This is a genomic window from Terriglobia bacterium (assembly GCA_035712365.1).
Taxonomy (GTDB): Bacteria; Acidobacteriota; Terriglobia; order UBA7540; family UBA7540; genus SCRD01.
The window spans coordinates 1-115,343 of record DASTAW010000029.1; the positions used below are offsets into that span (position 1 = coordinate 1).

Below are 115,343 nucleotides of genomic sequence, written 5' to 3' on the forward strand. Positions count from 1 at the left end.
GAGCCACGAGGCATGCCTGTACTGAAAATAAAAGACTTAATCCGAACGTCTACTCCCTCGTTTGGAATTGCTCGCGTCTGGTCAAGCATTTCAATAGGTTCCATGGGGTTTTGAAATGACTTCTAGTGTTGTTCGGTGCAGATGGCAAGCGGGGCGTCGGGCTTGTTGTGGAGCCTCAAGGACCGCATTTGTCGCTAACGGATTCGAATGGAGTACGCAGAGCAGAACTGGCGATTGCGTCGCAGGGACCAGACTTAATTTTATCTGACTCGAAGGGCAAGCCGACAGCATCTCTATGCGCTAGGCCTGACAACGCGTACCTATTCCTGAATGACCCGAACGGCCCTTCGGTGGCCCAGCTCGGATTCGACCAGCACGAGCCGGAATTGGACTTCTTCGCCGGGAGGGACGGAATTGTCAAAGGGCAAGTTGGGGCGAGTTTTATGGGCCTGAGTCTTGCTACCTACATAGGTGGCAACATCGACAAGGGATCAGGACTGTTTTTTACCCCGGGACCGCACCCGATAATTGAGTTTACCGGGCCCAAGAACGGCGTTCTCCTCAGGATGGATCGACCAGAGCCAAGCTTTCATGTTGTGGGACCGCACGGAGAGAGCCTTGGGCCAATCCACTGAGGACAAAGGAAGTTTTAGAGTCGCTACGTGAAGAATGAATCCCAATACCGAAAGGTCGATTTTGAGCCGGCGAAGATCAAGGCTGCAATGAAGAGGCGGAAAGAGTCTCGCAAGCAGCCCACTTCGGTGGCTCTCGACCCTGAATTGATCCTGGAGCTCAAGGCCGAAGCGAAAGCTCGCGGCGTTCCCTACCAGGTCCTCATGCGCATGTTTATCATCGATGGATTTAAGCGCCTCAAGCTCGCAAGCTGATTTCGCGCTGGCACGTCAACCAAGGATGTGGCAGGAACTCGCTTTGATGAGGAGATAAATCTCTACGTCGAGTGCGAGCTCAAGCGCGCGCTCGGCCTGTGGCGTGACACGCACTTTGAGATCGACTCCACAAGCTGCTACCAGTTCGATGCTCTCTCCGTCGCGCAGCAGATGCCGCACCTTCCCCGCCAGCAGGTTCCGCGCGCTGGTGCGGCCGATGCGTTCCCGGGAAATAATGATGTCCTCCGCGCGGATGCCAAGGGTGACGCGGCTGCCATCGGCAAGCTGGCTGCGGGGAATAACCATCCGGCACCCGCCGAGATCAACAATGCTGATGCCCTCCTCCGGCTGATGCCCGGCAATCCTTCCCACCAGAATATTTTCCGTTCCCAACACGCGGGCCGCCGGAACGTTGAGCGGCGCATTGAACACCTCCAGCGGCCTGCCCTGCTGGACGATGCTGCCCTCCGACATCACCAACAGCGAATCGCCGATGCGCACCGCGTCCGCCGGGCTGTGGGTGACGTAAAGAAACGGAATGCCGGTTTTCCGTTGCACTTCGACGATTTCATCGAGCAGCCGCGATCGGGTTGCCACGTCCACGGCGGAGAGCGGTTCATCGAGCAGCAGAATGGCGGGGTCTGAGGCCAGCGCGCGGGCCAGCGCCACGCGCTGCTGCTCACCGCCGGAAAGCTCTGCGGGCCGGCGGCCAGCGGCATAGTCCACACCTACCAGTTTGAGCAATTCGCCGGCCTGTTGCTGTCGAGCGTGCTCGTGCCGCGCCTTGGCCCCGTAGGCGACGTTTTCAGCCGCGCTCAGGTGCGGAAACAGCAGGTAATCCTGAAAAACAAATCCCACGCGGCGCTTTTGCATGGCGAGGTCCACCCGCGCGGCGGAGTCGAAATAGACCGCATTGCCCAGCGATATCCTTCCGGCGTCCGGCGTCACCATGCCGGCAATCGAGCGCAACGTGGTTGTCTTGCCCGATCCCGACGCTCCGAACAGTACCGTGATGCCCTGGCTGGCCGTGAAATCGGCACTGAGCGCAAAGCCGGCGCGGCCATTTGAGGCGAACTGCTTTTTGATGGCGACGTTCAGCATGGGTTATGCGGCCTTCGGCGGACGGGTCAGCACGTTGGTCAGGTAGATCACCGCGATCGATGTCACTGTAAGAATCACCGCCATGACCTGGGCCTTCTGGTCTTCGCCGGAGATGAACGCTTCATAAATCGCCAGCGGCATGGTCTGCGTTTTGCCGCGAATGTTTCCGGCCAGCATCAGCGTAGCGCCGAATTCTCCGAGCGCCCGCGCAAAGCTGAGCACCACTCCGGCCAGGATTCCGCGCGAAGCCAGCGGCAGCGTGACTCGGAAGAACGTTTCGAACTCGCTCTTGCCCAGGCTGAAGCTGACCAGTTCGTAGCGCCGGTCAATTGATTCCAGCGCCGCCCGCGCCGACTTCACCATCAGCGGCAGCGCCATCACACCGGCGGCAATCGCCGCTGCTTCCCAGGTGAAAGCGATTGTCCATCCCGTCATTAAAAATAGATAGCGGCCCAGAAGGCCGCGCCTGCCAAGCAGGAGAATCAGATAGTAGCCGGTCACCGTGGGCGGCAGCACCATGGGCAGCATTACCAGTGAATCCAGCGCTTCCTTGCCGTGGAATTCGCGCCGCGCCAGAAGAAATGCCAGCGCCGTGCCCGCCAGCGTGACTGCCAACGTCGCCACGCTCACCACCAGCAGCGATAATTTGAAAGCCGACCAGATCATTGACTACTTTACCGGAAGGAACCCGAATTCTTGAAGCACGCGCCGCCCATCGGGCGCCAGCACGAAGCGCACGAACTCCTTCGCCGCGCCGGGATGCGGGCTTCCCTTGATTGTGGCGATGGGATAGAGAATCGGACCGTAGGTCCCTTCGGGAGCGCGCGCCGCCACCTGCACCTCGCCATGCGCAATGCTCACGTCGGTGGAGTAAACAATTCCCGCGTTTACCTCTCCTCGCTCCACGTACTCCAGCACCTGCCGGACGTTTTCCGCAAAAATCAGGCGGGGCTGGAGTTTTTGCCACAATTGCATGTGGGCCAGCATCTGCTGCGCGTACATCCCCGCCGGCACCGTTTTGGGATTCCCGATGGAAATCCTTTTGACCGCAGGCCGCGCCAGGTCGCTGACGGCGTTCAAGCCGAGCGTGGACCCGGCGGGCGCCACCATCACGAGCGAGTTGCGTGCGAAGTCAGCACGGGTAGCGACTTCCACCATTCCTTTTGATTGCAGATCGTCCATCTCGCGCTGGCCCGCGCTGGCAAAGGCGTCAATGGGTGCGCCGGCTTCGATCTGTCGCAACAGCTCGCCGGAAGCGCCAAAGCTGAAATTTACCTTGTCGCCGGTGCGTTCCTGATAGGTTTGCGCCATGGAAAGAAAGGCGTCCTTCAGGCTGATGGCCGCGGCAACGGTGATTTGTCCCCCGTCGGTTCCAACCAATCGAGAACCGTGGCGGCTGCAGGAGAAAACAGCACACGCGAGAAGTGGCGCGAGCAGCATGACGAATTTATTTGCGCGACGGAGCATGGATTTCATCTTGGAGATCTACAGTTCCTGGCCGGGGCGAGTGAGTGCTCAGGAAGCTTTCCAGTTGGGCCGGATGATCATCACTTCCGTGGCCTTGATGAGTGCCGCGGCCGTGTCGCCCACTTTCAGTTTCAGGTCGAGGCAGGCATCGCGCGTGATGACGGAGGTGACAATCTGCCCGCCGACATCGAGAGAAACTTTTGTGAGCAGGCCGATGGTCTTGAGCCCGACAATCCGGCCCACCAACTGGTTTCTTCCGCTGATGAATTCCTGAAGGCCAGTTCCCGTTGCCGGACGCGCTTTGGGAAGCTGAGGCTTGGAATGCTGCGCCGTCTGCGCCTGGCGGCCCTGCTGGAACAGCAGGCGGTCAATTTCCGATTGCGCGATGCGATGATGCCCGCCCACGGTCTTCACCGTGCGGAGTTTGCCGCGGTAGATCCACTGCTTCACGGTGGGATAACTGACGCCCAGCCGCTGCGCCGCTTCGCGAACACCCAAAAAGTCCATAGTTCGGATATCCACCTCTATATAATTTTAGATAGTTAATATAGACGAATCTATATCATTGGTCAAGAGGTAGCACAGGCACTCTTGCCTGTGGAGGTGCGTATACGTGAACAAGACCCGTCATGCTGAGCCCGTTCGCCTCCCACGCGCGAACGCGGCCCTGATCCCGCACGGCGAGAGAGGGGGTCCAGCGTAAACTACGCGAAGCATCTGCTGTTCCCACCCTCGAACGCCTTAAGCAGATCCATCGCTGCGCTCAGGATGACAGGCATGGAGCGAAGTGCGTGCTACTGTGCCGGGCCCGGGGGATAAGCTGGCAGTTCTGGCGGCAGCGCATCGATCCAGCTTCAGTGCGGTGCAGCCGCTCCCTCTTTCGTCACAAAAAGGTCGGCGATCCGCTGAATTTCTTCATGGCTTCGGATGTACCCCGCCCAGCCTCTGAAATCATCTGGTGCCGTTGGATAGTAAGCATAATCTTCCGGGCCGCTCGGCAGGTGTTTAAGGATGACGTCTGTTGTTGTGTCAGCATAGTCGGCAAGCCTCTTCCCATAGACCTGATATCTCAAACCTTTCTGGTTGCTACTCTTGCCGGGTATGAGCGACAAAATCATCTTGCGCGATGAGCCATCCTCAATAGCACCGGAAAACCACAGCGCGGTCTTATTCGTCCCATGATTTTCGAAGCAAGGAGCAAGAGTACGAACACACTGGCGGTAGATTTCGCCGACGCCAGCATCCTCTGCTCGACGCTCCATCTCCGCAGGACTGGGAACGGTCCGTTTTCCTTTCGCACTGGTTTTCTCGGCTTCTTCCGGGGCAACCGTGAATGTCCGAGAGAGGAATTCCCGACCATCTCTCGATTGAAAGAACCAAAAGCTCACCGCATTTATGCTAATTCCCGCTTCTGAGAGGTAACGGATGATTCGCTCTGTGCTGTCATCTATTTCCGAAGCCACGACCAGCATCGAATGATGTTCGTTGAGCACGTCCGGGAGCTCGGCATTGAATTTCTTTTTGAACGCTGATTCGAGTGACTGCCCCTTGAGATACGCTGACGCGATGGCCTCGATTTCGTCTGCATTCAGCATCTTCACCCACGATGCGTAGTCCAACGCTTGCGCGGTTACTTCACGCGGCGTTTTGTCACGCTTTAGTTCTACTATGACGAGTCCCCCGGACGAATCCATGCACAACAGATCAATAAACTTGCCGTATGCGGTTTCCAACTGTTCACCGATGGCGAGCAAGTCCGAAGCTAGAACGGAGATGTCGCGCAGGACCCATTTCTCGATACGGTCCTCCTTGTCCAGCTTGGCACGGCTGATTTCTATTAAGCTGTCATCATCCACTTCCCAAAGGCGAACTTCCTCGGCCATTCCTATACCTCCTGAAGTTGTTAACATTGAATCCTCTGCGCGTTGGGCGTGAAATCGAGCCGAACCTGATGATCCACGAACGGCATAATATCAAAGATGCCTTGCCTTTTAGGCGATCAGCGAGAATGGCCGGAGTTTGTTAGCCGCATCTGACCCTTTCGCGAAGCGGGAAGGAGACAGCGGTTTCTGCCGCCCGCGGGTTTTCAGTATTACCCGCCGTGATGTGCAGCAACAATCTGTTCTTTCACCAAAGCGCCGAAAGCAGATCCTTCGCTGCGCTCAGGATGACAAGCGCGGAGCGAACTTCGCGGCTACTCTCCCGGTCCCGGTGGATACGCTGGCAAATCCGGCGGACGCGGCGGCAGCTTCTTGGGGTGCTCCTGGATTTCCTTCATCAGGTACTGGATGGCGCGTTCCAGTTGGGGGTCCTGGCCCTTCATCACCAGGTCGGGACGATTGTCCACCTCGATGTCGGGCGCCACGCCGTGGTTCTCGATGATCCATTGGCTGTCGAGCCCATAAAGCGAAAATTCCGGCCGCGTGAAGTATCCACCATCGATTTCCGGGATGTAACCGCGGATGCCGCGCACGCCGCCCCAGGTGCGTTCTCCGATCACCGGGCCCAGCTTGTATTTCTTGAAGAAGTAGGTAAAGAAGTCGCCGTCCGAGGCGCTGTAGCGGTTGCTCAGGTCAGCCATATATCCGTGGAAGACGTTGTCGGGGATGGTATTGCTCTCAAAGTTGCGGGCGGATTCCATGGCGGCCAGAATGCGGCGCAGGTGTTCCAGGATGATCTGGTCAACAAAGCCACCGCCATTGTAACGCACGTCGAAGATGAGGCCCTCTTTTCGGATCTGCGGGAAGTACTGCCTCACAAATTCATTCAGGCCGGTGTCTTCCATGTCGGGCAGGTAAACGTAACCCACCCTGCCGCCGGTTGCCTTATCGACCTTCTCGCGGTTGGTTTCAATCCAGTCGAGTTCGCGCAGCTTGAATTCGCTGCGGATGGGCCTCACCAGCACGTCCCAGGAGCCTTCCGTGGCGGGTTTACTGTTGACGGTGAGGGTGACGTCCTGGTCCGCTGTGTTCACGAACGGCTTGTAGGGATTTTCAGGAAGGTGCAAGGGTTTCCCGTTTACGGCCAGCAGGTAATCGCCTTCCTTCGCCTTCACGCCGGGTTCGGTGAGCGGCGAACGCACGGCAGGGTCCCAGTTCTGCCCAGGATAGATTTTCTTGAAGCGATAGAATCCGCTGGCAGTGTCCGCTTCAAAATCCACGCCCAGCAGGCCGACGTCCACGGGATGAAGATCGGGAAAGTCGCCGCCGCCCACATAAGTGTGCGAATTTGAAAGCTCGCCCAACATTTCGCCAAGGATGTAATTCAGGTCAAAGCGGTTGCCTACGTAAGGCAGCAGGGCCGCATATTTCTCCCGCACCCTGGCCCAGTCCACGCCGTTCATCGATTTTTCAAAAAAGTAGTCGCGTTCCTGCCGCCACATATCGTCGAAAATTTCTTTCCATTCTGCCGCAGGATCCACATCCATCTGCATGGCGGCCAGGTTCAGGGCACCGGCGCCAACGTGCTGCGGTTCTCTTTCCGGCGGCTTGGCATCAATAATGCCGAAGGTCTGCGAACTGCCGCCTTCTTCAAACAGGGCGGCTGCTGCGCCGCCTGCGGCTGCGCTGGGCGCCGAATAGAGCAATTTATTGCCATCAAAAGAGAGCGTGTAGTTGTTCGCGCCGTCCATCAGCACACTGTCCTTGCGCTTCTCCATGTCAAACACGTGGATGGCAGTAGACTCTCCGGGCAGCGGGCCGCTCAGGCCCATTGTCGGCGCAGACACGTAAAAGACGTTGCCTTTGTTGGCCTGGAGGTCGTTGTAATTGCCCGGCGGAATGGGCAGGCCAACCACGCGGCCTTCAATTCCTTCGAGGTCGATTTTGAAGTTCTTCAGAGCGTCTTCCTGAGCCTTCTCTTTCTTCTTGGCCTCTGCTTCGGATTCCGAGGCCGATTTGGGCTTGCTGGCGGCAACCTCGTCGCTGCGGGGAGCGAAGGGAGAAGGCAGGTCGGCGCGCAGCGTGACGGCAAAAATGCCCGTCGACTTGGGATTTGAGAACTCCATGTCGTAGGGTCCCAGCACTTCGTTGTAAGTGCGATTGGAGAGGAAGTAGAGATACTTCCCGCCGGGATCGAAGGCCGGATTCGAGCTCTCGGTAAAGCTGGTGGTGACGGCGGTGATCTTTTTGTCGGCCAGTGAATAGAGGTAAATGGCATCGTTGTTATTGCTCGCGGCCTTGGCATAGGCCACCCACTTGCTGTCCGGCGACCAGACGTATTGGGTGAGGTCGGAATACTTGCCCTGGTCAATCAGGATGGGCTTCTTGTCGTGGACGTTCACATAATAAAGATGCAGGGTGGAGTCGGCATAGAGCAGCTTGGTACTATCCGGCGACCAGGCGGGCGGCAGCAGAAAGACTTTATTGTCGGTGGTGATCTGGGTCTCCTCGCCGGACTGCTTTTGCGGCCGGATGTAGAGCTGGTTCTCGCCGGTGCGATCCGAGACATAAGCCACCCACTGGCCGTCGGGCGACCAGGCCGCGTCTCTTTCCTGGATGTCCGGGGTCTGGGTGAGATTGCGGATGCTGCCGTGTTCGGCGGGCACGGTGAAAACGTCTCCGCGCGCCGTGAAGAGCGCCCGCTTGCCCTCGGGCGAAAGATCGAAGGCGGAGATCAGCTTGCCGACGTTTTCCCAGCGGCGCCGCATCTGGTCACGATCGCCGGGCAGGGTCACCGTCATCTTCCGGGCCTTGTGGCTCTTCAGGTCGAAGATGTAAAGGTAGCCGCCATTCTCAAAAATGATGGAATCCGGCCCCAAGCTGGGCCACATCACATCGAAATCGGTGTAGTGCGTCAACTGGGTGACTTTTTTGTTGCCGAGATCATAGCTGTAAAGGTTCAGGCGCTTGTCGAGGCCGCGGTCAGAAGTGAAGTAGATGGTGTCGCCGTGCCACATGGGGAAGGTATCCGTTCCCGCATAGTGGGTGAGCTGCTCGATGGTGTTGGCCTTCAGGTCGTAGAGCCACAGGTCCTGTGCCATGCCGCCTGTGTAGCGCTTCCAGGTGCGGAAATTGCGGAAGATGCGGTTATAGACAATTTTGGTCGCGTCGGGCGAAAAGGTGGTGAGGCCACCCTTGGGCAGCGGAAACTTTTCGGGAAGGCCGCCGTCAATGCTGACCGTGTAAAGCTGGCCAAACCAGGTGTTGAAGGTGGAGCGGCGCGAGAGGAAGAGGATGCGCTTGCTGTCGGGATACCAGGTGATCACCTCGTTGTTCGGACCCATGCGCTCGGGAATGCTGGCGACGTCGGGCAGATAAGTCAACTGGCGCGGCTGGCCGCCCTCGCTCGGCATTACGTAGACGTTAAAGTTGCCGTCGTATTGCGCCGTGAAGGCAATCCATTTGCCGTCGGGTGAAAACTTGGGGAAGAGTTCCAGGCCCGGACTGGTGGTGATCCTGCGGGCCTCACCACCGGAAGCGGACGCGAACCACAAATCGCCCGCGTAGCTGAAGACCACTTTATCCTTATAAATATCAGGGAAACGCATCAGGCGGCCTTCAGATAACTGCTGCCCGAAACAGATCGAAGTGAATCCCATGAGCGCGATAACAACGCAAGAGCGGAAGAAGCGCATCAACATTCCCTCCAAACAAATGATTCCCTGCCTGAAAGAACGAACAGCCATTGTAATCCCTGGCGGCGGTAAAAGAGCAATTTTGAGTTTCGCGTGCGATCCGGGAGGCAGCCTGACGCCTCTCCTGCGGTATCCCGGTTTCTCCTGCTCCGCCGGGGGGCCAGACGCGTCTCTGACGAGCCTTTTTTGATTGTCGTGCACAGCCGGTATAATGCTATCGAGGGCCCTGTACCGTTCAGCGAAAATCAGTCGATCGCCGAGACACAGCGATAGCCATCGAAGCCAGGAGCCCGATTGTCGGCATCTGCCAGCTCGCGCATTGAGCCGCCTCCCCGCGAGACAGATAAAAGGCGGCGGGGCTTGGGAGCGCGTGCCAGCGGCGGGCGACCAAAACGACTCACTCAATGCCTCGGCCTGATTGCTGTCACCGTCACTCTCGCCTGCGCGTCGCCCGGCCAAGCGCAGGCAGGGCCCGAAACCCAAAATACAATTGGAAATGAAAAGCCGCGCAGTGGTCCGACTTCAACCGCCGAGGGGACGACGATTCATGTCGCTTCGCCTCCGGTGGTAGTGCCCCGCGAACCACAAACCGACGGCGAGAGCCTACATAACTCAGCCGAGTCTCTGATTTTGCGCCAATCGGATTTTCGCGACTGAACAACCAGCCGGAGACGAACGGAAAAGCGATCAATTATTGCTAAATAGGGTCTGGCTCGGGCTCCCGCGGTCGGTTGCGCGTGGGTCTCGCAGGACCGGCCGGGAGGTAATCCGCGAGGAATTGCCGGCAGCGACGATTCAGTTGGACCAAGCTGGCTGTTGCAAATAGTGACTTTTGCGGTAATATGGCACCGTCATCTGGCTTTGAATTCTTACCCAGTGGAAGGAGCATCAATGGGAAAGACGTGGACCCGCCGGACGTTTATGGGGGCTGCGCTTGCGGCCCTGCCGAGTGTGGCATACTTGAAGGCTGCGGCGGCTTCGAGGGCTATGGGCTGGAAACTCGGAATTATTACTGACGAAATTACCGAGAATTTTGAAGAGGCGCTGGACTTTATCTCGCATTACGACCTCGGGTACGCCGAGCTGCGCGACATATGGCGGAAGAACATCATGAACGCGCCGCAGGCGGACCTGGACAAGGCCAAAGGTCTGATTGACAAGCATCACCTGAAAGTGACCGACATCGGCTCACCGATTTTCAAGTACAACCTTCCGCAAATGCCTGCGAAGAAGGGGGAGAAGCGGGACACGTTCCGGGCCGACTTCACTGAGCAGGATTCGGATCACCTGCTTCAGCAATCGTTCAAGCTGGCCCGGTTTTTCGGCACGCGCAAGGTGCGCATCTTCAGCTACTGGCGCGTAGCGGAGCCGGAAAAGGCTTATCCCTACGTACGCGACCGGCTGGCGAAGGCGGCCAAACTGGCGGGCGAGAATGATATCGTCCTGATTCTTGAAAACGAGCATGAGTGCAACATCGGGACGGGCGAAGAGCTAGGCAAAATTCTCCGCGACGTCAATTCGCCCTACCTGCGCGGAAACTGGGACCCGGGAAACGCGGCCATGCTCAAGGAGATCCCCTATCCCAACGGGTACAGTCACGTGAAGGGTCTGTTCCCGCACATGCACATCAAGGACGTCAGGAAAGGACCCAACGGCAAACTGCAATGGGCACCCGTCGGCGGCGGGTTTATCGACTGGAAGGGACAATTTGAAGCGCTCCGCCGCGACAAATATCAGGGTGACATGTCCCTTGAAACCCATTACCGGCGCCCGGATGGAAACAAGGTAGAGAGCACTCGAGAGTCACTGATGGGCCTGTTTAAAGTGATAAAGGAAACAGCCTGATCAGCCATGCCCGCCGGGCAAAGGCTCGCGACGTCCGGACAGGCAGGGAAAAACGGAGCGGCCCCGTCGATCGCGGTTCCCGGGAGGGGACTGTCACTTGCTGACGATAGATGACGGGGGAGTCAGGGGTTGCTTCAGTCTCCGTGAGACCGCGACCGAAGGACCATGTTCTCATCGCGCACGGACTGGCTTCTGGCGCCGAACCGTCTGACCCGGCAACTCGAGGAGCGCCGCCGACACGGTTTGCCCGTCCTCGACCTTACGGAATCGAATCCCACCCGCTGTGGTTTTGCACCTGAACCGGAAATACTCAAGCTGCTCGAGGACCCGCGGTCGCTGACCTATGAACCAGACCCGCGCGGCCCCCTCTCCGCGCGTCAGGCCGTTTGCGAATACTACGCGGCCCGGGGCGCGAGCGTCGCGCCGGATCAGGTATTCCTCACCACCAGCACCAGCGAGGCCTACACCTACGCGTTTCGTCTGCTGGCGGACCCGGGGGACAAGGTCCTTGTCCCTCAGCCCAGCTACCCTCTTTTTGAATTCCTGGCCGGTATCAATGACCTTGAGGTCGTTTCCTACGCGCTGCGTTACACGCACGAATGGCGCATTGACCTCGACGACGCGTCTGACCGCTGGGTGGCTGGACCCAAGGCCATGATCGTGGTACATCCCAACAATCCCACGGGATCGTTCGTCAAGCGGGGCGAGCTCGAAACTCTTGCCGAATCTTGCCGGGGCGACCGGGGCGCATTGATCGCAGATGAAGTTTTTGCGGACTACGCTCTCGAGGGCGGCGACGATCGTGTTCCGTCGCATGCAGCCGCATCGGAGGTGCTCACATTCACGGTGAGTGGGCTGTCAAAAATTTCGGCATTGCCCCAGATGAAGCTTGGATGGCTGGTGGTGACCGGGCCGAAAGGGGAGTTAGAGACGGCGCTCGAACGCCTCGAGGTGATTGCTGACACTTACCTTTCCGTGAGCGCTCCGCTCGCCCACGCGCTGCCGGCCCTTCTGGAGCTTCGAAAGACGATCCAACCCAGGATTATGCAACGGCTGCGCTCCAATCTGTGCTGGCTGGACCAGCAAGCGGCCTCCTGTCGAGTGGTCACACGCCTGAAGGTAGAAGGTGGCTGGTACGCGGTTTTGAGAGTCCTCGGAACCGCCAGCGACGAGGATTGGGCGGTGGACCTGCTGATGGCCGAAGGCGTGCTGGTTCACCCCGGGCATTTTTACGATTTTCGGGACGAAGGTCACCTTGTGATTAGTCTACTGACGGATGAGCAGATCTTCCGGGAAGGAGTGGGCAGGCTTGTAGCGCGCCTGTCTGAAAACAGATAGACTGATATGGAGTCGGGGCCTGACACGTAAAGAAATCAAAGAAACTATGCCGCACGAAACCGGCGCGAAACCGAACTTTGGAGGCCTGGAGGTCGCAGCCTTTGAGAGCCGCAGAGCCGATGAGATCGCGACACTTATCGCCCGCTTCGGAGGAGTTCCGCGCGTCGGACCGAGTATGAGGGAAGTCCCGCTGGAGGACAATCCTGCGGTTTTCGAATTTGCCGAGCAGCTTTTGGCAGGCAATATCCAGGGCGTTGTGTTTATGACGGGCGTCGGCACACGGACGCTGTTTGAGGCCCTGCAATCCCGTTACGCGGTAGAAGAAATTGTTCACGGCCTCTCATCCACAACGATTGTGGCGCGAGGGCCCAAGCCGGCGCAGGCACTTCGTGAATTCGGCGTGCCGATCACCATCATTGCGCCTGAGCCGAACACCTGGCAGGAAATCCTTCAGGAACTTGATGAGAATCCCCGCAGCTTCACCCTCCAAGGCAGCACAGTAGCAGTTCAGGAGTACGGTGAACCCAACGAGGATTTTCTTGATGAGCTGAGGTCGCGCGGCGCCAGGCCGTTACGCGTGCCGGTTTACCGCTGGGCGCTTCCCGAAAACCCTGGTCCGCTGAAGGAAACCATCAGCGCCATTATCGCTGGGCGTGCAAGAGTCGTACTTTTTACCAGCCGTCACCAGGTTGCGAACGTCCTCGCTGTGGCGGCTGAAGAATCAGCGCAGGACGGCCTGATGAAGGCCCTGCGACGATCGACTGTCTGCTCGATCGGCCCCACCTGCAGCGCGGCGCTGGTGGCAGCGGGCATCCCGGTTGACGTTGAGGCGTCGCCACCCAAGATGGGCGTCCTGGTGCTTGAGGCCGCGCGCCATGCTCCTGATCTGTTGCCGCGTAAACCGCCCGGCGGTACGGTTTCCGGCGAGAGTCCTGATGGCGAGCGGTTCGAAGCCGCCTCCAGAGCGGCCGTAACGGAGCCGGCGCGTGCCGGGTTTGTTGCCAGTGAGGCGTTGAAAAACTCGCGCTTTATGAAGGCTTGCCGCCGCGAACCCGTTGATGCAACTCCGGTCTGGCTGATGAGGCAGGCGGGCCGATTTATGAAGGAATATCGCGAGCTGCGGGCGCGCGTTCCCTTTCTCGAACTCTGCAAGAGCCCTGATCTGGTGGCCGAAGTAACGGTCGGTGCGGCCCGAAAACTCGGCGTGGACGCCGCGATTATTTTTGCCGACTTGCTCCTCATTATCGAACCTCTCGGGCTCGAGCTTGAATATGGCAAGGGCGATGGCCCGATTATCCGTCCAGCACTTCGTGAACCGGGTGATTTGGACCGATTGCGTACCGTGAACCCGGAGGAGTCTCTCGGTTACCTTTATGAGGCCATCCGGCGGACGCGCGCCGTCCTGCCGCCTGACCTGCCGCTGATCGGCTTTGCCGGCGCGCCCTTTACGGTGGCTTCTTACATGATCGAGGGCGGGGCTTCCAGGACTTTCCGCCACACGAAAAGCCTGATGTACCGCGACAAAGACGTCTGGCGCGCGCTGATGGAGCGGTTGAGCTGTGAAATGGCCAGGTATGTCAACGCGCAGATTGAGGCGGGCATCCAAGCAGTCCAGATTTTCGACTCCTGGGTTGGTTGCCTTGGACCCGAAGATTACCGGAGGTTCGTGTTGCCCTACACGCGCCTTCTGCTGAGTCGGATCACTCCCGGCACGCCCGTGATTCATTTTGGGACAGGCACAGGAATGTTTCTGGAAGAAATGCGAGAAGCCGGCGGCGACGTCATCGGGCTCGATTTCCATGTGGAGCTTGGAAAGGCCTGGAACCGCTTGGGAGAAGGGGTGGGTGTGCAGGGTAACCTGGATCCAGCGGCGCTGTTTGCGAACATGGCGTTCATCAAAACGCGAGTTCGGGATATTCTGGACCAGGCGGCGGGGCGTCCTGGACATATCTTCAACCTGGGCCATGGAATCCTGCCGGATACGCCCGAAGAAAACGTTATCGCGCTGGTGAAGATGGTGCATGAGTTGAGCGCACGCCGGAATTGAGCAATGGCGCAGAGAGGCGTCTGAAAACCTGAGGCTGTATTGCTGACTCGGAATTCAAGTGCGGCAGATCAATCGGGCTGGGCGGTTTTGCTGCTGGCCCACGGCGCCCCTGACCGCCTGGGCGACATTCCACAATTCGTGCTGAACGTGCGCTCCGGGCGCGGGCTCTCGGAGAACGCCGTGCAGGAAATCATCCATCGTTATGCCAGGATTGGCGGCGGTTCCCCGTTGTTGCGCGTCACAACTCAGCAGGCCGGCGGGCTGGCAAGGGCCCTGGGGGTGCCAGTGTACGTCGGGATGCGAAACTGGACGCCGTATATCGAAGATGCTGTGCGGAAGCTGGCGGAGGATGGGGCCAGCCAGGTTGTGGCCGTCTGCCTCGCACCGCAGAATTCGCGCACCAGCATTGGACTTTACCGTAGCCATCTCTTAAAGGCCGTGGACAAGTCTGCGCCGGGGCTCCACGTAGAATTCGTGGAAAGCTGGCACAATGATGCCGCCCTGATTGCTGCTTTCCGCGAGAAGGTTTCGGCGGCGCTTACGGGCGCTGAAGCGGAATCCGGCCGTCCTGTTCCCGTTGTTTTCACGGCCCACAGTGTTCCTGAAAGGACCATCGCCGAGGGCGATCCCTACGAAAATCAGGTGAGGGAAACCGCCCAACTTTTGGCGAACGCAATGGGCCTCACGGAATACAAGGTGGCATTTCAGAGCCAGGGCATGACCTCTGAGCCGTGGTTGGGTCCCACCGTGGAATCCGTAATTGACGACTTCGCAGAAAAAGGTAGCCAACGATTGTTGCTGGCGCCTATCGGTTTTGTTTCTGACCATGTTGAAATTCTCTACGATGTCGATGTCGCTTTCCGGGAATACGCGCAAAAGAAGGGTGTCTGCGTCGTAAGGCCGGAATCGCTGAACGCCAGCCCGCTTTTCATACAGTGTCTGGCTTCGATCGTATCAAAGCGAATCGAGATCGCTGCTGGCAGGCCATCATGAACACAGACGTTGGATCATATCGCCGCGTTGCTGTTGTGGGTGGCGGCATTTCAGGCCTTACGGCTGCCTACACGCTCGCCCAGGCACGGGAACGGGGCGTACCCGTGTCGGAATTCCTGATCGAGGCGGAGGACCGGCTGGGCGGCGTGGTGCGCACGGACCATCTTGAGGGGTTTGTCCTCGAGGGCGGGCCAGACAGCTTTATTTCTGAAAAGCCGGAGGCAGCGGAGCTCTGCCGAGAATTGGGGCTTGGGAATTCGCTGATCGGCTCGAACGATGACGAACGACACACCTATATTCTCCACAAGGGGAGACTGGTTCCTCTTCCCGAGGGCCTGATGCTGCTGACTCCCACTCACATCCGGCCGTTCCTGAAGTCGCCGTTGGTTCCGCTTTCCACCAAATTGATGATTGCCACGGAATGGTTCGTTACTCCCACGAAGTCGCGGGACTATGATGAATCGATCGCGACTTTCGTCCGCCGCCATTTTGGAAAGGCAATGCTGGAAAACATCGTTGACCCCTTACTGGCCGGTGTTTATGGAGGCGAAGCCAAATCTCTCAGTTTGCAGTCTGTTCTACCCAGGTTTCGGGAGATGGAGAACCAGTATGGAAGTCTCATCCGAGGCGCCAGGGCAACGACCAGGAAGAAGGGCGTAAAAAGCAACACGTATGGTGAAAGTAGTGCCAATTCTGTGTTTGTGACCTTGAAAAATGGGTTGGGAGACTTGACCAAAGCTTTGGAATCTCGTCTGGATGCGTCACGGACACACCTGGGGCAGCGAGTCGTGTCCATTGAGAAGGTGGATCACCACTGGAAGAGCCCGTACAAGATTCGCTGTGAGGGAAATCAGGATTGTGAGACGGACGCGGTCATACTCGCGCTACCTGTTCATGCGTGCGCCCAATTCTTTCCTACCCTGCCCGAGGAACTGGCGGAAGCCTTCCGCGCCGTCCCATATAGTTCTGCAATTACCGTCAACCTCGGCTTTGATGAGCATGTCGCAGCCGCGTTGCCGCCGGGATTTGGCTTCCTGGTTCCAGCCAAGGAGCGCAGTCGCCTGCTCGCCTGTACGTTTGTACACAGAAAATTTCCGTATCGAGCGCCGCAAGGGAAGGCCCTGCTTCGCTGCTTCCTTGGAGGGACGCGCGACCCGGAAATCATGAATCTTTCAAACAATGAGATCATTCCGCTGGTCCGGCAGGAGCTGCGAAACATCCTGGGGCTGGAAACCGCGCCATTGTTTTCTTTCATCTCGCGCTGGCCTTCTGCGATGGCTCAATACACCGTAGGGCACGAGGACCACATCAAGCGGATCGCGAGCGTGCTGCAGAAATACCCTCGGATGTATCTGGCCGGAAACGCCTATTCCGGAATTGGCATCTCCGACTGTATCCGTACCGCAAGAGCTGCGGCGCAGCAGGCCATCGATATCTGAAACCCTTTCATCCTGAGATAGCGCCGAGTTGGGCCGTAAGTCAGTTACGGCCAGTCCTGGCGGCGCTCCGCAGAAGCTGCGCCCTCCGGTTTTAATTCAGACAAAGAGAAATGATTATGCTATAATCGCCGGTTCAACTATACCGGTTCAATACTTATCAGGGCCATCATAGAAGTCCCTCAAGATGCCCGGTATAGGAATGGGAACAAGTGGACGCGGCCGGGCGGGCGAAGTGGCACAACGCGGAGAGATCGCAAGCCCTGGAAACCGTGGTCGCCTTGTGCTTCCGGGATTTGCCGGCTGCACCGGTGGTGAAAAGCCGAAACAATTTCAACTGACTTGCCATCCTCGCGCGAGGGGGCACCTGAAAAGTTTGGGAGAGATCTGACGCGCAATGGTACTCTGGCCCCTTGTTCTATTCTTCTTTGTCGTCCTGCTGATTCCTGCGGGAATGATTGTCCTCTCCTATCTGCTGGGCCAGCGTCATAGCGAGCACGCGACGGGTTCCCCCTATGAAAGCGGCATCGTGTCCGAGGGCTCTGCGGAGGCCCGCTTTTCGGTACGGTTTTACTTGATTGCAATGTTTTTTGTGGTGTTTGATTTGGAAGCAGTCTTCATCATTTCCTGGACCATCGCGGCGCGTGAGGTTGGATGGGCCGGATACCTGGAAATACTGTTCTTTACGATTATCCTGGTTGCCACCCTTGCATATCTGTGGCGGCTGGGCGCTCTCGATTGGGGACCCAAGACGCGGCGCAAGGCGCTTTAGGAGCGGTACGACTCAGGCTTATGAAGTGGTCGATAACCAAGCCGCAACTGACCGTGCCGATGACCAACACGGCTCCGGAACCCTTTGAAGAGCGCGTCCGCGAGAGCCTGATTATGGCCCGTCTTCAGGACCTTGTGGCATGGGGCCGCAAGAATTCCATCTGGCCGTTCGCCTTTGGCCTTTCGTGCTGCTTCGTTGAAATGGCCACCAGCATCACCAGCCGCTACGACATCTCGCGCTTCGGAGCGGAAGTGATCCGCGGAACTCCGCGGGAAGCAGACTTGATGGTGATTGCGGGCACCCCCTTCATCAAAATGGCGCCCGTCATTCAGCGCTTGTATGAGCAGATGATGGAGCCGCGCTGGGTGATTTCCATGGGCTCGTGCGCGAATTCGGGCGGCATGTACGACATTTACAGCGTCGTTCAGGGCGTGGACAAGTTTCTCCCGGTGGATATTTACGTTCCCGGATGTCCGCCTCGTCCGGACGCATTTCTGGAAGGCATAACTTTATTGACCAAACTCGTGGGCACGGAACGGCGCCCGTTGAGCTGGGTGGTGGGACCGCAGGGTGTCGAACGCGCTCCCGCGCCTTCCCAGCGGGATCTGAAGCGGAGCGAAAGGCAGAAAGCCACCCGGTTGCGTCCACCCAATGAGATCTGAATTGCGCACCCTATGATCGCAAACCCAATCATCCTTCAGGAGCTTCAGGCGAAGTTTGGCGAGGCTTTGATCACTCCGCACGCCACCTGCGATCAGGTGCCGACCTTGTGGACGTCGAAAGAAAAGGTTCACGAGGTTGTCGAATACCTCAAGAATCAGGTTGCCAGCCCCTACCGCATGCTCTACGACATCACGGCCACCGACGACCGTGTGCGCCAGCATCGCGACGGACTGCCGGCGAGCGATTTTACGGTTATCTACCATCTGCTCTCCTTCGAGCGAAACGAATACATCCGCATCAAAGTTCCGCTTGAGGGAGACTCTCTGAGCCTGCCCACCATCACCGACGTCTGGCCCGCGGCCAACTGGTACGAGCGGGAAGTCTGGGACATGTTTGGGATTAAATTTGACGGGCACCCTTTCCTTGCCCGCATCCTCATGCCGAAGACCTGGGTGGGGCATCCGCTGCGCAAAGATCATCCAGCTCGCGGAACGGAGATGGGTCCCTTCAGCCAGAGCCATGAAAAAGAAGAGGCTGAGCAGGAAGCGATGCGGTTTCGGCCGGAAGATTGGGGCATGAAGCGCGGCGAGGACGGGACCGACTTTATTTTCCTGAACGTGGGCCCCCAGCATCCTGGAACTCATGGTGTCATCCGAATCGTGGTTCAGCTTGATGGCGAACAGATTGTCGACTGCGTTCCGGAGATCGGGTTCCACCACCGGGGCGCGGAAAAGATGGGCGAGCGCCAGACCTGGCACAAATACGTTCCTTATGCCGACCGCATCGACTACCTCGCGGGAGTCATCAATGAGCTTGCCTACCTGGTGGCGTTTGAAAAGCTGGCGGGAATCAAAGTTCCTCCGCGCGCACAGGTGATCCGCGTGATGATGTCTGAGTTGTTCCGGATCATCAGCCACCTCGTGTGGTACGGAACCTTCGCCCAGGACCTGGGCCAGATGTCGCCCGTGTTCTATTGTTTCAATGACCGCGAACGCGCCTTCGACATCATCGAAGCGGTTTGCGGCGCTCGGATGCATCCAGTCTGGTTCCGGATCGGCGGAACATCGCAGGACCTGCCGGACGGTTGGGAAGGCATGTTTCGCGATTTTCTGAAGTACCTGCCGCCCCGCCTTGTGGAATATGACCGCGTGGTGATGAAAAACAGGATCTTCAAGGCGCGAACACAGGGTGTAGGGGTCATGACGGTAGAGCAGGCCATCGAATGGGGCGTGACCGGTCCCATGCTGCGGGCCGCAGGCATGGATTGGGACTTCCGTAAGAAGCAGCCCTACTCCGGTTATGAAAATTTCGACTTCGACATTCCGACGGGCACGCACGGCGATTGCTATGACCGCGCCGTGGTCCACGTCGAGGAAATGCGCCAGAGTCTGCGCATCATCGAGCAGTGTGTGAACAACATGCCGGAAGGTCCATTCATTGCAGATCATCCGCGGGTGGCTCCGCCCAGGAAAGAACGTACGATGCACGATATTGAAACGCTGATAACGCACTTCCTGGGCGTAAGCTGGGGCCCCGTAGTCCCGCCGGGTGAGGCGCTCGGAGCAATTGAAGCGGCCAAGGGGAACAACGGCTACTACCTGGTGAGTGACGGCAGCACATATTCTTACCGGACCCGAATTCGCGCCCCTTCATTTGCCCACATGCAGACGCTTCCTTTGCAGTGCCGGGGATTGCTGGTTTCGGATCTGCTCGCCATCCTGGGAAGTATTGACTTTGTCCTGGCGGACATCGACCGATAAGGAGCTTGAAAGGTGTTAAGTCCTGAGGAGCGGCAGGAGATCGAAGGGGAGTTCGGACACTACCCGGACAAGCGCGCCCTGAGCATTGACGCCATGAGGATCGTCCAGAGACACCGGGGCTGGGTTTCTGATGATGCGCTGAAGGACATTTCTGAGATCCTGGAAGTCCCGGTCAGCGAACTGGACAGCGTGGCCACCTTTTACAACCTGATCTTCCGCAAACCGGTTGGTCGACACGTGATTATGGTCTGCGACAGCATCAGTTGCTGGGTGATGGGTTACGACCGGCTGCGGGACCATTTGACGGGCCACCTCGGCATCAAAATGGGTGAGACCACGGCGGACGGGCGATTTACGCTGCTTCCCATCGTTTGCCTGGGCACTTGCGACCACGCTCCGGCCATGATGGTGGACAACGATCTGCACCGGGACCTGGACGCGGAAAAAATCGACGGCATACTCGAGCAGTACAAGTAGAACCGATATGGAGAAAGTTCTCACAAAGGATGTTCCAGCCGACGGCTCGGCTTTTGATCTCAGGACGTACGAGCGGGCTGGTGGATATCAAGGGGTGCGCAAGGCGCTGAAAATGGCGCCCAAGGAAGTCGTCGAGGTCATCAAGCAGTCGGGCTTGCGCGGCCGCGGCGGCGCGGGTTTTCCAACCGGGCTGAAGTGGAGCTTTGTGCCCACTGGGACGGATGCTCCTCACCCCAAGTACCTGTGCTGCAATGCCGATGAAATGGAGCCTGGCACCTTCAAAGACCGCCTGCTGATGGAATCGACGCCACACCAACTGATCGAGGGCATGATCTGCGCGGCGCGTGCCATTGAGGCCGATGTCGCTTACATCTTCCTGCGCGGGGAGTATGTGCTTTCAGCGGAGCGCCTCACAAAAGCGCTGACGGAAGCTTACGAGCACAACTACCTGGGCAAAAATATTCTGGGTTCCGGCTTTAGCCTTGAAATGCATCTGCACCTGAGCGGCGGACGTTATATGTGCGGTGAAGAGACCGGGCTGTTGAACGCGCTTGAAGGCAAGCGCGCAAACCCGCGCACCAAGCCACCGTTCCCTCAGATTTCCGGACTCTTTGGCAAGCCAACCATCGTGCAGAACGTCGAAACCCTCTGCAACATTCATCACATCATCAACAACGGGCCGGAATGGTTCAAAGGCCTGAGCAAATCAGCAGACGGCGGAACAAAACTTTACGGAGCGAGCGGGAAAGTGAAGCGCCCTGGATTGTGGGAACTCCCCATGGGGACCACGGTCCGCGAGATTCTGGAAGAACACGCCGGCGGAATGCGGGAAGGCTTGCGTTTCCGCGGGTTGCTGCCCGGAGGCGCTTCGACGGATTTTCTGGTTGAAGAACACCTTGACGTGAAGATGGACTTTACGGAAGTTCAGAAGGTTGGCAGCCGCATGGGCACAGGAACCATGATCGTAATGGATGACCGGACGTGCCCGGTTGGATTTTGCAAGAACCTTGAGCACTTTTTCGCGCAGGAATCCTGCGGCTGGTGCACGCCGTGCTGGAGCGGGCTTTCGTGGGCGGAGAAAATGCTAGGCAGCATCGAGGATGGCGAGGGGCAGGAAGCAGACCTCGAGAGGCTGGCGTATATTTGCAAGTTCTGCGCGCCTGGCAACACCTTCTGCGCTCTTGCGCCCGGCGCCGTCGAGCCTTTGCAAAGCGCCTTGAAATACTTCCGCGAGGACTTTGAGCGGCACATCCATGAGAAGCGGTGTCCCTGGAGATAGCGGTGGCGAAGATCTGGGTCGATGACAACTGGTACGAGGTAAGGCCGGACCAGAGCCTCCTTCACGCGTGCCTGGAGCTTGGGTTTGACCTGCCATACTTCTGCTGGCACCCTGCCCTCGGCTCGGTCGGAGCCTGCCGTCAGTGTGCCGTTAAGCAATTCAAGGATGAGAATGACTCCCAGGGGCGGCTGGTGATGTCCTGCATGACTCCCGCCGCCGAAGGTACCAGGATCTCGGTCAAGAACTCCGATGCGGCGGCTTTCCGCGCAGGCGTGATTGAAGGCCTGATGATGAACCACCCGCATGACTGTCCGGTGTGCGACGAAGGGGGCCATTGCCACCTGCAGGACATGACGGTAATGACAGGCCATAATTACCGGCGTTACCGTTACAAGAAGCGCACCTTTCGCAACCAGGACCTCGGTCCCCTGCTCAATCACGAAATGAACCGTTGCATCCAGTGTTATCGCTGCGTGCGGTACTACCAGGATTACGCAGGCGGGGATGACTTGCAGGCCTTTGTCCTGCGGGACACCGTGTTCTTCGGCAGGCATGAAGACGGTGTATTGCAAAATGAGTTTGCCGGCAACCTCGACGAAGTGTGCCCGACCGGGGTATTCACCGACAAGACCGTCAAGGGACACTACACGCGCAAGTGGGATTTGCAGATGTCTCCCTCGGTATGTGTCCATTGCGGCGTCGGATGCAGCACATCGGCGGGCGAGCGTTATGGGATGCTCCGGCGCATCGTGAACCGCTACAACGGCGAAGTAAACGGTTATTTCTTATGCGACCGCGGCCGCTTCGGATACGAATTTGTCAACAGTGAACGGAGGGTGCGGCAGACGCTTTCCCGCCAGGACGGCAGGCTGAAGGCCCTTCCGAAGGCCAAAGCCGTCGAGCACTTGCGTGATGTGCTGAAGGGCAATGACAAGGTGATCGGAATCGGCTCGCCGAGGGCGTCGCTGGAATCCAACTTCGCGCTCCGGACCCTGGTGGGGCCGGACCGTTTCTTCAACGGCATGTCGGACGAATCTTCTCACTTGGTCGCGATGATGGCGGAGATTCTGCGGCAGGGGCCCGCGCGGTCCCCGTCGCTTCGTGAGATCGAGAATTCCGACGCCGTGCTCGTGCTTGGCGAAGACGTCAGCAATACGGCTCCAAGAGTGGCTTTGGCGCTCCGGCAGTCGGTCCGGCAGCAGCCGATGGAAACGACCGACAAGATGAAGATTCCCCGCTGGCTTGACCACGCGGTCCGCGAGGCGATCCAGCATGGCGCCGGCCCGTTGTTTATCGCTACGCCCAACGCGACGCGGCTGGATAGCGTGGCAACCGTTACTCATCGCGCCGCTCCGGATGACATTGCGCGCCTTGGCTTTGCCGTGGCCCATGCGCTGGACTACGAAGTCCCGTCCACACCCGAGCTTTCGGCAGACCTTCGCGAGGTGGCGGAGCGCATCGCCCAGGCCCTGAAGTCGGCGAAGCGCCCGCTGGTCATTGCCGGATCCAGCCTGAACAGCGAGACGATCATCCAGGCGGCTGCGAACGTGGCAAGGGCGCTCATTAAGCAAGGCAAAACGGCCGCGCTGAGCCTCACCATGCCAGAGGCAAACAGCCTTGGTGTTGCCCTTTTGGGGGGCGGAAATCTAAGCGCCGCCTTCAAAGCAGTCGAGGATGGGGCCGCGGATACTGTTGTTATCCTGGAGAATGATCTCTACCGCCGGGCGCCGGTCCGGGAGGTGGACAGTCTGATGCAGGCGGCCCGGCACATCATCGTTCTGGACCATCTCATGACTCCGACCGCCTCCAAAGCAGAGTTTGTGCTGCCCGCCGGCACTTTTGCCGAATCCGACGGGACCTTTGTGAATAGCGAAGGGCGCGCCCAACGGTTTTTCCAAACTTATGTTCCGAAAGACAGCGTCCAGGAAAGCTGGCGCTGGCTGATCGAGATGCTGCAGGTGGCCGGGAATGCAGAGTCATCCTCCTGGAGCGTGCTGGACGATGTGGTATCTGCCACGGCGGGTGCTGTGCCGGCGCTCGAAAGAATCACCGAAGCGGCGCCGACCGCAAAATTTCGCATCGCGGGCGAAAAGGTCCCGCGCGCGCCGCACCGTTATAGCGGCCGGACGGCCATGCTGGCCAACATTAACGTCAGCGAGCCGAAGCCGCCGACTGACCCCGATTCCGCGCTGGCCTTTTCCATGGAAGGCACCCCGACGCAGCCGCCAGGCGCCCTGACGCCTTTCTTCTGGGCCCCCGGCTGGAATTCCATCCAGTCGGTGAACAAGTTCCAGAGTGAGATCAACGGCGCGCTTCGCGGAGGCGATCCGGGGGTGCGGCTGATCGAACCGCCGCAGGTCGGCAGCGCCTTGTATTTCTCGGGGCCGCAGAAGCCTTTCCAGCCGCGGGGTGACGAATGGCTGCTGGTGCCGCTCTATCATGTTTTTGGCTCCGAGGAATTGAGCAGCCAGTCGCCTGCCATTGCACAATTGGCTCCCAAACCGTATGTTGCGCTGAATGCTGCGGATGCGGAGCGGCTGCAGCTTCAGGATGGCGTTGAGGTTGAACTGAACGTGGCCGGGAATGCCCACAAGCTGCCTTTGGTGGTTCAGCCTGACCTTCCAGACGGGATTGCCGGAATTCCGGCAGGTTTGGGACTGCTGGCGGGAACGGGCCTGCCGGCCTGGACCAGAATTTCACGACCATGAACGAGACGCTCTACTACATTATTGTTATTTTCGTTGTCCTGATGATTCCTCTGAATCTGGCGGCGCTCTTGATCTGGCTGGAGCGGCGCTTGCTGGCCCTCTGGCAGGACCGCTACGGTCCGAACCGCGTGGGGCCGTTCGGGCTGCTTCAGTCTCTCGCCGACATGGTTAAGATCTTTTTCAAGGAGGACTGGGTTCCTCCCTTCGCGGACAAGCCGGTGTTCGTGCTGGCGCCCGCCATCATCGTGGTGACGGTCCTGCTGACGTTTGCGGTGGTTCCTTTTGCGCCGTCGTTTGTGGTGGCCAACCTCAACATCGGTGTGCTGTTTTTCCTGGGCCTGTCGTCGCTGGGAGTGTACAGCGTGGTGCTCGCGGGCTGGTCTTCCGGCAGCAAGTATTCGCTGCTGGGAGGATTGCGCGCCGCGGCCCAGATGCTGAGTTACGAAGTGTTCATGGGACTGGCCATGATGGGCGCTGTGCTGATGGCAGGCTCGTTCAACCTCTCTGATATTGTGGAAGCCCAGCGGCATCTCTGGTATGTCATTCCGCAGTTCCTGGGGTTCGTCCTTTTCTTCATCGCCGGCATCGCTGAAACCCGCCGCCTGCCGTTTGACCTGCCGGAAGCGGAAAGCGAGCTGGTGGCCGGTTTCCATTCCGAATATTCCGGCATGAAGTTCGGCATGTTTTTCGTCGGCGAATATATGGGGATCATTCTGATTTCCTGCATGATCACGCTGCTCTACCTGGGCGGCTGGCTGGGGCCATGGCTCCCATCGGGCGTCTGGTTTGCGGCGAAGGTGTTCCTGCTGATTTGCTTCTTCATTCTGCTGCGGGCGGCGCTGCCCAGGCCCAGATTTGATCAACTGATGTCCTGGGGATGGAAAATTATGCTGCCGCTTGCCCTGGCGAATCTGCTGGTGACGGGGGCGGTGGTGCTGGCATTCAAGTAGCAGGGCAAGGCTGCCGTTTTACGGAGTCGTTTAGATGCTGAGCGTATTAAGATCGCTTTGGTATGTGCTTCTGCACATGTTTCAGCGGCGGGTGACCGTACAGTACCCTGAGCAGAAACCGTACCTTCCTCCCCGGCACAAGGGCCGTATCATCCTTAGCCGTGATCCCGATGGAGGTGAGCGCTGCGTCGCCTGCTACCTGTGCGCCGTGGCTTGTCCGGTGGATTGCATCTCCTTGCAGGCAACTGAGGACAAAACCGGGCGCCGGTATCCGGAATTCTTCCGGATCAATTTCTCACGCTGCATCTTCTGCGGTTACTGTGAAGAGGCATGCCCGACCTATGCCATCCAGTTGACGCCTGATTTCGAGATGGGTGAGTACAAGCGGCAGAACATGGTTTACGAGAAAGAGGATTTGCTGATCAGCGGAGAAGGCAAGTACCACGGCTACAATTTCTGGCGGGTTGCGGGCGTCAAGATCGGCGGAAAAGACAAGGGGGAATCCGAAAACGAAGCGCCTCCCACGGACCTCCGCAGCCTGATGCCCTGAGATCAAGGTTATGGAAATTGTTTTCTACATTGCGGCCATTGTGGCGATTGCCTCGACCCTTATGGCCATTTCGCGCCTGAACCCCGTGCACGCGTTGCTGTACTTGATCCTTTCGCTGCTTTCGATTGCCATCATCTTTTATGTCCTGGGCGCACCCTTTGTTGCCGCGCTGGAAGTCATCATCTATGCCGGCGCCATCATGGTGCTGTTCGTCTTCGTGGTCATGATGCTGAACCTTGGACAAAGGACCGCCGATATGGAGCGGCAATGGCAGCGGGGAAGCATGTGGATTGGTCCGTCGATCCTGGCCCTGGTTCTGATTGCGGAAGTGGCCTACCTGGTTGCCAGCCCGGGAACGGCGGCCTACGGCGCCGCAGCGATTGAGCCGAAGCAGGTTGGGATTGTTCTGTTCGGGCCCTACCTGATTGGAGTGGAACTGGCATCGATGTTGCTGTTGGCAGCTCTGGTGGGAGCCTTCCACCTGGGCCGGCGCACACCGGAGAAAACGGAGAAGTAGATGGCATCCATACCCATGCATCAGGGACTGCTTCTGGCGGGCATCCTGTTCGCGCTGGGACTCGTGGGCTTGCTGGTGCGGCGCAACGTGGTTTTCACGCTGATGTCGCTCGAGATCATGCTGAACGCCGCCGGGCTGGCGTTCGTGGTGGCCGGCGCCCGCTGGGGTCAGCCGGATGGACAGATTGTGTTTATGTTTATTCTGACCATGGCGGCCGCTGAAGTCTCTGTGGGGCTTGCCCTGGTCCTCAGGATCTATCACAGGTTTAAAACGCTGGATGCTGATGCTGTGAGTGAGATGAAAGGATAACGTGCTCCACCTGTTGTGGTTGGTTCCCGCGCTCCCGCTTGCCAGCTTTGCGGTCCTGGCAACCCTCGGGAAACGTATGCCTCGGAGGATGGTCCCGGTTTTGGGCGCCGGCTCGGTCGGGTTGTCAGCCGTCGTGGCGATCATCATCACGATCAATTTCCTCAGTTCTCCTCCGCCGGGCAACCACTTTACACAGGTACTCTGGACGTGGATCGACGTGGGAGGGTTCCGGCCGGAGATTGCGTTCTATCTGGACTCGCTTTCACTGCTGATGACCCTGGTGGTCACCTTTGTTAGCTTCCTGATCCATTTCTACTCAGCGGAGTTCATGGAGGAAGATGAAGGGTACAGCCGCTTCTTCGCCTACATGAACCTGTTTGTTGCCTCGATGTGCATTCTGCTGCTGGGATCAAACCTTCTGCTCCTGTTCCTTGGGTGGGAGGGCGTCGGTCTGTGCAGCTATCTGCTGATTGGTTTCTGGTACAAAGATCCAGTGAACGGTCTGGCGGCGCGGAAGGCCTTCATCGTTACGCGCGTCGGCGACACGGCCATGACCCTCGGTCTCTTCCTCCTTTTTACCAACCTTGGGACCCTTGACATTCAGGAGCTCATGCACCGGGCGTTGGCGCAATGGCCGATGGGTTCAACACTGCCAGTCGCGGCCGGTCTGCTGCTGCTGGGCGGCGCGGTGGGGAAATCGGCGCAGCTTCCTCTGCAAACCTGGTTGCCGGACGCCATGGCAGGCCCCACGCCCACCAGCGCCCTGATCCATGCCGCCACCATGGTGACTGCCGGTGTTTATCTGATTGCGCGGACCCACGTTCTGTATTCTCTAGCTCCGGCCGCGCAGCTTGCGGTGGCCGTGGTGGGCGCGGCGACGCTGATTCTGGCCGGTTTTAGCGCGATCACGCAATCGGACATCAAGCGCGTGCTCGCTTATTCCACGGTCAGCCAGATCGGGTACATGTTCCTCGCCCTGGGCGTTGGCGCCTGGTCAGCGGCGATCTTCCACTTTATGACGCACGCCTTCTTCAAAGCCCTGCTCTTCCTCGGCGCCGGGGTCATTATTGAGTCGCTCCACCACGAGCACAGCATTTTCAAGATGGGCGGCCTTCGCAAAGAAATGCCCGTGGCTTTCTGGACGTTCCTGGTTGCGGGCTGTTCGCTGGCCGGCCTGCCGCTGATTACCGCCGGCTTCTACAGCAAGGGCCTGATCATCTGGGACACCTGGTCGTCTACGCGCGGGAGCGCCGCGCTATGGGTGGCGGCCGTTTTCGGGGTCCTGCTGACCTCGCTCTATACCTTTCGACTGATCTTCCTGGTCTTCTTCGGCGAAATGAAGACCCAGATCCACAAACGCCCCGGCTTCAGAATGTTAATGCCCTGTGTGGTGCTGGCGGTCCTGTCGGTGGTGGGAGGTTTCGTTGATACGCCCGGGTTTCTGGGCAATGTGCACTCCTTCACCGATTTCATGCGTCGTGCCCTGCCGCCCGTGACCGAAGGGCCATTACGCGGGATGTCAGAACTCGGGTCAGAAAGCCTGGTGACGCTGGCCTTCCTGATCGGCCTTTCTGTCGCTTACCTTTTCTTTATCCGGAAGCGCGAGTACGCGGAAGCGATTACAACGCCTGTGCTCGCGAAGTCGCTTCACCGGTTCTGGTATGCCGACTGGGGAATGGACTGGCTGTATGAAAGAGTTTTTGTCCGCCCCATTCTCTGGTTTGCACGGGTCGATAAGGGCGATTTCGTGGACTATATTTATTCGGGAATCGCCCTCTTCACCGAACTTCTTTACCACGGTGTTCGGAAAACGGAAAACGGTCGCATGCGGTGGTATGCAGCAGGAATTGCGGCTGGTTCCATCATCTTTCTGGCGATTGTGTTGTTCCTATGATTCTTGTCTGGCTCATCGCGATTTTGCTCGTGGCCGGCATTCTCGCCGAGATAAGCGGGCGCATCAGTACGCTCTGGCCGCGTGTCATTTCGTTGGCTGCGGTCATCATTGATTTTGCCATCGCCCTGGCTCTATGGCGGGAGAATTCCGCGGGGATCACGCTCGCCACTCAGAGCGAGTGGTTCAGGCAGGTGGACTGGGCCTGGGTCCCTCAGTACGGCATCCATTTCCACCTGGCGATGGACGGATTGAGCCTTCTGATGGTTGTGCTCACGTTCCTGCTGGGCATTATGTCGGTGCTGGCTTCCTGGAAAGAGATTCAGGAAGGTGTCGGCTTTTTCCACTTCAATCTGATGTTGATTCTGGCCGGCATCGTGGGCGTCTTCCTCGCGGTGGACCTCTTCCTGTTTTACTTCATGTGGGAGCTGATGCTGGTGCCCATGTACTTCCTGATCGCGATCTGGGGCCATGAGCGTCGCATCTATGCCGCCGTGAAATTTTTCCTCTTCACTCAGATCAGCGGTCTCTTCATGCTGATTGCCATTCTGACGCTTTACTTCATCCATCATGGCGTTTCTGGGGTCTACAGCTTTGAATATAAGGACCTGCTGGGCACCGCGCTGACACCTCACACAGCCATGCTGCTGATGCTGGGTTTCTTTGTTGCCTTTGCCGTCAAGCTCCCCATGTTTCCGTTCCATACCTGGCTGCCGGACGCGCACACCGAGGCCCCCACAGCAGGAAGCGTCATCCTGGCTGGACTCCTGCTGAAAACCGGAGCATATGGAATGCTGCGCTTTGTAGTGCCGCTGTTTCCCGGCGCCGCGCACCAGTTCGCTCCCATTGCTATGCTGCTGGGAGTGATAGGGATCATCTACGGTTCTGTTCTTGCCTTTGGCCAGACGGACCTGAAGCGGCTGGTGGCATACACGAGCGTCAGCCACCTGGGGTTCGCGCTGGTCGGCATATTTGCCTGGAATCCCATTGCGCTCCAGGGAGTGATAATCGTCATGATCGCTCATGGCATCAGCACCGGCGCGCTGTTCATGCTGGTCGGTGAATTGCAGGAACGGACCCACACGCGCGAAATGGACCGCCTGCACGGACTTTGGGCCACGATTCCGGCGATGAGCGGCGTATTCATGTTTTTCGCTCTGGCTTCCATCGGCCTGCCTGGCTTGGGAGATTTTATTGGTGAATTCCTGACGCTGCTGGGGACCTACCGGGTCAGCCTCGGCGTGACCATCGCAGCCGCCATCGGCATCCTGATCTCCACGCTTTATACGTTGAAAGTGATCCAGCGCGCCTTCCATGGCCCCAATACTCATCAATGGACGCTGCCTGACCTTGGCAAGCGGGAACTGGTGATGATGGTCCCGATGATGCTCATCCTGCTCGGGATTGGCCTTTATCCGCAACCGCTTTTTAAGACCTTTGAGCCGGCCATGCGCAAGCTGCAGCAGTATGCCGCGCCGCAGCCGGTGTTGACGGTAGTCCCCGATACGCACCATGTGCCGTACCGCCAGGACGCTTCCAGGGATGACTCGGAGATGAACCTTGAACGGCGCTGATCTCATTGCGATACTTCCTCTGCTGGTCCTGACTGCGGCAGCGGTGGTGGTGATGGTTGCAATCTGCATCCGGAGGAGCCACCTTCTGGCCGTGTGGCTGACGGCTGCGGGCCTGGTCCTTGCCTTCGCGTCGCTCTGGAAGTCGGCTTCAGCGGCGCCCACTCAGGCAACCCCGTTGCTAATCATCGACGGTTACGCGCTCTTTTACATGGGCCTCATCATAGCCGCCACTTTCGTGACCGTCATTCTTTGCTACGGTTACCTGGAAAACCAGCAAGGATACCGCGAAGAGCTTTATGTCCTGGTTCTCACGGCGGCGCTGGGATCATGCGTGATGGTCGCCAGCAACCATTTTGTATCGTTCTTCCTGGGGCTGGAAATCCTGAGTGTTGCTCTCTACGCGATGAACGCCTACGTCTGCAGTCGCAAGATTTCGCTGGAGGCCGGAATCAAATATCTGGTGCTGGCCGCCGCTTCCGCCGCCTTCCTGCTGTTCGGTATGGCGCTGATTTACGCGCAGCTCGGGACACTGCAGTTCGGCCAGATCGCCTCCATGCTGATGAGCGGCGTTGCGTACGAGAAAACCCTGATCTATCCGGGTATGGCCTTGATGATCACCGGCATCGGCTTCAAGCTTGGCGTTGTTCCGTTCCACATGTGGACGCCCGACGTTTATGAAGGCGCGCCCGCGCCTGTCACTGCTTTTGTCGCCACGATCTCGAAGGGCGGAATGGTCGCACTGCTGCTCAGGTATTTTTATGAAACGGGCGCCTACCGTCTGCACTCGGTGTTCGTGGTTTTCAGCATCATTGCCATTGCTTCCATGGTCGCCGGAAACCTGCTGGCGCTGCTCCAGAACAACGTCAAGCGCATCCTTGCCTATTCGTCGATTGCCCACCTCGGCTACATCCTGGTGGCCTTCCTGGCCGGAGGCAACCGGGCCGCCGAGGCCGTTACGTTTTATCTGGTGGCCTACTTTGTCACCACGCTGGGCGCGTTTGGAGTGGTCAGCGTCCTTTCCAACGACGACCGCGATGCCGACTCCATGGAGGACTATGAAGGTCTGTTCTGGCGTCGGCCGGTCCTGGCAGGGATCTTTACTCTGATGCTGCTCTCGCTTGCTGGAATTCCGCTGACTGCCGGATTCATCGGAAAGTTTTTTGTGATTGCCGCGGGAACTTCCGCGTCGCTGTATGGACTGATTTTCGTGCTGGTCGTCACCAGCGTTGTGGGCCTCTTTTACTACCTTCGCATCCTTGTGGCCATGTACAGGCCTCTGGCTGAAACGGGCAAGACCGCGCCCGTCGCGCACCCTTCCCTGTCGCGCTCCGGCAGTTTCGCGCTGGCCGGACTCACGGTGCTGCTGGTGTGGATCGGCGTCTACCCTGGGCCGTTTCTTGACGCCATCCAGCGCGCGGTTTCAACGCTGCGAATTTTCTGATTTGCTCAAATTGTAACTTTTACCCACTGTGCGCGAATTGAACAGAAATCGCGTGCGATGGCATATTTAGGTTCTACAATCTCCAGCTAAGTCTTTTTATAACAGATGGTTACAAATTTTAGAATTTTTGCCGTCGAAAATCCCACGCGTCCCATTTCGGGAGTTTACGCTCGAGATAGTAGCCTATATAAGTGGGTCTATCGCAAGTTTGGCGTGCCGGTATTCCCTTGCCGCGCGCCCGAGTGAAATCCGCCGGCCGACAGACTGGCGCCAAAGGAAGCCCGACGATGAATCGAATCCACCGCTGGCTTTGCCGGTCCGCCCGATGGAAGAAGGTGCTGGAAGCGACGGTCCTTCCCTCCGTGGTAAAGGACGCCGATCTCGGCGACAACCTGCTGGAAGTTGGTCCCGGCCCCGGCCTCACCACCGACTGGCTGCGCCGGCGGATTGGTCAACTCACCGCCGTTGAAATTGACCGCCGGCTGGCGCGCTCGCTGGCCATCCGGATGCGCGGCGCCAACGTGCGCGTCGTGCGGGCTGACGGCGCCGCCTTGCCGTTCCGGGACAACTCCTTTTCCGGGGCTGTGGCCTTCACCATGTTCCACCACGTCCCCTCCGTCGAGCTCCAGAACCGGCTCTTCCAGGAGGTCTGCCGCGTCGTCCGGCCTGGCGGCATGTTTGCCGGCGTGGACAGCACGGATAGCTGGATGATGCGCCTGCTCCATATCTCCGACACCCTGGTTCCTGTTGACCCTTTGACGCTGCCCGCACGCCTCCAGTCCGCCGGGTTCACAAAGGTCTCCATCAATACCGATCAGAGAGGATTCCGCTTTTCTGCGATTTGCCCATGAGCCGCGAATTGAATCTCGACACGTAATCGAAGCTCGGCACGCTTACCACTGAAGATCTGTCGCGGCTAGGTGCCGATTAAGTTTGATTCCTACTCGATGGCACGGCCATCCTGGCCGCGTCTCTTTGGCCGCAGCACGGGCGAGGACAACCCGCTTCAAAAAACCTTGCTCAAAAAGGTTGAAAGTCGGACAATAACCCTCCGTTGTTCGCAGCGTGCTAGGCCGCTGGCGTCCGGCGCAGGATTGCAGGCAACACCAACGCCCGAGGGAGGGCCATGCCGCGTTCTAATAAATCAAGAAAAAATAATTCAGGCAAGAAACCCATCGAGCAATATGAACACAAGGACAAGAAACGGACGAATAATCCCCCTGTGGGCCTAGTAACGCCCGAGTCTGACCCACCCGACCCGCCACAGAAAACCTACGCCTATGATCCCCACCTTGACCCGCAACTGGAGTGGGCGGGCAAAGCCGAGCGGATGTCGTTCGAGGTCCCTACTGTTTCACTCCACGTCCACGAGCGGATTGACCCTCGCACCATCATCGAGGCAGCGCGCAAGAACGGTTCCAGTAGGGGAGCGCTGCGCGCTCCCGCGGGAGGGCAGAGCCCTCCCCTACAAATTCCGATGTTCGAATCGCCCGCCGAAAACCCGCCGTTTCGCGAAGCCATTGATTTCTACAAGCACGCGCACAACTGGTCAAACCGGCTGATTGCCGGGGATTCGCTGCTGGTGATGAATTCGCTTCTCGAAAAGGAAGGGATGGCCGGGCAGGTGCAGATGGTCTATATTGACCCGCCTTACGGCATCAAGTACGGCTCGAACTTCCAGCCCTTCGTCAACAAGCGCGACGTGAAGGACGGCAAGGACGAGGACCTGACGCAAGAGCCTGAGATGATCCGGGCCTTCCGCGACACCTGGGAGCTTGGGATTCATTCTTACTTGAGCTACCTGCGCGACCGGCTGTGGCTCGCAAAGGAAATGCTCAATGAAAGCGGCTCGTGCTTTGTGCAGATTAGCGATGAGAATGTCCACTTGGTACGCGATCTGTGCGACGGCACCTTTGGTCCCAGCAATTTTGTGGCACTGATAGCGTTCCAGAAGACTTCAGGGCAGACCGCGCAGTACCTGGCTGGCACTGCTGATTATCTGGTCTGGTACGCACGCGACCACGACAGGCTCAAATATCGTTCACTGCACATCGAGAAGCGGCTCGGTGGTGCGGGTGGTTCTATGTATCAATTCGTCGAAATGGAGGGCGGCGAGAGACGACGCTTAACATCGGAAGAGCTACGCGGTGAACTGTCGCTCCCCTCGGGAGCCAAGGTATATCGCCTTGGGGATATAACTTCGCAACGACAGGGGCGGCCATCAGGGCCGGGATCTGCAATGTATTTTCCCGTCGTGATTGAGGGAGAAGAATTTTTTCCACCGGGTTCCCGGGGCTGGACGACAACCAAGGAAGGGATGGAGCGCCTAAAGCTCGCTGGGCGATTGGTCGCCCAAGGGAGCCGCCTGGCATACGTCCGATATCTGGACGACTTTCCAGCGTTTGAATTGGGGACGGTTTGGACCGACACGGCGGGCACTCAAGACCGCATCTATGTCGTCCAGACTAGCACGGAAGTGGCCAAGCGAGCTCTTCTTATGACCACCGATCCCGGCGATCTGGTTTTTGACCCCACGTGCGGTTCAGGAACAACGGCTTACGTGGCCGAGCAATGGGGGCGGCGCTGGATAACGTGCGACACGTCGCGGGTGGCGGTCACGCTGGCCAAGCAACGCTTGATGACCGCGATTTACGACTACTATGAACTGGCACACCCGGAAGAAGGCGTGGGCAGCGGCTTCAAATACAAGACCGTGCCGCATGTGACGCTGAAATCCATTGCCAACAACGAACCGCCCGCGCAGGAGACTTTGTACGACCAGCCGTTTGTTGACAAGGGCCGGGCGCGCGTTTCCGGCCCGTTTACGGTCGAGGCTGTGCCCGCGCCCACGGTGAAATCGATTGGCGAAATCGCTTCCGTAGGGGCAGGGCTTGCCCTGCCCTCGGAGGGCGCAGCAAGCCGCGCCCCTACAGCAGACACCCGCCTTGCCCTGCCCTCGGAGGGCGCAGCGAGCCGCGCCCCTACAGCGGACACCGGCCTTGCCCTGCCCTCGGAGGGCGCAGCGAGCCGCGCCCCTACGGCAGATGGCGAGGCTCGCGATGCAATGTCACGCGGTGAGACCGCGGGGGCGGGGCAAGCCCCGCCCCTACGGGATATCGCCCGTTCGGGCGAAACGCTGCGCCAGAGCGAATGGCGAGACGTGCTCTTGAAAGGCGGGGTACGCGGCAAGGGCGGGCAAAAGATCGAATTTTCCCGCGTCGAGCCGCTTGGGGGCACGCGATGGCTCCATGCCGACGCAGAAACCAAGGGCGTGAAGGCCGAACGGGTGCTGGTCTCTTTTGGCCCGGAATATGCGCCGCTCGAACAGCGGCAGGTGGAACTTGCCTGGGAAGAGGCGCGCCAATTATCGCCGCGACCGGCCATCCTGCTTTTCGTCTACAGCGACATTGACCCGGAAGCCGGCAAAGACATTGCGGAACTCACGCCGGCGAAAACCGGAATGACTTTCCTTGCGGCGAAGATCGACGCCGATGTCTGGACCAAAGACCTCAAGAAGAAAGCCCGGGTCTCGCCCTCGGTGTGGCTGGTGGGCCAGCCGGACGTGGAATTGCGGCCAGTTTCCGTAGGGGCTGGGCTTGCCCTGCCCTCGGCGGGTTCATCCCGCCACGTGAAGAATGGCGACGTAAAGTCGCCGCTACGTTACGTCGTGGAAGTTTGCGGGTTCGATTATTTCAACACCAAGACCGGCACAATCGAATCGGGCGATACGTCCAAAATTGCGATGTGGCTTCTTGATACCGACTATGACGGCAGAAGCCTTTATCCCCGGCAGGTTTTCTTCCCCATGGCCGATGAAGATGAAGGCTGGGCGCGGCTGGCCAAGAACCTGAAAGCCGAAATTGACCCGGACCTGATCCAGGCGTATCGCGGCACAGTGTCTCTGCCGTTCGAGCCGGGCCAGCACAAGCGTATCGCGGTCAAGATCGTGGATGACCGTGGAATTGAGAGCCTGAGAATCGTGGAGGTGAAGTAATGGGAACCGCCACGATCCCGAAACTCATCATCAACTCGCCTTACGAGGAACCGGCGCAGCACTGGAATTACGACCCGAAGACACGCACCTTCAGCCTTGTGGAGGGCCGCAGGCCAGCCGGATACGTGACCGCAACACCCGGCGCTGGCTCATTTGATGATCCTGGTATCTTTACCCCCTTGCCGCTGGTGAACCAGATTCGCCCGCGGGTGGCGGCGTGGCGAGAAAAGGGCTATGCGGGCGCGAGCGGAGTCACCAAGGCGCTGCTCGAACACTGGCGCGACCCGGAACAACGCGACAGCAGCCGGAGGCTGTTTTTCTGCCAGCTTGAGGCTATCGAAATCCTCATCTGGCTGACGGAATCGCCAGCGGCAGACCGGCAGGGGATTGAAATTCCCTCAGATGGCGGGCCATTCACTCGCCTGTGCGCGAAGATGGCAACCGGCGCCGGGAAAACCATCGCCATGGCGATGCTGATTGCATGGCAGGTGCTCAACAAGACGACCTATCCCCAAGACAGGCGCTTTTCGAAGCACATCTTCGTGCTTGCGCCGGGGTTGACCGTTAAAAATAGGCTCCAGGTGCTCGAACTGAACGCCAAGCCGGGCAATTTCTATGATGAGTTCACTCTGGTGCCCACAGGAATGCTGGACCGCCTGAGGCAAGGAAAAATCCTTATACGCAACTGGCACACCTTGATGCCGGACGACCCCGACGCAGGGCCGCGCGTGGTGAAGAAAGGGCCGGAGAGCGACGAGGCCTTTACGCGCCGCGTGCTGGGCGACATCGCGAACGCACAAAACATCCTGGTGATTAACGACGAGGCGCATCACGCCTGGCGCGCGGCCCCGAAATCGACCATCAAGGGCGTTCGCAAGGAAGACATCGAACAAGCGACCAGGTGGATTGAAGGACTCGACCGCATCCACAAGACGCGCGGAATCCAGACTTGCTTTGACTTTTCGGCTACCCCCTTTGCCCCAACCGGGAAGGCCAGCGGGGAAGAAACTCTGTTTGGGTGGATTGTCTCTGATTTCGGCCTGAACGATGCTATTGAATCAGGGCTGGTGAAGACTCCGCAAGTGGTGGTTCGGGATGACGGACAGCTCACCAAGGAGCAAAAATCCCGCCTGTACCACATCTACATGGTCCCGGATGTCAAAGACGATCTGAATCGAAATGCAGAAGAGCAAGTGCCGCTGCACGATCTGGTCAACAATGCGTATGTCCTGCTTGGGAAAGACTGGCTGGAAACTGCCGCCAAGTGGAAAGATGCCGGACGCGACGTGCCGCCGGTAATGATTACGGTGGCGAACCGGACCGAGACGGCGGCACGCGTGAAATATGCCTTCACCCACAAAAGGATTCAGATCGATGAACTGGCCGAGCCTGGCGGGATTCTGCACATCGACTCGAAAGTGCTCGAAAAAGCGGAAGCACGCGAGGAAGCCCCCGAAGGCGATGACCCCAGCCTGGAGAACGGGAACAATTCAAACGATGAAGAGTCACCGCGCAAGAAGCTCTCAAAAAAAGATCAGGCGGAATTGCTCCGCCTGCAGGTCGATACGGTTGGACAGGAGGGCAAACCTGGCGAAAAAATACAGAACGTGATTTCCGTTGGCATGCTGTCTGAGGGATGGGACGCACGGACGGTTACCCACATCATGGGCCTGCGCGCTTTTACGTCACAATTGCTCTGCGAACAGGTTGTGGGCCGGGGACTCCGGCGCACGTCGTATGAGATACAGGCGGACGGCGAATTTAAGGGCTTGTTTAAGCCGGAGTACGTGAACATCTTTGGAGTGCCCTTCCGGTTTCTGCCGCACGAAGGTGGAGTAGAAACGGTGCCCACTCCGCCTGAGCCACCCATTCCTGTCTTTGCCGACCCAAACAGGAAAGAGTATGAGATTTCGTGGCCGAACATCATTCGCATTGACCACGAGTACCGGACCAGGCTTGACTTGACTCTATCAGACGTGCCGGTGCTCGAATTGGATGCACTCGACACCGCCACGCTTGCAGAGATGGCCCCGGTGGTGGAAGGCAGACCGGATGTGACGCAACTTACCGAAATCAACCTGCGGGAATTGGCGCAAAAAAGGGGCCGCTGGCAGACCATCATCTTCAGGACGGCGCAAGAAGTGTACGACCAGATGGAGCCGACATGGACAGGAAACAAGGAAATTTTGCTGGCGCAGGTTGTCGGACTGGTGGAACAGTTTATCGGAAGCGATCGTATTGTGATTACACCGCCTCTGTTCAATCAAGATGATGTGCGCCGCCGAATCATGCTCATGCTCAACATGACCAAGGTTGTGCAGCACATCTGGCAGAGCATCCGCCCTGGAAACACGCGGGCCCTGGTCCCACAGTTTGACCGCGAGCACCCAATCCGATCTACAGGCGATATGCGGCCTTGGGGCACTCGCAAGCCATGCGAGATTACGAAGCTTTCCCACATTAACCTTTGCGTCTTTGACAGCACGTGGGAAGCGAGCGAAGCGTTTGAGCTTGACCGCAACCAAGCGGTAGCAGCATGGGCCAAGAATGATCACCTTGGATTTGAAATTCTATACACGTACCAGGGAACGGTGAGGAAGTACCGGCCTGATTTCCTGATTCGACTTAGGAACGGCGCAATGTTGGTACTGGAAGTGAAAGGGCAGGACTCACAGGAAAACCAGACCAAGCGCGAGTTTCTGGATGAATGGGTAGAGGCGGTCAATGGACACGGCGGCTTTGGCCGGTGGGCATGTGACGTCTCACGGCATCCCATGGACATTCCGGGTATTCTGGAAAAGCACGATCGGGTGATGTGACAACTATGGCGAGCTGAAAAGCAGATTCTTCTCCCGCCTTGCGGGATCAGAATGACGTATGCGGCGCTGCCGTAGCGGCGAGTTTACCTCGCCACGTCCAAACCCGGATGGCGGCGTAAAGCCGCCGCTACATATGATGGCATAAGGTGGCCGGTTTCTCGATGGTGAGAGCAGGTAGCCACGGTCAGTGTTGTTCTGACCGTAGGTTCTTCGCAAGGCAGAATACCCACGGGCAAGCAAGCTTTGTCCATAGCTACCAGACTGTGTGAATTTGGCGTAGATTAGCGCCGCCATGTCGAATGTGCATCGTCTGCGTACCACGGATCGGATCTTTTATGTGACGGTCAACCTGCGCCGTTCGGTTCGGCCGTTCGATGCGCCCGAATACCAGACGATGATCGAGGTCCTGGAGGGCTCGCGAGCAAGGTCCAAGGTTGCCCGATCAAAATTGATTACGCGCGGCTACCGAAGGGATATCGCGGATAAAAACCCCACGGTCAGAACAACACTGACCGTGGCTACCCGCTAACAAGAAAAGTTTCCTTCACCTTCAAAAGAAAAAATACCCTTGATATTCAAGAGAGAATCTACCTGCTGCGAGGCAAGCATCTGCGCCACCCGCCCGCGAGAATTGCCGATGCCGCTGGCCGCGCCGCTACAACGGGAACAAATCAATCAACCAGTCCAACGGATGGCGAGGGAGGCGGCGGAAGGGGCGTGACGATGGCGCGGTGGTCGTCGATCCAATAGGCCCAGGCGAGGAAAATCCAGCAGAAAACTCCGGCCCACTCCACCGCGTCCACGCTGGGCGGAGGCGGGGCGGCGAGTGATGCCAGATAAATCAGGACCAGTAGCGCGATAAAGGTCTTGTAACTGTACTCGCCGATCCTGTCGCGCGGGCGGGTGGTGCGGCTGTAAATCATGGCGCCGATGATGAAGATGCCGCCTTCAATGATGAGCGTCACCGAGATCGAGTTCCACACTCCCAGGCCGACCAACTGGCTGCCGGGATAGAGAGGAAGGTCCGGGCGGTGGCTGATGTAATCCAGCAGCCAGTGGCTCATCACGCAGGCCCAGATGACCAAGGCGCCGCGCTGGCTCTTTTTGAAGATGAGATAAAGCCCGGCCAGCAGCATCGCCCAGCCGAAAACGGCCAGCAGGCTGTGAGTAAACGGATAGCTGACGAACTCCAGCGGATTCGCGGCCGTGATGCCGGGGACAATCCGGACACGCTCCCAGCCGAGCATCAGGAACAGCGGCCAGATGAGGTCAGGCAACTGGGCCGCCAGCAGCAATGTGCCAAACGATGTTTTAGGCGCTGCCTTCTTGGCGCCCAGCGCAACGGCGACGTGACCGATCAGCATCAGGAATACTCAATGGCCTGTGCAGGGAATAGTCTAAAGATACCATACTGCGGGGATTGCCCGATAGACGACGAGGCGGTAGGTGGTAGACGGCAGCTAGTAGGTGGCTGGTGGCATATGGCAGGTGGCATGCGGTATGTGGGATGGACTACGGGCGGGTGGAAGTGGCCATCACGCCCGGCGCCGCTATTCACCCGCCACGCTGCATTGCCCGCCTTCCGAATCCACAAACCGCCCCCGCACGCCGCCAAATCCTGCCGGGTGGTTTCAGGCGTGCGTAGAATAAAGCCCTTAATCTACGCATAGTATGCGTAGACTAAGCCGACGTGGCGAGCAGTGTCATCCCATCCTTAGGGCTTACCCCCTCCAGAAAGGCTCAAGGGGTCGATTGCTCATTGCTGCTCCGCCATCAGCCCTTCCGGTTTTTTCACAAGCTTCTGTTGTGTTTGGGAATTTTGAGCAATACTTTATGTCCGGCTGCCTGCGGGTTAAACGGAGAAGCGAATGAAGCGGCGGGTCTTCCTGAAGAAATCTTTGGCTGGGCTGGGCGGCGCGCTTTTCGCTTCTTCGCGGGCCTTTGGCGCCGAGCAATCTTATGACGTGGTGGTTTACGGAGCGACGGCATCTGGCGTTGCGGCAGCGGTGGCGGCGGCGCGGCAGGGAGCGCGGGTGGCGCTGGTTGAGCCCGGCAGTCACGCTGGAGGGATGGTTTCCGGCGGGCTGGGGCATACCGACACGGGAAGAGTGGAAACCATCGGCGGCATTTCACTGGAGTTTTTCAAGCGCGTGGGGCGGGAATACAACCAGGACGTCGCCTGGGATTTTGAGCCGCACGTTGCCGAAGATGTTTTCAAAACGATGGCGCGCGAGGCCGGGGTGAGCGTGGTTTATGATACCCGGCTGCGCGAGCACGGCGCCATCCAGAGGAAAAGCGGCCGCATCACCAGCTTCACGACGGGAAGGGGCGATGTTTTCTCCGGCCAGGTTTTTATTGACGCGAGCTATGAAGGCGACCTGATGGCGCAGTCCGGAGCGGCGTTCACCTGGGGGCGCGAGGGCCGGGAGCAGTATGATGAATCCCTCGCCGGAGCGCGCGAGGGGCACGAATACGCCGGGCACTGGTTCAAGGTCCCAGTCTCCGCTTACGATTCGCGCCACGGCCTGCTGCCCAACGTCAATCATGGCGCGCGCGGGAAGGCCGGAGCGGCCGACAGGAAAATTCAGGCGTACAACTTCCGTCTGTGCCTGACCAAGGACAAGAGCAATCAGGTCCCGATTCCCCGGCCGGACAATTACAACCCGCATGAGTACGAACTGCTGGCCCGGTTGATCGAGGCGACAGCGAAGGCGAAGAAAATTCCTCCGCGGCTGGAGGAGCTTATCAGTATTTCGCCGCTGCCCAACGGCAAGACCGACATCAACAACAATGGAGCTTTTTCAACGGACTACATCGGCAGAAACTGGGATTATCCCAACGCCGGTTACCAGCGCCGGGGCGAATCATGGCGCGAACACGCGGGTTATACCGCCGGGTTCTTCTACTTTCTCGGCCACGACCGTGGCGTGCCCAGCGAGTTGCGCAGCGAGATGCTGGAGTGGGGCCTGGCGAAGGATGAATTTACCGACACGGGGAACTGGCCCTTCCAGCTTTATGTGCGGGAATCGCGGCGCATGGTGGGCGAATACGTGATGGTGCAGCGCGATCTTGAGACCGAAGTTGCAAAGCCTGACGCCATCGGAATGGGCTCGTACAATACGGACTCGCACAACGTGCAGCGCTACGTGGATGAGACGGGCAACGCGCAGAACGAGGGCGACGTGGAGGCCCCGACCATCCCGTTCCAGATTCCCTACCGCGCGCTCGCGCCCAAACGCCAGGAGTGTGGCAACCTGCTGGTTCCCGTGTGCGCTTCGGCTTCGCACATCGGCTATGGCGCGCTGCGGCTGGAGCCGGTCTACATGATTATGGGAGAGGCGGCGGGCGTTGCGGCCGCTATGGCGGCTGGCAGGAAGCAGGCGGTGCAGGCGGTTGATGCGGGCGCGCTGGCGAAAGAATTAATGAAGCGCGGAGCCGTTATGGAGTGGACCAATCCGAACCATCAGCAACTGAAACCCGTGGCCTGATGCCGTGGTAGCGCCGACCCCGGCGGGGCGGGGTCGGCAGCGGTGACAAAAGCGAAAATGCCGGGTTGAAACCCGGCGCTACTAGCTTGAAGCCCGGCGATACGGTCGTATGAAACACCGGAGAGAGAATAAGGAGGCAAAATGCCAGGAATTCTTGAATTGCCAGTGGAGAGCTACATCGATTCGCTGCTGCCGGCGCGGGATGCCGTGCTGCGGAAGATGGAGTCTTACGCCGCGGAGCACAAAGTTCCGATTGTCGGGCCGGCGTGCGCCCGCGTGCTGCACCAGCTCGCGCTGATGGTCGGCGCGCGGCGGGTGTTTGAGATGGGCTCGGCCATCGGATATTCAACGCTGTGGCTGGCGCGGGCCGTAGGGCCCCGCGGGAAAGTTTTCTACACGGACGGCGACCCGGCAAATGCCGAGCGCGCGCGGGCCTGGCTGCGCGAAGCTGGAGTGCTGGGCCGCGTCGAAATCCTGGTGGGCGACGCGCTTCGATCGCTGAAAGCGACGCCGGGACATTTTGATCTGATTTTCAATGATGTCTCGAAGACGCAATATCCTGAAGTCTTCAAGCTGGCGGTCCCCAGGGTGCGCGCGGGAGGATTGTTCATCACCGACAACGTGCTGTGGTTTGGAAGAGCGGCGCAGGCTGCAGCCGTGGACGATGCGGAAACACGCGCCATCCAGAGATTCAACCGGCTGATTTACAAATCCAAGGACCTGCTGACCACGATTGTTCCGCTGCGCGATGGAATGGCCGTGTGCCTGAAAGAGCGGTGAGGCCGCGCGTCAATTCATCATGCCCTTCAGGCGGCCGACCATCTGCAGGACTTCCTGGACTTCGGGATCTTCGCCTTCCGCCAGCTTCAGATAGACCTTCAATTCTCTGAGGGCGTCGGAATACCGGCGCATGGCGACATAGACCATTCCGCGGTCGCGGATGTTGCTGAGGACGTCCTCGCGGGTGGCGAGAGAAAGCTCGATCATGGTGAGGACCTTGCCATAATCGCAGCGGCGATAGTACGTTCCTTTCAGATTGTTGAGCATGCGGGCCAGGATCTGTTTCTTGGTGGAGGCGGCAAAGAATTCCGGCTTAAGCTCGGCCTCGGGCCCGAAGTGCTCCCTGAGCAGCGCCGCGCAGTCAGAAACGGACAAGATGGTCCCGCGGTGGAAAGGGTCAACCAGGATGTCCGCCGGCGGCCCCGGATGCTTCACCAGAAAGTGGCCGGGAAATCCTACCCCGGCCAGAGGCACTCCCTTTCGCCGCGCAACCTCCGTATAAACCAGCGAGAGGGTGATGGGGATTCCCTTCTTGCGTTCCAGCACATCATTCAAATAGCTGTTGCGCGGATCGTCGTATTCCTTTGCGTTGCCGGTGAATTCTTCTTCCTCAAACAGCACGGCGTTAATGGCGGCGATATTGGCCAGGGCAGAAAATGTGGGATCGGCCTGCACGCGGGCGGCCAGCCGATCGAGTTCCTCGAGCCACGGCGCCGAGTCGAGTCCGGGATATTCGGTGGCGGCAATGGCCAGGGCCGCCTCTGCCAGGTCAATCTGCTCATCGGGGCAGTCCGTCATGGCCTCAAATTGCCGAATGGGGTCGATTTGAATCAAGGCAATCTCCGGTCCCTGTCGGGGACCCAACTACCACGTTAACAGATTCGGGGCTGGCACGCCGCCGGCAACTATTTTGATCGCGCATGCGCAGCTTCGGCCAGAAACTTCTCAGCGTCCATGGCGGCCATGCAGCCCGTTCCGGCGGCCGTCACTGCCTGCCGGTAGATGTGGTCACGGCAGTCGCCGGCTGCAAAGACGCCGGGAACATTGGTTTGCGAACCATCGTGCGTCACCAGGTAGCCAACTTCATTCATCTCGAGTTGGCCCTTGAAAAGCGCGGTGTTGGGGGAATGTCCGATGGCAATGAAGACACCGTGGGCCTCTTTGACCGATTCTTCTCCTGTCTGGAGGTTTTTCAACTGGACGCCCGTCACTTCGCCTTTGGCCGGGTCGAGCACGTCGGTTACCACCGTGTTCCAGATCGGATGGATGAGCTTGCTGTCGAACATGCGCTGCTGCATGATCTTGGAGGCGCGCAACTCGTCGCGCCGGTGCACCACGTTCACCTGTTTGGCGTAGCGGGTAAGGAACAGCGCGTCCTCGGCTGCAGTGTCGCCGCCGCCCACCACCACCACGTCCTTGCCGCGATAGAAGTAGCCGTCACAGGTGGCGCAGGTTGAGACCCCGTGGCCCAGCAGCTTGCGCTCGGAATCCAGCCCCAGCAGCTTGGCTGAGGCCCCTGTGGCGATGATCAGGGCCTGCGTTTCAATTGTCTCCTTGCCCAGTTCCAGCGTGAAAGGGCGCTTTGAAAGATCGGCGCGGGTGATGTCGCCTTCCTGGAATTCGGCCCCAAATTCCTCCGCCTGCTTTTGCATCAGTTCAATCAGCTCGGGCCCCTGGACGCCTTTGGGGAAACCGGGGTAATTCTCCACCAGGGTGGTGAGCGTGAGCTGGCCTCCCGCTTCATGCCCGCGGACCACCAAAGGGGTCAGGTTGGCGCGGCCGGCGTAGATGGCCGCAGTCAGTCCCGCGCAACCCGAGCCGATAATGACGACATTTCTCATCATGTCAGGTCCCTTCCTTATTGTCTTATCTTCAACAGAAGCGTTATCTTATCTTATGCGCGAACCTTCGTACAGCCGCGCATCCACCAGGGGCAGCAGGCTGCAGATTGACCGGCACGCGCAATGGTTGAGTGTTGAATACCATCTGAGTTTGATGCTACAAATCCCCATCGGTTTCTTTCCCTGGCCGCAGCTTCGGATACCGGGGTAAAGGCAAGATCGAACCAACATGAATGCAGTAAGCCTTGAGAAGGTTACGAAGCGCTACGATTCCTTCGATGCGGTCAGCAGCCTGACGATGGAAATCAGGGAAGGGGCCGTCTTCGGTCTGCTGGGGCCGAACGGGGCCGGCAAAACCACCACGCTGCGCATGATTGTCCGCATCCTGATTCCCGACCAGGGATCCGTCCAGGTCCTGGGCGAGCCGCTCAGCGAACGGACGCAGGACCTGATCGGGTATCTGCCGGAAGAGCGGGGGCTCTATCGGCAGATGCGGCTGCTTGAAATCCTGCGCTTCCTGGGAGCGCTGAAGGGCCTTTCGGAAGCGGAATCGGAACGCCGCGCGCGCGTCTGGCTCGAGCGGTTGGGGCTGGCGGACCGGCTGAACGTCGAGGTCCACAGCCTGTCACGCGGCATGCAGCAGAAAGTCCAGTTTATTGCCGCCATCATTCACCGGCCGCGGCTGGTGATCCTGGATGAGCCCTTCACGGGGCTCGATCCGGTCAACGCCGCCCTCATCAAGGACGTTATGCTGGAACTCCGCAATCAGGGCGCAACCATCATCCTCTCGACACACCGCATGGACCAGGTGGAGCAGATGTGCGATTCCATCTGCCTGATGAACAAAGGACAGAAGCTTCTGGACGGAGACCTGAAGGCCATCAAGAAGTCTTATGGCAACAACACGGTCAGGATGGAATTTGCAGGCGACCAGACTTTTCTTCAGCTTCCCGGCGTTATTGAAAGAATCAACTCGTATGGCGAGATGGTTGACATCACTCTGCGCCCCGGGGCGGACGCGCAGCGGATCCTGAAGAGCGCCGTGGAGCGCGGCGTTCAGGTCCGCCGTTTTGAACTGATTGAGCCTCCCTTGAACGACATTTTCATCGAGAAAGTATCGGAGCGCAATGCGTAAGATCTGGCTGATCTTCAAACGTGAATACGTCACCCGGGTGCGGACCAAGGCCTTCATTCTGGGGACCCTCGCTCTGCCGCTGCTCTCGATGGCCGTCCTGGTGATTTCCATTTTTCTCTCGGGAGGAACTTCCCGAAATTCCACCAGAATTGCCATCATCGACGAAGTGGGCGGCGTCGGCGGCGCGGTCGAAAACGCGCTGACCGAGGGCAAATCAACCACCCACCCCAAGCCTGACGTGGTCCAGGTTGTGGAACATCCTGCGCCGGAGACGGAGGCGTATCTCAATTCCCAGGTCATGCAGAATGAAATTGACGGGATTCTGGTGCTGCCGAAAGGCCTGTTGAAAGGGACTGCCGCAGCGCAGTTCCATGCCAGAGGCATGCACGCGGCGGCTTTGATGGGACCCATCGAGCGGGCCGTGAACGCGGCCATCATTGCGCGGCGGCTGAGCGCCGAGGGGAAGAGCGCCAGCGCCATGAAGAACGTCTTCAAAGTGGTGCAGGTCCAGCTCGTGAACGCTTCGTCCGAAAAAGCGGAGGACCCCAGCGAAACCAATTTCGCCATCGCCATTGTCGCCGGCATGGTCCTTTACATGACGCTGATTGTTTACGGGATGTCAACCATGCACTCGGTGATGGAAGAAAAGACCACACGCATGGTGGAAATCCTGGTTTCATCCGTCAAGCCCTTCGACCTGTTGACGGGAAAGATTGTGAGCGTTGGGGCCGTGGCGCTCACTCAATACCTGATTTGGGCGGTGACCGTGGGCGCGCTGTTTGCCTCCGCGGCAAGCGTCACGGCGCTGGTGCGTCCGGGCGCTGCCACGCCCGGCATCAATCTGTCCCCCATGCTGCTGGTTTATCTGGTGGTTTTTTTTCTGGCGGGATATTTCCTCTACTCGGCGCTTTATGCGGCGGCCGGCGCCATCGTTTCGAACGACGAAGAGGCGCGCCAGGCGCAGATGCCGCTCACGCTGTTGATCCTCTGCAGCTTCATGCTCTTCAATGTAATCCTGAACAATCCCAATTCCACCACTTCCGTCATCCTGTCGATGACGCCTTTCCTTTCGCCCATTCTGATGACGCTTCGCGTGGCCATGCAGACGCCGCCGCTTTGGCAGATCGTTCTGGCGCTGGCCTTTTCAATCGCAACCACCTTCTACACGATTCGTATCTCGGCCAGGATTTACCGTGTCGGCATCCTGATGTATGGGAAGCGGCCCTCGCTTAAGGAATTGCGGCGCTGGCTGCGGTATTCGTGAGGGCGCAAGCGGGTCCCTACCGCCTGGGGCAGCAGACTCCCGGCGGGATCGGAGATCCGTGCGGGCAAGTCTCGGGATGTTTGAGGAGCACGCAGAGTTTTTCGGTGACTTCGGCGCTCAGGCTATGCTCAATCTTGCCGGCATTCTCATCCAGCAGATCTTTGTGGATCTGGAACATCTCATAGAACAGCCGCTCGGAGAGCCGGTGGCGGCGGATCACGTGGTTGGCTTGCCGCTGGCCCTTCGGGGTGAATGACAGCCGGTCGTCCTGGTCAAGCCGCACCAGCCCTTCCTGGGCCATCAACAGGAAGGTCGCACGGTTCTGGGGAAACTCCGGCAGTTCAGAGCAAGGGAAAATCTCCTTGCCCGTATCCTCCTCGTAGTGCCAGACGGCCTTGAGAAGATTTTCGATCAGTTCCTGCTCGTAGACCGGGAAGACGGAGACCTCCGAAAGCCTTCCATGGTGGAGCTCGATGCGTCGCTCCGCCATGCGGCCGATTTCAGGGTCGTGCGTCACCATCACGATGGTGTGGCCCTCGCGATGCAATTCGGTGAACAGGCCCATCACCAGGGTTTCATTGACTTCATCGAGGTTCCCGGTGGGCTCGTCGGCAAGAATCAGGTTGGGCTGGTTGATGAGCGCCCGCGCCACGCAGACCCGCTGCTGCTCGCCGCCCGAGAGTTGCGAGGGAAGATGATGGATACGGTCACCCAGACCCACCTGCACCAGCGCCTGGCGCGCTTCCGGTTCGTCCGCGAGACTGTGGAAATACTGCGCCAGCATCACGTTTTCAACCGCCGTGAGGTAAGGCACCAGATGGAACTGCTGGAACACGAAGCCGATTTTTTCGGCGCGAAAACGCGCCAGCTCGGTGGAAGAAAGCCGGCCGATTTCCTCGCCGCCAATCCGGACCGCGCCTTCGCTCGGCGCATCGAGCCCGCCAAGGATGTTCAGCAGCGTACTCTTTCCCGACCCGGACGGGCCCATCACAGCAATCCATTCTCCCTTGTCCACGGAGAAGGAAACCTCGCGCAGGGCGGCGATGGATGCGCCGTATCGCCGGGTCAGATTTTCAACTTCAATGAAGGCCAACGGATTACTCTCCCTTAAGCGCGGTGGCCGGCTGAATGCCGCGCATGATGCCCACGGGGAAGAAGGTGGCCAGCGCCGCCAGCAGAATGGTGGCTCCCCAGACCAGCGGCAACGTCCACCACACCACGCCCAGGCTCACGCCGAAAAGCCGCTGGCCTACCTGGGCGGCCAGCAAACCGCCCGCCGCAAATCCTGCCAGGCCAGCCACTAGCCCCAGGCTTGCGCCCTCCACCAGAAACAACCGGGTGACTTTCTGGTTGGTGGCCCCCAACGCTTTCATCACCGCGATGTCTTTTCTTCGCTCCAGCACGATGGCCGTCATGGTGGCCATCACGCAGAGAGCGATGATCGCCAGAATCAGACCCATCAGAGAAATCAAGAGTCCACGGATGGTGTGCAGGACCTTCCCTTGAGAATACACAATCTGGCGGACAGGCCGCACGTCAAGCTGGGGGAAAGCTGCCGCCATCTGATGAACGCCCCGCTCGATGTCGACCGTCTGGCCGGGGATGTTCATCTGAATCATGCTGATTTTGCTCTCGAGGCCAGCCAGCTTCTGCAGTTCTGGCAGAGAAACGAAAACCTGGTCGTCTTCCGACGCGCCAGTGGAAATCACGGCTGCCACTTGAAAAGTTTCGGATGCCGCCGAGCCATCGCCGGCTGTGAGTTTCAGCGAGTCTCCCGGCTTCAGCCGGAAGCGCTCGGCAAGGTGCGCCCCCACGGCGCATGAGCCCGGACCGAGGGGACCCTCATCTGCTCCGGCGGCGATTCGCCAGCCCGGCACCAGGGCCTTCAAGGCGGCGAAATCAGATCCCACGCCGACAACGTTTTCGAAGTCCGGCAGCCGGGGCTCCGTCGGCACGCGTGAAACGCGCGCCACCAGGTAGAGCACCGGCGCGGCGACAAGACCTTTCACCCCGGATTGCAGGGATTCCACCCGCTGGAAGACTGCTCCGTCGATCAAGGCCCCCAGGGCTGCCTGGCCGCTCGAGGCCGCTGCCTTGCTGCTGAGAATGACGTTGGCGCCGTAAGAACGAAACTCCTGGGTCATCTTGCGGTGAACGTCGCCGTAAAGGTTGAGAAGCATCGATGCCAGCGAGGCCCCAACCAGCAGGGAAATCACAGCCAGCGCGGCTTGCGGCCGCCTTACCACCAGAGAGCGGACCCACAGCCGCCAGAAAAGCGAACGGCGCTTTCCGGGTTGTTCAGCTCTTTCACTCATTTCTCAACACCGCGACGGGTGAGACTTTCAGTCCCCGGGCCAGCGGGACAGCGCTTCCTGCCAATGTCACCAGCAAGGCCAGCGTCAGGACCGTGGGCAGAATCACCCATTCGATTCCGGTCGGAACGCCGAAAACGGCAAGCGACAACCGGCTTGCCATCCAGCTCCCCAGCCCGTATCCCACAATGCCGCCCGCAAGGCCGACTCCAAAAGCTTCCAGCAGAAAGATTGACGCCACCCGGCGGTTGGTGGCTCCCAGGGACTTGAAGAGGCCGATTTCCGCCCGGCGCTCCAGAATGATGGCAAACATCAGCGAAGCCATCGCCAGGGCGGCCGTCACCAGCGCTGCCACGGCAAGAAGCGTCATCAGGAGGCTGATGTTTTTGATAATCGAGCCCTCCGTTGCGGCCACGCGATAGACGGGCCTGGCCTCTGAGCCGGGGACCGCCTGCTGAATCTGCCAGGCGATTGAACTCACGTAGGGCGTGCAATACCAGCGCTCATAGTCGGCGGCGTTCAGCCGGGTGACGTCGGAGCGGCCGAATTCATCCTCGGGCTTGGTCAAGGCGCTCACTTCCACGCGGCGCACCTTTCCCGGCAGGCCGGTGAATTCCTGCACCGCGGCAAGCGGCGCCAGAACTTCATCGTCTTCCTCTCCTCCGGTCCCGAGAATGCCACTCACCGCGAGGGCCATCGTGGAGTCCGGGCGGCCCTTGCTCTGGAAAATCAAATTGGCTCCCGGCTTGATTCCCAGTTCCCCCGCGAGGGTAATGCCCACCAGGCACTGCTGCGATCCGTCTTGCGGCCAGTTTCCCTCGACGTTCCATCCAGGATGAAGCTTTTCCAAGCCCGTGCGGAAAACGTCTCCACGCTGCACCTCGAGGGCGTGGTTGAACCAGCTTCCGATTACGACGACCGGGCGCCCCTCGACCGTGGCGGGCGCGTAGAGGAATGGGGCAAACCCCATGATGTTATTGCGCCAGAATATCTTTCTCAGTTCGGGCAGGCTGGATTCGGGCAGAAATGCGCCGGCGCCGGCAGGCCGGTAGTCCACTCCGCCCACGGCGATCGACAGGCTATCCGCGGCTGGGGTCACAGAAATGTTGGCCCCGAACGAGCGAAGCTCGTGCGCCACGCGGTCCCCTACGCTCAGAGAAAGCGTTCCTGCCGCCGTGGTAACCCCAATCCCCAGAGCCACGGCTGCGACGCCCAGCAGTTTGCGCTTTCGCCGGCGTATGAGCGATCTGCCGACAATTCTGCTTAACATAAAGCCTTAGTGGAAATAGCGGGCCGAACTTTCAAGACTGGCCTTTGAAATCTCCAGCATGTTGCCGTGCACCAGATAGTCAATATGGACGGGATTGCAGCCGCCAGCCGACCCGATGGTCGGGGCGTAAATGGCGGACGCGCAGTTCCGGCAAATCACGTTCTGGCCCTGCTGGTAGTATCCCTGGTCGCCGCAAATCTGGCAGGCATCAAGCCCCACCCGGACCGTATCTGACGAGTCCAGGATGGCGATGAATCGCACCTGCTTGCCCCCGGCTTCCACCTGATAGGTGTGCAGCTTGTGGTCTTTCAACCCATCAACAGGCACCTGAGCAATGTTGCCGATAAACGCCAATTCGACAGGCGGCCGGACCACCTGGGCAACCCGGGAATAAACATAGTCAGCGCTGATCAGGATGATGATGATCAGCCCCACGGCGCTCGCCGCCGTCTTCCAGAAGCGTTCACGCCGCTGGCTGGCAACCATCTTCCGGCGCTCCGGCGCGGCCATGCGCGAAAGCGCATCGGCTGACACTGACCCGGTCCGGATTCTCTCGGCCAGGACCAGAAACAGGCACAGCGCAATGATGGCCACAAAGAAGAAAGTGTCACTGTTGGCGATCGGCCCGATAACGGCCATTTCGCGGCGGCTGGAAGGAAGAATCTGGGCCTCGGAAAGCTCGTGCAAACCGGAAACCAGCAATTGAAACGCAACCACCAGGAGCACCAGGCTGGTGACGCTGAAAAACCTGCGAAGGTTAACCTTGATGCTTCCCTTGAAGAAGGCCACGCCCAGTCCTATGGCCAACGCCAGGCCCAGCACGGCCCCCATCAGGTTCATCAGCTCGGTGGTGCGCAATGAAACGGCGCCCAGGAAGATCGCTGTTTCGGCGCCTTCGCGGGCCACCATCAGGAGCACCAGCGCGAAGATTCCCCAGGCTCCCGAGCGCGACGGTTTGATGGAGAGGTCTGAAATCCTGCTCTCAATTTCCTTCTTCAGCCCTTTCGACGCCCGCATCATCCAGATCACCACGGAGGCCACAAACACGGCGCCCAGCAACATCATCCAGCCTTCGTAGGCGTCTTCGCTGATGGCCCACTTCTGGAGAAAAAAAGCAGCGGCGGCGCTGACGGCAACCGCCGCGCCCACTCCCCACCAGACAAACGGGACCCATTCATCCCGGCCGGCCTTCTTCAGATAGCCGAGGATGATGCCGACGATCAGCGCGGCTTCAACGCCTTCACGCAGCGTGATGACTAAGGAATCGAACATATTAAATCCGTGCGGAGAATTACCGGTCGTCCGCGCAACCGCGGCCCGCCTTCTTTTGCTCGACGGCGCCAACGGAAACGGGCGGAGTGCCTGTTTCTTTGGCCTTGGCCGCGCACTTCGCGCAAAGGCCGCCCAGTTCCAGCCGCGCCACGCGGAGGGTAAACCCGTGGCGTCCTGCGATCTGGTTCTTCAGCCTTTCAAACAGCTCATCCTGAATTTCGAACACCGCATGACACCGCTGACACGTGAAGTGCATGTGGTCCTTGTTGGTGCGGGCCTCGTAGTAATGCCCGTGCCCGTTCACGTGCATCAGGTCAAGCTCATCAATGATGCCAAGTTTCTTGAGCGATTCCAGGGCGCGATAGACGGTGGCCAGATGCAGGCCGGGCATTTGCTGCCGGGCCCTGCGCAGCACTTCAGGCGCGTCGAGGTGCTCTCCGGCTTGCTGAAGCACATCCGCGATCACGCGGCGCTGGCGGGTCAGACGGAGACCATGCTCGCGAAGCTGGGTGGTGACGGAGCGGCGTTGCTCGAGGTGTTTGGCGAGGACCATATGCAGTTGCGAATGGGTCGCAACAGAAATTATCCCAAAATCTATACTTTTATGTCAAGAATTATCTCACAGGAACCCCTCCAATGCGCTGCTCAGTGCCATGGCCCATTTTACATTGGGTATGCTCCGGCGGGCAAGGACGGGCATGATGGAGGACGATAACCGCGCCGGCGATTGACTTCAATCACCTTCCGAATGGGACGTCGCGCGCACTTTCAAGCTGCAATCCCTCCGGAGCAACCTTGTACGTCTGTTCATGTCTTGGCGGAAGATGGCCCTGCTGAGTCTGGCGGACGTATTCGTCCCGATCGACATAGCTGATGACCACCGTGTTGCTATTCGCGTTAAGCTTGCCGTCGAACAGGTTCTCCACCTTCCATTGAGATTCAAGCGTTTTTCCGTCAAGGCTGTAGAGGACTGCCGACAGGCGCGGATGGCTCATCCCGAGCCTCCAGCCATACGCGAGGAAGCGAAAATTGCCATCAGGTGACGGAGCCACAATGGCGTAGTGCATATCAATACGGGGCACGAAGTCGGTGGTTGTCACTTCCAGAGTGCGGCCGTTCTCGTTTTCGTAGATCACAAGCACGTTGATGCGCCAGATGTTGCTCCAGCCCAGCGTATAGCCGGCGCCGATCAGATTCACGCTCTTCCAGGGCGCTATAAAGATGGCAGGGGTTCCAACCGCAGGGTATTCCAGCTTTGAAAACGTCTGCTCGAGTTCCTGGCGCAATTCGATGATGCTCGGCGTGCGGTTGGCGATCCAGGTGTTCAGGTGGTCCACTACGAGCTTCTGGATTTCATCCGTGATCGGCTTTGCGTCCTCGATATCCAACCCGTAGAGCTTTTTGCCCAGCGAGGAGATCTGCTCGGGCAGTCCGGGCTTGGGTTTGGGCTCCTTTTCGCGCGCCTGCGCCGTCTCCAGGCCGAAGGCGATGGCCGCTACCAGTAATGTGGTGAGGACTGCTGCCGCTCGGACCTTCCGCATTGTGCCTGTTCTATCAATCACTGTGCTCCCGGCCTCCCCCGGAATTTGCCCGATGAAATGGGATTGAATTCCATTGCTTATTTGATGCAGAACACCCGGCCCAGCGCTGTACCGCGCAATGGCGAAGAACCACTCCCTACGAAATGCGCTCAAAAGCGTGAATGATCGCCGCGTCCTGGTCGTCAAAAACCGTCCGCAGATCGAGCAGCAGGCGGTCCCTCTCGACGCGGGCGATGACGGGCGGACGGTTGCGCCGAAGCGCTGCTTCCATTTCCTGCGCGCCAAGCCTGCCGTGACACACCGCAACCAGTTTCGTGGGCAGCGACTGCCCAGGCGTCGAGCCTCCGCCGGCCACCGATTCGCCGTCTTCAATCCCGGCGGAAATGGAGGGAATATCCACCAGCCTGGCCACGAGCGAAGCGGCGCGCGCGGCCAGTTCCTCGAGCGGCCGTCTCATCATGCGCAGCGCCGGAATGGCATCAAGGTTTCCGTCAAGGTAAAGCCTGATGGTTGCTTCGAGCGCAGCGATGGTCAGCTTGTCAACTCGCAGGGCGCGAAACAGAGGGTTCTGGCGGATGCGGTGCAGAAACTCCCGTCGGCCTGTGATCAGGCCCGCCTGCGGCCCTCCCAGCAGCTTATCTCCGCTGAACGTCACCACGTCCACACCCGCCCTGAGGCTTGCCGCTACCAGGGGCTCATCCCGGATGCCCAGGGGCCTGAGATCGAAAAGGCATCCGCTGCCGAGGTCCTCGATCAGGGGAAGATGATGCTGATGGGCCAATTCGACCAGTTCCGCCAGTTCCGGCCTTTCGGTAAACCCAACAACCCGAAAGTTGCTGGGATGGACGCGCATCAGCGCCCGGGTGTGTTCATTGATCGCCCCGGCATAGTCTGCCAGCCGCGTCCGGTTGGTGGCGCCCACTTCTTTGAGCCTTGCGCCGCTCTTGGCGCAAATATCCGGGATGCGGAAAGAACCGCCGATTTCAATCAGCTCCCCGCGCGAAACGATGACTTCTCCGCCTTCGGCCAACGCGTTCAGCGTGAGGAAGACGGCGGCGGCATTGTTATTCACCACCAGCGTTCTCTCGGCGCCGGTCAATTCCGCGAAGAGGCGGTCGGTGTGTGAGTCGCGCTTTCCGCGCCTGCCTTCACCCAGATCGTATTCCAGATTCGAATAGCAGCCGGCAATTTCCTCGATGTGCTCGACGGCCCTGCGAGCCAGAGGAGCACGCCCCAGATTGGTGTGGAGGACCACGCCTGTGGCGTTGATGACGGGCTGGAGTGAATATGCTGCCAGGTCAGTGGCGGCGGTGGCGATCTTTTCTTCGAGCTCAGCCGGTGAGAACGCTCCAGCGGTCCCCTTCGCAATCCCTTCACGCATTTCTTGCAGGATGGTCCGGGCGGCCTCGACAACGACGCGGTGGCCCAGTTCCGCTTCAAGACGCTTCAGGCCGTCTCGGCCCAGCAGTTCGTCCACGGAAGGAATCTGCCGCAGCATTTCCGTCGCGGCGTTCGCATGGCTTTTGCTTTCCATCGACGTAGCTCCCTTGCCGAGTAGCTGGGCGGTGTGCCGGGTTGCACACCCCACGGCCATTTCAACACAACAGCAGAGCAAGGGTCAACTTGCGCAGCGTCTCAGGAGCGGCCCAGTTTGAATTGTGGCACGGGCGTCCTCGCCCGTGTTCCGGTCAAAAAACACAGCCAGGATGGCTGTGCCACGAAACAGGAACTGAGTCACCACAAGGCTTGCTGGCGTTCGTTTTCGCGGTTTCGGCGCTTTTGTCGTAGTGGTTTTCTGCCGATGGGAGTTATAATGGCCTATCTGGCGCTCACCTTCGAGGTCCCCCGGTGACGGTTGACGAGGAACTGTCCAGGCTCGAGGAGTACATCCGCCGTCTCAAAATTGAGTATGAGGCTTACTTTAGCGGAGGGAAGCCGCACCCTCCAAGTGACGCTGTCTTCCGGGTTGAGCAGGTCATCAAAAATTTTGCGAGCGATGCGGGCCGGTTGAACGTCAGCCAGCGCTTCCGGTTCAACGGTCTCTCGCAGCGATATGCCGTCCATAACGATCTCTGGCGGAAGAGGCTTCGCTCGAGGGAAGAGGGCCGCGAGGCCGCGCCGCGAAGGCCGTTGGCGGAAACGGATTCGGTGGCGCGGATCGTCTGCTGTGATCCAGACCGCGAGCAAGCCCAGGTGGATAAACTCCTCCATGCCCTCGTGAACGCCAAACAACGCGTGGGGGAGCGGACCGACGATCTTGACCCTGCAAGGTTTCGGAAATTCGTTTGTGAAAAGACCACGCAGCTCAAGCGGGAACTGGGATGCGACAGGGTCCAGTTTTCCGTCACCATCAAACGCGGCAGGGTGCGGTTTACGGCAGTGGAAGCTGACTCGTAAAGCTTCAGGGCCTTGAAAAAATTGTCGCACTGCTCGTCGGCGAGGCTGAGGCGCCTGAGACTGCGGCTGGCGCTGCGCGCGCGTTCTCCAGTGACATCCCGGTAGCGTTTTCCTGTCGTGGTCCGACCTTTTCCCATGTTGAATCCAGATCAATTATCTCAGGAGCGTTCATGAAACCCATCACCCGTGCGTTGCTTAGCGTCAGCGACAAAGCTGGCATTGTTGATTTTGCGGCAGGGCTGTCAGAGCTGGGCGTCGAGATTGTATCGACGGGCGGCACCGCCAGGCTTCTCCGCGAGAAAGGCGTGAAGGCACGCGACGTTTCCGAACTCACCGGCTTTCCGGAAATGCTCGATGGGCGCGTGAAGACGCTGCATCCCAACGTCCACGGCGGCATTCTGGCCATCCGGTCAAATCCCACCCACGCGGCAGCTTTAAAGGACCATGAGATCAGCGTCATCGACCTGGTAGCGGTGAATCTGTATCCCTTCGAAAAGACGGCTGCCAAGCCGGGCGTGGAATTCGAAGAGTTGATTGAAAACATCGACATTGGCGGACCTACCATGATTCGCTCGGCTGCCAAAAATTTCGAGGACGTTGCGGTTGTGGTTGATCCTGCCGACTATGCCGCTATTCTGGAAGAACTCCGCAGAAACGGAGGGCTTGAGCGTGAATCGCGCCTGGCCCTGGCACGAAAGGCTTTTGCCACCACCGCGGCCTATGACGGTTTTATTTCCACCACCTTGCAGGAGCGCGCAGCGCCCGGCCTGCCGAAAAGCTTTCATTTGAACTTCGAGAAAGCCATGGACCTGCGCTATGGCGAAAATCCTCACCAGAGCGCGGCGCTCTACCGCAGCAGAGCCGTCGCCGGCAGGGGATTGGCATATGCTCCGCAGCTCCAGGGCAAAGAACTTTCATACAACAACCTGGTGGACCTGGAAGCGGCGTGGCGCCTGGCTCAGGAATTTACGGAGCCGGTGACGGCCATCATCAAGCACACCAATCCCTGCGGCATCGCGATCGGCAAAACGCTGGCGGAAAGCTATGTCCGGGCGCTTTCGGTCGATCCGGTGTCGTCGTTTGGCTCGGTGATTGCCGTGAACCGCAAGCTTGATCTGGCGACGGCTGAGGAGATGTCGAAGCTGTTTGTTGAAGCCATCATCGCTCCGGGATTTGACCCGGTCGCGCTGGAGAAGCTGAAAGGTAAAAAGAACCTGCGCCTGATTGATATGTCAGCGACCGCCGGCGATGAGTACGGCCCGCAACTGAAGAGCGTGGGAGGCGGGTTGTTGGTGCAGACTCCAGACACGGCAGGCGCCAAACCTCAGGATTGGAAATGCGCCACCACGCGCCAGCCAACGGAGGAGGAGATGCGCGGGCTGGTGTTTGCCTGGAGCGTGGTGAAGCACGTGAAGTCCAACGCGATTGTCTTCGGGCGCGACGGCATGATCGTGGGCGTTGGCGCCGGGCAGATGAGCCGGGTGGATTCCGTGAAGCTGGCGGCGATGAAAGCCCGCGACCTGAAGCATGAACTGAAGGGAAGCGTGGTGGCGTCTGACGCGTTCTTCCCCTTCCCGGACGGCGTGGAAGAAGCCGCAAAGCACGGCGCCACGGCCGTGGTCCAGCCCGGCGGCTCGGTCCGCGACAATGAAGTGGTTGAAGCCGCCGATCGCCTGGGAATGGCCATGCTGATGACCGGCATCCGGCACTTCCGGCACTGAGGCGGTTGTGAGCTGGTTGTTGAGGCGTGGCTCGGGGCAGCGCCTGGCGAGCCGGCCCTGGGCATCGCTGCCTGCCTTACGCCTTCGGTGAGTAGTAGCCTTCGCGGGAGAGCACGCGGTATTTGACCTTCTTGCCCTTCTTATCTGTGATGAGCAGCGGATTCCCCTGTGTATCCACCAGTTGGACGTCCAGCTTGTGGTACTTCCCGTCCTGAGTGCTGTTGGTGGGAATAAAGCCGAGGCTGTACTGGTGCCGAAGCTGACCGGCGACCTGCTGATAGATGTCCGGAACGGCAGCTTCAAAGCGTGGGAAGTAGGCGTCTCCGCCCGAATACCTGGCGATTGAAGTCAACGCATTCCGCGCCTGCAGCGTTTCAATGTTTTCCCCGTAACGAATCGAGACAAATTCCTCGATACTGATCGCGTAGATGGGCGTGTTCGAGCCCTTGGCGATTTTGAGCATGTCGCCGTAAGTCAGCTTGCTGAAGGTGTCAAATCCGCTGACGATTGCGATGATGGCTTTGCGCCCGCCAACATTCTTCATGCGGTCGATGGTGAACGAAAGGGCATCGTACAGGTTGATCTCGCTGAAACCGGGTATCCGCAGCGTGTCAAGCGCGTTCCGCACCTGAGAACGATCATGCGTGAAGTCCTGCAGGATGTGCGGCTGCATGTCAAAATCAATGACGCCCACCCAGTCTTGAGGCTGCATAAAACCCAGAAACTGATAGGCGTCCTCGAGGGCGAGGTAAAGATATCCCCACCACTTGTTGCTGAACTCAATCAGCATCGCAACCGTGATGGGCGCCTCAGCCGTCGAGAAGTTGGTGACGGATTGCGGCACGCCGTCATCCGTGATCTTGAAATTGGTCTTGGAGAGCCCTGTGATCGGGCTGCCATTCTTGTCCGTCACCAGCACATCAACGTTCACCAGGTTGGACTGGGTGGAAAGAGTGTAGACCTCGTTGGGATTGATTTTTTCGGGCTGCTTTTCCTGCGGCGCAGGCTTGCCGGCCTCCTCAGGGGCCTTCTCAGGCTGCTCTGAGGGTTGGTTTTCCGGCTGCTGCTGAAGGTCTGGCTTCGCCGACTTTTTGGGAGCGTAGACCGTTTCCCCTGTCTGGGGAGTCGGCCCCGGGCCAGGCTCCTGCTGAGCGTGGGCTACTGGGTTCGACCCGAAAGCCCAGAAGGTGGCGGCCACGCAAACAGCCGCCACGGCGCATATCATCTTTGTTCTAATCTTCTTCATTCAGCCAATCCCTCCTTGGTATGATGCCATCCGCGCGCAAAACGGTCAACCGAAGGGCCGTTGGAATGGTCCTTCAATTCCCGGCGGTGGCGGAAAGGGCGTTTCTGCGGACTTCTTTCTTCTTGCTTCCTCGCTCGGGTTGCGGTATATCAGTGCAATATAGGACAGAGACCAGGTCTGTGGGGCTTCGTCCGGTGATGGATTCCGGGGCCCTCCATCCAACTTTGCACGCATTGGAGAGAACACCATGAATGCATACTCCACTCAAGTGTTGACGGAGAGTGCGCAGGCACAGCAGTCGAAACCAGCGAGTACAGGACTGCACGCTGTCGCCCCTTCCGAGCGCGTCTTATCGGTAGATGCGTTACGCGGGTTTGATATGTTCTGGATCGCTGGCGGGGCCCCGTTCGTCATGGAATTCTTCAAGCTGTTCGCCAATCCCTTGCCGCCCTGGCTCGGCGGACAGTTTGAGCATACTCCCTGGGTGGGTTTCGACTTCTGGGACATTATCATGCCCCTCTTCCTCTTTATTGTGGGCGTTGCCATGCCGTTCTCGATTGGCAAGCGGGTTGAACGGGGTGACAGCCGCGCCAGCATCTACCGCAAGGTGGGCTACCGAGTGGTGGTGCTGTGGGTGTTGGGCATGGTGGCCCAAGGGCATCTGCTGCTCTTTACGCTGGGCAACTTTCAGATTTACAGCAACACTCTGCAATCAATTGCCGCGGGCTACCTGATAGCCTCGATTGCGCTGGTGGAGATGCCGGTGCGCTGGCAACTGGGCCTTGCGGCTGCGCTGCTGGTGGTCTACTGGGGGCTGATGATGTTCGTTCCGGTGCCGGGCGTGGGCGCCGGGGTCATGACGCCTCAGGGCAACCTGGCCATGTGGGTTGATACCGTGGTTCTGGGCCGCTTCCGCGACGGCACCAACTACACCTGGATCCTCAGCAGCCTGGGCTTCGGCGCAACCACGCTGATGGGCGTGCTGGCCGGCCACCTGCTGCGAGGGCCCAAGCCGAAGGAGCGCAAGGCGCTGCTGCTGGCGGGCTCCGGCGTGGCATGCCTGATTGCAGGCTGGCTGTGGGGCTTTGAATTCCCGATTATCAAGCACATCTGGACCAGCTCCATGGTGCTGTGGTCGGGCGGCTGGTGCCTCCTGCTGCTGGCCTTGTTCTACTACGTCATCGACGTAAAGGGCTACCGGCGCTGGTCGTTCTTCTTTATCGTTTTCGGCATGAACGCCATCGTCGCCTACATAGCTCCGGATATTATTCCCTTCCGAACCATCAGCCGCACCCTGTTCGCGGGCCTCGGCGCGCACCTGGGAATATTCGGCCCCTTCCTCGTCGCTGCGGGAACGGTGGGAATCCTCTGGCTGGGGCTGTACTACATGTTCCGCAAGAAGACCTTTGTGCGAATTTAGCACAAGGCCCGGAAGAATAAGGCTAATTCCATGCTGCGGATGCCCGAAGGGTTCGCAGAAACCGCGAAGTTCCAGGCGGGACTTGCAGACTTTTGCTAAACTCAGAACAGGTAAACCGCACAGTGCTGCGGCGAGAAGGCTTACACGCTCATTTCTTCTGCTAAGCCTCCGGATGAAGTGGATCCGAACCTGAAGCAGATCACGAACAGGGCTACGGGCATTGCTCACTTGATCCAAACCAAGCGCTGTCCACCCGCCTGGCCCATCCATCTTTGGCAAATCGGAAACGACGGGTCCGCTGTTGGCCGGCAAATTTGCACGTAACTATCATGCCGGTGCAACGTGGCGGCGATACCCTGGCATACGGGTTCAGAATGCGTGTTCATATCATCCAGCACGTAGCGCTTGAAGGGCCAGGCGCGATCAGCCAATGGGCTCGAGAGCGAGGCCACTCGACCTCGGTCACCGAACAGTTCACACGGGGAACGCTGCCGGCGGTCGGCGATTTCGATTTCCTGGTCATCATGGGTGGGCCGATGAGTGCGAACGATGGCGCGCAGTTCGATTGGCTTGCCGGCGAAAAACAGTTGATCGAGGAGGCGCTGGGCGAGGAAAAGGCGATTTTGGGCGTGTGCCTGGGCGCGCAGCTTCTGGCCCAGGCATTGGGAGCACGGGTTTACCCCCACCCCGAGAAAGAGATTGGCTGGTTTCCAGTCCGTTTGACTCTTGAAGCGGAGCGCAGCAGATTATTTTCCGGCCTGCCCGCAAGAATGACGGTCCTGCACTGGCATGGCGAGACGTTTGACCTGCCGGAGGGCGCCACGCTGCTGGCCGAAAGCAGGTTGTGTCGCAACCAGGCCTTCGAGCTCGACGGCAGGGTCCTGGGGCTCCAATTCCACCTGGAAGTCCAGCCGCAAGGGCTTGAGCGATTGATTGAGAAATCGGCGGCGGAACTCACTCGTGCAGCGGCGGTGCAAACGGCGGCGGAAATTCGCGCCTCGGCGCACCTTGCGCATACTCTTCGACCCACGCTTTACACGGTCCTTGATCGCCTGGCTGCCGCTGCGTCCTGATGACAATTGTGAAGGCGATCCTTGCAATCCTCAGCGGTTTCCTCTTAAAGTTGTGCTTTGCGAGAGTCAGTTCGTGCTCCACCGCGCGCTTTGCGGCAGATTGGAACTGCGCTCAATCCGCGCAATTGAAAGGATAGTGAGTCAATGACGGCAGAATGGAGCGGGCCGCTGAAGATTCGGCAGGCCCGCGTTGACGACGCAAAGGAGATTGCCAGAATCTACAATCAGGGCGTGCAGGACCGCGCCGCAACTTTTGAAAACGCCTATGTTACTCCGGAAGAGCGTTACCTGTGGCTGGCCGCGCGGCCGGACCGTTACCCGGTGCTGGTGGCGGAGGTGAAACACACCCTGATGGGCTGGGCGGCGCTCAATCCTTACAGCCCGCGGAGGTGTTTTGAAGGGGTAGCGGAACTGTCCATTTTTATCGAGCGCAGCCTGCGCGGGCACGGCGTGGCGCAGCAACTCATCAAAGCCATGCAGGATGCGGCGCGCGAGCGAGGCTTCTACAAGCTCGTAGGGCGCATTATTGCCGACAACAGCCCGGCGCGCAAACTGTGTGAACTGGCCGGCTGGCGGGAAGTCGGCGTCTTCCACAAGCACGGAAGGCTCGGGAGCGAGTGGCATGATCTGGCGCTGGTGGAATATCTGATTCCTGAAAACCTGAAGTAAACGAGATGGGATTCTGCCGTGGGCGAAAACGAAACGGGAAAATCGTCGCTCGAATCGTTCGAGGAAATGGCCGCCAAGGCTCCTGAAAACGTGATGGTCCGCTACAGCCTGGGGCGAGAATACCTGAAGGCAAAGAGGTACGCCGAAGCGGAGCGGGAATTACGCGAGGCGCTGCGGCTGAAGCCGGATTACTCGGCCGCCTGGCGCGAATTGGGAAAATCACTGGTGGGGCTTGAGCGGCTGGATGAGGCGCGCGAGGTTTATACCAAAGGCGCCGCCGTAGCTTGCGAAAAGGGTGATCTGCAAACTCAGCGTGAGATCGAGGTTTTCCTGAGGCGGCTCGAAAAAGCCGGGGGCTAAGCCTTCCCGCTTGCGAAATACTAAAACAATCGGCTGGAATAAAGGCTTCGGCTAGTCGAAGGGAGGCCGTTGCGCCATTTTCAGCCGAAGCTGGCGCGTCAGGCTGGTCTTGACGGTTTCAAATGCTTCGTGCGGGCTGTCCACAAAGCGGATCAGCTTTGACTCCTCCGCGGTGACCGTGCCAGTCTCCCTCAGCCAGTCGAAATTCACCGCTTTCTTCCAGAACCTGGATCCGTAAAGCAGGATGGTTGAGCGATGGCCCATTTTGTGGGTTTGGATCAGCGTCAGGAATTCCCACATTTCGTCCATGGTGCCAAAGCCTCCAGGAAAAACGATGACGGCGCGCGAAGGTTGGGCGAACCACAGTTTGCGCATGAAAAAGTAACGGAACAGGAAGCCCAGTTCCGGAGTGATGTAAGGATTCGAGCCTTGCTCCATGGGCAGCCGGATGTTGAAGCCGATTGAGACCCCTCCGGCTTCCTGCGCGCCCCGATTGGCCGCTTCCATAATTCCCGGTCCACCCCCTGAGCAGACCACAAGAAAATGCTTGCCGTTTTTCAGGCTCAGAGACCAACTGGTGATCAGGTGGGCCAGTTCCCGGGCCTGCTCGTAATATTTTGACATCTTCAGCGCCATGCGCGCGGCGCGCAATTCTTCCTGGGTGGGCTGCGGGCCGCCGCACTTTGCTCGGGTCATCACCTCCCGCAGGTTTTCACGCGCCGTGTCGTGGGGCAACACCCGCGACGACCCGAAAAATACCACGGTGTTTTGCACCCCCGCCCGGCGCAGGCGCACCTGCGGATCCAGATATTCCGCCACGATTCGCAGCGTGCGGGCGTCGGCACTGTCCATGAAGCGGTCATCTCGATAGGCGAGCTTGGGTGAACGGGAGTGGTTTTGCCGTGTGAGCTTGCTCATAGTGCCTCTTAATGAGGATTGCATAATAGAGTGACGGACTTCCGTAGCGCCGGCATCTTGCCGGCCCTGAAAATTGCCGCCGGGACGGCGGCGCTACAAACGATCTTGTCACCATATTTTGTAATCCTCAGCAGAAGTAGTATCCGTCTGCAGCGATTTACAGCATAACAAACGGATAGCTTTTTCGTACATTAAGTGGCGAACCACTGCCGAAATCGAGCGGCGAGCCTGCCGCCGCCGCTTCAGGTCGAGTGCTGAAATGAGGAAGGAGGCGCCGCAGCCAGAGCTCGGACGAGATTCCAACCAGGCGGGCCCGGGAGAAACCGAAATGCGTGGTGACTGCTGGTGAGCCGGCCGGGACTCGAACCCGGAACCCTTGCCTTAAAAGGGCAATGCTCTACCACTTGAGCTACCGGCCCGCTTGATGAATTCCAGTGAACTGCAACGCGAATGCACTGCTCGCCGCATGCGAATTGCCCGGCGTTCTCTCCAGGCGAGCACCGCGGAACGCCGCATTTCACTCGGCTTTGCGCCTGCACCCCGTTCCGTTGCAGTGATATTAGAATGCCCCACCACTTCCTTTGCTGTCAACAAAGCAGCACGTCGCGGCAGTTAAACGTAGCTCGCAGCGAGAGTGCTTGTTCGGCGTATAATTTCTCGCTATGACGGTCGCGGAGATATTCGAAACAGACGGCCTTTCGCCGTGCGGTCCCGTGCGATGGGACGAGCTTGTGCACGAGAGTTCAATGGGTGTTTACGTAATTGCCCGCACGCACAGACTGGATACCGGCTGCAGACCATGCGAATTGGCGCTCCGCAGGCCAATTCCAGCTTACCTCGAAATTGACCGTGACTACGAGCTTAAACGCTGGCTCCGTTATGAGCCTATCATCTACATCGGGAAGACAAACCAACCCGTATCGAACCGCATTCGGCAGTTCTACCGGCACCGCTGCGGGGCCAGGAGCCCTCATGCTGGCGGACAAATACTGCTGCTACTGGATTGCGAGCGATGGGTGTATTGGTCGCGATCGCCCAACCCAAGGGAATCCGAGAAGAAGATGCTTCAGGCCTTCAAGGAGCAGGCGGGCCAAAGACCGTACGCGAACTTTGACGGCAACCGTCGTCAAGCCCGAATTAAACACCTGTAGCCGGCGGGCCGGCTCCGATATAAGCCAGTCCCTGACCCGCTCGCGCCGATTTTGCTTGACTTTTCTGGCCTAGCATGGTAGTCTCCCTTCAGTGCCTGCATGGGTCGAGTTTTTCGGGGCTAAAAGTACACAAAATGGGACAAAAAAACACGCTTTTTGAAAAACAAAGCGGAGAAGTTGCTGAAAACACGTGTCTGTGGAAAAAACAAACCGGAAACAAACCGAAAACAAAGCTACCGATCTTGTTGAAAATACTAGACGATAAAAAACGAACCGGAGAAAAACCGGCTTTAATGTAGCCTCCCCATCTTCGCCGCCAGGCTGCTCCATCCGGAAGATGCCGAATTCCCGCTTGTTTCTTGTTGCGCTCGCGGCTGAGAATGGGATCTTGAAGAGGAAACCATGCAAAACAACGAGCGGGAGCAAACGCTCATCGAATACCTGAAAACGATTGATACGCCCACCATCTCAAACGCCATCGAGCAGTTGCGCCTGCGGCCGCGCAGCGAGGGATTCACCCCGCTCCAGGTCCGCTGCCTCTTTCCGGATTTCGGGCCGATGTGCGGATACTCAGTGACGGCCCAGGTTGAAACCATGACCGAAGGCAATCCGAGAGAAGAGCGCGGCTACGTCGAGCTGTTTGAGGCGGTGGAGAAATCGCCCAAGCCTGCGGTGGTTGCGTTTCAGGAAGTCGGCGGACATCCGGACTACACGGCGCATTGCGGCGAGGTGATGGCCACTTTCTTTAACCGATTGGGCGCCATTGGCCTGGTGACGGATTGCGCCGTCCGCGACCTTGCAGAGGTCCGGGCCCTTGGCTTCCACTATTTCGCCCGCGGCGCCGTGGCGAGCCATGCCAATTTCCGCATCGTGCGCGTCTGCGTGCCCATCCACCTGGCGGGGATGGTGGTCCGCCCGCAGGACATTCTGCACGGCGACCAGAACGGACTGATCCAGGTCCCCAAAGACGCGCTCGATGGTCTCCCAAAGGCGATTGAATCGGTCCGGACAAGGGAGCGCCGGCTGATGGACATGACCAAAGATCCGAACTTCACCGCGAGCCAATTGCGCGGACGTTTTATGCATTAGGCGGAATTTGTTGTGTCGTAGCGCCGACCCCGCCCGGGCGGGGTCGGCATCCAGGAACCTGCCGTACTGACGCCCGGCGCTGCCATTCGAAAGGGTCTCTTACCCGTCCTTTCATTGACAATCCTTCAAACGAACGCCTAAATTGAAGGTTTCCGCGCTCTTAGCGGGTGTTTCCCTAAAAGCTGTGGTGAGCGGTGAGCAGAAAGACCCTGAATGATAAATCTGGCCTACCTCGATTGTTCCTCAGGAATCAGCGGCGATATGTTTCTGGCCGCTCTCCTCGACGCGGGCGTGGAATACGACCGCCTGCGGAGAGAATTGGCAAAAATCGACCTCGGGCCTTATGAATTCACCCAGAGCCGGGTGATGCGGGGAGGGCTGGCAGGCAATCATGTAGACATCGTGGCGCCGGGCAAGCAACCGCACCGCCATCTGAGCCACATTGAGAAGCTGATTGGGGCGGCGTCAATCGACGACGCTGTAAAGCAGAAATCGCTTCAGGTTTTCCGGCGGCTGGGCGAGGCCGAGGCGAAGCTCCATGACCAGCCGATCGAAAAGATACACTTTCACGAAGTGGGAGCGGTGGACGCCATCCTCGACATCGTTGGTGTTTGCCTGGGACTCTTCATGCTGGGAAATCCGGAACTGGTCTGCTCGCCGCTGAACGTGGGTGGCGGACGCGTGGAGGCGGCGCACGGCACCTTGCCTGTTCCAGCCCCGGCCACGGCCGAATTGCTGAAAGGACTTCCCGTTTACTCGTCAGGAGTTGAATTCGAACTCGTCACGCCAACAGGCGCCGCGCTGGTTTCAACGCTGGCGGCCGGATTCGGCCCCGTTCCGGCGATGAAAGTAGAGCGCATCGGATATGGCGCGGGCGCAAATGATCTCCATGCGCATCCCAACATCGCGCGATTGATGCTGGGCGAGAAGGCCGGTGGCGAAGGGAGTGCGCCGGGCGGCGCGGGCGATGAAACCGTCCATGTGATCGAAGCCAACATTGACGACATGAATCCGCAACTCTACGGCTACTTTGCGGAAAAGGCGCTCGCGACAGGCGCTCTCGATGTGACCTGTGCAGCGGCCCAGATGAAGAAGAACCGGCCGGGCCTGCTGGTCACTGTGCTTGCGAAGCCGGAATTCGAAAGCGCGCTCACCCGGCTGCTGTTCAGCGAGACCACCACCATCGGCGTACGCATCACGCGGGCGCGCCGCAAAGTGCTGGACCGCGAGATGGTCGAGGTTGAAACTGCTTTCGGGGCGGTGAGAATGAAAATAGCGCGACTCGATGGCGAGATTGTAAACGCCGCGCCGGAATTTGACGATTGCAGGCGCCTGGCTGATGAAAAATCCGTACCGCTGAAGGACGTAATGCAGGCCGCGCAGGCGGCCTATAAGCTATTGAAACATTGATTCATTGACCCATTGATTCAATGAATCAATCAACAAATCAGAAAATGAACAAATTTTACCTGACCACTCCGCTCTATTACCCGAACGCGCGCCTGCACGTGGGCTCGGCGTACACCACAATTGTCTGCGATGTGATTGCGCGTTACAAGCGTATGTGCGGCGACGACGTGGCGTTCCTCACCGGCAATGATGAGCACGGCGAGAAGCTGCAGCGCGCGGCGGATGCGGCCGGCGTGCGGCCCGGGGATTTTGTGGCGGAGAAACGGCGGCAGTTCATCGAGGTATGGAAGAAGCTGGGGATCGATTACACCCACTTTGTCTACACCGACCAACCCGAGCACATTATCAGCGTCCAGCGGCTCATCCGCCTGGCGCAGAAGAACGAGCCCGGCGTGATCTACAAGGGGACCTATCAGGGGCGCTACTGCGTCTTCGACGAGCGCTACGTTTCTGACGGCGCCGATCCGGTCAACTGCGACATCTGCGGTCGCCCGGCGGAATTGATCAATGAGCAAAACTATTTTTTCCGGCTCTCTGCCTTCCAGGACCGCCTGTTGGAACTTTACGAGCAGCATCCCGAATTTGTGCAGCCGGATTTCCGGCGCAATGAGGTGATCAGTTTCGTTAAAAGCGGCTTGCGGGACATCTCGATCAGCCGCCGGAGGCTGAAGTGGGGCATCCAGTGGCCCGACGATCCCGAAGAAGTTGTTTACGTCTGGTATGACGCGCTGGCGGGTTATATGACGGGCATTGGCTACGCCGAAGGCGAGCAGGGCAGCGCCGAATTTCAAAAACTCTGGCCCGCCGATGTCCACATGATCGGCAAAGACATCATCCGTTTTCACGCCGTTTACTGGCCGGCATTTCTGATGGCAGCCGGGCTGCCGCTGCCCAAAACCGTCTTCGCGCACGGCTGGATCTATTACGAGCAGGACAAGATGTCGAAATCGAAAGGCAACGTGGTTTATCCCGAGCCGATCGTGGACGCGCTCGATTCGTTCGGCGCCCCCGGCAACGACGCCCTGCGCTACTACCTGCTGCGCGATACGCCCTTCGGCCAGGATGCCAGCTTTTCCTATGACGGGCTGGTGCAACGGTATAACTCTGATTTGGCCAATGGGCTTGGGAACCTTGCCAGTAGAACGCTGATGATGGTGCAACAGTTCAGGCGCGGGCTGGTTCCGAAGGGCGTAAGCATCGCGGGCCAGCAGGACATATTCCTCCGATTAGACAACTTGATCTTCACGTACCAAGATGCCTTCGACCGCTGGGATCTCTCGGGCGCGCTCGGCGCTATTTGGGATTTTCTCTCGGCGGCTGACAAGCTGATTGTGGAGTGGAAGCCCTGGGAACTCGCAAAATCGAACTCTGTCGGTGACCAGGAAAAGCTCGATGCAACACTCTATAGTGTCGCGAATCTGCTGCGCGTGGTGAGCTTGTTGCTTTATTCGGTGATGCCCTATAGTGCGGAACGGCTGTGGAAGCTGCTTGGCTGTGAGGGTGACATTAAAGTTCAGAAATTTGAGGATTTGAAATCGCAAAGCCTGAAACCGGGGACAAAAGTTGGCAAGCCCGAGCCCATTTTTCCTCGTTTGGACAAGGCTGAGGCTGTAGCCCGGCTGAATGAATTTGCCGAAGCGGACCGCAAGGGCCATCAGGCGCCAACCGAAAAGGAGAAGACTGTGGAAACGCCATCTGGAGAAAAGCCAGCCAACACGGAACAGGCTCCGGTGCAGCCGACAGGCGCGCCCACCGCAACGCCCGCGAGCGAGAAAATCTCGATTGAAGACTTTGCCAAAGTGGAGATGCGGGTAGGCGAAATCCTTGCAGCCGAGTCCATTCCAAAAGCAGACAAGCTGTTGAAGCTTCAGGTGGATATCGGCACGGAAGTCCGGCAGGTGTGCGCGGGCATCGCGGAGCACTATAAGCCCGAGCAACTGGTGGGGATGAAGGTGGTTTTAGTCACCAACCTGCAACCGCGCAAACTCCGCGGGGTGGAATCGAACGGCATGATCGTTGCTGCCTCCGTTGGTGAGGAGGGCCGTCCTGTGCTGGCCACCTTCAATGAAGACGTTCCCAAGGGAGCGAAGCTTAGGTAATTGAGTCATTGGTTGATTGGCTGATTGAATCACGGGACGATTGAGAAATTCCAGAACAACAGCCAGGGACTCAATCACTCAATCAATAAATGAATCAATGAGCCAATTCTTTGTCGATTCCCATTGCCACCTTGACGATGCGCGGTTTGACGCTGACCGGGAGGAAGTGATTGAACGGGCGCACGGCGCGGGCGTTCGTTATCTGCTTACGGTGAGCGGCGGCAGCGGCCCGGACGATCTTGTCTCCGGAGTGCCCATTGCCGCGCGTTACGACTGGATTTACACATCCGCGGGCATCCATCCGCACGAGGCGAGAGGCGCCGAGGAAAGGCACTTTGAGATGCTACGCCACGCCACCCGCGAAGAGAAAGTGGTCGCCATCGGTGAGATTGGCTTGGACTATTTTTATGACCATTCGCCGCGCGAGATCCAGCAACGAGTCCTGATCCGGCAGTTGGAGATCGCCCGAGAGACCCATCTGCCGGTCGTCATCCACTGCCGCGACGCCTGGGATGACCTCGGGGAAGTCATTGCGGGGCATTGGGCCGGTTCCGGACTCGGCGGCATTCTCCACTGTTTTACGGGGAGCCGCAAGGAAGCTTTCAGGTTCCTCGACTGGGGTTTTATGATTTCCTTTGCCGGAAACGTGACCTTCAAGAAGGCGGAGGAGTTGCGGGTTGTGGCAAGCGAAATCCCGTTGGACCGGCTGCTGACTGAAACGGACAGCCCTTATCTTGCGCCCGTACCGAACCGTGGCAAGAGGAATGAGCCGGTTTTCGTGCTCGATGTGGCGCGGCAATTGGCGGAGCTTCGCGGCATGACAGCGGAGGAAATGGGAGCTCTGGCTGGACGCAATTTTTTGAAATCTCTAGGACTTAAGTGATGGCTTGCGGGCCGGGACCGGGGCGGCGCGACGAGATACTTTCCTTTGGCGAGCTTTTGTGGGACGATGTGAATTCTACGCACTCATTACCAGCGGCGTGATGCACGCGCGCTCCTGTTTTTGCAAAGGATGAAGGTGGCAGCAGACAATCAACGCGTAATTACGCCGAGAGCTTTGACCGTCAAAGATGTTTTTGACCTTGTGCGGGAAGACCTCGAGAAGGTGGAAAAGGAGTTCTGCCAGCAGACGGTTTCAAGCATCGAGGCCATTACTGAGATCGGCCAGTATCTGCAAGTGAGCGGCGGAAAGCGGTTGAGGCCCGTCCTGGTGCTGCTGGCCAGCAAGATGTTTGGTTTTGAAGGCGATCCGGCCATTCGCATGGGCGCGGCGTACGAGATGATCCATAGCGCGACGCTGGTCCATGACGACGTGATCGACAAGGCGGAAACCCGCCGGGGCCAGCCCTCCATCAATTCACGCTGGGGCAACCACATGAGCGTCCTGGCGGGAGACTGGCTGTATATGCAGGCATTCAGCATCGCCCTGGCGGAGCGGAATTTCAAGATTCTTGACCTGCTGATCGGGCTTACCCAGGTGATGGTTGAAGGGGAACTGCTGCAACTGGCCTACCTCCGCAAAACGGACCTGACCGAGGACGACTATTTTGAATTGACGTATCGCAAGACAGCCTGCCTGTTTTCAGCCTGCCTTCGAACGGGCGCCCTGCTTGCTGACCGTCCGGAGGAAGAGGAGAACCTTATCGCGTCATACGGCATCAATCTTGGCCTGGCTTTCCAGTTGATTGACGACGTCCTGGACTTTACGTCTTCCGAAAAGAAGCTCGGCAAGCCCGTCGGCAATGACCTGCGGGAAGGCAAAGTGACCCTGCCGCTCATTTATCTTCTGCAGATGTGCGACCCGGTGGATGCAAAGAAGGTTTCCCGTGTTTTGGATGATGGTGGATTTGAGAATGTGGCGTTCGCCGAAGTTCTGGAAATGGTGGACCGTTATGGCGCCCTGGATGCGGCCCGGAGGAAGGCAAAGGAATTTGCCGACGAGGCCAAACGCTGCCTCCGCATCTTCCCGGAGTGCATTTACAAGGACGCATTGGTTTACCTGCCGGACTTTATCATTGCACGCGAATCCTAGTCTCTCCCGGTCCCTCCATGCGGCATCGAGTTCCTTATGAAATTGAGATCAAGCTGAAGGTGGATGATCCGCGCGCTTTCAAAAAAAAGCTCAAAGAAAGCGGTTTCGTGATGGTCGAGCGCCGCCGCTTCGAGAGCAACCTCGTTTTCGACTTTCGCAATTCGCGTCTGCGGCGCTCACGGTCGCTGCTGCGTCTTCGGAAGACCGCGGGCCGCGATATCCTCACCTTCAAGGGGCCTCCGCGTCCCTCAGATTCTTATAAGGTCCGCCCCGAAATTGAGTTGGAGGTCTGCGACGCTGAAACCTTGCAGTGCATCCTTAAATCGTTAGGTTTGCATCCGATATTCCGCTACGAGAAGTACCGTACGATCTTCGCTGAAAGGGGCCGGCGCAGGACCGCGGATACGCCGGTGGCGGCCCTGGATGAGACACCCATCGGCACTTACATTGAGTTGGAAGGTCCGGGGGGATGGATCGACCGGAAGGCCATGCGGCTGGGGTACCGCAAGAAGGACTACATCAAGGCGAGCTATGCGGCGCTCTACCGGAAACAATGCCGCCGATGCGGGATCAGACCGGAAGACATGGTTTTCCTCCGCCACAAATCTTGATTTGGTTCTTGCGTGGGTTGGGTTATAATTGTATGCTATTCGTAATGTCGGTATCCGTACCAGAAGGAGCTTGAAATGGAAGGTTTGCTTCAACCAACCCATCTGTTCTTCATCCTGCTGATCGTTCTGATCATCTTTGGGCCGGGAAAGCTGCCGGACCTTGGCCGGGGATTGGGCAAGGGTATTAGAGAATTCAAGGACGCCATTAAAGGCGGGATAGACAAACCGGTCAATAAAGCCGAAGAAGAAAAGAAAGCGTGACCTATTCTCTCCTCCTGGTGAGTACCGCCGGCCCGATAGCTGTGGTACAACTTCAAGGCCGTCCCCATTACAACAAGGGTCCTGGACTGAGAAGTTCCCGTTCCCCTGAGCGACCGGAGGCAGTTTCTCGCGGTCAGCAGAAATCCTTATCCGCGGCCTGGCGATTTCTGCCATGGGCCTCTGGATTCGCCGGGGCTCCGTCGCGTTGACTGAGAAATTCGCGCTGTGCTATAAATGAGAACGTCAGCCTACCGCTGCTCGGGCCGTGATTCCTCATTCCTCGGTAGCTCAATGGTAGAGCATTCGGCTGTTAACCGAAGGGTTGCAGGTTCGAGTCCTGCCCGAGGAGCCAGTTTTTCGATCACTTAGCGAGACCGCGCATCCGTCTTCCTTCTGAGATGGTGACCAGCCTCTTATGTCATTCCTCCCGAATCCCTGACCGGCTCCAACCAATGAGCGCACCTGCCATCATACGAGTAGAAAAGCTCCAGCATCCTGGCAGGTTGTTGAAAAATTCATGTGGCGAGTCATTCCGAGGGCCGATGTTCATTTTCGGCCCGAGGAATCTGTTTTGGTTTCAGGGAATTGAAAGAAGCAGGTTCCTCGCGGAGTTTACCCTGATCCCCTTCTCCCTCCATGCGGGATCAGGGCAGTTCGCAAGCGGAGGGTGCACGGGCTCGAATGACACCCTTTCGAAACGTTTTTCAACAGCCGCCGGGTAGAAGCACAACCGCAGACGGTGGAAGCGGCAGGTGACACTTGCATGGATGGTCGAGTACCGAGAAACCTCAACTTTATTGCTGTTTTCGTAAAATTCGCAACCATTCGAGGCAATGCGTAAATAGTTGTTGAAGTCATAAGCAAGTTAAGGCAAGCTTATGGCCCAAGCTGTCGCAGCGGAAACCCTGAAAGCCCTTACTGAGGAGAGTTCCAGCTTCTGAGGCCGAGACGAAACATGGTTTCAGGTATGGCCAGAACAGCAAGCTCGATATTCTGCGGGAGCACGTCCAGGCGCACGTGCTGACAAAAGCCAGTGGGCAGTGAAGCGGCAGAAGATGAGGGGGTTCGAGATGGAAGGAGTTAAGGAGCGAGCGGCTAGACACCCAAAGGACGCGGTCCAATCCCCGGTGGTTGCGAGCCGGATTGCATCGCTGGATTTCTTTCGTGGTCTGACCATGTTCCTGCTGATCGGGGAATCGACCGAGCTTTACTCGTTACTGCGACATCCGGCTCTACACGGCACCCTGCTTGGCTTCATAGGCTGGCAACTCGATCATCATCCCTGGAACGGCCTCCACTTCTGGGACCTGGTCCAGCCCTTCTTCATGTTTATCGTCGGTGTGGCGATGCCTTTCTCCTTCGGCAGGCGATGGGAGCACGGCGACAGTTGGGCGAAGACCTTCCATCATGCCCTCCAACGGTCCGTGCTGCTGCTCTTCTTTGGCTGGGCGCTCTATTGCATCGGCCCGGGCCACATCACCTTCGAGTTGTGGAATGTGCTGGCGCAACTCTCTTTTACCTACCTCGTTGCTTTCCTGATGATGCGCAAATCCACGCGGACGCAAATTGGCTTTACCTTCCTGCTGCTCATTATCACCGAAGTGCTGTACCGGACGTGGCCGGTTGCAGGATTTAATCAGCCCTTCGTCCCGGACCACAACTTTGGCTCCTGGGTGGATTTGGCGATCATGCCACAGCTTTCTGCCGGACACTGGGTAGCGTTCAACGCAATACCGACGACGGCACACACCATGTGGGGGGTACTGGCCGGATGCGTGCTGAAGAGCAGCCGCACCCACTGGAACAAGATCAAGACGCTGGTTGTTCCGGGACTCATTGGCGTCATCGTCGGTTTTTCGCTGAATCCCGTGGATCCGATCATCAAGCGTATTTGTACCGCTTCCTTTGTGATTGTCAGCGGCGGTTTTTGTCTGCTGGCTCTGGCGCTTTCCTACTGGCTGATTGACGTGAAAGGCTGGAAGAAGTGGGCCCTCTTCTTCAACATCGTGGGGATGAATCCGCTTTTCATTTACCTGTTTACGAACAGCTATGGGGCGGAGTGGTTCCACAGGATCGCACAGCCCTTCACCATGGGGTTGTTTGGCTGGGCGGGGCAGCTCACAGGAGAAATAGTAACCAGCGTCGTCGTCTGGGGCATGCTCTGGTACGTCTGTTACTGGTTGTACAAGAAAAGGATCTTCATTAAGATTTGACCCCGCAAGATAGCGGGACGCCGTGTTATGTGGACCGGGTCCAGTCGAGGCTTGATGCGCCGAAATCCGAGCCCGAGATTGCGGCGTTTCTGCTTCCTGGAAACGCCGGGCTTCCGGCCGCTGCGCCCAGAGATGTTCCCCCGGTTTCCCCGCAATGCAGGAAGCTCGATCGCGAACGGGAATGAACTGCGTTTCCGCATATGGGCGCTTTAGATTCGGGTCCGGGTAAGGCACACAGGTCTGGTGCTCCTGATTTTCACGTCAGGATGTTCCCCGCGCAGCCTGTATCCCAGGGTGGGTGGAGGAGTCATGCGATTGCGTGTGGCGGCCGTCGCGGTGTTGGCGCTGAGTTTTAGCCTGATATCTGCGGCATTTGCAGTTGGTCAGCAGGATGCCCCAGCGAGCGTCTGCACCGTTCAGCAAGCAGACTTTCACGGCTGGAAAGCCGAGCAGATTTCGAACCAGTGGACGACACTGACCATCGTTCCGCAACTGGGCGGACGGTTGATGCAGGTCGAATTCGGCGGTCATCCTTATTTGTTTGTAAATCCCCAATACTATGGCCAGTATTTGCCTCCTTCCGAAGGAGCGGCCAAGGGCAAATGGTTCAACTACGGCGGCGACAAGGACTGGCCCCTGCCCGAAGGTTCCGAGGATGAGCAACACTGGGCGAGCGCCCGCTCCGACGTGCTGGACGACGGTGAATATTCACTAAAGGTCATCTCGCAAGGCACGCAGTGTGCCGTCCAGTTGGAGGGTCCCTCTGACCCCAGGACGGGCCTTCAGTACTCACGCGTGATCAGCCTTGGCGCGAGTTCTCCGCGCATCACATTTCACGCAGTGATGAAGAACATCACCGGACATCCGATTGATTGGTCCATCCAATCGGTTTCCCAGTATGACACTGCCGACCCGCGCGACAAATCGCAATACAACCACCAGTTCTGGGCGTTTACGCCCGTCAATCCGAACAGTTCTTATCTTGAAAGCTATCACGTACGCAGCGGACCGGCCGATCACCCCTCGTTTTCCATCCGCGACGGCAGCCTGTTTGCTTTGCATTGGAAGTACCTGGAGGCGGAGGTCTGGCTGGATTCGCCGGCCGGTTGGGTGGCGGTTGTGGATGGCTTGCGGCAATATGCTATGGTGGAGCGCTTCAAATACCAAAAGACGGAAGAGTATCCCGGCAAAGCGTCGGTTATTTTTTACCTGAACGGGGCCAGGCTCCATCTCGACCAGAATGGCATGCCCGCACTGCGGCCGTTGAACGCGCTGGACACGCCATACTACATGGAAGCGGAGTTAAACAGCCCAATGGTACATCTTCCAGCGGGAGGGACCTACGCCTTTGACACCGAATGGTTCCCGACCCGCGTGGGAGAGAACTTCAAGACCGTCAATGACGCCGGGTTGGTCAGCAATCCGCTGACGGTGACCGAGACGGCAGGCGGCCTGAAGCTCGGAGGATCGTTTGGCGTATTCTACGCGGGACATCTGATTGCTCATCTCTACGACCGCGGAGGAATGCCGGTCACCGACGTTCCTCTCATGGACGTTTCTCCTCTCGAGCTGGTAAAGCTCGACAAGACCATCGAGGTCCCGCCGGGCGTGGCCTGGCTTTCGGTCCACCTGGTGGACGCAGAGGGTTCGGATCGCGGAGCGCTGGGCGAGGTCCACGTGAATCCCCAGGAGACAATTCAACTGAATGAACCGCGCTAAAGCAACTTTGCTTCTCGGGATTGGGATTCTCCTTCTGGTTTCGCTCCCATGCTTTGGACAGCGGGGCCCCGTCTCCGCACGTATTGACGTGAACGAGCGCGATCTGCTGGCCAAGCCCGTCGGGGCGAACTGGACCTCGTACAACGGCGACTATACCGGCCGGCGCTATTCGAGCCTCTCGCAGATCACTCGCGAAAACGTCGACCGTCTCCGCGCGCAATGGGTATTCCATTCGAGGAATTCCCAACGGATGGAAGCGACCCCCGTTGTGATTAACGGCGTAATGTACATAACCAGCGCCAACGACGCCTATGCGCTAGATGCGCGCACGGGCCGGATGCTGTGGAGCCACACCCGCCCGATCACCACAGGCCTGATCGAAGATGCCTCCGCGCACCACAACCGGGGCGTCGCCGTCTGGCGTTCCAGGGTTTACATGGAAACTGACGATGCTCACCTCCTGTGTCTGGATGCCCGCAGCGGCAATCTGATCTGGGACGTGACGTTCGGAGACATCAAGGAGAACCCTGCAAACGGCGCCACCAGCGCCCCGCTGATCGTTAACGGCAAGGTGATTATTGCCCCCGCCGGCGGCGACGCGGGGGTGAGAGGGCGGATTGAAGCGTTCGACGCAGAGACCGGCAAACTTGTGTGGAACTTCTGGACCATTCCAGGACCGGGTGAACCGAACTTTGGCACCTGGGGCGATGGCGACATCTGGCAGCACGGTGGCGCCACGGCCTGGATGCCGGGAACGTACGATGCCGAGACGAACACTCTCTACTGGGGCACCGGAAACGCGGCCCCGGACTTTGAAGGATCGCAACGCCCTGGGGATAATCTATATAGCGCCTGCGTGCTGGCGCTCGATCCCGATTCCGGAAAGCTGAAGTGGTATTTTCAATTTACTCCACACGACCTGGGCGATTTTGATGCCGTCGAAACGCCTGTCCTCATCGATGGCAGTTACAAGGGCGAGCCGCGAAAGCTGCTGGTGGAAGCAAACCGCAACGGCTTCCTCTACGTGCTCGACCGGACGAATGGCAGGTTTCTCGGCGCTACTCTATTCGAACCGTCGGTTAATTGGGCCAAAGGCATTGACGCCCATGGCCGGCCAATAACCACCGGCGTGATTCCCACTCCAGATGGAACAAAATTTTGCCCGGGTATTGTGGGCGCCACCAACTGGTTCTCGCCATCGTACAATCCCCAGACGCACCTTTTTTATTTCATGGCCCTCCGCACCTGCAACATCAGCCGCGCCACGCCTCAGCCTTTTGTCAAAGGCGAGAGTTATTACAACACGGGTGTTGAACGCGTCCCCGGCGAGCAAGGGCAGAAAACCTTTGTGGCCTTTGACGTCGCCAACGGGAAAATCGCATGGCGCTATCCTCAGATCGGCAGAGGCAACTCCTGGGGGGGAACGATGACCACGGCAGGAGGCCTGGTCTTCTTCGGCGACGATGCCGAAAGTTTTGAGGCCATTGACGCACGCGACGGCACACCGCTTTGGCATTTCAATACGGGACAGGAGATGCACGCTTCCCCCATGGCTTATGCGGTGGACGGCAAGCAGTATGTTGCCATCGCCGCAGGAAGCGACATCTTCAGTTTTGCCTTGCCGGATTAATGGAGTGCCGTGCCCCAGGAATGGTCAGATCGTGCTCTGGCCTCCTATGGCTGGTGATGAAAGAGATCCGGTGCGACGGGCGCCGTAATCGGGCGGAGACATCAGCGCCACAGCGTATTTGAAGCGGCTGCTGTCTTTCTGTCCAATTCTTGCCAGGCTGCCGCGTGCCACGGCCAGGCTCCGGTAGTAATCATCGTAGTGAAATCCCGTTTCACCCCTCCACATGGGGAAAACCGCGCAGGCTTCAACCCAGCGGTTGAAAACGTCGCTGACGTCCAGATAGATATCCTGCCGGAAGCCCTCCGCGTCCTCCCAGTTCTCAGCAAACAGAAGCTTACCCACCGAATGGGCCGTGTCTTTTCGTTTGATTCCTGGAAGCCCGGCATAAAAGATCGCATCGTCCACGATGTTGTAACAGGCGCGATGGTCCTTGTGGTAGCTGCCCTTCCAATGCGTGATGATGATTTCCGGCTTGTGCTGCCGGATGGCGTCGCACACCGCGAAGCGCGCTTCCTCGTCGTCGGGAAGTTCGCCGTCGGGGTAGGAAAGATAGGCCGTCTGTGCTCCCAGGATTTTGGCTGCCTTGCCGGTGGCCGATACCTGCATAGCGCCGTATTCCGCCTCTGCAATGGCCGGATTGCCCCGCTCGCCGTGGGTGAGGTTGAGAAAAATTCCCCGGCCCCCTGTGCTCACCTGACGGCCCACCGCTGCGCCCATGGTGAACAAGGCGTCTCCCGGATGAGCGGCAATGGCCATCAGCATGCCTGGCGCGGACTGCTCGGGGGTGTTTTCGGAAGGTCTCTGCCCAGGATTAGCACCGGGTCGGGCGCTGCCTGTTCCCACGGAAAGCGCGGCAGCCCCCATCCCAAGTTCTTTCAAAACGTCCCGGCGGGAGTGGTGCTTCATAGGAATTAGCTTTCGCGTTCTGCCGCCACAGTAGGGAATCAGGCCGCGCTGGCCTTGGAAAGGACCTCGTGGAGACGCCTGGCAACAATCGCATCTTCTCCCGGCTGCATCATCCAAACGCCCACCACGATTATGTTCGGTCCGGCCGGAAGGCCATTCATCAGGCTGCCGGCATTGCCACCCGTGGCTGGGTTCAGCGCAATGCTCGGCGTTCCCTGCAAGAGCTGGGTCTTCACGTCCTTGCCGGAGATCTTCACCCGTTTCATGTCATAGGTAATCAACAGGTGCGGGACGTTATTGGCTACCGGCGGCACAAAAATCCGGGTTTCGACCGATGGAATTTTCTGAACGGCGGCGGCAATCGTCTCAGCGCGCTTCTGGAAATCGGCGCGCATCGCCGCCTCATCCTGGTCAACGAACCAATCAACAGCCGCCACAAGTCCCACGATCTGTTCCTTGGAGACTTTCATGCCGCGCCCAACCGTGTCGCTGTAAGGGCAATTGTTCATCGCGGCCGCGTCAATCAGCTCTTTGCGGCCCAACAGCAATCCGCTGTTCTGGGGTCCACGCAAGCCTTTGCCGCCCGAAAACTGCACCAGGTCAAACCCCATCTGGGTGTACTCCCACAGCCGCGATATGGGCGGGACGTCAGCAGCCGCGTCGTTCGAGGCCGGCACGCCGTGCTTGTGCGCGATGCGGATCCAGTCTTCGCGGCTGATCTGCCCGCCCTGTGCAGCGTTAAAAAAATGCGCCATGGCCGTACGCGGCGTGAAAGCACGATCGTAATCCTCCAGCGTTTCCACCTCCACCATCTTGACCCCGCAGCAACGGATGGCATGATCGTATTCGTACCGGTGCGCCCTTTGAATCAGCACTTCATTGGGCAGATCGGAAACATCGTTCGGCACATTGAGGATGGCGCGCTCTCTCCCGCGAGTCATGGAGGCAGCCGTTGCCAGCGTCACTGCGGACGCCGCCCCGTCGCTTACCATCGCTGCTTCGCAACGCAATCTTTTGGCCAGATATTCTCCGGCGGCCTTTTGCAGCTCAATCAGTCCTACCGGATTCAAGGCCGCGCGTTCGACGGCTGCACGCACCTGCGGAGGCATGATGGACGCCGTCAGGATCGTATACGTGCCTGCCGCGTTGATAAAAGGAGTCACTCCCAGCTTGGCGTAGTAATCTTCTCCGGCTGGCGCTTCGTGACCCTGTGGCGCCGCAGCAAGGTCGGGGACCTGGCGCCCCGCTATTGCCGAAGCGGCGAGGACACCGCTTCCCCACTTAAAAAATTTTCGTCGCGAAAGAAAGCTGGTTGCCATAAGTTTGCCTCTTCTATCTGATTCAAACGGTCAGGACCGGCCGCTCGACCAATGACCGGTTGACTCGACGGATGTCTTGAAAAGAGCCTGCAAGCATCCTTCTGCCTGTTCCTGAGCTACGCCTAAATTACCTTGCCGGGACGGGTGGGTCAAGCAATTATCCTGCACGGCTTGCCCCGTTTTGCTGCCAGGCATCGCCGCAAAGCCGCGCAGGTGCGCCTTCCTGGAAGTCAGAGCGGGACCAGAATTACCTGTTCGCGGATCAGCGCCGTGCGCCAGCGCCAGGGGGTCGGACATTCAGGTCCGACAGAAAACGTGTGATTACACTGCCGGTCGAGCAAATTGACAGCGCCCATGGGTTGCCGTAGACTGCCCGGAGTCGCGGGCAGCAGGAAATGAACGGAAACGCTTACAGAAAAGGGAGACACTAACCCGGTCGAAATTGCTTATGGACTGGGACGATTTGTCTTGTCCATGCGGGGCGGCCAAAGGGCGCTTGATATGAATAGACCGAAGGGCGATGCCGGCTTGATAGGAACCGTGCAGCGGCGCCGGCAGCAGTGCGGAAGAGCAGCGCATCGACATGTGGATGGCAACTCCACGCCGACCACCACACGGCGCACGATCTTCCTCTGCGCCTGTCTTTTCGCCATCGCAACGGTTTGCCCTGCTCAACAGACCAACTCAAACATGGGACAGCAGCAACGCGATCACGCAAGGCGGTCGTTTGCGAACCGCTGCGCCCCCTGCCACGGTCTGGATGGGCGTGGCGGCGAACACGCCCCTGCCATTGTTAACACTTCGGGCGCATCGGCCAGATCGGACCAGGAAGTGGCGCGGATAATCCGCAGCGGCATTCCCGACAAAGGGATGCCGTCGTTCCACTTCCTGACGAACCCGCAGATCGATGAGATTATCAGCTACATCCGGTATTTGCGGGGCGGCGGAAACACCGCGAATCTGAAGGGCGAGCCGGCAGCGGGATCAAAACTCTTTTTCGGCACCGCCCGATGCTCTGACTGCCACATGATGAACGGCAAAGGGGGCTTTATCGCGTCTGACCTGTCTGAGTTCGGGCGCACTCACTCAGAAGAGGAAATCCGAGAAATGATCGTGCAGCCCAATAAGGTCCCTAGTCCCGAGGGGCAACGGGTCACGATCGTCACGAAGTCTGGCCAGACTCTGTCCGGCCTGGCGCGAAACGAGGACAATTTCTCAATCGCATTGCTTAGCGAAGACGGCGTCTTTCATCTTCTGATGAAGTCCGAAATCTCGAAGATGACCCGCGAACCGCAGTCGATCATGCCGGACGACTACGGAAAAAAGCTGAGCTCGGCGCAACTGGATGACCTTGCCAGCTTTTTGATTCTTAGCTCAGCCCATAAAAGCCCGCCGACCGGGAGCGAGAGTTCGGAAGGCTCCGAATGATGGTCCCGAGAGGTCCACTCGGCGTTGGCTGCGGCAAATAACATATGGAAAGGTGTGGCGTCCTCAATGAAATCAATAATCGTCGGATTGGCCCTGTTACTTTCGCTGCCGGTCGCGCTGAAGGCGCAGGCGCAGCATGCTCCACGCAAATTCGAGCTCCGCGCAAATTCGCCAAAGTTCTGGAAGCTGATTGGGCGGCATGCGCAAATGAAGCGCGTGGCGACCGGGTTCGGTTTTACGGAGGGGCCTGTGTGGGACCCGCACGGGTTTCTCTACGTGAGCGACGAAATCCAAAACAAGATTTTTAGGGTTTATCCCGATGGGCACAAGGAAACTTTGATTTCTCTGGGCAATCCCGACGGAAACACGTTCGACCGCGAATTTCATCTTCTCGATTGCGCGAGTGTGCTGAGGGCGGTTATTCAGGTCGATCCCGACGGCCATTACAAGGTGCTGGCGGACCAGGTTGAAGGAAAGAAGTTCAATACCCCGAACGATATTGTGATTGGCCCTGACGGCGCCATCTACTTTACCAACCCTACCCTTGATCTTACCAAAGACCAGAAACAGGAGATTCCTTACCAGGGCATTTACCGGCTCGATGCGCAAGGCGACGTTCAGCTCCTTGCCAAAGATATGGCCCAGCCGAACGGGCTGGCGTTTTCACCGGACGGCAAGAAACTTTACGTGGACGACAGCGAGCGGAAGGACATCCGCGTGTATGATTTTCTGCCGGGCGGCAAATTGGCAAACGGCCGTCAGTTCGGAACCGAAGAGGGCGGCCCGCATGAAGGCGTTCCTGACGGCATGCGGGTGGACCGCAAGGGCAACCTGTTCGTCACCGGGCCTCTCGGCGTCTGGGTCTGGGACCCCGAAGGAAACCATCTGGGCACGATTGTGGTCCCCGAACAGCCGGCCAATCTGGCCTGGGGCGATCGGGGTTACGGCACGCTCTACCTGACGGCGACGACATCGGTCTACAAGATCCGTACGCGGGACCGCGGGTTCATTCCTTACCTGTCGAAGCCGAAACGTCACTGACCGTTTGGCGCCAGGACTTCCGGGATGGCGTTGCCTTGCGATCTCCTTTTTCCTTCGACGCATCTGACTCGAACTGCATCAACTCCGCGGGTACTCGGGTGGACCATGCCACATCGACCTTTGTAGCTACACAAAACAATTGCAACAAGCCCGGTTCTCGCGTATAAGTGGGGGTCGAATAAATCCAAACTTCCGGTGTGATTCACCAGTCGAGATTGAGACGCGGGAACACCCCTCGCGTGCCGACCGCGGGTGGATCTTTCATGGCGCCGGCCAAGGAGAGGAAATGAAGAAAGCGACGATTGTCCTGGCGATTGCTTCGGTGGCAGCGATAACGTTTGGCTGTGCGGGGCCAAGTAACCAACAGCCTGCGGAGGCGGCTGCCCAGATGCCCGCCGAACATGTGCAGGCCATCAACCCGCCGGGAACTCCGGCAGGGTTGCCGTTCAGCAATGGAATTCTTGTGGGTAATACCCTTTACGTGGCGGGTACGCAGGGAACCGACGCCAACGGAAAGCTTCCGCCGGATATTGAGAGCCAGACCCGGGCCGCCCTGCAGTTGATCCAGAAAATCGTCGAGGGCGGAGGGATGACCATGGGCAACGTGGTGGCCGTGAACGTCTATCTGTCGGACGTTAATGAGTTCGGGAAGATGAACAACGCCTACAAGACGTTTTTCCCCGATCCCAAACCCACGCGTACAACCGTGCAGGTGGCCAAGCTGGTGAATGGCGCAAAAATTGAAATCTCCGCTATCGCCGTAAAGCCGCGCTAGTGTAGTAATTCCCATTACGCAAGGCCAGGCCGTTGTGAGAGGCCGAAAATTGGGGCGCCAGCGAATGGCCCGAACGCAAAGCGGCGGCAAGCCGCCGCACTCCATAACCCGCAAGTCTGGTGAAGCTTTTGCTGTTCGACTCCGGCAGGCTTGATCGAATGACCAAAGCGAAGGGAGAACAGAGAACCATGATTCAACGCAGGGGCGCTAGGATTTTCTTCGGCATCGTGCTCGTCCTGAGTTCTTCCTTTTTTGCGATTCCCGCTTATGGCCAGCTTGGAATGTTTTCTCATCAGCAACTCATCGAGTTTACGCCGGATTGGCACGGGGCGCGGTTTGCCGACGGACGTCCGGACGTGCCCGATTCCATGCTGCAGCGCTTGCAGGACGTGACGGCGGAACAAGCCTGGGAAGTGCTGCAGCGCGCGGGATATCACAACCAGTTTGAGTCTGGGTGGACGGTAGTCAACCCGCAGAAGCAGAGGCTGGTGGGACGCGTGGTGACGGCGGTGTTCATGCCGTTTCGGCCCGACTTGGATTCGGTAATCCGTGCCAATGGCAAGAAGGAAGGGGAATCAGTTCAGGGCGAGAATTCCTGGATCATCAACCGGCTGCAGCCGGGGGACGTAATGGTGGTGGACCTGTTTGGGAAAATCAAGGACGGGACGATCATCGGGGGGAACCTGGCCACCTCGGTGTACACAAAGACCCATAACGGAATCATCGTGAATGGGTCGATCCGCGATACGGCCGAGATCGAGGAGATGAAAGGGTTCGAGGTTTTTTGCCGCGGGACGGACCCATCAGCTTTGCGGAACGTGACGCTGATGGGAATCAACGTGCCCATCCGCATGGGGCAGGCGACCGTCATGCCGGGGGACATCGCGGTGAGCGATCCGGAAGGGATCACGTTTATCCCGCCGCAACTGGCGGAGCAGGTGGCGGACCACGCGGAAATGGACCACCTGGTCGATGATTGGGGATTTATGATGCTGCGGGAGAAGAAGTACAGCCCTGGGCAAATCGACGGCCGATGGACGCCGCAGATGATTGAAGAGTTCAATGCTTACGCGGCCAAACGTGGATCGAAGCTGAGGATGCCAGTTCCAAAATAGAACTTGATCGTTTGATTTAGCACGGCAGAGATATCCCACCTTTATTGAACAGGGCAGCAGTCCCAATCGCGATCATTGTCAGTTTTCATCCGGGTCTGCCGCGATTTCGAACGGAGCCATTCAGCAATGAAAAACGCTGATGACAGTGTTCTCCAGCCTCGCATGTCGCGGCGCAGGTTTCTGACCGGCACGGCAGGAGCTGCCGCGCTGTCGTCGCTGTCTGGCGTGGCTTCCGCCGAACCGGCGATCGGCCAAAGCAGCGGAGGTGAAGCGATCTCTAACACAACGCTGCTCCGCGTTGACGTAAATCCAGGCCATGTGGTGAACTCTTTTGACCCTGATGAAAGCCTGGGAAGTTCGATGGACGAATTGTCCCCATCGATCATCGAAAAGATCTACACTCCTGAAATTATTCGTGAGTGCCTTTCCGCGGGCTGGGGACCCATTACCTACCGCCTCCACACCGAACTGGCGATTGAAGCCTGGCATTGGAATTCGGACGGCGAGTGGAGTGACCCTGGCAAGCGGCAAGGGTACTTTACCGGCAATGCAACGCCCAAAGAGTCTTTGCGCAATTCGTTTGGCTATCCGCTTCCGCGCCGCGGCACCACCAGCAACGGAGGGGCCGCCCGAGGCTACTCGCGGCTGACGGACGGCGATTCCGATACCTTCTGGAAGAGCAATCCCTACCTGACGCGGACCTATACCGGAGAGGATGACGCGCTGCATCCCCAGTGGATCATCCTGGACCTTGCTGCGATGCACAAAGTGAATGCCATTCGCATCGACTGGGGCAACCCGTATGCGAGTGCTTACGACGTGCAATACTGGACCGGCAACGACCCCATGAGCTGGGAGGGCCAGTATACTGCGGGCGGCGGAGGGGTTGCGCAGCAAGCCTCGGGGCGCTGGAACCTTTTCACCTATGGCAAAGTGCGTGACGGAAGCGGTGGGCGAGTGACGCTGAAGCTTTCCCGGTCGCCAGTGGCAACACGTTGGATTCGGGTCGTGATGACGAAGTCCGCTAATGGCCCGGGACCGTCTGCCACCGGCGATCCGCGCGACCGGCTTGGCTATGCGATCCATCAGGTATATGCAGGCACACTACAGGATGATAGAACCTTTGTCGACCTGGTGAAACACGCCCCTGACGCCAGCCAGACGGCAACCTACTGTTCCTCGACGGACCCCTGGCATTCCGCTTCTGACCTGAATCCTCACGGCTCGCAGACCGGGTTTGATTTGTTTTTCACCAGCGGGATCACGAACAAGCTGCCGGCCATCATCCCCGTGGCTATTCTCTACAGCATTCCGGAAGACGCCGCAGCCCAGATCGCATATCTCAAGAAACGAGGTTATCCTGTCGGGCGGGTTGAGATGGGCGAAGAATGCGACGGGCAATATTACATGCCCGAAGATTACGCTGCTCTCTATCTGCAATTCGCTGATGCCATCCACAAGGTTGATCCTGACATCAAGCTTGGCGGGCCGGTGTTTCAGGGCATCAACCAGGACATTTCCGTCTGGCCGGACGTGCAGGGACGGACTTCCTGGTTCGGGCGCTTTTTGGATTACCTCAAGGCGCGCGGGCGAATTCAGGACCTCACCTTCGTCTCCTTTGAACACTATCCCTTTGATCCATGTTCGGTGAACTGGGCGGATCTCTATCGCGAGCCGGAACTGACGCGAAGCTGCCTCCAGGCGCTGCGCGATGACGGTCTGCCGGATGGCGTACCGCTGATGAATACGGAGAGCAATGTTTCCTGGGAGATGACGCCGTATATGTCGGACATCTTCTCTGGTCTTTGGCTGGCCGACAGCGTCGGCAGCTTCTTTCTCGAGGGCGGCGGCGCCTATTTCCATTCGCCCATCCAGCCTCAGGCGCCCAACCATGGGTGCCGCGGATGGGGCACCTGGAGCAACTTCGTTTGCGACTCCAATTTTAAGATCAAAGGATATACGGCGGAGTACTACGCCAGCCATCTGATCAACCTGGAATGGGCGTCCCATCACTCGGGCGTTCACCACATGTTTCGAGTTGTGGGGACCGTGCCGGATGCCGCGGGAAACGCGCTGATTACGAGCTATGCGCTGCAGCGGCCGGACAGCGATTGGGCAATCTTGCTGATTAACAAAGACCAGAATAATGCCCGGACGATTCAGGTGGCGTTTGAGGATTCAGAAAGCGGGCGGGTGAGCCATTTTGCGGGTCAGGTCCAGGTGGTGACGTACGGCAGCGAACAATACGTCTGGCATTCAACGGGACCGGACTCCCACGCCGACCCGGACGATCCGCCCCGACGCGCGACTGTTCCTGGCGGCCCGGACGCGCGTTTCACATTGCCGAAAGCTTCCATCACCGTGCTGCGGGGCAGGCTTGAAGCTGGAGAGCGGCAACAGTCCTACTGAGAATTGCAAAATATGGTGACAAGTTCGTTTGTAGCGCCGCCGTCCCGGCGGCACTGAAGTTCCTCGCTCTATTATGCAATCCTCATTAAGCGCCTGTGCAAGCAGGCGCAAGGCAACTGATACAACTCAGGGCAGCCCCAGCTCTTTCTTCACACCCTCGTAAAAGACTTCTCTGTCGCTGATATTTTGCTTCTTGAGTTTGGCGAAGGCGGCGGCCGCGCGTGCGGACTTCTCTTTTTCGCCCAGCCTGTTGTAAGCCTGGACGAGCTGATAATAGCCCTGGGCCAGACTGGGATCGAGGCTGATTGCTTTTTCGGTTTCCTGGGCTGCCAGGTCAGGATGATTGCTCCGCAGCAGGAGTTTTCCAAGCTGGTAGTGGAGCGGCGCGTATTTCGGATCGACGCTAATGGCCTGCCTGTAAACCGCTTCGGCATCGGCAAGGCGGTCCTGCCGCATCAGAATTTCGCCCAGGTAGTACCGGAAGTGCGCGTTGCCCGGGCTCAATTCAACCGCTTTGCGGAGATACGCCTCGCCTTCCTGATTGTTCCCTTCACTGGCGAGGCTGACCGCGTAAAGGAAAAGCGCACGGGCGGAATCGGGCTGAAGCTCAAACGATTCCTGGAGGTACTTCCGCGCTTCTGGGTATCGCTTTTCGCAATAGAGGCTCACCCCGGCGCTGTAATACGGGTCCGGCCACTTCGGGGCCAGCTTGATGGCCTTTTCCAGCAGCGAGAGCGCGGAGTCGTGCTGGCCAAGGTGCTGATCAATTCGAGCGGCGAGCAACAGATACTGAGGCTGGCTGGGGTCCATGCTGACCGCCGTGGTCGCATCCTTAGCCGCGACGGCGTATTCCCGCAACAGATATTTCGCCCCGGCCAGGAGATAATAATCTTCCGCCGTCTCAGGGCTTTTGATGAGTGCGATCGCTTGCTGAGGCTGCTTCGATTCCAGGTAAGCCACCGCAAGCGCGTGCCGGAATTCCGTCGAGTCAGGCCGCAGAGCGTGCGCTCGTGAGAGATATGGGACGGCGTCGTCGGCCTCGTGGTTTTCCAGGAACAACTGGCCAACGGCCGCCTGCCAGTTGAAGTCCGAGTCCAAAGGCATCGCCGCTTTCCTGGCCTCCGCCCTGGCTTCATCAAGCCTGTTTGCCGCCAGTTCCGCGCGGACCAGATTGTAAGCAACCTCGGGCCTGCTCTCACCGGGCGTCTGGGCCTTGAGCAAGTGCTCAATGGCCTCATCCGGCTTGCCTTCGTCCAGAAGGACGACCCCAAGGTTGTAATTTGCGTTGAGGTCGTTCGGGCGCAGGGACACGGCAACCCGGAGCTCCCGAAGTCCTTCCCCGGCTTCTTTGTTTCGCAGGAGCGCCATGCCAAGCCCGTAATGAGAGCTGAAATCATTCGGTTGCATTTTAACGGCGTATTCAAAGGCCGCGATCGCCCCTGCCGTGTTGCCGCTCTGGAACTCAACCTCTCCCAGCAGCTCGTAAGCCTTGGCGTTTGCCGGGTCAATCCGGACGGCCAATTCGAGTTCCGCTCTGGCACGGTCGAAGTCCTTCTGCGCCAGATACTTACTTGCCTGGTCGAGATGGGCGAGGGCGGATTGGGATGCTGCCCCGCTGGTCTGCCTGGCAGAGTAAGGCGAAGCGGCGGCGAGGCTTGCGACGAGCACAGCCAAAGCAAAATTCTTTAGACGCCGATGCCACACCATGCGCCTAATGTTAGACCAATCGAGCCATGGCCATCGGATTTTCTCAATCAGGCGCCATAGTCCGGAGGAGGGCGCAAAAGCCATGAAACCTCGGTAGATTTCGCTTGACATCGCCAACTCACCAGTGGTACCTCTGAGACGTAACGAACTGATATTATCCTGTCGAAAATTCCATACTATGGGAGGGTTGTTCTGGTGTTGCGAAGCCCCATCAGGCAGGATGCCAAACGGGTTGTTGCGCTCGATCCTATCCTCCCACATTTAATTTAATGACAGGATGCAGTTTTCTTTCGATGGTGCGTGTTTCACTTCTATGCGCTAATAGATGAGCCGCTTGCGGGCTGACGTGAGGTGCTGTTCTCCAGGGCGCCGAGGCTGTACGCCGATCATGCGCCGCCGGGAAGGGTGCATCACGTTGCAGCGAGTTGGTCTGCGGGATCTCCTGCGTCGGGAAGGGCTCTGTGTTTCACGCTGCTCGGTTTCCATTCACTTTCGCGGCGTGAGAACTTGCCCTGCATAAGGTCCGTCTCGGATGTATTCAGCGTGGCCGAGGCTGATAACCGTCCGTTGAATTCGATGAGCAGCGGGTGTGTACAGGCGGGTCGCCCGAGTGCTTCACGCTGGGTGCAGACAGCGAAGTAGACTGATTCAGATACAGGAGGAGGAACCTCACAATGAAACAGGGGCGATTCTCTCAGGTCATGCTGGTTGTTTTGGCTTTGACGATGGTCGCTGTGGTTCCGCAGTTGCGAGCGCAGACGGACACGGGGTCCGTCTCCGGCGCGGTAACGGACCCGTCGGGTGCTGCCGTTCCGGGGGCCAATGTTACCCTGCGTAACGGTGAGACGGGCTCGGTGACGAAAACCACCTCAAACTCCAGCGGGGTCTATGGCTTCCCTGTGGTGCCGGTTGGCTCAAACTACAGCGTTACGGTGGAGGCAAAGGGCTTCAGGACTTATGTGCAGAGTGGAATCACTCTGCTCATCAATCAGGCCCTGCGCGTCGATGCCAAGCTCGCCATCGGTAGCGAACAGCAGTCGGTGGAAGTTTCGGCCCAGGCGGTCCAGGTAGCCACCGAAAATACTTCCATGGGCGACGTGATCGAGAGCCGCAAAATGCTCTCTCTGCCGCTCAACGGCCGCAGCTACATCGATCTGCTCGGTCTCCAGGCTGGCGTCGTGCCGGAAACCACCCAGGGATCATTGCAGGATCGCCCGGTGGCAGGCACTGGCAACTCCGGAAACTTCTCGGTAAATGGAGGCAGGGAAGCTGCCAACGGATTCATGCTGAATGGCGGCAGCGTGGAAGAGGGGAGAAACAATGGCGCCGGCCTCGTCCCCAATCTGGATTCGATCGAGGAATTCAAGGTGATCACCAACGCCGGCTCGGCAGAATATGGCCAGTATTCCGGAGCGATTGTCAACGTGGTGACCAAAGGCGGCACGAATGAATGGCACGGTTCCGGGTTTGAGTTCGTTCGCAACGAGAAGTTCGACGCACGTAACTTCTTCGATCCGGACCGCGGAGCATTTAAGAGGAATCAGTTTGGAGGCACCATTGGCGGGCCGATCATCAAGAACCGGCTTTTCATTTTCGGCGATTATCAGGGAACGCGCCAGTCTCTCGGAGTTTCAACCGGCTCGATCTCGGTGCCTACTGCCGATCAGCGGGCAGGCAATGTGGCTGACTTGCTTGATCCGAATCCTAGCAAGTTTTCGCCTTCGCTCGTCAAGGGGTGCGCTCCGGGGAATGGTTGTCTGAACGACGTCTTGAGCGCCCGACTGGGTTATACCGTGAATGACGGGGAACCGTATTACACTCCTGGCTGCGCGAGTACCGCGGCTTGTGTTTTCCCCGGTGGCATCATTCCCCAGAGCGCCTGGTCGGCGCCTTCCCTTGCACTCGAGCAATTTATTCCCGAGCCAACTCCCGGCCTGGGCGGTGCGACGTTCTCGACGACGTCTCAAAAACAGCACTTGCGTGACGATAAATTCTCCGCGCGTGGAGACCTTGATACCGCAGGCTATGGCCGCTGGTCATTGTACTATGCGCTTGATAACACCAACCTGCTGGATCCTTTCCCTGCGGCGAACGTTCCGGGTTTCGCTGCTTCAACTCCCCAGCAGGCGATGCAAACCGTCCTCAGCAATACCCGCACATTCGGTTCGAGGAATGTGAATGAAGCCCACGCCGCTTTCTTCCGCACCGCCATGACCCAGCGCCAGCCCCAGGGAGGCTTGGTGTCGGACCTGTCCTCGCTGGGATTCGTCACGGGAGGTTTAGGCATCATTCCTGTGGTGCCGAGCCTTCAGGGTGTCCCTCTTACCACGCTTGACAACACGGGAGTCAGCTTCGGTCTGCCGGACGGCACAACCGGCCAGTTTAACAACACCTATCAGGTGTCCGATAGCTTCTCCTCGGTCCGGGGAAGACACACCATAAAGTTCGGAGGCAACTACCAGCGGTTCCAGATCAACGAAAGAAACACTTACGCCCAGAACGGCGTCTTTGATTTCGATGGCTCGGAAACGGGCAGCGACTTTGCCGATTTTCTGATTGGGGCGCCGGTGGGGTTTATCCAATCCAGCAGGCAGTTTCTGGATTCACGATCAGAATACGGCGCGCTGTATGTGGCAGACAGCTACAAGATGAAATCGAACTTGACGCTCAATTACGGGTTAAGGTGGGAAACCAGCACCTTCTTCCGTGACAAGTTAAATAGGACCCCGAGCAATTGCAGAATCCAGGCGATTAACTATAATGTCCAGTCGACGATATATCCGACTGCGCCCAAGGGCTGGCTGTGTCCTGGAGATCCGGGCGTCGCCCAAGGTCTGGCTCCCAACGATTACAAGAATTTCGCGCCCCGGATCGGCGTCGCATACTCTCCCGGTTTCAGCAGCGGCCTGATAGGCAAGGTCTTTGGCGGCCCCGGCAAATCCAGCATCCGCGCCTCCTATGGCATTTACTACACGAACGTCGAAGACCTCACCCAGTTTTTCGAGGTAGGTGATGTTCCGGCAGGTCTGTTTTACGTGAGTCCCACGCAGGTTTACTATGACCTTCCGTATAAAAACCGCGCAACCCCGGGAGGCCCCGGCCAGCGGTTCCCCTTTACGGTTCCCAATCCGCAAACCATCAACTGGGCGCAGCTACAGCCTATCGCGAGTTCTCCCGGATTTGATCTGAACAACAAGCTTCCTTACTCACAGCACTATGACTTCAGCATCCAGCGACAGTTTGGCGGCTCGACGCTCATGACTCTCGCCTATGTAGGGACAAACGGGCATCACCTGATAGCCGGTTATTCGGCAAATCCAGGTATCGCAGCCGTCTGTCTGGCGACACCGGGTTGCGATCGAAATGGTGAAGACTCCACATACGCCCTGAACGGAGGAAACTTTCAATACGGGACGCGTTCCCATTCGGTGACTTCGGGCCGATTCGCATTCGGACAGGGCCTGGGCGCCATACTGGACTTCGGGAGTAACAACTACACAGCAACGATTGCCAATTCCGCATACAATTCCCTGCAAGTTACGATGGAGAAAAGGGTGGGCGCCGTGCAGTTTCTTGGCGCTTACACCTGGTCAAAATCCATTGATGATTCCTCGGCGTTTGCGCAAAATATCAATCCGTTTAACGCAAAATTGAGCAGAGGTCTCTCCTCGTACGACATTGCACACAACTTCGTTTTCAGCTACACCTGGGCGCTGCCAGGCCCGTCTGCGGGAATCGGGAGAGCAGTGCTGGGCGGGTGGATATTTTCAGGAATTACGCGGCTGACGACGGGCTTCCCGATCGGTATGAGTAGCGGAGGAGACTACTCGCTTTGCGGATGCTCGGGCGTAGACCGGCCGAACTGGACTGGGCAATCCATTGAGACCTTCGATCCCAGAAAGACTGAAAACAACCAGTGGTTCTCGCCGGACACTTTCTTCCCTGAGTACGGCAGGGACCCCAACAACAAGATTCTCGGTGTTCCAGGCAACGCCGGACGGGCCTTCTTCCACGGCCCCGGAATTATCAACTTCGACATGGCGGTGCATAAAGACTTCAAGTTTACCGAGAGAGTTGGGCTGGAGTACCGCGCTGAATTCTTCAACGCGTTTAACCACGCTCAGTTCTACAATCCCTCAGGCAGCTTTACGTCGAGCACCTTCGGCCAGGTCACAAGCGCCCGCGCCCCTCGCATCATCCAGATGGGCATGAAGCTAAGCTTCTGACCGGGGCATTTGAAGACGCTTTCCAGCCGGGCTGCGTAGCGGCCACAGCATGTTCGCAGTCGCGCTGCCCGGTTTTCCCCATGGTGAAGGAAATGTAATGCCGGGTGCTTTGGGTGGGACTGGCCGCATCAGGAGAACCTTCTGGCGCGGTCTGCTTTTTCTGCTGCCCTCAGGGCTGATATTTTACAGCACGCCTTCCCGGGCCCAGACCCAGGGGCCTTCCAACGCAGACCAGCAATTGGCTGTTCAGCTAAATAAAGATGGCATTGGTCTCGCCAAAAAGTCTGACTACGCCTCCGCCATAGAGAAATTCCGCCGCGCCAGTGAACTCTGGCCGCAGTTTCCTGACTCGCAATACAACCTGGCAGCAACGCTTGAAAAGATCGGCCAGCTTGACCAGGCAATCAGCGCCTACAAGGCCGCCGTCCGCCTGAAACCTGATTCCGGACCCATGCACCTTGCGCTGGGACTGGCGTTGGCAAAGGACCAGGAGCTAGCGGGCGCTGCAAATGAGCTTCAGCAGGCGGTTGCGCTGTCGCCACAAGACCCTCTAGCGCATTACAATCTTGGCCTGACCTATGAGCAGCAAGGCAAGCCGCAGGATGCCCTGGTCGAGTATCGGAAGGCCATCCAGATCCGCCCGGAATTTGGTCCTGCGCACGAGCGGTTGGGGATTGTATTGCGCCGCCAGGGAAAGCAGCCTGAAGCAATTGAGGAATTCCAGTCCGCCGTTCGCCTTTCTCCCGAGGATGCAGATGCGCATTACAATCTCGGCCTCGCTCTGAAATCAGAGGGAAAACCGGACGAGGCGCTGAAAGAGATGGATGAAGCCCTCCGCTTGAAGCCGGACTTTGAGCAGGCCCGCTATAACCGGGCGATGATCATTCGCAGTCGCGGAGAGCAGGCACAAGCGAAGAAGGAGATGCAGGAAATTGCCGGCCTGAGCGAGTTCAGAGCCAAGGTGGCGCAGGCGAAGCACCTGACCTTGTCGGCGGCCGATCATCTGAAGGACCGCGAACCCGACAAGGCTCTTGCCGATCTTGCACCAGCACTGGAATACTGGAAAGACAATCCCGCCGCCTATTACCTGAAGGGTCTGGCTTTTGAACAGAAAGCAGATTTAGCAGAAGCACGGGCCAATCTTGAAAAAGCCGTTGACCTGAAGCCGGATTACCCGGAAGCACTGATCGGCCTGGGCCGCGTGCTGTGGGAACTCGGCGATCGTCAGGAGGCGATCGGTGAATTTGACAAGGCCGTTGCGGTTGCCCCTGATCTTGCAGAAGCGCATTACAATCGCGGCCTGGCGCAAGCCTGGTTGGGTGATGCCACAAGCGCCGCCGCTGAGTTCCGCACGGCGCTTGCTTTGAAGCCTGACTATGTTGACGCCGGCATCAACCTTGGCCTGACGCTCATGAAAATGCGGAAACTCGACGAGGCAATTCGACAATTCAAATCAATGGCCAAGGCATTCCCCGAGAGCGCTGGTGTCCAGAACAATCTGGGCCTGGCGCTGCTTGAACAAGGAAACGTCAATGAGGCTGCCGAGGCATTCCGGCAATCGCTGCGGCTGGACCCGGATTCGGCGGAGGCGCACTACAATCTGGCGCTCGCTCTCAGGAAGGAAGGCCAGGGTGAGGCTGCGGCGACGGAATTCAGGAGAGCGCAGGACCTGAATCCCTCCCTGCCGCCGCCCTGAGACGGCGGAACCCGGTTGCTTTCGGTGCACGAATATTTCAGAACGTGTGGTTTGCGAACCGTAACAGAGCCTGTCATTCCGATCCCGCAGAGCGGGAGAGGAATCTGCTGTAGTTGTGTGCGACTGGAAACAAAGCAGATTCCTCGGGCTGACTTGACAACATCGGCGCTCGGAATGACCGGGAGAGTTTTTCAGCGCCGAAGAGCACTCGCGTGCTGGATTCTGGCGTCCGAAAGTTATAGAATCTGCCGTACAAATCAACGTTGCTTTTTTCAGGGTTAGCAATCCCAGGTCATATGTATTGCTTCACAATGGGAGCCTCAGGAGGGAACAGCATGTTCAATATACCAGGGACGCACGAGCCAGTCACGAATTTGGCGCATTCGCCCAAAGCGGAAGCTGGTCCAGCCGCAGCTTTCTCCGGCGTTGCCGCGCAGGGCCAGGGCGGAGTCCAGAAACTCGGTTACGATGGCCAGCCTGCCAAGGGAGGGATCTCCCCGGTGGTTGTACACGATGGCCTGATCTACGTGGCGGGCCAGGGCGCCAATGAGCATCAGGAGGAGGCGACGCTGGACATTACGACCCACGTTCAGAGGGCGATGGACAACGTCAAGAAGCTGGTGGAGGCGGCGGGCGGCGACATGGACCATGTCCTGCAACTCACCGTGTATCTGGCGACGCTGGAATTTTACGACGCCATGAACAAGGCTTACCGTCCATATTTTCCGAACCGAGGTCCGGCCCGCTGCACGGTTGCGGTGGCCGGGATTCCCGGCAAATCTTTGGTTGAAATAAGTTGCATTGCGGCAGTCGTCCGCCAACAAGGATGAACCTGACTGACGAACAGGAGGAGACGATGGACACCAATCGAAATGAGAAACGGCGAACTTTCCTGACCAATCTGGCGGCGGTTGCAGCGTCGGTATGGGGGGCGCCCAAACTGCTGGCGCAGGCTGGCGATGCGCAGGCTGCCGCTCCACAGGCCAGCCCTAGACATCACGGTCCCATGGTGCACAACGGGCTGATTTACATCTCGGGCCAGGGAGCAAATGACAGCGGGGCCGTGGAGGGCGCGACGATTGAGGACCACACAAAAAAAGTGATGGAGAACATCAAGCGCATTGTGGAAGAGGGTGGCGGGACCATGGACAGCATTCTGCAACTGAATGTCTACCTGGCCACCCTGGAACATTATGAAGGGATGAACAAGGTTTATTATTCCTACTTCCCTAACGGCGGGCCGGCCCGTTGCACGGTTGCGGTGGCCGGCATCCCGGGCCGCTCGCTGCTGGAGATCAACGGGATTGCAGCGGTGGTGAAATGAGAGGCAAATTGAGCGGGCCGCTTGCAGCCGTATTTCAACGCCTGCAAAGCACGCCCGCTTCAGGCCGACTTGCGCGCTTCCGTTAGGACCTCACGCAGCCGCCGGCCAACAATAAGGTCTTCTCCATTCTGAAGGCTCATGGAGATGATCTCGAGATGGTTGTCGGCGCCGGGCCTCATAAAGTCTTTATCGAGCCGGGCCAGCACTCCGCTCGGATTGCTGGCTGTCAGGACTTCGATTCTGGGCTCCCCATCGCTCAGCTTCTTCGCGCAATCCTGCACGCTGAATTTCCAGGCTTGCTCGTCCCACATGACCCTCAGTGTGGGGTAGCGGTTTCCGCCCTTGGGCACATAGATATTGGTCTTGACGCCGGGCACGGTGTCCACCAGTTTGGCGATCCGCTTGACCCGCGCGTCCCACTGCCGATAGAGGGTGTCCGGATCTAATTTCGTCCACGCTTCCACAGCCGCCAGGCAGCCCATGATTTCTTCTTTTCCCACTTTCATGGGCCGGCATACGGCGCCTTCCCAGGGGTTCGTGTTGGCCAGCGCCGCTTCAATCAAATCTTTCCGCCCGAGCAGAAGACCGGAACACTGCGGTCCCAGCAGGCCCTTGCCGCCGCTGAAGCAATAGAGATCGCAGCCCATCTGTGAATAGAGCCACAAATTCGAGATGGGCGGAATGCCGGCGGCATCGTCCAGCAGCAGAGGCACGCCCGCGCGCTTGGTGATCTCCAATGCTTTCTTGAGTGGGTCGCCCAGGCGGGTGGTGTAAACCATGGCGGTCTTGTCGTTGATCGCGCTCTGCAATTCTTCGGGCGTATGGACGACCACCAGCTTGCCGCCTGCCAGCCGAATCGCGTTGTCAAAAGCAATGCGGCCGCCGAACATGATCACCTGGTCTTTCATGCCGGTCGTGTCCGGCAATTGCCAGATCTTCTGTGGGTCGGTTCCCGCGATGCAACCGGCTGTGGCCGAAGCCATGGCCCCGGCAGCGCCGGAAGTCACCATGCCCGACTCCGCGCCGGAGAGTTCCGCCAGCCGCCGGCCTACAGCGTGTTGAAGCTCGTTGATGTCGACATAATGCCTGGCTGCTTCCAATTGGGCTTGCTTCACTTCTGGAAGTTCCAGGCTGGCGCTGAGATAAGTCCAGGTCCCGCGCGCGTTGATCAGCGTTCGGACGCCCAGGTCCTTATAAGTGGGGACCTGGTTTCGAGTTAAGTTTTTGACGCCGGTCCGGGCCTTGCCAAACATGTCCTGGGCGGCGATCTGCCCCAATAAGGGCAGGGCTACCGCCCACTTGACGAATGTTCGCCGATCAGACGATAACTTCGTGGCCATTGCTGCCACCTCCACGCAATTCTGGAATTAAAAAATGCAGCCTGTTATCTGGCAGGCTGCTCAGTATATCATCGCGCGCGAAACTGGGCATCGTGCATTCGCCGCACAGCCTTCCGCCAGAAAGAGCCGCCGTCCCCGGACGTCTCCAGCGCACCCTCGCTCAGCTCCACAAACGGTCCCAGGAGCGTTCCTCGTCCCACTGAGTGGTTGGTTCGAAATAGCCTGTACCAGGTTTCAGGTGCTGCCGGACGACATCCTCGTTGAGGGTCACGCCAAGGCCGGGCCGGTCAGGCACGGTGATATAGCCCCTGTGGATGATCGGTTTATCAATGCCCTCCACAAGGTCCTGCCACCACGGCACGTCGAGGGAGTGATTTTCCATGGCGAGAAAGTTCCGGGTGGCTGCCGCGCAGTGGACGCTGGCCAGACAGGCAATGGGCGTTCCCGCCATGTGCATGGCCATTGGGACCCCATATTTGAAAGCCATATCGCCGATTCGGTGGGTCCGCAGGATTCCACCGGAGGATGAAAGGTCGGGATGAATTTTATCCACGGCATGGTTTGCGCAAAGGGTTTCAAAATCTTCCTCGCGGTAGATGTCTTCGCCGGTGAGTGTTGGCGTAGGACTCTCAGCGGTAATGCGCTTCAGCAGATCGGTGTAATACCAGGGGACCACATCTTCAATCCATGAAAGGTTGAACTTTTCATAGGCCTCGCCCAGGCGGATGCAAGACTTGACCCCGATGTGTCCCAGATGGTCCATGGATAGCGGAATCTCCATGCCCACCGCCTCGCGCACGGCTGCCACAAATTCGCTCAATTTTTCGATGCCCTTGTCGGTGACTTCCGTCGCGACGAACGGATGCGGCTGGAAATCTTCCTCCCACTTGCTCAGTCCGGAAGGCCGCGTCACCGTGCCGGGAATATCTTCGACGAGATTGATCCCAAGGTCCATTTTCAACCACGTCAGGCCCATCTCTTCCTTGCGAGCCTTCATGCGCTGGGCGTAGATTCCAGGGTCCTTGGATTCGGTGGTATCCGCGTAAATCCTGATCTCGTCGCGCCATTTGCCGCCCAGCATCTGGTAGATGGGAACGTTGTAAACCTTCCCCGCAATGTCCCACAGCGCCATCTCGATGGAGACCACTCCGCCCGCCTGGCGCGCATCACCGCCAAATTGCTTGATCTTCTGGAAGATGTAGTCAACGCGAAGAGGGTTCTCGCCGAGGATGCGGCCCTTGAGCATCAGCGCGTAGGTTGCGCTTGCTCCATCACGCACCTCGCCCAGCCCGTAAACACCCTGGTTGGTGTCAATCCGTATGATGGGGCAGGGGCTTGGACCCGGTTTCACGACCGTTGCGACGCGAAGGTCGGTGATCTTCAGGGTTGACGGACTTGAATTGGTATTAACGTGCTGCTGAATCTGCGCTTCCGCTCCGGCTTCCGAGCCAAGAAGCGCGCCGCCGAGCATAGCGGCAGAAGACTTTAGAACTCCCCGCCGGTTAATCCTCATAGCATCCTCTTTGGACATCGTTCCATCACCTCCTCAGTTTCTCGTGGGCTGGCCCTGCGGCGCCGTTCAATTCCGTTCGATTAGTGCGCCGCCAATGGCTGGCGCCAACGACCACTAAACGTAGGGAATGTGCCGGCTGGCCAGAATTCCTTTGATATACCCCACGCCAAAAATCTTGCCCAGTATGCCGTACCCCGGATGGACGTTGACCTCGCCATCAAGGATCGGGTCATGGTCGGGACGCAACGGAACGTGGACGCCGCTGTCATGGAGCGCCTGATAAACCTTTCCGAAATCAATGGCGCCGTCGTCCTGAAAAGTCTCCACAAAATTGTTCCGCGTGCCTCGAAGGTTGCGCGAGTGGATGAAAAAGATCTTCTTCTCGCGGCCGAATTCACGCGCGACGGCCTCGAGATCTGCGCCCATCAGATAGTAAACCGATATCTCAAACGTCACGCCGTTCACCGGACTTGGCACAATGCTCATCACGCGGCGGTAGGCGTCGGGGCTGATGATGATGCGGGCAATGCCGCGCAGTTCGGGCACGGGCGGATCGTCGGGGTGCAGGGCCATCTTCACATTCGTCTTCTCGGCTTCCGGCATGACGGCTTTCAGGAAGTAGGTGACGTTGTCCCACATCTTTTCTTCGCTGATTCGGCCCCACTTTGTGAGCTCTTTGGGAACCTCGCTGACGTTGAAGGAAACAGTGCTGCAGCCGCCGCGCCCAGGGAGGTGCATCCGGGTGCGATACCAGTCAATGCCTGCCATGAAGTCATAGCAGACCATCGGAATGCCCGCCTTGCCGATGGCATGGATCGCCGCGATATAGTTTTCAATCTCTTCGTCGCGCCCCGGCAGCCCGAGCTTGATTTTCTCCGCCGGCACCGGATGGCTCTCAATGCCTGCGATGGTAAGCCCAGCGGCTTCGTAGTCGGCCTTGATTTTGGCCACCGTATCGACATAGCGGGAGCGCGGCACGCGGCTGAGCTCGCCAGCCGTCCCGGCAATCGCATGAGTGACGCCGATCTGCTTTGCGAGTTTCACTCTGTGCGGATCGTCGATGCCACACACCAGGCAGATCTTGAACTTGTCCTCATCGGCCACTCCTTTGTCTTGTGCCGCGCGAGCCGGCGCCTCTTTGGCAGCCGAAGGTAGAGCGGTTGCGGCAAGGGCTGCCAACGCGCCCTGCATGCATTCGCGCCGATTGAGTTTGGGCATATGGATTCCCTCCCCGGGCCTTCTGCCTTGGGAAATTTCCAAATGAGGACGTTAAGATCGATCTCGAAACCACAAACCAGGACGGCAGTTTATCCGGAAAGAGGACTCGAGGCAAGCCAAGCCTGTGACATTGTGCTGCACCCGAAAAGCCCCGGATGCGAGGGTTTCATTACAAGTCTCCTTGTGACTGTGGTACAGTTCTTCCCCTGGATTGGGACATCTGGATTGTGCTTTGCGGCTGAGGTCGCAACGTGGCGGCCTTTTCCCGGTTTTCTTGCTTTTGTAGCGCCGATCCCGCGCCCAGCGGGATCGGCACGTGCCCACCCCGCCCTGGCGGGGTGGGCGCTACCTGTGCCGGCATTTTTTGACGTCAGGATTTAATGAAGTGATTAACCTCCACCACGGAGCGGGTCTCATGATAAGCCGACGAACTCTGCAAATAGCTTTCTTTATTGCAATCCTGATCGGTCCGGTTCCCTTCGCGTCCGGGCAGCAGCAGGCGCCCCGCTACGATCTGCTGCTGAAAGGCGGGCACGTGATCGATCCCGCCAACAACATTGACCAGGTGATGGACGTGGCGGTTGTGGGCAGCAAGATAGCCGCTGTCGGGCCGGACATCCCCGCAGCGGAAGCGGGGAAGGTGGTCGATGTCCATGGCCTTTACGTGACGCCGGGCCTCGTCGATATTCACGTCCACATCGGGTATGGAGGCGCGCCGGACGACTGGTATTCGCCCAGCGCGCGGTCGCACACGGCGCCCTTCGGATTTCCGCCGGACCTCATGCTGGCTTCGGGTGTCACCACCGCGGTTGACGCCGGCAGCTCCGGCGCGGCAACGTTCCTGCGCGAAAAAGAGATGGTGATGGAGCATTCGCAGGTCCGCGTGCTGGCCTTCCTGAACATTGTCGCGGACGGAATGAACGGCGGTCTCGAGCAGACGGTTGACCAGATGGACCCGAAGCGGTGCGCCGAGACCGTCGAAAGCAATCGCGACGTGATCGTCGGCGTGAAAACGGCGCACTATTGGACGGGCTTGCCCTGGGACCCTGAGCATCAGCCGTGGACGGGCGTTGACCGCGCGGAAGAGTGTGGCCGCGCAGCGAACGTGCCGGTGATGGTTGATTTCTGGCCGCGCCCGCCCCTGCGGTCGTATGCGGAGCTGATCCTTAAGAAGATGCGTCCGGGCGACATCCACACGCATGTCTTCGCGCAGCAGTTCCCCATCATCCTGTCGAACGGCAAGCTGAATCCCATCATGGAAGAGGCCCGCAAGCGTGGAGTGATTTTTGACGTCGGGCACGGCGGCGGCAGCTTCTGGTTCCGCAACGCCGTCCCGGCCGTCGAGCAGGGATTTTTGCCGGACTCGATTTCGACTGACCTGCACACGGAAAGCATGACCTGGAAGGCCGTCAGCATGGTGAACGTGATGTCGAAATTCCTGGCGATGGGAGTTCCGCTCGCGACGGTGATTCGTGAATCGACGGTGGACCCGGCGAAGGAGATCCACCGGACGGAGCTGGGCACGCTCTCAGTGGGCCGCGACGCCGATATTGCCGTGCTGCAGGAACTGCACGGAAATTTCAGTTATGCCGACGACGGCTATGCCCGCCTCGACGGCAATGCCAAACTGATCGCTCGCCTGACGGTGCGCGCCGGCCGGATTGTGTTTGATCCTTCAGGACTCAGTATGGTGGAGTGGAAAAAGGCCCGGAAGCAGTATTTCACCGCGCCCGGCGAAGGCGGCCATCATCCTTCCACCGCCGACGACTTTCCCCGGTAGCGGGAATGGCGGGACTCGGCGAAGTAGCACAGCCACTCCTGGCTGTGAGTATGGGATAAAAACACAGGCAAGAGTGCCTGTGCTACGGATAGGCCAATGACTTTTTATCGCCGCAACCTTCCGCACTGGCATCCTGAACGTAAAGATATCTTTCTGACTTGGAGGCTGTTTGGGTCGCTGCCCGGGTCAGCCCGGAGGTGAGGTGTATCCTGAACTTCGTGATTCTTGGCCCGGGGGAATTCTATGGCATAAGGGTTGCGACAATGAGGCATAGCCTTGAGCGCAACATCGCCTGGCTTGGCAACTACCGCCGGCTCGTCACGGCACGACCACCCTTTTGCGGCTCTGAACGTCCTGGAAGGGACCGTCATCGGTCACTGCATGCCCAGGCACCGACATCAAGAGTTCCTCAAGTTCTTCCGACTCCTTCAGCGGGAAACTCCACCACAACTTGATCTGCATATGGTTTTCGACAACTACGGAACCCACAAACATCCGGTGATTCAGAGTTGGTTGGCGAAACACCCGAGATTCCATCTGCACTTCACGCCCACGGGCTCCTCCTGGCTCAACCTGGTGGAGCGCTGGTTCCGAGAGTTGACCAACAAGCGGATTCGGCGCGGCACCTTCGGCAGCGTCAGAGAACTGGTTGTCGCCATCCGCGAATACCTCGACCACAACAACCAACAACCCAGGCCCTTCGTCTGGAAATCAAGCGCCGAGCACATACTCCAAAAAGTGGCTCGTTGTAAAGCTACCTACGAGACACTACACTAGTTAGAACGGGCAAGGTAAGAGCCGTTGGAGGTATCGATTCGAATAACTTCACCTTCGTCGATAAATGGAGGAACCTGGACCACCAGGCCCGTTTCCATCTTGGCGGCCTTGGTGACATTGGTGGCGGATGCGCCTTTAATACCCGGCTCGGTTTCCACGACCTTCAGGTCAACCGTTGCGGGCAATGAGATATCGATGGGGCGGCCGTCGTAAAAGTCGATTTTCAAAATGACGTCCGGCATCATGTATTGCGCCCGGTCGCCAACCACTTCCCTGGAAAGATGGTATTGTTCGTAGGTGCCGGTATTCATGAAGTAAAACATTTCCGCGTCCGAGTAGAGATACTGCATATCGACTTCATCGATGACGGCGCGTTCAACCGTGTCTTCTGAACGGAAACGGTGGTCGCTCATAGCGCCGGTGCGCAGGTTCCGCATACGAGCCTGGACGAAGGCGCGCAGGTTACCCGGGGTGCGGTGCTCCGCCTTGTGGATAGAAAAGAGCTCGCCGTTGTGATTGATGACCATTCGTGGCCGGAGATCGTTTGCATTCATTCTGGTTTTCTCGCTAGAAGTTAAGGCTAGGTTTCGAGCCGGGGACTTGGGGACAAAGACTTCGGCACGAACAGACCCGTTGATTATTCTACCGGCATGTCCGCAGACTCGTCAACTTTCACGGCGAACGCCAGATCATTGCAAGGAGAAGAGATTCAGCGATAAGATACCTGCTTGTTCTTATGCCGAGGTAAACATTCCAGCTACACTGGATCGGCTCCGACGACGTCGAAGGCTTTCTAGTATTCGCAGAGGCAACGCCCTTGTGTGGCATTACTGGTTTTACCCGTAAGAGACTTGAAGCTGACAGCGGGCGTATCCGCGACGCAGTAGCTACGCTGATCCACAGAGGGCCTGACCAACAGGGAGTCTATCAGTCCGAGCTTGCCGCGCTTGGCGCAACACGCCTTAAAATCATCGACCTTGACTCCGGCGACCAGCCTATCGTGGCAGAAGACGGCGACACCGTCATCGCCTTTAATGGTGAAGTCTACAACCATGCTGAGCTCCGAAACGAGCTGGAGGGGCTGGGCCATCGCTTCAGGTCCCGTACAGACACCGAAACCGTCCTCGAGGCGTTCCGGGAGTGGGATACGGATTGCTTCTCCCGGCTCCGCGGGATGTTCGCTGTCGCACTGTGGACTGAATCGACCCGGAGACTTGTTCTGGCCCGCGACCGGCTTGGCATTAAACCACTCTACATTTACCGCCTGAACGAAGATGTTCTCTTTGGCTCTGAGCTGAAGGCCCTATTTGTCCATCCTGAAGTCGAGCGCCGGCTCAGCCTGGCGGGGCTCAACTGTTTTCTTTCGCTGAATTACGTGCCCTGCCCGCGGACGCTCGTGGAAGGAGTTGAAAAACTCCCCCCTGGACATCTGCTCGAATGGCGCGACGGCCAGATCAGCACACGATGCTTCTGGCGGCTTTCCTTTCAGGAACAGGCGCACTGGACTTTGGAAACCGCCAAAGAACAACTGGATTTTCTCCTGCGCGAGTCCATGCGCGAGCACATGATTTCCGATGTGCCGCTTGGCATCTGGCTGAGTGGCGGGATTGATTCTTCCACGATCCTGCACTATGCGGCGGCGGCCACTCCCTCGAGATTGAAAACGTTCTCGATCACTTTTCGCGGCCGAAGCTTTGACGAAACGGGCTATGTCCGGCAAGTCTCTGCGCATTACGGCACCGATCATCACGAATTTGATTTGAATCCTGAAACGGACCTCGCAAGCGCCATCGAAGATTTCGCATACTTCTCCGATGAGCCCAGCGCCGATTCCGGCGCGCTTCCGGTCTGGTGCCTGTCCAAAATGAGCCGCCAGCACGTGACCGTCGCCCTCAGCGGCGAAGGCGGCGACGAACTTCTGGGTGGCTATCTGACGTACGTGGCGGACCGGTGGGCGGGCCTCGCGCGGCGGTTTCCGAGGCGCGTGCGCCAGGCCGCTTTGAAGCTCGCTCAATTGGTGCCCGTCTCCGACGAAAAAATCGGCCTCGAATACAAATTGAAACGTTTTCTGGAAGGGTCGCTTCTTCCGGCTGAAAGGGCCCATCTGCACTGGAACGGAACGTTCTCTGAAGCTGAGAAGAAATCATTCTTCGCCGGCGCCGACGATCAGTACCTCGACACAGTGTTAAGCCAGGTTCCCGCAGGATCCAGCAAGCCCGGTTGCCTGAATCGTTTGCTCTGGCTCGACCAGATCTGCTACCTGCCGGACGACATCCTCTATAAGACCGACCGAATGAGCATGGCGCATGCGCTGGAAGTCAGGCCGCCGTTCCTCGACCACCGGCTTGTGGAATTCTGCGCATCTCTTCCGGTCGAACTCAAGGTGCGTGGAAACCGGCGGAAATACCTGTTAGAGGAACTGATGAAAAGCAAGCTCCCGCCCGTTGTCCTGCGCCGGAAGAAGATTGGCCTGGATATTCCTACCCACGACTGGCTGCGCGGCCCGCTTCGGGAGCTGCTGAACGATACGCTCTCGGCCGGCGCCATCAAGCGGACAGGGCTGTTTAGCGCCGAGGTCGTCCAGGATTTCATCCGCCGGCATATGGAGCGGCGTGGAAATTTCGGGTTCCACCTTTGGGGCTTGATGATATTTTTCCTTTGGTTAAATAAATGGCAGATCCAGACAGCACCGGCATCCGAACCGCAACGGGAATCTCTCGAAAAGGCCGTTACCTTTACCTAATCGTCCTTCTTTTTGCCTCAGTCATTTTTCTGGGATCCGTAATTTCACCACCTTCCCTGATGGACGATGTCGATGCGGTGCAGGCTCAAATTGCCCGCAATATGCTGGAATCAGGCGATTGGGTGACTGCGCGCCTGGATGGCGTTGCATACCTCGAGAAGGCGCCCTTGGTCTATTGGACCATGGCGTCCTCTTATGCTGTTTTTGGGGTGCACGACTGGGCTGCCCGTATCCCCATCGCGCTCGCGGCGATCGCACTTTGCCTTCTGACCGCCTGGTTTGGCGTCTGGGCTTTTGGGTGCCGAGCGGGGTTCTACGCAGGCTTATGCCTGGCCACGTGCGTGGGCCTCTATCTCTTTACCAGAATTCTCATCCCCGATGTCATGCTGACAGCCACTATCGGGCTGGCACTACTGGCGTTTCTGCGCGCCCTTGACGATGATGAGCCCCATCCGCGCCTTTGGGCATTCATTCTGGCTGCAAGCATGGGCGTGGGCCTGCTGCTGAAGAGTCTGATCGGCGTTGTCTTCCCGTGCGGCGCGGCCCTCGTGTACCTTCTGGTGACGCGCCAACTGTTGCTGAAACGGACCTGGCAGAGGCTCCATCCCTGGAGCGGAGCGGCGGTGGTCCTTCTGATTGCCGCCCCCTGGCACATACTCGCTACGCTTCGGAACCCGCCGTACTTTGCTTTCACGCTTCACAGCGGCCCGGGAGAGTATCACGGCTTCCTTTGGTTTTACTTTATCAACGAACAACTACTGCGCTTTCTGAATTTGCGCTTTCCGCGTGACTACAACACCGTGCCCCGGCTCTATTTCTGGCTGCTCAACCTTGTCTGGCTTTTTCCGTGGACCGTTTACCTTCCGGCCACGGCGCGCCTTTCCTTCAAACCCACGGATCGCCCAGGACGGGCCCGCCTGCTGGCCCTGTGTTGGGCTGGATTCGTTCTTGTCTTTTTCACGTTTTCAACCACGCAGGAATACTACTCGATGCCCTGCTACCCCGCTCTTGCATTGCTATTGGGTTCCGCCATGGCAACGGACGGCAAGAGCCGGTGGCTGCGTTACGGGACGAAGTTTTTGGCTGTTCTCACCGGACTCTGTGCGGTTGCCGCAGCAGCGGTCCTCGTAGCAGTTCGAGGTGTCCCGACACCGGGCGATATCTCCTCGGCCCTGACCAGCCACCCTGCCGCCTACACTCTTGCGCTGGGCCATCTGGAGGACCTTACCCTGCGGTCGTTCGCGTATTTGCGTATGCCTCTGGGACTTGCAGCAGTTGCCTTCCTTCTTGGCGCCATTGGAGCCTGGTTTCTGAAAACGAAACGGGCCTTTCTCGCCATTGCATTGATGATGGTCCTCTTCATTCATGCGGCTAGAATGGCAATGGCAGTTTTCGATCCTTACATGTCTTCTCACCCAGTTGCTGAGGCGCTCAAGCGATCCCCAGCGGGGAAATTGATCGTAGACGACCAGTACTATGCCTTTTCAGCAATTTTCTTTTACACCAACCGCCGAGCATTGCTGCTCAACGGCAGAGTGACAAACCTCGAGTACGGTTCCTACGCCCCAGGGGCTCCAAATGTGTTCATAAATGACACAGATTTTAGGAGACTATGGCTTTTGGATCAACGATACTACCTTGTGGCATACGATTCGGCACTGCCTCGCTTCCGGAACCTCGTGGGATCTGGCAATCTCCACATGATTATACAAAGCGGTGGGCAGGTGCTCCTGACCAATGAACCCCCTGGAAACTGATTGATCTGTAAGCGCCAGTTGCTAATGCATTTTATGGGTCAGGTCAGCCCTTAGGCGCCTTGTGGCCTGGAGCGCAGCCGAACCATGGCCAGGAGGGCTTGTGGTTCCCCTGGCATGGCCATCGTTATATGCGTAATCAAGCTGCGTAAGTGCTTCATCAGGTGTTAGTTACCTGCTTTGGATCGTCTTTTTGGGCCGCCTCGTTTACTATGAGTGGAGAGCCAAATCGTTGATGGTCGGGGGTTTATCAGGTAATTGCCACAACAACAGGGTCAATCGGCAGCGGATATGAGCGGGAACTGATCAGTGCGTTGCGACTACTATTATGGCGAGATGATTTATTCCTACGATCTATCGCCTACTCAACCTTACCTGTTCGAACGGGGCGAAACTGCGGCAGCGGTTGATACGTCCTTATCAGAGTTGCGGACTTTGTGCCGGCAAGCTTTAAGATCAGTTTTGAGCACAGTGTTACAACCCATGTTCAAGCAAAAACTCAAACTGCTCATGCTGCTGATTTGCCTGGTATTGTTTGCGCTTCTGGTTGCTGAAACCGGGCCCGCCGTGATTGCCTCTCGCGTATACGACGTTGGCCTGGGCTTCCTTCTGCTGATTGTTATTTCGGGTGTCAGGCATCTTTTGCGGACCTTGGCCTGGTACTTCGCAATCGAACACCAGGCTCGGCGAGTACGTTTCCGGGACCTTTTTGGGATGCGTATCGCAGGCGAGGCGATTACGGACCTGACCATCCTGGGGCCGCTGCTTGGTGAAACGGTAAAAGGTGTCGCCCTCTCAAGACAAGTCACCGCCGAGCACAGCGCATCCTCAATTGTTGTTGAGAACCTTGCTTACAGCTTCGCCGTAGGGCTGTTTGTAGTAAGCGGCCTTTTACTGTTCATCACGGAGTTTCCCCTCCATTCTTCGATTCGAGCAGTCATCCTGACAGCCCTTGTGGGCCTGCTCCTTGCAGGCTCCCTGGTTGTACTCATTGTCAAGAAGCGATATCGCCTGGTCAGCAGGTCGCTCGACGGGCTGAACAAGCTGAACTGGCGCTGGGTGGGCCGTCTCCAGGATCGACGGGAGAAGGTGGCCCGGTTTGAAGAGAACGTCTACAATTTCTGGCACGCCCATAGAGCTTCTGTGGCACTGATGCTGATGCTGGAGATTCTTTCCATCTGCGCCGGGGTGATCGAGGCATGGATCATTCTGGGCCTTACGGTGCATCGCACATCGTTGTTCGCCGCCTTCATGGTTGAGACCGTCAACCGTGTTGTGAATCTGTTCTTCGCATTCGTCCCCTTGCGGATTGGCGTAGACGAAGGTGGTGCAGCATTAGTGCTCAGAACGGTGGGGTTCGGCGCGGTCGAAGGAGTATCGCTGGCGATCATCCGGAAGATCCGCACTCTATTCTGGGTCGCTATTGGACTCGTGCTGGTGAGCCACTATTCAATGGCACTGAAGAAAGAGCCACAGAAAAGCTCCTCCGTTATGACGGCGTCTAAATGAAGAAGCTGATCGTGAACGCGGACGATTTTGGCCTTACGGAGGGCATCAACCGGGCAATACTGGACGGCCACAACAATGGCATCATCACCAGCACGACGCTGATGGCCAACGGCATGGCGTTCGATTCCGCCGTGGCAGCGCGTTCAACTGCACCAGCCCTGGGCATCGGCGTCCACCTGAATCTGACGCAAGGCCGCCCGGTCTCCCTGCCTTCCAGGGTTCCTTCGATTGTCACTTCCGAGAGTTCCTTTTATCCCAGCCCGGGCGTCCTGATACGACAAATTCTGAGGCGCCGTGTCAGGCTTGCCGATATAGAAACAGAGCTGCGAAGCCAGATTGACAAGGTTGCCTCGGCCGGGATCCGCATCACTCACCTGGATAGCCACAAACACGTCCACTTGGGCCCTCCCGTCTTCAGCATCGTGGTAAAGCTCGCGCGGGAGTATGGGATCGGCTGCATCCGCTGCCCCATTGAGCCAGCTTGGAGCGCACTGGGCCCCCTGCTCCGCCGGCGTCGTGGGTGGATGCGCATGACCAGGCAATACGTTCTGGGCCGGGCACTCTCCACGCTCGCTGCGTTCCAGACGAAAAAGATAAGAGGAGCGGGGCTGCATCGGACGGAACGTTTCTATGGCCTCAGCCAGACAGGCTTCCTGAACACCAACACACTGGGCACACTTCTCCGGGGGCTGCCGAGGGGAACTAGTGAATTGATGTGCCATCCGGGCTACTTGGACGAGGCACTCCTGAAAACGCGCACCCGGCTCCGCGCCGAGAGGGAAACGGAGCTTGCAGCCCTCACCAGCCAGCACATCCGCGGCCTTGTGGCTGAGATGGGAATTGAGTTGATTTCCTACGACAAGCTGCTTCCGGCCGTGGACCCGGCGACCCGGAAATGCAACGAACGGCTGCGCGAAAGCATCCCAAGGGGTTAACATAGTGGTTTTAGTCCTGCGCACAGCCGTGGAGGAGGGTCTTGATGGAGAAACAGAGAACGGCACGATATTCAGTCGTGATTCCACTGTTTAACGAAGAAGAAAACCTTCGGCTGCTCTATATGAAGGTAGTGGAAATCATGGATGCGGTGGGAGACACTTACCAGGTCGTCTTCGTAGATGATGGCAGTTCCGATAAGACCTGCGATTTGCTCCGCGAGATCTGCGCCAACGACAGGCGCGTGACCGCTGTCCGCCTTCGCAGAAACTTCGGCCAGACCACGGCATTACAGGCGGGATTTGATTATGCTGAAGGCGAAGTGATCATTTCGCTCGATGGCGACCTGCAGCACGACCCGGCAGAAATTCCGCAATTTATCTCCAAGATCAACGAGGGCTACGACCTGGTGAGCGGATGGCGAGTGAAGAGGATGGACACCTGGCTGACTCGGCGCCTTCCCAGCCGAATTGCAAATTGGCTGATGGCCAGGTTGTCTGGAGTGGACATCCACGACTTCGGCACCACGTTCAAGGCCTACCGGCGCGAGATACTTCAGCACATGCGGCTTTATGGCGACCATCACCGGTTTATACCGGCGCTGGCCAGCTCTTTTGGCGCCCGGATCGCTGAAATTCCGATCAAAAATATCCCGCGAACGAACGGGAAATCGAACTATGGGATCTCGCGGACGATCCGGGTGATCATCGACCTGATCAGCATCAAGTTTCTTCTGGAATATTCCACGCGACCGCTGCAGTTCTTTGGGTTGGTTGGCTTCGCAAGCACCGGGCTGGGGACCCTGATCGGATTTTTCCTGGCCTTCAAGAAAGTCTTTCTCGGCCAGTCGGTTATGCTGCAGCACGGGCCATTGCTGTTCCTGGCGGTCTTGCTGATTCTGAGTGGCATCCAGCTCCTTTCGGTAGGGCTGGTTGGCGAGATGGTTACGCGAACATATTTTGAATCGCAACAGAAAGCCACTTATGCGGTCCAGGAAATCATTTCCCGTGGAGGGCACGAACAGAAAAACGAGGGCGCGAGGATTGGGGTGGGTTCGTATGGATAAAAGGTGGCGCAGACCTGTTGTTGCTAAGGCCGATAGCCGCGTCGTCCGCAGAAGACGGAAAGGGCAATCCAGAACTTCAGCGGCCGTGGCAGCCGCACTCGTTTTCCAAAAACGTTATAATTTCTGGCCTTGATGCGGGTGAGTATTCGCCAATAGACAGCTCCCATGATTTCCGCAATTACCATTGACCGGCGGTCCTCGGGGGCCAGAGTTTGCCGCGCCAGGGAAAAATAGCGGCGCGCTCGTTCGGCTTCGAACTCCATCAGTTCGGTAAATCTGCCGCCGGGTTTGCCATCCAGAAAGGACCGGGGAGGCACTCCAAAGCGTTCGAGATCTGCTTCAGGAAGATAGACACGTTGACGCCGCGCGTCGCTTTGAAGATCGCGCAGAATGTTAACAAGCTGGAGCGCCATTCCCAGGTTTGCAGCATACTTACGGGTTAGAAGGTTCCTGTAGCCGAAAATCTCGATGGAGATGAGGCCGATCGTGGAGGCCACGCGATAGCAATAGAGTGAAAGCTCCTCGAAGGTGCGGTAGCGCTGCGGGCTGAGGTCCATCTCAATCCCACGCAGCAGTTCCTCGAAATGTTCCCGGGGAATCTGGAATCGATTGACGGCACGGGCAAGCGCAGCAAGTTCGGGGCCAAGCTCATTGCCGGGAAGACCGCCGGCCCCGTAGCAGCGATCCAGGTCCTGCCGGCAGAGTTCAAGCTGTCGGCGGGCTTCTTCTACAGGAAGGTTGCTGTCGGACACATCGTCGCTGCGCCGGGCGAAGGCGTAGACAGCCTCAATCGCCGCCCGCTTCTCTGGCGGCAGGAAAACAAAAGAATAGTAAAAGTTCGTGATGCGGGCATTTGTAAAGTGTTGCGAGGTTTGGCGAGGGCTCATAAGAATTCAAGTTGAACACGGCTGGGGATCATCCGTTACGGAGCACCCGGGAACACTGCGTCGAATCTGGACTGACCCATCCATTCTATTTCTTTTTCGATGCTGGAGATTAGTCCAACATTAGAATTTATGTAAAGTGTTTCGCAAAACAACGGTAAAGACTATTCACATTCGAATCTTGCCTAAACGATTGGAGTTGAAACAATGTCCACGTATCTGGTTACCGGCGGAGCAGGCTTTATAGGCTCGAACGTTATCGGTGAGCTTGTGCGGCGCGGTGAGACAGTCCGCGTCCTGGATAATCTGGCCACCGGCCACATCGAAAACCTCGCGTCGGTCAGGGAAAAGATCGAGTGGCACCAGGCGGACATCCGGAACCTTGAAAGCATTCGCCCTGATTTCGAGGGTGTGGACTACATCATCCATCTGGCGGCCATTCCCTCGGTGCCGCGCTCGGTTGAGGACCCGCTGACGTCCAACGCTGTCAACATTGACGGCACCCTGAATGTCCTGCTGGCAGCGCGCGACGCCGGGGCAAAGAGGGTGGTGTTTTCGGCATCGTCCGCCGCATACGGCGACCATCCTGCGCTGCCCCGCGTGGAGTCGCAGGAACCTCGCCCGCTTTCACCCTACGCACTGACCAAACTAGCGGGCGAGTATTACTGCAAAATCTTTGCGCAGGTCTATGGCCTCGAGACCGTGTCGCTTCGCTACTTCAATATCTTCGGCCCTCACCAGAGCCCGGACTCGGCTTACTCCGGAGTGCTGTCACTGTTCATCGCCGCCTACGTGAACGGGAACACTCCCACCATTCTGGGAGACGGCGAGCAGTCCCGCGACTTCACCTACATTGCCAACGCTGTTGACGCCACGCTGCGCGCCTGTACGGCCCCCAAGGCGTCCGGCCAGGTGATCAACGTAGGGACCGGGGAGCGCCACACGCTGAATGAAACCATCAAAATCCTGAACAGGATTTTCGATCGCCAGGTCACGCCGCACTATGGCCCGGTGCGCGCGGGAGATGTTCAGCATTCGCATGCTGATATTTCTTTGGCGCGCCAACTGCTGAGCTACGAGCCAGGCGTGCGGTTTGAGGAAGGGCTGCGTAAAACCGTAGACTGGTTCCGTTCAAGCCGCTCTTCGTGAAACCGGAGTTGAAGACGCCTCACAAGTCGCTCGCCGCGATCGTCCCTCCGCCAGCCGAGCTGACGGCTCTCTGTTCCCGCCACTCCCGGTTAAACCCGAGCAGGAAAATCGCCGATTACCAGAACGGCAGCCTGTCAGCCAGAATCTTCTGGCGGCGCGGCCGTGCCGCGTTCCAGCAGGCGCAGAGCTAATTTCGTCCGGCGGGACAGCACGGCGGGGAGAAGTCTTGTTACATCTCTGGAGATCTACGTCCGTCATCTTCCTGGTATTCCTTGCTGTGCTTTCTGAAGGTTGCGGCGGCGGAAGCGCGGCTTTAGCACCGGCTCCTGCGGTCAGTATATCCATATCTCCGGGCAACGCTACATTGCTCGACGGCCAGACGGTCACCTTCACCGCAACCATAACCGGTTCGTCCAACAAGAACGTTACCTGGAAGGTGAGCGGGGTGGCAGGGGGGAACAGCACCGTCGGGACCGTGGCCTCAACGGGGCTGTATACGGCCCCGGCAAGACCTCCATCGCCGAACACAGTCAGCGTGACGGCAACCAGCGCGGCAGATCCAACCCAGTCCGCCGGCGCCGTGGTAACCGTTGTGAATCCTGGTCCAGCGCTTTATTCCATTTCACCGGATGCCGCCACTGCCGGCGGTCCCGACACTGCACTTGCCGTGGACGGGACGGGCTTTACCGCTCAGTCGGTCGTCTACTTCGGCGCTACGGCGCTGGCCACAGCGTTTGTAAGCGAAACGCAACTGACCGCCACGGTTCCTTCTTCCCTGCTGGTTTCAACCGGCACGTTCAGCATTACGGCAGCGACTCCGGCTCCCGGTGGCGGCACCTCCACTTCACTGAACCTGACCGTGTGGTCCGGATATCCTCGAAGCGGCGCCGGCAGCGTCCTTGGCGGTCCTCCGCCGCCACTCCCGCAGGTTCCTCACAATGGGACCCTGGTTTCCGTGCTCGACTGGACGTCAAAGGACAATGAGGGAGATTCCGAAGACGTGCTCAGCGCCGACCACCTGCTTACGGAGATGGGCATACCCAACATCGATACCACCGACTTCGCCATCGCCGCGGCGAACCCCTTCCTGGTAGTGGCAGGCGTCCTGAACACTGCGTTAGCCCTGTCGCCCACGGACACCAGCAACCTCACCAGCTACGTCAATGGCGGGGGAACGCTTTACCTTTGGGAACCGAATGTCAGCGGCCTGTTGGCGGCGCTCGGCATTTCTTCACCACCGAATGACTACATCAACCTGGCGGATGAGCAACGCCCGCTCAGCTTCGACACAGCTCAGAACGATCCCCTGCTGAAGTACATTGATGCGCCAGAGGAGATCAACTGGGCGCCCTTCTTCCCTGCCAGCGATGTTACGCGCGGTTACTCCAGCAGCTCGTGCACGACGCTGGCCACGTGGAGCACAGGCGACGCCGCCGTTTTGAAGTGCAACATCGGATCGGGGCGGGCATACGTGTTCGGATGGCGGCTCCGGCCGCTGATCGAGTTGCCGGAGCTGCAGCTCGGCAACGACACCGGGCCGCAGGGCGTTAATGCCATCGTTCCGGACGCGGATAACTGCCGGCTGATGATGCGCGCCACCTATGAAGCCTACGCGGCCGCTCCGCAGGAACGCCAGTGGGCGCCGGGCGGCCATCATGCTGCGCTGATCATCACCCATGATGTGGACGCCATCGTGTCTTACCAGAACGTTCCTGCCGGTGTTGATTTGGAAAACAGCCTGGGCTTCAAGTCGACGTACCTGTTTACCACGAGTCCCTACGACAACGGCTGGATCGGTGGAATGTATAGCGCCGCCGGACATGAGGACATCCAATACGCGCTCGATCATGGATTCGACGTCCAGAGCCACAGTTTCGGGCATTTCCCTGACTTCCAAACGGCCATCTACAGCCTGACCGACCCGCCATCGGAGACCGCCGCAAATTACCAGCCTATGTTTAACTTCATCTCTTCCACGCCGTATTGCTGCACCACCGGAATGAGCGTTATCGGAGAAGCCGGAGTCAGCAAGTGGCTGCTCGAAAATGACTTCAACGTTCCCATTACGGCTTTCCGCGCGGGCTACACCGAGATTCCTCCCACGTTCCTCCAGGGGCTTTCAGCCGCCGGCTACCGGCGGGACCTGAGCTATCTCAACGACCTTGCGCGGGGAGCGTTTCCGTTTGTAACCTTCACCCTGGACACCACTACCACCCCAGCCACTGTAACCACCTACCGCGTGATGGAATATCCCATGTCCATTTCAGACGATGCATCGCCGGCGGCCGGTCTTACGGGCCTCGACACAACAACGGTCAGCCAGTATGTCGATGCCTGGATGAAGGTCATCAAGTTCAACTATGACAACAACGCGCCCACCGTCCTGCTGCTTCATCCCATCGACACCACTGCGCGCTTCCAGGTTATTCAGCAGCTTCTCGCCGAAATTCAGAACCAGGGTCTGGACCTGTGGATCGGAGACCTCACCGCCTTCGCGAAGTTCTGGGAAGCTCAGGGAGTAACCGACGCAAAGTGGCCATGATTGATCCGCCGTTTGCCTACGTTGCAGCATTCCAGCATTAACGCAAGCAAGAACGGAAACGCCGCCGATGAGGCGCAACGCCGTAGTCCAGACTTGGGTCAGGAAATAAGATCATCGCGAGGTATGGTGCGGAAGGGGGGACTCGAACCCCCACGGTCTCGCGACCGCCAGCCCCTCAAGCTGGTGCGTCTGCCAATTCCGCCACTTCCGCATGGGAGGCAAATTTGATTGACCCATGCTGAGAACGCATGGCGTCGTGTAGGCCGTTCCTTTTCCTCACTTCTTGGCTGGCGCCGCCGGTGCGATTGGGACAGCCGGGGCGGTATGGGTCTGGGCCGGCGCGTTTTGCATCACCGAGTTTGATGTCGCTTTCGTAGCCCAGATCGCCAGCGTTATCGAAGTCGCCATGAAAATGAAGCCCAGCACCCAGGTGATCTTGGCCAGGGTCGTCACCGCCCCGCGGGGACCAAAAGCCGCCTGGCTTGAGCCGCCAAAGGCCGCCGCCATATCCACGTTCTCTCCGCCCTGGATCAGGACGACAACGATCAGCAGGATGCTCGAAATAACCTGGAGGGCCGTAACTGCAAAGTCCATAAAAAACTCCCTTTCAAACTGCGCGCCGCAGGGCACGTTTTCAGGCCGAGGGATAATTGATAATCGCCGCGAAGGAATCAACTTTGAGGCTTGCGCCGCCCACCAGCGCCCCATCGATATCGGGCTGGGCCATCAGCCCTTTAATGTTCTCGGGCTTGACGCTTCCGCCATAAAGGACCCTCACGCGCTGGGCCTGATCTTCGCCAAACTGCCCATGCGCCAGTCCACGCAAATATGCATGGCTTTCCTGTGCCTGCTCGGGAGTAGCGGTGCGGCCGGT

At 58.5% G+C, this 115,343-nt stretch carries 90 protein-coding genes, 3 tRNA genes and 2 pseudogenes (1 of these 95 running past the window's edge); 64 read left to right on the forward strand and 31 right to left on the reverse strand.

Annotated elements, in window-relative coordinates; translation table 11 throughout:
* Window positions 1-662 precede the first annotated feature (662 nt).
* Entirely contained in the window at window positions 663-887 is a 225-nt protein-coding gene (locus tag VFQ24_07935) for a CopG family antitoxin (GenBank protein ID HET9178274.1), read from the forward strand.
* 15 nt (window positions 888-902) lie between these two features.
* Here the strand turns inward: VFQ24_07935 and VFQ24_07940 are convergent, their stop codons facing one another.
* The 6 genes from VFQ24_07940 to VFQ24_07965 form a co-directional block, all read right to left on the reverse strand.
* Window positions 903-1,988, reverse strand: coding sequence for an ABC transporter ATP-binding protein (locus VFQ24_07940; GenBank protein HET9178275.1), 1,086 nt, complete (start codon window positions 1,986-1,988; stop codon window positions 903-905).
* A gap of 3 nt (window positions 1,989-1,991) precedes the next feature.
* A complete protein-coding gene (gene modB, locus VFQ24_07945) occupies window positions 1,992-2,654 on the reverse strand; it encodes a molybdate ABC transporter permease subunit (GenBank protein HET9178276.1) in 663 nt (220 codons plus the stop codon).
* Between the two features lie 3 nt (window positions 2,655-2,657).
* Entirely contained in the window at window positions 2,658-3,455 is a 798-nt protein-coding gene (gene modA, locus VFQ24_07950; protein ID HET9178277.1) for a molybdate ABC transporter substrate-binding protein, read from the reverse strand.
* A 48-nt stretch (window positions 3,456-3,503) separates the two neighbouring features.
* Window positions 3,504-3,962, reverse strand: coding sequence for a helix-turn-helix transcriptional regulator (locus VFQ24_07955; protein HET9178278.1), 459 nt, complete (start codon window positions 3,960-3,962; stop codon window positions 3,504-3,506).
* A 347-nt stretch (window positions 3,963-4,309) separates the two neighbouring features.
* A complete protein-coding gene (locus VFQ24_07960; protein ID HET9178279.1) occupies window positions 4,310-5,338 on the reverse strand; it encodes a DUF91 domain-containing protein in 1,029 nt (342 codons plus the stop codon).
* Between the two features lie 311 nt (window positions 5,339-5,649).
* On the reverse strand, window positions 5,650-9,030 hold the full coding sequence (locus VFQ24_07965) for a PDZ domain-containing protein (protein ID HET9178280.1): 3,381 nt from the start codon (window positions 9,028-9,030) through the stop codon (window positions 5,650-5,652).
* A gap of 891 nt (window positions 9,031-9,921) precedes the next feature.
* Here VFQ24_07965 and VFQ24_07970 point away from each other — a divergent pair.
* The 22 genes from VFQ24_07970 (at window position 9,922) to VFQ24_08075 (ending at window position 38,922) form a co-directional block, all read left to right on the forward strand.
* On the forward strand, window positions 9,922-10,875 hold the full coding sequence (locus VFQ24_07970) for a sugar phosphate isomerase/epimerase family protein (protein HET9178281.1): 954 nt from the start codon (window positions 9,922-9,924) through the stop codon (window positions 10,873-10,875).
* 165 nt (window positions 10,876-11,040) lie between these two features.
* A complete protein-coding gene (locus VFQ24_07975; GenBank protein ID HET9178282.1) occupies window positions 11,041-12,213 on the forward strand; it encodes a pyridoxal phosphate-dependent aminotransferase in 1,173 nt (390 codons plus the stop codon).
* Window positions 12,214-12,259: 46 nt separating this feature from the next.
* Complete coding sequence (hemE, locus tag VFQ24_07980; protein ID HET9178283.1) at window positions 12,260-14,260, forward strand: uroporphyrinogen decarboxylase; 2,001 nt, start codon at window positions 12,260-12,262, stop codon at window positions 14,258-14,260.
* A 39-nt stretch (window positions 14,261-14,299) separates the two neighbouring features.
* On the forward strand, window positions 14,300-15,253 hold the full coding sequence (hemH, locus tag VFQ24_07985) for a ferrochelatase (GenBank protein HET9178284.1): 954 nt from the start codon (window positions 14,300-14,302) through the stop codon (window positions 15,251-15,253).
* Window positions 15,250-16,692 carry a protoporphyrinogen oxidase gene (hemG, locus tag VFQ24_07990; GenBank protein HET9178285.1) on the forward strand — a complete coding sequence of 481 codons (1,443 nt, stop codon included), beginning with the start codon at window positions 15,250-15,252 and terminating at the stop codon, window positions 16,690-16,692. Before hemH ends, hemG begins: the two co-directional genes overlap by 4 nt.
* Window positions 16,693-17,086: 394 nt before the next feature.
* Window positions 17,087-17,461: an NADH-quinone oxidoreductase subunit A gene (locus VFQ24_07995; GenBank protein ID HET9178286.1), complete on the forward strand. Its 375-nt coding sequence runs from the start codon at window positions 17,087-17,089 to the stop codon at window positions 17,459-17,461.
* 20 nt (window positions 17,462-17,481) lie between these two features.
* A complete protein-coding gene (locus VFQ24_08000) occupies window positions 17,482-18,123 on the forward strand; it encodes an NADH-quinone oxidoreductase subunit B family protein (GenBank protein HET9178287.1) in 642 nt (213 codons plus the stop codon).
* Between the two features lie 12 nt (window positions 18,124-18,135).
* Window positions 18,136-19,884: an NADH-quinone oxidoreductase subunit C/D gene (gene nuoC, locus VFQ24_08005; protein HET9178288.1), complete on the forward strand. Its 1,749-nt coding sequence runs from the start codon at window positions 18,136-18,138 to the stop codon at window positions 19,882-19,884.
* 12 nt (window positions 19,885-19,896) lie between these two features.
* Entirely contained in the window at window positions 19,897-20,361 is a 465-nt protein-coding gene (gene nuoE, locus VFQ24_08010; protein HET9178289.1) for an NADH-quinone oxidoreductase subunit NuoE, read from the forward strand.
* Between the two features lie 7 nt (window positions 20,362-20,368).
* Window positions 20,369-21,640 (forward strand): NADH-quinone oxidoreductase subunit NuoF, encoded by a 1,272-nt coding sequence (nuoF, locus tag VFQ24_08015; protein HET9178290.1) that lies wholly within the window; start codon window positions 20,369-20,371, stop codon window positions 21,638-21,640.
* Window positions 21,641-21,642: 2 nt separating this feature from the next.
* On the forward strand, window positions 21,643-24,348 hold the full coding sequence (nuoG, locus tag VFQ24_08020) for an NADH-quinone oxidoreductase subunit NuoG (protein ID HET9178291.1): 2,706 nt from the start codon (window positions 21,643-21,645) through the stop codon (window positions 24,346-24,348).
* Window positions 24,345-25,298, forward strand: a complete 954-nt coding sequence (gene nuoH, locus VFQ24_08025) for an NADH-quinone oxidoreductase subunit NuoH (GenBank protein HET9178292.1) — start codon at window positions 24,345-24,347, stop codon at window positions 25,296-25,298. Before nuoG ends, nuoH begins: the two co-directional genes overlap by 4 nt.
* 34 nt (window positions 25,299-25,332) lie before the next feature.
* A complete protein-coding gene (gene nuoI, locus VFQ24_08030; protein ID HET9178293.1) occupies window positions 25,333-25,848 on the forward strand; it encodes an NADH-quinone oxidoreductase subunit NuoI in 516 nt (171 codons plus the stop codon).
* A gap of 10 nt (window positions 25,849-25,858) precedes the next feature.
* Complete coding sequence (gene nuoJ / locus VFQ24_08035; protein HET9178294.1) at window positions 25,859-26,365, forward strand: NADH-quinone oxidoreductase subunit J; 507 nt, start codon at window positions 25,859-25,861, stop codon at window positions 26,363-26,365.
* On the forward strand, window positions 26,366-26,674 hold the full coding sequence (gene nuoK / locus VFQ24_08040) for an NADH-quinone oxidoreductase subunit NuoK (protein HET9178295.1): 309 nt from the start codon (window positions 26,366-26,368) through the stop codon (window positions 26,672-26,674).
* A gap of 1 nt (window position 26,675) precedes the next feature.
* Window positions 26,676-28,568 carry an NADH-quinone oxidoreductase subunit L gene (gene nuoL / locus VFQ24_08045; protein ID HET9178296.1) on the forward strand — a complete coding sequence of 631 codons (1,893 nt, stop codon included), beginning with the start codon at window positions 26,676-26,678 and terminating at the stop codon, window positions 28,566-28,568.
* Window positions 28,565-30,139, forward strand: coding sequence for an NADH-quinone oxidoreductase subunit M (nuoM, locus tag VFQ24_08050; protein ID HET9178297.1), 1,575 nt, complete (start codon window positions 28,565-28,567; stop codon window positions 30,137-30,139). The genes nuoL and nuoM overlap by 4 nt, the downstream gene beginning before the upstream one ends.
* Complete coding sequence (locus tag VFQ24_08055; protein HET9178298.1) at window positions 30,126-31,580, forward strand: NADH-quinone oxidoreductase subunit N; 1,455 nt, start codon at window positions 30,126-30,128, stop codon at window positions 31,578-31,580. The genes nuoM and VFQ24_08055 overlap by 14 nt, the downstream gene beginning before the upstream one ends.
* A gap of 287 nt (window positions 31,581-31,867) precedes the next feature.
* On the forward strand, window positions 31,868-32,431 hold the full coding sequence (locus VFQ24_08060) for a class I SAM-dependent methyltransferase (protein ID HET9178299.1): 564 nt from the start codon (window positions 31,868-31,870) through the stop codon (window positions 32,429-32,431).
* Between the two features lie 275 nt (window positions 32,432-32,706).
* Window positions 32,707-35,574, forward strand: a complete 2,868-nt coding sequence (locus VFQ24_08065) for a site-specific DNA-methyltransferase (GenBank protein HET9178300.1) — start codon at window positions 32,707-32,709, stop codon at window positions 35,572-35,574.
* Window positions 35,574-38,393 (forward strand): DEAD/DEAH box helicase family protein, encoded by a 2,820-nt coding sequence (locus VFQ24_08070; protein HET9178301.1) that lies wholly within the window; start codon window positions 35,574-35,576, stop codon window positions 38,391-38,393. The genes VFQ24_08065 and VFQ24_08070 overlap by 1 nt, the downstream gene beginning before the upstream one ends.
* 292 nt (window positions 38,394-38,685) lie before the next feature.
* On the forward strand, window positions 38,686-38,922 hold the full coding sequence (locus VFQ24_08075) for a hypothetical protein (protein ID HET9178302.1): 237 nt from the start codon (window positions 38,686-38,688) through the stop codon (window positions 38,920-38,922).
* 142 nt (window positions 38,923-39,064) lie between these two features.
* Here VFQ24_08075 and VFQ24_08080 read toward each other — a convergent pair whose 3' ends face one another.
* The gene (locus VFQ24_08080; GenBank protein HET9178303.1) at window positions 39,065-39,757 is read right to left on the reverse strand and encodes a metal-dependent hydrolase; all 693 of its coding nucleotides are present in this window, start codon (window positions 39,755-39,757) and stop codon (window positions 39,065-39,067) included.
* A 504-nt stretch (window positions 39,758-40,261) separates the two neighbouring features.
* On the opposite strand from VFQ24_08080, the gene VFQ24_08085 reads away from it, so the two are divergent.
* Both VFQ24_08085 and VFQ24_08090 read left to right on the forward strand, forming a co-directional pair.
* The gene (locus VFQ24_08085) at window positions 40,262-41,881 is read left to right on the forward strand and encodes an FAD-dependent oxidoreductase (GenBank protein ID HET9178304.1); all 1,620 of its coding nucleotides are present in this window, start codon (window positions 40,262-40,264) and stop codon (window positions 41,879-41,881) included.
* Window positions 41,882-42,022: 141 nt separating this feature from the next.
* On the forward strand, window positions 42,023-42,661 hold the full coding sequence (locus VFQ24_08090; protein HET9178305.1) for an O-methyltransferase: 639 nt from the start codon (window positions 42,023-42,025) through the stop codon (window positions 42,659-42,661).
* Window positions 42,662-42,670: 9 nt separating this feature from the next.
* On the opposite strand, the gene VFQ24_08095 is transcribed toward VFQ24_08090, so the two are convergent.
* Window positions 42,671-43,495 (reverse strand): transglutaminase-like domain-containing protein, encoded by an 825-nt coding sequence (locus tag VFQ24_08095; protein HET9178306.1) that lies wholly within the window; start codon window positions 43,493-43,495, stop codon window positions 42,671-42,673.
* A gap of 71 nt (window positions 43,496-43,566) precedes the next feature.
* The gene (gene trxB, locus VFQ24_08100) at window positions 43,567-44,502 is read right to left on the reverse strand and encodes a thioredoxin-disulfide reductase (GenBank protein ID HET9178307.1); all 936 of its coding nucleotides are present in this window, start codon (window positions 44,500-44,502) and stop codon (window positions 43,567-43,569) included.
* 229 nt (window positions 44,503-44,731) lie between these two features.
* Between trxB and VFQ24_08105 the strand changes: the two genes are divergently transcribed.
* The gene (locus VFQ24_08105; GenBank protein HET9178308.1) at window positions 44,732-45,637 is read left to right on the forward strand and encodes an ATP-binding cassette domain-containing protein; all 906 of its coding nucleotides are present in this window, start codon (window positions 44,732-44,734) and stop codon (window positions 45,635-45,637) included.
* Window positions 45,630-46,901: an ABC transporter permease gene (locus tag VFQ24_08110; protein ID HET9178309.1), complete on the forward strand. Its 1,272-nt coding sequence runs from the start codon at window positions 45,630-45,632 to the stop codon at window positions 46,899-46,901. Before VFQ24_08105 ends, VFQ24_08110 begins: the two co-directional genes overlap by 8 nt.
* Before the next feature lie 16 nt (window positions 46,902-46,917).
* Here VFQ24_08110 and VFQ24_08115 read toward each other — a convergent pair whose 3' ends face one another.
* The 8 genes and pseudogenes from VFQ24_08115 to selA all read right to left on the reverse strand — a co-directional run bounded on the left by VFQ24_08115 (window position 46,918) and on the right by selA (window position 54,830).
* Window positions 46,918-47,202, reverse strand: coding sequence for an iron dependent repressor, metal binding and dimerization domain protein (locus VFQ24_08115; protein ID HET9178310.1), 285 nt, complete (start codon window positions 47,200-47,202; stop codon window positions 46,918-46,920).
* Between the two features lie 141 nt (window positions 47,203-47,343).
* Window positions 47,344-47,994 (reverse strand): annotated as a pseudogene (locus VFQ24_08120) (ABC transporter ATP-binding protein).
* A gap of 4 nt (window positions 47,995-47,998) precedes the next feature.
* Window positions 47,999-49,216, reverse strand: coding sequence for an FtsX-like permease family protein (locus VFQ24_08125; protein ID HET9178311.1), 1,218 nt, complete (start codon window positions 49,214-49,216; stop codon window positions 47,999-48,001).
* Window positions 49,209-50,483: an FtsX-like permease family protein gene (locus VFQ24_08130; protein HET9178312.1), complete on the reverse strand. Its 1,275-nt coding sequence runs from the start codon at window positions 50,481-50,483 to the stop codon at window positions 49,209-49,211. The genes VFQ24_08125 and VFQ24_08130 overlap by 8 nt, the downstream gene beginning before the upstream one ends.
* A gap of 6 nt (window positions 50,484-50,489) precedes the next feature.
* Window positions 50,490-51,755, reverse strand: coding sequence for a Fe-S-containing protein (locus VFQ24_08135; protein ID HET9178313.1), 1,266 nt, complete (start codon window positions 51,753-51,755; stop codon window positions 50,490-50,492).
* A 19-nt stretch (window positions 51,756-51,774) separates the two neighbouring features.
* A complete protein-coding gene (locus VFQ24_08140) occupies window positions 51,775-52,308 on the reverse strand; it encodes a Fur family transcriptional regulator (GenBank protein HET9178314.1) in 534 nt (177 codons plus the stop codon).
* 184 nt (window positions 52,309-52,492) lie between these two features.
* A complete protein-coding gene (locus VFQ24_08145) occupies window positions 52,493-53,296 on the reverse strand; it encodes a hypothetical protein (GenBank protein HET9178315.1) in 804 nt (267 codons plus the stop codon).
* A gap of 136 nt (window positions 53,297-53,432) precedes the next feature.
* Entirely contained in the window at window positions 53,433-54,830 is a 1,398-nt protein-coding gene (gene selA, locus VFQ24_08150; protein HET9178316.1) for an L-seryl-tRNA(Sec) selenium transferase, read from the reverse strand.
* A 314-nt stretch (window positions 54,831-55,144) separates the two neighbouring features.
* On the opposite strand from selA, the gene VFQ24_08155 reads away from it, so the two are divergent.
* The gene (locus VFQ24_08155) at window positions 55,145-55,693 is read left to right on the forward strand and encodes an MXAN_5187 C-terminal domain-containing protein (protein ID HET9178317.1); all 549 of its coding nucleotides are present in this window, start codon (window positions 55,145-55,147) and stop codon (window positions 55,691-55,693) included.
* A gap of 170 nt (window positions 55,694-55,863) precedes the next feature.
* On the forward strand, window positions 55,864-57,414 hold the full coding sequence (purH, locus tag VFQ24_08160) for a bifunctional phosphoribosylaminoimidazolecarboxamide formyltransferase/IMP cyclohydrolase (GenBank protein HET9178318.1): 1,551 nt from the start codon (window positions 55,864-55,866) through the stop codon (window positions 57,412-57,414).
* Window positions 57,415-57,490: 76 nt separating this feature from the next.
* Here purH and VFQ24_08165 read toward each other — a convergent pair whose 3' ends face one another.
* On the reverse strand, window positions 57,491-58,660 hold the full coding sequence (locus VFQ24_08165; protein HET9178319.1) for a VWA domain-containing protein: 1,170 nt from the start codon (window positions 58,658-58,660) through the stop codon (window positions 57,491-57,493).
* Between the two features lie 247 nt (window positions 58,661-58,907).
* On the opposite strand from VFQ24_08165, the gene VFQ24_08170 reads away from it, so the two are divergent.
* The 4 genes from VFQ24_08170 to VFQ24_08185 all read left to right on the forward strand — a co-directional run bounded on the left by VFQ24_08170 (window position 58,908) and on the right by VFQ24_08185 (window position 62,182).
* Complete coding sequence (locus VFQ24_08170; protein ID HET9178320.1) at window positions 58,908-60,080, forward strand: DUF5009 domain-containing protein; 1,173 nt, start codon at window positions 58,908-58,910, stop codon at window positions 60,078-60,080.
* Between the two features lie 374 nt (window positions 60,081-60,454).
* Complete coding sequence (locus VFQ24_08175; protein ID HET9178321.1) at window positions 60,455-61,153, forward strand: type 1 glutamine amidotransferase; 699 nt, start codon at window positions 60,455-60,457, stop codon at window positions 61,151-61,153.
* Window positions 61,154-61,297: 144 nt separating this feature from the next.
* Window positions 61,298-61,822 (forward strand): arsinothricin resistance N-acetyltransferase ArsN1 family A, encoded by a 525-nt coding sequence (locus tag VFQ24_08180; GenBank protein HET9178322.1) that lies wholly within the window; start codon window positions 61,298-61,300, stop codon window positions 61,820-61,822.
* An 18-nt stretch (window positions 61,823-61,840) separates the two neighbouring features.
* Window positions 61,841-62,182 carry a tetratricopeptide repeat protein gene (locus tag VFQ24_08185; protein ID HET9178323.1) on the forward strand — a complete coding sequence of 114 codons (342 nt, stop codon included), beginning with the start codon at window positions 61,841-61,843 and terminating at the stop codon, window positions 62,180-62,182.
* Between the two features lie 51 nt (window positions 62,183-62,233).
* Here the strand turns inward: VFQ24_08185 and VFQ24_08190 are convergent, their stop codons facing one another.
* Both VFQ24_08190 and VFQ24_08195 read right to left on the reverse strand, forming a co-directional pair.
* Window positions 62,234-63,100, reverse strand: a complete 867-nt coding sequence (locus VFQ24_08190) for an LOG family protein (protein HET9178324.1) — start codon at window positions 63,098-63,100, stop codon at window positions 62,234-62,236.
* A gap of 343 nt (window positions 63,101-63,443) precedes the next feature.
* A tRNA-Lys gene (locus VFQ24_08195) sits at window positions 63,444-63,519 on the reverse strand.
* Between the two features lie 327 nt (window positions 63,520-63,846).
* Between VFQ24_08195 and VFQ24_08200 the strand changes: the two genes are divergently transcribed.
* The 13 genes from VFQ24_08200 to VFQ24_08260 all read left to right on the forward strand — a co-directional run bounded on the left by VFQ24_08200 (window position 63,847) and on the right by VFQ24_08260 (window position 77,315).
* Window positions 63,847-64,251, forward strand: coding sequence for a hypothetical protein (locus tag VFQ24_08200; protein HET9178325.1), 405 nt, complete (start codon window positions 63,847-63,849; stop codon window positions 64,249-64,251).
* A gap of 134 nt (window positions 64,252-64,385) precedes the next feature.
* Window positions 64,386-64,550 (forward strand): hypothetical protein, encoded by a 165-nt coding sequence (locus VFQ24_08205; GenBank protein HET9178326.1) that lies wholly within the window; start codon window positions 64,386-64,388, stop codon window positions 64,548-64,550.
* 103 nt (window positions 64,551-64,653) lie between these two features.
* Window positions 64,654-65,340, forward strand: a complete 687-nt coding sequence (locus VFQ24_08210) for an RraA family protein (protein HET9178327.1) — start codon at window positions 64,654-64,656, stop codon at window positions 65,338-65,340.
* A 213-nt stretch (window positions 65,341-65,553) separates the two neighbouring features.
* Entirely contained in the window at window positions 65,554-66,750 is a 1,197-nt protein-coding gene (gene larC / locus VFQ24_08215; protein HET9178328.1) for a nickel pincer cofactor biosynthesis protein LarC, read from the forward strand.
* A 20-nt stretch (window positions 66,751-66,770) separates the two neighbouring features.
* A complete protein-coding gene (gene metG / locus VFQ24_08220) occupies window positions 66,771-68,849 on the forward strand; it encodes a methionine--tRNA ligase (protein HET9178329.1) in 2,079 nt (692 codons plus the stop codon).
* 97 nt (window positions 68,850-68,946) lie between these two features.
* Complete coding sequence (locus VFQ24_08225) at window positions 68,947-69,732, forward strand: TatD family hydrolase (protein ID HET9178330.1); 786 nt, start codon at window positions 68,947-68,949, stop codon at window positions 69,730-69,732.
* 135 nt (window positions 69,733-69,867) lie between these two features.
* A complete protein-coding gene (locus tag VFQ24_08230) occupies window positions 69,868-70,881 on the forward strand; it encodes a polyprenyl synthetase family protein (protein HET9178331.1) in 1,014 nt (337 codons plus the stop codon).
* 17 nt (window positions 70,882-70,898) lie between these two features.
* Window positions 70,899-71,492: a class IV adenylate cyclase gene (gene cyaB / locus VFQ24_08235; GenBank protein ID HET9178332.1), complete on the forward strand. Its 594-nt coding sequence runs from the start codon at window positions 70,899-70,901 to the stop codon at window positions 71,490-71,492.
* 75 nt (window positions 71,493-71,567) lie between these two features.
* Complete coding sequence (locus VFQ24_08240; GenBank protein ID HET9178333.1) at window positions 71,568-71,753, forward strand: twin-arginine translocase TatA/TatE family subunit; 186 nt, start codon at window positions 71,568-71,570, stop codon at window positions 71,751-71,753.
* A gap of 277 nt (window positions 71,754-72,030) precedes the next feature.
* A tRNA-Asn gene (locus VFQ24_08245) sits at window positions 72,031-72,105 on the forward strand.
* 718 nt (window positions 72,106-72,823) lie between these two features.
* Entirely contained in the window at window positions 72,824-73,966 is a 1,143-nt protein-coding gene (locus VFQ24_08250; GenBank protein HET9178334.1) for a DUF5009 domain-containing protein, read from the forward strand.
* Window positions 73,967-74,275: 309 nt separating this feature from the next.
* Entirely contained in the window at window positions 74,276-75,685 is a 1,410-nt protein-coding gene (locus VFQ24_08255) for a hypothetical protein (GenBank protein ID HET9178335.1), read from the forward strand.
* The gene (locus VFQ24_08260; GenBank protein HET9178336.1) at window positions 75,672-77,315 is read left to right on the forward strand and encodes a PQQ-dependent dehydrogenase, methanol/ethanol family; all 1,644 of its coding nucleotides are present in this window, start codon (window positions 75,672-75,674) and stop codon (window positions 77,313-77,315) included. The genes VFQ24_08255 and VFQ24_08260 overlap by 14 nt, the downstream gene beginning before the upstream one ends.
* A 24-nt stretch (window positions 77,316-77,339) precedes the next feature.
* Here the strand turns inward: VFQ24_08260 and VFQ24_08265 are convergent, their stop codons facing one another.
* Both VFQ24_08265 and VFQ24_08270 read right to left on the reverse strand, forming a co-directional pair.
* The gene (locus tag VFQ24_08265; GenBank protein ID HET9178337.1) at window positions 77,340-78,221 is read right to left on the reverse strand and encodes a PIG-L family deacetylase; all 882 of its coding nucleotides are present in this window, start codon (window positions 78,219-78,221) and stop codon (window positions 77,340-77,342) included.
* Window positions 78,222-78,259: 38 nt separating this feature from the next.
* Window positions 78,260-79,540, reverse strand: a complete 1,281-nt coding sequence (locus VFQ24_08270) for an aminotransferase class V-fold PLP-dependent enzyme (protein HET9178338.1) — start codon at window positions 79,538-79,540, stop codon at window positions 78,260-78,262.
* Between the two features lie 501 nt (window positions 79,541-80,041).
* On the opposite strand from VFQ24_08270, the gene VFQ24_08275 reads away from it, so the two are divergent.
* From VFQ24_08275 to VFQ24_08295, 5 genes are all read left to right on the forward strand, one after another.
* Complete coding sequence (locus VFQ24_08275; protein ID HET9178339.1) at window positions 80,042-80,968, forward strand: c-type cytochrome; 927 nt, start codon at window positions 80,042-80,044, stop codon at window positions 80,966-80,968.
* Between the two features lie 66 nt (window positions 80,969-81,034).
* Entirely contained in the window at window positions 81,035-82,009 is a 975-nt protein-coding gene (locus VFQ24_08280) for an SMP-30/gluconolactonase/LRE family protein (GenBank protein ID HET9178340.1), read from the forward strand.
* A 286-nt stretch (window positions 82,010-82,295) separates the two neighbouring features.
* Entirely contained in the window at window positions 82,296-82,784 is a 489-nt protein-coding gene (locus VFQ24_08285; GenBank protein ID HET9178341.1) for a RidA family protein, read from the forward strand.
* A gap of 188 nt (window positions 82,785-82,972) precedes the next feature.
* Entirely contained in the window at window positions 82,973-83,899 is a 927-nt protein-coding gene (locus VFQ24_08290) for an RraA family protein (GenBank protein ID HET9178342.1), read from the forward strand.
* A 126-nt stretch (window positions 83,900-84,025) separates the two neighbouring features.
* Window positions 84,026-86,308: a discoidin domain-containing protein gene (locus VFQ24_08295; GenBank protein HET9178343.1), complete on the forward strand. Its 2,283-nt coding sequence runs from the start codon at window positions 84,026-84,028 to the stop codon at window positions 86,306-86,308.
* 126 nt (window positions 86,309-86,434) lie between these two features.
* Here the strand turns inward: VFQ24_08295 and VFQ24_08300 are convergent, their stop codons facing one another.
* Window positions 86,435-87,976 (reverse strand): tetratricopeptide repeat protein, encoded by a 1,542-nt coding sequence (locus VFQ24_08300; GenBank protein HET9178344.1) that lies wholly within the window; start codon window positions 87,974-87,976, stop codon window positions 86,435-86,437.
* A gap of 713 nt (window positions 87,977-88,689) precedes the next feature.
* Here VFQ24_08300 and VFQ24_08305 point away from each other — a divergent pair.
* The 4 genes from VFQ24_08305 to VFQ24_08320 all read left to right on the forward strand — a co-directional run bounded on the left by VFQ24_08305 (window position 88,690) and on the right by VFQ24_08320 (window position 95,261).
* Window positions 88,690-92,241 (forward strand): carboxypeptidase regulatory-like domain-containing protein, encoded by a 3,552-nt coding sequence (locus VFQ24_08305; GenBank protein HET9178345.1) that lies wholly within the window; start codon window positions 88,690-88,692, stop codon window positions 92,239-92,241.
* 97 nt (window positions 92,242-92,338) lie between these two features.
* Window positions 92,339-93,937, forward strand: a complete 1,599-nt coding sequence (locus VFQ24_08310; GenBank protein HET9178346.1) for a tetratricopeptide repeat protein — start codon at window positions 92,339-92,341, stop codon at window positions 93,935-93,937.
* 335 nt (window positions 93,938-94,272) lie between these two features.
* Entirely contained in the window at window positions 94,273-94,767 is a 495-nt protein-coding gene (locus tag VFQ24_08315) for a RidA family protein (protein ID HET9178347.1), read from the forward strand.
* A gap of 26 nt (window positions 94,768-94,793) precedes the next feature.
* The gene (locus VFQ24_08320) at window positions 94,794-95,261 is read left to right on the forward strand and encodes a RidA family protein (GenBank protein HET9178348.1); all 468 of its coding nucleotides are present in this window, start codon (window positions 94,794-94,796) and stop codon (window positions 95,259-95,261) included.
* Between the two features lie 59 nt (window positions 95,262-95,320).
* Here VFQ24_08320 and VFQ24_08325 read toward each other — a convergent pair whose 3' ends face one another.
* From VFQ24_08325 to VFQ24_08335, 3 genes are all read right to left on the reverse strand, one after another.
* On the reverse strand, window positions 95,321-96,601 hold the full coding sequence (locus VFQ24_08325) for an aminotransferase class V-fold PLP-dependent enzyme (GenBank protein ID HET9178349.1): 1,281 nt from the start codon (window positions 96,599-96,601) through the stop codon (window positions 95,321-95,323).
* A 160-nt stretch (window positions 96,602-96,761) separates the two neighbouring features.
* Window positions 96,762-98,132, reverse strand: coding sequence for a mandelate racemase/muconate lactonizing enzyme family protein (locus VFQ24_08330; protein HET9178350.1), 1,371 nt, complete (start codon window positions 98,130-98,132; stop codon window positions 96,762-96,764).
* Between the two features lie 96 nt (window positions 98,133-98,228).
* Window positions 98,229-99,332 carry a mannonate dehydratase gene (locus VFQ24_08335; GenBank protein HET9178351.1) on the reverse strand — a complete coding sequence of 368 codons (1,104 nt, stop codon included), beginning with the start codon at window positions 99,330-99,332 and terminating at the stop codon, window positions 98,229-98,231.
* Between the two features lie 415 nt (window positions 99,333-99,747).
* On the opposite strand from VFQ24_08335, the gene VFQ24_08340 reads away from it, so the two are divergent.
* Window positions 99,748-101,112, forward strand: coding sequence for an amidohydrolase/deacetylase family metallohydrolase (locus VFQ24_08340; protein ID HET9178352.1), 1,365 nt, complete (start codon window positions 99,748-99,750; stop codon window positions 101,110-101,112).
* Window positions 101,113-101,448: 336 nt separating this feature from the next.
* Window positions 101,449-101,889 (forward strand): annotated as a pseudogene (locus VFQ24_08345) (IS630 family transposase).
* Here the strand turns inward: VFQ24_08345 and efp are convergent.
* The gene (gene efp / locus VFQ24_08350) at window positions 101,886-102,443 is read right to left on the reverse strand and encodes an elongation factor P (protein HET9178353.1); all 558 of its coding nucleotides are present in this window, start codon (window positions 102,441-102,443) and stop codon (window positions 101,886-101,888) included. The pseudogene VFQ24_08345 and the gene efp overlap by 4 nt on opposite strands.
* 263 nt (window positions 102,444-102,706) lie before the next feature.
* Here efp and asnB point away from each other — a divergent pair, with 263 nt between their 5' ends.
* The 5 genes from asnB to VFQ24_08375 all read left to right on the forward strand — a co-directional run bounded on the left by asnB (window position 102,707) and on the right by VFQ24_08375 (window position 109,894).
* Complete coding sequence (asnB, locus tag VFQ24_08355; protein ID HET9178354.1) at window positions 102,707-104,632, forward strand: asparagine synthase (glutamine-hydrolyzing); 1,926 nt, start codon at window positions 102,707-102,709, stop codon at window positions 104,630-104,632.
* Entirely contained in the window at window positions 104,560-106,389 is a 1,830-nt protein-coding gene (locus VFQ24_08360) for a glycosyltransferase family 39 protein (GenBank protein ID HET9178355.1), read from the forward strand. Before asnB ends, VFQ24_08360 begins: the two co-directional genes overlap by 73 nt.
* A gap of 468 nt (window positions 106,390-106,857) precedes the next feature.
* Window positions 106,858-107,895 carry a lysylphosphatidylglycerol synthase domain-containing protein gene (locus VFQ24_08365; protein ID HET9178356.1) on the forward strand — a complete coding sequence of 346 codons (1,038 nt, stop codon included), beginning with the start codon at window positions 106,858-106,860 and terminating at the stop codon, window positions 107,893-107,895.
* Window positions 107,892-108,830 carry a ChbG/HpnK family deacetylase gene (locus VFQ24_08370; GenBank protein ID HET9178357.1) on the forward strand — a complete coding sequence of 313 codons (939 nt, stop codon included), beginning with the start codon at window positions 107,892-107,894 and terminating at the stop codon, window positions 108,828-108,830. The genes VFQ24_08365 and VFQ24_08370 overlap by 4 nt, the downstream gene beginning before the upstream one ends.
* A 44-nt stretch (window positions 108,831-108,874) precedes the next feature.
* Complete coding sequence (locus tag VFQ24_08375; GenBank protein ID HET9178358.1) at window positions 108,875-109,894, forward strand: glycosyltransferase family 2 protein; 1,020 nt, start codon at window positions 108,875-108,877, stop codon at window positions 109,892-109,894.
* Window positions 109,895-109,917: 23 nt separating this feature from the next.
* On the opposite strand, the gene hpnD is transcribed toward VFQ24_08375, so the two are convergent.
* Window positions 109,918-110,781 carry a presqualene diphosphate synthase HpnD gene (gene hpnD / locus VFQ24_08380; protein HET9178359.1) on the reverse strand — a complete coding sequence of 288 codons (864 nt, stop codon included), beginning with the start codon at window positions 110,779-110,781 and terminating at the stop codon, window positions 109,918-109,920.
* A 204-nt stretch (window positions 110,782-110,985) separates the two neighbouring features.
* Between hpnD and VFQ24_08385 the strand changes: the two genes are divergently transcribed.
* On the forward strand, window positions 110,986-111,927 hold the full coding sequence (locus tag VFQ24_08385; GenBank protein HET9178360.1) for an SDR family oxidoreductase: 942 nt from the start codon (window positions 110,986-110,988) through the stop codon (window positions 111,925-111,927).
* A 226-nt stretch (window positions 111,928-112,153) separates the two neighbouring features.
* Complete coding sequence (locus VFQ24_08390; protein HET9178361.1) at window positions 112,154-114,469, forward strand: IPT/TIG domain-containing protein; 2,316 nt, start codon at window positions 112,154-112,156, stop codon at window positions 114,467-114,469.
* A 124-nt stretch (window positions 114,470-114,593) separates the two neighbouring features.
* Here the strand turns inward: VFQ24_08390 and VFQ24_08395 are convergent.
* From VFQ24_08395 to tpiA, 3 genes are all read right to left on the reverse strand, one after another.
* Window positions 114,594-114,680 (reverse strand) — tRNA-Leu (locus VFQ24_08395).
* Between the two features lie 65 nt (window positions 114,681-114,745).
* Window positions 114,746-115,063, reverse strand: a complete 318-nt coding sequence (gene secG, locus VFQ24_08400; GenBank protein ID HET9178362.1) for a preprotein translocase subunit SecG — start codon at window positions 115,061-115,063, stop codon at window positions 114,746-114,748.
* A 40-nt stretch (window positions 115,064-115,103) separates the two neighbouring features.
* Window positions 115,104-115,343: the 3' portion of a triose-phosphate isomerase gene (gene tpiA / locus VFQ24_08405; GenBank protein ID HET9178363.1), read on the reverse strand. The gene runs 519 nt beyond the window's last position; the window shows 240 of its 759 coding nt (coding positions 520-759); its start codon lies off the right edge, out of view — the gene reads right to left on this strand; it ends in the stop codon at window positions 115,104-115,106.

Excerpts from the sequence above, each read along its gene's own strand:
- VFQ24_07940 (HET9178275.1), bottom strand. The coding sequence starts at position 1,988 with ATGCTGAACGTCGCCATCAAAAAGCAGTTCGCCTCAAATGGCCGCGCC.
- modB (HET9178276.1), bottom strand. The coding sequence starts at position 2,654 with ATGATCTGGTCGGCTTTCAAATTATCGCTGCTGGTGGTGAGCGTGGCG.
- modA (HET9178277.1), bottom strand. The coding sequence starts at position 3,455 with ATGCTCCGTCGCGCAAATAAATTCGTCATGCTGCTCGCGCCACTTCTC.
- VFQ24_07955 (HET9178278.1), bottom strand. The coding sequence starts at position 3,962 with ATGGACTTTTTGGGTGTTCGCGAAGCGGCGCAGCGGCTGGGCGTCAGT.
- VFQ24_07960 (HET9178279.1), bottom strand. The coding sequence starts at position 5,338 with ATGGCCGAGGAAGTTCGCCTTTGGGAAGTGGATGATGACAGCTTAATA.
- VFQ24_07965 (HET9178280.1), bottom strand. The coding sequence starts at position 9,030 with ATGCGCTTCTTCCGCTCTTGCGTTGTTATCGCGCTCATGGGATTCACT.
- VFQ24_07970 (HET9178281.1), top strand. The coding sequence starts at position 9,922 with ATGGGAAAGACGTGGACCCGCCGGACGTTTATGGGGGCTGCGCTTGCG.
- VFQ24_07975 (HET9178282.1), top strand. The coding sequence starts at position 11,041 with ATGTTCTCATCGCGCACGGACTGGCTTCTGGCGCCGAACCGTCTGACC.
- hemE (HET9178283.1), top strand. The coding sequence starts at position 12,260 with ATGCCGCACGAAACCGGCGCGAAACCGAACTTTGGAGGCCTGGAGGTC.
- hemG (HET9178285.1), top strand. The coding sequence starts at position 15,250 with ATGAACACAGACGTTGGATCATATCGCCGCGTTGCTGTTGTGGGTGGC.
- VFQ24_07995 (HET9178286.1), top strand. The coding sequence starts at position 17,087 with ATGGTACTCTGGCCCCTTGTTCTATTCTTCTTTGTCGTCCTGCTGATT.
- VFQ24_08000 (HET9178287.1), top strand. The coding sequence starts at position 17,482 with ATGAAGTGGTCGATAACCAAGCCGCAACTGACCGTGCCGATGACCAAC.
- nuoC (HET9178288.1), top strand. The coding sequence starts at position 18,136 with ATGATCGCAAACCCAATCATCCTTCAGGAGCTTCAGGCGAAGTTTGGC.
- nuoF (HET9178290.1), top strand. The coding sequence starts at position 20,369 with ATGGAGAAAGTTCTCACAAAGGATGTTCCAGCCGACGGCTCGGCTTTT.
- nuoH (HET9178292.1), top strand. The coding sequence starts at position 24,345 with ATGAACGAGACGCTCTACTACATTATTGTTATTTTCGTTGTCCTGATG.
- nuoI (HET9178293.1), top strand. The coding sequence starts at position 25,333 with ATGCTGAGCGTATTAAGATCGCTTTGGTATGTGCTTCTGCACATGTTT.
- nuoJ (HET9178294.1), top strand. The coding sequence starts at position 25,859 with ATGGAAATTGTTTTCTACATTGCGGCCATTGTGGCGATTGCCTCGACC.
- nuoK (HET9178295.1), top strand. The coding sequence starts at position 26,366 with ATGGCATCCATACCCATGCATCAGGGACTGCTTCTGGCGGGCATCCTG.
- nuoM (HET9178297.1), top strand. The coding sequence starts at position 28,565 with ATGATTCTTGTCTGGCTCATCGCGATTTTGCTCGTGGCCGGCATTCTC.
- VFQ24_08060 (HET9178299.1), top strand. The coding sequence starts at position 31,868 with ATGAATCGAATCCACCGCTGGCTTTGCCGGTCCGCCCGATGGAAGAAG.
- VFQ24_08065 (HET9178300.1), top strand. The coding sequence starts at position 32,707 with ATGCCGCGTTCTAATAAATCAAGAAAAAATAATTCAGGCAAGAAACCC.
- VFQ24_08070 (HET9178301.1), top strand. The coding sequence starts at position 35,574 with ATGGGAACCGCCACGATCCCGAAACTCATCATCAACTCGCCTTACGAG.
- VFQ24_08075 (HET9178302.1), top strand. The coding sequence starts at position 38,686 with ATGTCGAATGTGCATCGTCTGCGTACCACGGATCGGATCTTTTATGTG.
- VFQ24_08080 (HET9178303.1), bottom strand. The coding sequence starts at position 39,757 with ATGCTGATCGGTCACGTCGCCGTTGCGCTGGGCGCCAAGAAGGCAGCG.
- VFQ24_08085 (HET9178304.1), top strand. The coding sequence starts at position 40,262 with ATGAAGCGGCGGGTCTTCCTGAAGAAATCTTTGGCTGGGCTGGGCGGC.
- VFQ24_08090 (HET9178305.1), top strand. The coding sequence starts at position 42,023 with ATGCCAGGAATTCTTGAATTGCCAGTGGAGAGCTACATCGATTCGCTG.
- trxB (HET9178307.1), bottom strand. The coding sequence starts at position 44,502 with ATGAGAAATGTCGTCATTATCGGCTCGGGTTGCGCGGGACTGACTGCG.
- VFQ24_08105 (HET9178308.1), top strand. The coding sequence starts at position 44,732 with ATGAATGCAGTAAGCCTTGAGAAGGTTACGAAGCGCTACGATTCCTTC.
- VFQ24_08110 (HET9178309.1), top strand. The coding sequence starts at position 45,630 with ATGCGTAAGATCTGGCTGATCTTCAAACGTGAATACGTCACCCGGGTG.
- VFQ24_08115 (HET9178310.1), bottom strand. The coding sequence starts at position 47,202 with ATGGCCCAGGAAGGGCTGGTGCGGCTTGACCAGGACGACCGGCTGTCA.
- VFQ24_08125 (HET9178311.1), bottom strand. The coding sequence starts at position 49,216 with ATGAGTGAAAGAGCTGAACAACCCGGAAAGCGCCGTTCGCTTTTCTGG.
- VFQ24_08130 (HET9178312.1), bottom strand. The coding sequence starts at position 50,483 with ATGTTAAGCAGAATTGTCGGCAGATCGCTCATACGCCGGCGAAAGCGC.
- VFQ24_08135 (HET9178313.1), bottom strand. The coding sequence starts at position 51,755 with ATGTTCGATTCCTTAGTCATCACGCTGCGTGAAGGCGTTGAAGCCGCG.
- VFQ24_08140 (HET9178314.1), bottom strand. The coding sequence starts at position 52,308 with ATGGTCCTCGCCAAACACCTCGAGCAACGCCGCTCCGTCACCACCCAG.
- VFQ24_08145 (HET9178315.1), bottom strand. The coding sequence starts at position 53,296 with ATGCGGAAGGTCCGAGCGGCAGCAGTCCTCACCACATTACTGGTAGCG.
- selA (HET9178316.1), bottom strand. The coding sequence starts at position 54,830 with ATGGAAAGCAAAAGCCATGCGAACGCCGCGACGGAAATGCTGCGGCAG.
- purH (HET9178318.1), top strand. The coding sequence starts at position 55,864 with ATGAAACCCATCACCCGTGCGTTGCTTAGCGTCAGCGACAAAGCTGGC.
- VFQ24_08165 (HET9178319.1), bottom strand. The coding sequence starts at position 58,660 with ATGAAGAAGATTAGAACAAAGATGATATGCGCCGTGGCGGCTGTTTGC.
- VFQ24_08170 (HET9178320.1), top strand. The coding sequence starts at position 58,908 with ATGAATGCATACTCCACTCAAGTGTTGACGGAGAGTGCGCAGGCACAG.
- VFQ24_08175 (HET9178321.1), top strand. The coding sequence starts at position 60,455 with ATGCGTGTTCATATCATCCAGCACGTAGCGCTTGAAGGGCCAGGCGCG.
- VFQ24_08180 (HET9178322.1), top strand. The coding sequence starts at position 61,298 with ATGACGGCAGAATGGAGCGGGCCGCTGAAGATTCGGCAGGCCCGCGTT.
- VFQ24_08190 (HET9178324.1), bottom strand. The coding sequence starts at position 63,100 with ATGAGCAAGCTCACACGGCAAAACCACTCCCGTTCACCCAAGCTCGCC.
- VFQ24_08200 (HET9178325.1), top strand. The coding sequence starts at position 63,847 with ATGGGTGTTTACGTAATTGCCCGCACGCACAGACTGGATACCGGCTGC.
- VFQ24_08205 (HET9178326.1), top strand. The coding sequence starts at position 64,386 with ATGGGACAAAAAAACACGCTTTTTGAAAAACAAAGCGGAGAAGTTGCT.
- VFQ24_08210 (HET9178327.1), top strand. The coding sequence starts at position 64,654 with ATGCAAAACAACGAGCGGGAGCAAACGCTCATCGAATACCTGAAAACG.
- larC (HET9178328.1), top strand. The coding sequence starts at position 65,554 with ATGATAAATCTGGCCTACCTCGATTGTTCCTCAGGAATCAGCGGCGAT.
- metG (HET9178329.1), top strand. The coding sequence starts at position 66,771 with ATGAATCAATCAACAAATCAGAAAATGAACAAATTTTACCTGACCACT.
- VFQ24_08225 (HET9178330.1), top strand. The coding sequence starts at position 68,947 with ATGAGCCAATTCTTTGTCGATTCCCATTGCCACCTTGACGATGCGCGG.
- cyaB (HET9178332.1), top strand. The coding sequence starts at position 70,899 with ATGCGGCATCGAGTTCCTTATGAAATTGAGATCAAGCTGAAGGTGGAT.
- VFQ24_08240 (HET9178333.1), top strand. The coding sequence starts at position 71,568 with ATGGAAGGTTTGCTTCAACCAACCCATCTGTTCTTCATCCTGCTGATC.
- VFQ24_08250 (HET9178334.1), top strand. The coding sequence starts at position 72,824 with ATGGAAGGAGTTAAGGAGCGAGCGGCTAGACACCCAAAGGACGCGGTC.
- VFQ24_08255 (HET9178335.1), top strand. The coding sequence starts at position 74,276 with ATGCGATTGCGTGTGGCGGCCGTCGCGGTGTTGGCGCTGAGTTTTAGC.
- VFQ24_08260 (HET9178336.1), top strand. The coding sequence starts at position 75,672 with ATGAACCGCGCTAAAGCAACTTTGCTTCTCGGGATTGGGATTCTCCTT.
- VFQ24_08265 (HET9178337.1), bottom strand. The coding sequence starts at position 78,221 with ATGAAGCACCACTCCCGCCGGGACGTTTTGAAAGAACTTGGGATGGGG.
- VFQ24_08270 (HET9178338.1), bottom strand. The coding sequence starts at position 79,540 with ATGGCAACCAGCTTTCTTTCGCGACGAAAATTTTTTAAGTGGGGAAGC.
- VFQ24_08275 (HET9178339.1), top strand. The coding sequence starts at position 80,042 with ATGAATAGACCGAAGGGCGATGCCGGCTTGATAGGAACCGTGCAGCGG.
- VFQ24_08280 (HET9178340.1), top strand. The coding sequence starts at position 81,035 with ATGAAATCAATAATCGTCGGATTGGCCCTGTTACTTTCGCTGCCGGTC.
- VFQ24_08285 (HET9178341.1), top strand. The coding sequence starts at position 82,296 with ATGAAGAAAGCGACGATTGTCCTGGCGATTGCTTCGGTGGCAGCGATA.
- VFQ24_08290 (HET9178342.1), top strand. The coding sequence starts at position 82,973 with ATGATTCAACGCAGGGGCGCTAGGATTTTCTTCGGCATCGTGCTCGTC.
- VFQ24_08295 (HET9178343.1), top strand. The coding sequence starts at position 84,026 with ATGAAAAACGCTGATGACAGTGTTCTCCAGCCTCGCATGTCGCGGCGC.
- VFQ24_08305 (HET9178345.1), top strand. The coding sequence starts at position 88,690 with ATGAAACAGGGGCGATTCTCTCAGGTCATGCTGGTTGTTTTGGCTTTG.
- VFQ24_08310 (HET9178346.1), top strand. The coding sequence starts at position 92,339 with ATGCCGGGTGCTTTGGGTGGGACTGGCCGCATCAGGAGAACCTTCTGG.
- VFQ24_08315 (HET9178347.1), top strand. The coding sequence starts at position 94,273 with ATGTTCAATATACCAGGGACGCACGAGCCAGTCACGAATTTGGCGCAT.
- VFQ24_08320 (HET9178348.1), top strand. The coding sequence starts at position 94,794 with ATGGACACCAATCGAAATGAGAAACGGCGAACTTTCCTGACCAATCTG.
- VFQ24_08325 (HET9178349.1), bottom strand. The coding sequence starts at position 96,601 with ATGGCCACGAAGTTATCGTCTGATCGGCGAACATTCGTCAAGTGGGCG.
- VFQ24_08330 (HET9178350.1), bottom strand. The coding sequence starts at position 98,132 with ATGTCCAAAGAGGATGCTATGAGGATTAACCGGCGGGGAGTTCTAAAG.
- VFQ24_08335 (HET9178351.1), bottom strand. The coding sequence starts at position 99,332 with ATGCCCAAACTCAATCGGCGCGAATGCATGCAGGGCGCGTTGGCAGCC.
- VFQ24_08340 (HET9178352.1), top strand. The coding sequence starts at position 99,748 with ATGATAAGCCGACGAACTCTGCAAATAGCTTTCTTTATTGCAATCCTG.
- efp (HET9178353.1), bottom strand. The coding sequence starts at position 102,443 with ATGAATGCAAACGATCTCCGGCCACGAATGGTCATCAATCACAACGGC.
- VFQ24_08360 (HET9178355.1), top strand. The coding sequence starts at position 104,560 with ATGGCAGATCCAGACAGCACCGGCATCCGAACCGCAACGGGAATCTCT.
- VFQ24_08370 (HET9178357.1), top strand. The coding sequence starts at position 107,892 with ATGAAGAAGCTGATCGTGAACGCGGACGATTTTGGCCTTACGGAGGGC.
- VFQ24_08375 (HET9178358.1), top strand. The coding sequence starts at position 108,875 with ATGGAGAAACAGAGAACGGCACGATATTCAGTCGTGATTCCACTGTTT.
- hpnD (HET9178359.1), bottom strand. The coding sequence starts at position 110,781 with ATGAGCCCTCGCCAAACCTCGCAACACTTTACAAATGCCCGCATCACG.
- VFQ24_08385 (HET9178360.1), top strand. The coding sequence starts at position 110,986 with ATGTCCACGTATCTGGTTACCGGCGGAGCAGGCTTTATAGGCTCGAAC.
- secG (HET9178362.1), bottom strand. The coding sequence starts at position 115,063 with ATGGACTTTGCAGTTACGGCCCTCCAGGTTATTTCGAGCATCCTGCTG.